88 protein-coding genes, 3 tRNA genes and 1 pseudogene are annotated in these 102,237 nt (G+C 37.6%); 22 read left to right on the top strand and 70 right to left on the bottom strand.

Annotated elements, in window-relative coordinates:
• From M0R21_04545 to nuoE, 14 genes are all read right to left on the bottom strand, one after another.
• A partial coding sequence (locus M0R21_04545) for a PDZ domain-containing protein (GenBank protein MCK9617084.1) occupies positions 1–2,848 on the bottom strand: 2,848 nt, incomplete at its 3' end.
• A gap of 436 nt (positions 2,849–3,284) precedes the next feature.
• Positions 3,285–3,764 carry an NAD(P)H-dependent oxidoreductase subunit E gene (locus M0R21_04540; GenBank protein MCK9617083.1) on the bottom strand — a complete coding sequence of 160 codons (480 nt, stop codon included), beginning with the start codon at positions 3,762–3,764 and terminating at the stop codon, positions 3,285–3,287.
• A gap of 13 nt (positions 3,765–3,777) precedes the next feature.
• Positions 3,778–5,550 (bottom strand): NADH-dependent [FeFe] hydrogenase, group A6, encoded by a 1,773-nt coding sequence (locus M0R21_04535; GenBank protein ID MCK9617082.1) that lies wholly within the window; start codon positions 5,548–5,550, stop codon positions 3,778–3,780.
• Between the two features lie 15 nt (positions 5,551–5,565).
• Positions 5,566–7,359, bottom strand: a complete 1,794-nt coding sequence (locus M0R21_04530) for an NADH-quinone oxidoreductase subunit NuoF (protein MCK9617081.1) — start codon at positions 7,357–7,359, stop codon at positions 5,566–5,568.
• 15 nt (positions 7,360–7,374) lie between these two features.
• A complete protein-coding gene (locus tag M0R21_04525) occupies positions 7,375–7,773 on the bottom strand; it encodes a (2Fe-2S) ferredoxin domain-containing protein (protein ID MCK9617080.1) in 399 nt (132 codons plus the stop codon).
• Positions 7,774–7,905: 132 nt separating this feature from the next.
• Positions 7,906–8,454, bottom strand: a complete 549-nt coding sequence (locus M0R21_04520; protein ID MCK9617079.1) for an ATP-binding protein — start codon at positions 8,452–8,454, stop codon at positions 7,906–7,908.
• Positions 8,451–9,191, bottom strand: a complete 741-nt coding sequence (locus M0R21_04515) for a PHP domain-containing protein (protein MCK9617078.1) — start codon at positions 9,189–9,191, stop codon at positions 8,451–8,453. The genes M0R21_04520 and M0R21_04515 overlap by 4 nt, the downstream gene beginning before the upstream one ends.
• The gene (locus tag M0R21_04510) at positions 9,178–9,522 is read right to left on the bottom strand and encodes a serine kinase (GenBank protein MCK9617077.1); all 345 of its coding nucleotides are present in this window, start codon (positions 9,520–9,522) and stop codon (positions 9,178–9,180) included. Before M0R21_04510 ends, M0R21_04515 begins: the two co-directional genes overlap by 14 nt.
• Position 9,523: 1 nt before the next feature.
• The gene (locus tag M0R21_04505; protein ID MCK9617076.1) at positions 9,524–10,888 is read right to left on the bottom strand and encodes a 4Fe-4S binding protein; all 1,365 of its coding nucleotides are present in this window, start codon (positions 10,886–10,888) and stop codon (positions 9,524–9,526) included.
• Position 10,889: 1 nt separating this feature from the next.
• On the bottom strand, positions 10,890–11,303 hold the full coding sequence (locus M0R21_04500) for an anti-sigma regulatory factor (protein MCK9617075.1): 414 nt from the start codon (positions 11,301–11,303) through the stop codon (positions 10,890–10,892).
• Between the two features lie 15 nt (positions 11,304–11,318).
• Positions 11,319–11,663 carry a DRTGG domain-containing protein gene (locus M0R21_04495; GenBank protein MCK9617074.1) on the bottom strand — a complete coding sequence of 115 codons (345 nt, stop codon included), beginning with the start codon at positions 11,661–11,663 and terminating at the stop codon, positions 11,319–11,321.
• Positions 11,664–11,974: 311 nt separating this feature from the next.
• Entirely contained in the window at positions 11,975–13,765 is a 1,791-nt protein-coding gene (locus tag M0R21_04490) for an NADH-dependent [FeFe] hydrogenase, group A6 (GenBank protein ID MCK9617073.1), read from the bottom strand.
• 22 nt (positions 13,766–13,787) lie between these two features.
• Positions 13,788–14,957 (bottom strand): hypothetical protein, encoded by a 1,170-nt coding sequence (locus tag M0R21_04485; protein MCK9617072.1) that lies wholly within the window; start codon positions 14,955–14,957, stop codon positions 13,788–13,790.
• A gap of 30 nt (positions 14,958–14,987) precedes the next feature.
• Entirely contained in the window at positions 14,988–15,455 is a 468-nt protein-coding gene (nuoE, locus tag M0R21_04480) for an NADH-quinone oxidoreductase subunit NuoE (protein MCK9617071.1), read from the bottom strand.
• Between the two features lie 238 nt (positions 15,456–15,693).
• Between nuoE and truA the strand changes: the two genes are divergently transcribed.
• Positions 15,694–16,449: a tRNA pseudouridine(38-40) synthase TruA gene (truA, locus tag M0R21_04475; GenBank protein MCK9617070.1), complete on the top strand. Its 756-nt coding sequence runs from the start codon at positions 15,694–15,696 to the stop codon at positions 16,447–16,449.
• A 12-nt stretch (positions 16,450–16,461) separates the two neighbouring features.
• Here truA and M0R21_04470 read toward each other — a convergent pair whose 3' ends face one another.
• The 6 genes from M0R21_04470 to M0R21_04445 form a co-directional block, all read right to left on the bottom strand.
• Positions 16,462–17,307, bottom strand: coding sequence for an ATPase (locus tag M0R21_04470; protein ID MCK9617069.1), 846 nt, complete (start codon positions 17,305–17,307; stop codon positions 16,462–16,464).
• A 2-nt stretch (positions 17,308–17,309) separates the two neighbouring features.
• The gene (locus M0R21_04465; protein MCK9617068.1) at positions 17,310–17,711 is read right to left on the bottom strand and encodes a diacylglycerol kinase family protein; all 402 of its coding nucleotides are present in this window, start codon (positions 17,709–17,711) and stop codon (positions 17,310–17,312) included.
• On the bottom strand, positions 17,686–18,369 hold the full coding sequence (locus tag M0R21_04460; GenBank protein MCK9617067.1) for an ATP-binding protein: 684 nt from the start codon (positions 18,367–18,369) through the stop codon (positions 17,686–17,688). Before M0R21_04460 ends, M0R21_04465 begins: the two co-directional genes overlap by 26 nt.
• A complete protein-coding gene (gene pyrI / locus M0R21_04455; protein MCK9617066.1) occupies positions 18,356–18,817 on the bottom strand; it encodes an aspartate carbamoyltransferase regulatory subunit in 462 nt (153 codons plus the stop codon). Before pyrI ends, M0R21_04460 begins: the two co-directional genes overlap by 14 nt.
• A 33-nt stretch (positions 18,818–18,850) precedes the next feature.
• Entirely contained in the window at positions 18,851–19,759 is a 909-nt protein-coding gene (gene pyrB, locus M0R21_04450) for an aspartate carbamoyltransferase (protein ID MCK9617065.1), read from the bottom strand.
• A gap of 106 nt (positions 19,760–19,865) precedes the next feature.
• Positions 19,866–21,209: a cyclic 2,3-diphosphoglycerate synthase gene (locus M0R21_04445; protein MCK9617064.1), complete on the bottom strand. Its 1,344-nt coding sequence runs from the start codon at positions 21,207–21,209 to the stop codon at positions 19,866–19,868.
• A gap of 236 nt (positions 21,210–21,445) precedes the next feature.
• Between M0R21_04445 and M0R21_04440 the strand changes: the two genes are divergently transcribed.
• Both M0R21_04440 and M0R21_04435 read left to right on the top strand, forming a co-directional pair.
• The gene (locus tag M0R21_04440; protein ID MCK9617063.1) at positions 21,446–23,491 is read left to right on the top strand and encodes a BatA domain-containing protein; all 2,046 of its coding nucleotides are present in this window, start codon (positions 21,446–21,448) and stop codon (positions 23,489–23,491) included.
• 153 nt (positions 23,492–23,644) lie between these two features.
• Positions 23,645–26,557 carry a DNA gyrase/topoisomerase IV subunit A gene (locus M0R21_04435; GenBank protein ID MCK9617062.1) on the top strand — a complete coding sequence of 971 codons (2,913 nt, stop codon included), beginning with the start codon at positions 23,645–23,647 and terminating at the stop codon, positions 26,555–26,557.
• Positions 26,558–27,160: 603 nt separating this feature from the next.
• Here M0R21_04435 and M0R21_04430 read toward each other — a convergent pair.
• Together M0R21_04430 and M0R21_04425 are read right to left on the bottom strand one after the other, a co-directional pair.
• Positions 27,161–28,321 (bottom strand): metallophosphoesterase, encoded by a 1,161-nt coding sequence (locus M0R21_04430; protein ID MCK9617061.1) that lies wholly within the window; start codon positions 28,319–28,321, stop codon positions 27,161–27,163.
• Positions 28,322–28,554: 233 nt separating this feature from the next.
• Positions 28,555–28,845, bottom strand: coding sequence for a DUF3795 domain-containing protein (locus M0R21_04425; GenBank protein MCK9617060.1), 291 nt, complete (start codon positions 28,843–28,845; stop codon positions 28,555–28,557).
• Positions 28,846–28,967: 122 nt separating this feature from the next.
• Here M0R21_04425 and M0R21_04420 point away from each other — a divergent pair, with 122 nt between their 5' ends.
• Together M0R21_04420 and M0R21_04415 are read left to right on the top strand one after the other, a co-directional pair.
• Positions 28,968–29,882 (top strand): DUF6268 family outer membrane beta-barrel protein, encoded by a 915-nt coding sequence (locus M0R21_04420; GenBank protein MCK9617059.1) that lies wholly within the window; start codon positions 28,968–28,970, stop codon positions 29,880–29,882.
• A 32-nt stretch (positions 29,883–29,914) separates the two neighbouring features.
• Entirely contained in the window at positions 29,915–31,225 is a 1,311-nt protein-coding gene (locus M0R21_04415; protein MCK9617058.1) for an MFS transporter, read from the top strand.
• 59 nt (positions 31,226–31,284) lie between these two features.
• On the opposite strand, the gene M0R21_04410 is transcribed toward M0R21_04415, so the two are convergent.
• The 7 genes from M0R21_04410 to mtaB all read right to left on the bottom strand — a co-directional run bounded on the left by M0R21_04410 (position 31,285) and on the right by mtaB (position 41,087).
• Positions 31,285–32,757 carry an aminotransferase class V-fold PLP-dependent enzyme gene (locus tag M0R21_04410; GenBank protein MCK9617057.1) on the bottom strand — a complete coding sequence of 491 codons (1,473 nt, stop codon included), beginning with the start codon at positions 32,755–32,757 and terminating at the stop codon, positions 31,285–31,287.
• A 1-nt stretch (position 32,758) separates the two neighbouring features.
• Entirely contained in the window at positions 32,759–34,330 is a 1,572-nt protein-coding gene (locus tag M0R21_04405; protein ID MCK9617056.1) for a hypothetical protein, read from the bottom strand.
• A 24-nt stretch (positions 34,331–34,354) separates the two neighbouring features.
• The gene (locus M0R21_04400) at positions 34,355–35,008 is read right to left on the bottom strand and encodes an ABC transporter ATP-binding protein (protein MCK9617055.1); all 654 of its coding nucleotides are present in this window, start codon (positions 35,006–35,008) and stop codon (positions 34,355–34,357) included.
• A 26-nt stretch (positions 35,009–35,034) separates the two neighbouring features.
• The gene (locus tag M0R21_04395; GenBank protein ID MCK9617054.1) at positions 35,035–37,488 is read right to left on the bottom strand and encodes a carbohydrate binding family 9 domain-containing protein; all 2,454 of its coding nucleotides are present in this window, start codon (positions 37,486–37,488) and stop codon (positions 35,035–35,037) included.
• 37 nt (positions 37,489–37,525) lie between these two features.
• Complete coding sequence (locus M0R21_04390) at positions 37,526–38,890, bottom strand: ATP-dependent Clp protease proteolytic subunit (GenBank protein ID MCK9617053.1); 1,365 nt, start codon at positions 38,888–38,890, stop codon at positions 37,526–37,528.
• A 19-nt stretch (positions 38,891–38,909) separates the two neighbouring features.
• A complete protein-coding gene (locus M0R21_04385; GenBank protein ID MCK9617052.1) occupies positions 38,910–39,710 on the bottom strand; it encodes an inositol monophosphatase in 801 nt (266 codons plus the stop codon).
• A gap of 84 nt (positions 39,711–39,794) precedes the next feature.
• Positions 39,795–41,087: a tRNA (N(6)-L-threonylcarbamoyladenosine(37)-C(2))-methylthiotransferase MtaB gene (mtaB, locus tag M0R21_04380; protein MCK9617051.1), complete on the bottom strand. Its 1,293-nt coding sequence runs from the start codon at positions 41,085–41,087 to the stop codon at positions 39,795–39,797.
• Positions 41,088–41,149: 62 nt separating this feature from the next.
• On the opposite strand from mtaB, the gene M0R21_04375 reads away from it, so the two are divergent.
• Complete coding sequence (locus M0R21_04375; GenBank protein ID MCK9617050.1) at positions 41,150–42,310, top strand: PAS domain-containing sensor histidine kinase; 1,161 nt, start codon at positions 41,150–41,152, stop codon at positions 42,308–42,310.
• Positions 42,311–42,373: 63 nt separating this feature from the next.
• Entirely contained in the window at positions 42,374–44,770 is a 2,397-nt protein-coding gene (locus tag M0R21_04370) for a response regulator (protein MCK9617049.1), read from the top strand.
• On the opposite strand, the gene M0R21_04365 is transcribed toward M0R21_04370, so the two are convergent.
• From M0R21_04365 to M0R21_04330, 8 genes are all read right to left on the bottom strand, one after another.
• Complete coding sequence (locus M0R21_04365) at positions 44,757–45,647, bottom strand: DMT family transporter (GenBank protein MCK9617048.1); 891 nt, start codon at positions 45,645–45,647, stop codon at positions 44,757–44,759. The genes M0R21_04370 and M0R21_04365 overlap by 14 nt on opposite strands.
• A 7-nt stretch (positions 45,648–45,654) precedes the next feature.
• The gene (locus tag M0R21_04360) at positions 45,655–46,182 is read right to left on the bottom strand and encodes a cache domain-containing protein (protein ID MCK9617047.1); all 528 of its coding nucleotides are present in this window, start codon (positions 46,180–46,182) and stop codon (positions 45,655–45,657) included.
• Between the two features lie 23 nt (positions 46,183–46,205).
• Positions 46,206–47,186 carry a lipoate--protein ligase gene (locus tag M0R21_04355; GenBank protein MCK9617046.1) on the bottom strand — a complete coding sequence of 327 codons (981 nt, stop codon included), beginning with the start codon at positions 47,184–47,186 and terminating at the stop codon, positions 46,206–46,208.
• Between the two features lie 25 nt (positions 47,187–47,211).
• Positions 47,212–47,979 carry a TIGR02757 family protein gene (locus M0R21_04350; protein MCK9617045.1) on the bottom strand — a complete coding sequence of 256 codons (768 nt, stop codon included), beginning with the start codon at positions 47,977–47,979 and terminating at the stop codon, positions 47,212–47,214.
• A gap of 141 nt (positions 47,980–48,120) precedes the next feature.
• Complete coding sequence (locus tag M0R21_04345) at positions 48,121–48,675, bottom strand: 2-oxoacid:acceptor oxidoreductase family protein (protein MCK9617044.1); 555 nt, start codon at positions 48,673–48,675, stop codon at positions 48,121–48,123.
• Positions 48,676–48,772: 97 nt separating this feature from the next.
• Positions 48,773–49,546: a thiamine pyrophosphate-dependent enzyme gene (locus tag M0R21_04340; protein MCK9617043.1), complete on the bottom strand. Its 774-nt coding sequence runs from the start codon at positions 49,544–49,546 to the stop codon at positions 48,773–48,775.
• 1 nt (position 49,547) lies between these two features.
• Positions 49,548–50,633 (bottom strand): 3-methyl-2-oxobutanoate dehydrogenase subunit VorB, encoded by a 1,086-nt coding sequence (locus M0R21_04335; protein MCK9617042.1) that lies wholly within the window; start codon positions 50,631–50,633, stop codon positions 49,548–49,550.
• 25 nt (positions 50,634–50,658) lie between these two features.
• The gene (locus M0R21_04330; protein ID MCK9617041.1) at positions 50,659–50,886 is read right to left on the bottom strand and encodes a 4Fe-4S binding protein; all 228 of its coding nucleotides are present in this window, start codon (positions 50,884–50,886) and stop codon (positions 50,659–50,661) included.
• A gap of 444 nt (positions 50,887–51,330) precedes the next feature.
• Between M0R21_04330 and M0R21_04325 the strand changes: the two genes are divergently transcribed.
• The gene (locus M0R21_04325; GenBank protein ID MCK9617040.1) at positions 51,331–51,918 is read left to right on the top strand and encodes a hypothetical protein; all 588 of its coding nucleotides are present in this window, start codon (positions 51,331–51,333) and stop codon (positions 51,916–51,918) included.
• Between the two features lie 384 nt (positions 51,919–52,302).
• On the top strand, positions 52,303–52,641 hold the full coding sequence (locus M0R21_04320) for a hypothetical protein (GenBank protein ID MCK9617039.1): 339 nt from the start codon (positions 52,303–52,305) through the stop codon (positions 52,639–52,641).
• Positions 52,642–52,775: 134 nt separating this feature from the next.
• Here M0R21_04320 and M0R21_04315 read toward each other — a convergent pair whose 3' ends face one another.
• Together M0R21_04315 and M0R21_04310 are read right to left on the bottom strand one after the other, a co-directional pair.
• Complete coding sequence (locus M0R21_04315) at positions 52,776–54,086, bottom strand: metallophosphoesterase (protein ID MCK9617038.1); 1,311 nt, start codon at positions 54,084–54,086, stop codon at positions 52,776–52,778.
• A gap of 63 nt (positions 54,087–54,149) precedes the next feature.
• A complete protein-coding gene (locus M0R21_04310) occupies positions 54,150–55,922 on the bottom strand; it encodes a 3-isopropylmalate dehydratase/homoaconitate hydratase family large subunit (GenBank protein MCK9617037.1) in 1,773 nt (590 codons plus the stop codon).
• Positions 55,923–56,215: 293 nt separating this feature from the next.
• Between M0R21_04310 and M0R21_04305 the strand changes: the two genes are divergently transcribed.
• The 3 genes from M0R21_04305 to M0R21_04295 all read left to right on the top strand — a co-directional run bounded on the left by M0R21_04305 (position 56,216) and on the right by M0R21_04295 (position 57,376).
• Positions 56,216–56,306 (top strand) — tRNA-Ser (locus tag M0R21_04305).
• Positions 56,307–56,331: 25 nt separating this feature from the next.
• Positions 56,332–56,406 (top strand) — tRNA-Pro (locus M0R21_04300).
• Positions 56,407–56,518: 112 nt separating this feature from the next.
• Positions 56,519–57,376, top strand: coding sequence for a haloacid dehalogenase-like hydrolase (locus M0R21_04295; GenBank protein ID MCK9617036.1), 858 nt, complete (start codon positions 56,519–56,521; stop codon positions 57,374–57,376).
• 160 nt (positions 57,377–57,536) lie between these two features.
• Here the strand turns inward: M0R21_04295 and M0R21_04290 are convergent, their stop codons facing one another.
• From M0R21_04290 to M0R21_04275, 4 genes are all read right to left on the bottom strand, one after another.
• Entirely contained in the window at positions 57,537–59,579 is a 2,043-nt protein-coding gene (locus tag M0R21_04290; protein ID MCK9617035.1) for a thiamine pyrophosphate-dependent enzyme, read from the bottom strand.
• 193 nt (positions 59,580–59,772) lie between these two features.
• Positions 59,773–59,846: transfer RNA gene (locus tag M0R21_04285), tRNA-Met, on the bottom strand.
• A gap of 62 nt (positions 59,847–59,908) precedes the next feature.
• Complete coding sequence (locus M0R21_04280) at positions 59,909–61,045, bottom strand: saccharopine dehydrogenase NADP-binding domain-containing protein (GenBank protein MCK9617034.1); 1,137 nt, start codon at positions 61,043–61,045, stop codon at positions 59,909–59,911.
• A complete protein-coding gene (locus tag M0R21_04275; protein MCK9617033.1) occupies positions 61,042–61,950 on the bottom strand; it encodes a DMT family transporter in 909 nt (302 codons plus the stop codon). The genes M0R21_04280 and M0R21_04275 overlap by 4 nt, the downstream gene beginning before the upstream one ends.
• A gap of 129 nt (positions 61,951–62,079) precedes the next feature.
• Here M0R21_04275 and M0R21_04270 point away from each other — a divergent pair, with 129 nt between their 5' ends.
• The 6 genes from M0R21_04270 to M0R21_04245 all read left to right on the top strand — a co-directional run bounded on the left by M0R21_04270 (position 62,080) and on the right by M0R21_04245 (position 68,801).
• Entirely contained in the window at positions 62,080–62,958 is an 879-nt protein-coding gene (locus M0R21_04270; protein ID MCK9617032.1) for a class I SAM-dependent methyltransferase, read from the top strand.
• Positions 62,959–63,235: 277 nt separating this feature from the next.
• Positions 63,236–65,377: a C10 family peptidase gene (locus tag M0R21_04265; protein ID MCK9617031.1), complete on the top strand. Its 2,142-nt coding sequence runs from the start codon at positions 63,236–63,238 to the stop codon at positions 65,375–65,377.
• 173 nt (positions 65,378–65,550) lie between these two features.
• Positions 65,551–66,978 carry an OmpA family protein gene (locus M0R21_04260; GenBank protein ID MCK9617030.1) on the top strand — a complete coding sequence of 476 codons (1,428 nt, stop codon included), beginning with the start codon at positions 65,551–65,553 and terminating at the stop codon, positions 66,976–66,978.
• A 189-nt stretch (positions 66,979–67,167) separates the two neighbouring features.
• A complete protein-coding gene (locus M0R21_04255; GenBank protein MCK9617029.1) occupies positions 67,168–67,695 on the top strand; it encodes a thioredoxin domain-containing protein in 528 nt (175 codons plus the stop codon).
• Positions 67,696–67,724: 29 nt separating this feature from the next.
• Entirely contained in the window at positions 67,725–68,078 is a 354-nt protein-coding gene (gene trxA / locus M0R21_04250; protein MCK9617028.1) for a thioredoxin, read from the top strand.
• An 87-nt stretch (positions 68,079–68,165) separates the two neighbouring features.
• On the top strand, positions 68,166–68,801 hold the full coding sequence (locus M0R21_04245) for a WbqC family protein (protein MCK9617027.1): 636 nt from the start codon (positions 68,166–68,168) through the stop codon (positions 68,799–68,801).
• Between the two features lie 60 nt (positions 68,802–68,861).
• Here M0R21_04245 and M0R21_04240 read toward each other — a convergent pair whose 3' ends face one another.
• Positions 68,862–69,674 (bottom strand): hypothetical protein, encoded by an 813-nt coding sequence (locus M0R21_04240; GenBank protein MCK9617026.1) that lies wholly within the window; start codon positions 69,672–69,674, stop codon positions 68,862–68,864.
• 24 nt (positions 69,675–69,698) lie between these two features.
• Positions 69,699–70,736, bottom strand: a complete 1,038-nt coding sequence (locus M0R21_04235) for an endonuclease (protein ID MCK9617025.1) — start codon at positions 70,734–70,736, stop codon at positions 69,699–69,701.
• A 170-nt stretch (positions 70,737–70,906) separates the two neighbouring features.
• Between M0R21_04235 and M0R21_04230 the strand changes: the two genes are divergently transcribed.
• From M0R21_04230 to M0R21_04220, 3 genes are all read left to right on the top strand, one after another.
• Complete coding sequence (locus tag M0R21_04230) at positions 70,907–72,820, top strand: 4Fe-4S binding protein (protein ID MCK9617024.1); 1,914 nt, start codon at positions 70,907–70,909, stop codon at positions 72,818–72,820.
• A 69-nt stretch (positions 72,821–72,889) separates the two neighbouring features.
• Positions 72,890–73,237, top strand: coding sequence for a DUF3127 domain-containing protein (locus M0R21_04225; protein ID MCK9617023.1), 348 nt, complete (start codon positions 72,890–72,892; stop codon positions 73,235–73,237).
• A 39-nt stretch (positions 73,238–73,276) separates the two neighbouring features.
• On the top strand, positions 73,277–75,466 hold the full coding sequence (locus M0R21_04220; GenBank protein MCK9617022.1) for a S9 family peptidase: 2,190 nt from the start codon (positions 73,277–73,279) through the stop codon (positions 75,464–75,466).
• A 103-nt stretch (positions 75,467–75,569) separates the two neighbouring features.
• On the opposite strand, the gene M0R21_04215 is transcribed toward M0R21_04220, so the two are convergent.
• The gene (locus tag M0R21_04215; protein ID MCK9617021.1) at positions 75,570–77,225 is read right to left on the bottom strand and encodes a peptide MFS transporter; all 1,656 of its coding nucleotides are present in this window, start codon (positions 77,223–77,225) and stop codon (positions 75,570–75,572) included.
• A gap of 196 nt (positions 77,226–77,421) precedes the next feature.
• Here M0R21_04215 and ccsA point away from each other — a divergent pair, with 196 nt between their 5' ends.
• Complete coding sequence (gene ccsA, locus M0R21_04210; protein ID MCK9617020.1) at positions 77,422–79,803, top strand: cytochrome c biogenesis protein CcsA; 2,382 nt, start codon at positions 77,422–77,424, stop codon at positions 79,801–79,803.
• Positions 79,804–80,089: 286 nt separating this feature from the next.
• On the opposite strand, the gene rsgA is transcribed toward ccsA, so the two are convergent.
• The 24 genes and pseudogenes from rsgA to M0R21_04090 form a co-directional block, all read right to left on the bottom strand.
• Positions 80,090–81,157 carry a ribosome small subunit-dependent GTPase A gene (rsgA, locus tag M0R21_04205; GenBank protein ID MCK9617019.1) on the bottom strand — a complete coding sequence of 356 codons (1,068 nt, stop codon included), beginning with the start codon at positions 81,155–81,157 and terminating at the stop codon, positions 80,090–80,092.
• 173 nt (positions 81,158–81,330) lie between these two features.
• Entirely contained in the window at positions 81,331–82,092 is a 762-nt protein-coding gene (locus M0R21_04200) for a class I SAM-dependent methyltransferase (GenBank protein ID MCK9617018.1), read from the bottom strand.
• Between the two features lie 324 nt (positions 82,093–82,416).
• A complete protein-coding gene (locus tag M0R21_04195) occupies positions 82,417–82,923 on the bottom strand; it encodes a hypothetical protein (protein MCK9617017.1) in 507 nt (168 codons plus the stop codon).
• Positions 82,924–82,927: 4 nt separating this feature from the next.
• A complete protein-coding gene (locus M0R21_04190; protein ID MCK9617016.1) occupies positions 82,928–83,449 on the bottom strand; it encodes a hypothetical protein in 522 nt (173 codons plus the stop codon).
• A 255-nt stretch (positions 83,450–83,704) separates the two neighbouring features.
• Complete coding sequence (locus M0R21_04185) at positions 83,705–84,055, bottom strand: DUF86 domain-containing protein (GenBank protein ID MCK9617015.1); 351 nt, start codon at positions 84,053–84,055, stop codon at positions 83,705–83,707.
• A complete protein-coding gene (locus M0R21_04180) occupies positions 84,048–84,338 on the bottom strand; it encodes a nucleotidyltransferase family protein (GenBank protein MCK9617014.1) in 291 nt (96 codons plus the stop codon). Before M0R21_04180 ends, M0R21_04185 begins: the two co-directional genes overlap by 8 nt.
• Before the next feature lie 475 nt (positions 84,339–84,813).
• Positions 84,814–85,380, bottom strand: a complete 567-nt coding sequence (locus M0R21_04175; protein MCK9617013.1) for a hypothetical protein — start codon at positions 85,378–85,380, stop codon at positions 84,814–84,816.
• Positions 85,381–85,388: 8 nt separating this feature from the next.
• Complete coding sequence (locus tag M0R21_04170; protein MCK9617012.1) at positions 85,389–86,786, bottom strand: hypothetical protein; 1,398 nt, start codon at positions 86,784–86,786, stop codon at positions 85,389–85,391.
• An 86-nt stretch (positions 86,787–86,872) separates the two neighbouring features.
• Positions 86,873–87,022: a hypothetical protein gene (locus tag M0R21_04165; protein MCK9617011.1), complete on the bottom strand. Its 150-nt coding sequence runs from the start codon at positions 87,020–87,022 to the stop codon at positions 86,873–86,875.
• 31 nt (positions 87,023–87,053) lie between these two features.
• A complete protein-coding gene (locus tag M0R21_04160; GenBank protein MCK9617010.1) occupies positions 87,054–87,530 on the bottom strand; it encodes a hypothetical protein in 477 nt (158 codons plus the stop codon).
• A 191-nt stretch (positions 87,531–87,721) separates the two neighbouring features.
• Entirely contained in the window at positions 87,722–89,326 is a 1,605-nt protein-coding gene (locus M0R21_04155) for a S41 family peptidase (protein ID MCK9617009.1), read from the bottom strand.
• A 170-nt stretch (positions 89,327–89,496) separates the two neighbouring features.
• Entirely contained in the window at positions 89,497–90,042 is a 546-nt protein-coding gene (locus M0R21_04150) for a hypothetical protein (GenBank protein MCK9617008.1), read from the bottom strand.
• Positions 90,043–90,130: 88 nt separating this feature from the next.
• Positions 90,131–90,265, bottom strand: a pseudogene (locus M0R21_04145) (tyrosine-type recombinase/integrase).
• 76 nt (positions 90,266–90,341) lie between these two features.
• Positions 90,342–91,643, bottom strand: coding sequence for a S41 family peptidase (locus tag M0R21_04140; protein ID MCK9617007.1), 1,302 nt, complete (start codon positions 91,641–91,643; stop codon positions 90,342–90,344).
• Positions 91,644–92,085: 442 nt separating this feature from the next.
• The gene (locus M0R21_04135; protein MCK9617006.1) at positions 92,086–93,312 is read right to left on the bottom strand and encodes a hypothetical protein; all 1,227 of its coding nucleotides are present in this window, start codon (positions 93,310–93,312) and stop codon (positions 92,086–92,088) included.
• Positions 93,309–93,743: a hypothetical protein gene (locus M0R21_04130; protein MCK9617005.1), complete on the bottom strand. Its 435-nt coding sequence runs from the start codon at positions 93,741–93,743 to the stop codon at positions 93,309–93,311. The genes M0R21_04135 and M0R21_04130 overlap by 4 nt, the downstream gene beginning before the upstream one ends.
• Positions 93,740–97,183: a hypothetical protein gene (locus M0R21_04125; GenBank protein ID MCK9617004.1), complete on the bottom strand. Its 3,444-nt coding sequence runs from the start codon at positions 97,181–97,183 to the stop codon at positions 93,740–93,742. The genes M0R21_04130 and M0R21_04125 overlap by 4 nt, the downstream gene beginning before the upstream one ends.
• A gap of 350 nt (positions 97,184–97,533) precedes the next feature.
• Positions 97,534–97,719 carry a hypothetical protein gene (locus tag M0R21_04120; protein ID MCK9617003.1) on the bottom strand — a complete coding sequence of 62 codons (186 nt, stop codon included), beginning with the start codon at positions 97,717–97,719 and terminating at the stop codon, positions 97,534–97,536.
• Between the two features lie 40 nt (positions 97,720–97,759).
• Positions 97,760–98,497, bottom strand: coding sequence for a subclass B1 metallo-beta-lactamase (bla, locus tag M0R21_04115; GenBank protein MCK9617002.1), 738 nt, complete (start codon positions 98,495–98,497; stop codon positions 97,760–97,762).
• A 263-nt stretch (positions 98,498–98,760) separates the two neighbouring features.
• Positions 98,761–99,168, bottom strand: a complete 408-nt coding sequence (locus M0R21_04110; GenBank protein MCK9617001.1) for a hypothetical protein — start codon at positions 99,166–99,168, stop codon at positions 98,761–98,763.
• A gap of 464 nt (positions 99,169–99,632) precedes the next feature.
• Positions 99,633–99,818 (bottom strand): hypothetical protein, encoded by a 186-nt coding sequence (locus M0R21_04105; protein ID MCK9617000.1) that lies wholly within the window; start codon positions 99,816–99,818, stop codon positions 99,633–99,635.
• Positions 99,819–99,857: 39 nt separating this feature from the next.
• Positions 99,858–100,583, bottom strand: coding sequence for an NAD(P)H-binding protein (locus M0R21_04100; GenBank protein ID MCK9616999.1), 726 nt, complete (start codon positions 100,581–100,583; stop codon positions 99,858–99,860).
• Positions 100,584–100,758: 175 nt separating this feature from the next.
• Positions 100,759–101,853, bottom strand: coding sequence for a beta-lactamase family protein (locus tag M0R21_04095; protein MCK9616998.1), 1,095 nt, complete (start codon positions 101,851–101,853; stop codon positions 100,759–100,761).
• Between the two features lie 186 nt (positions 101,854–102,039).
• Positions 102,040–102,237 (bottom strand): hypothetical protein (locus M0R21_04090; GenBank protein MCK9616997.1); only part of this gene is annotated, 198 nt, incomplete at its 5' end.

Genomic DNA, 102,237 nt, shown 5'->3' with positions numbered 1-102,237 from the left:
CACGGGTAACCTGGCGCATCAGCCTTTCAATTATCATAGGAGACACATTGCCGCCGCCGTTTCCGCGGTCGTCAATAATCAACGCCTTTTTATCCAACTGTGGATAAAAATACTTAACAAATTCATTCAGTCCTTCCACGCCCATATCAGGGATGTGTATGTAGCCAACTTCGCCGTTGGTGGCTTCGTTCACTTTCTTAACATTATTCTGAACCCAGTTATAATAATATAGTGGGTTTTCGTCCTTTATGGGTATTACGATGGATTTACGACTACCTTTTTCTTCGGCTTTGCTATTGATGGTTAGTTCCACCTGTTTGCCGGCGGTATTTACCAGCTCGGCATAAATATCGTTCATATCTTTGGTTGACTTGCCGTTTACGGCAATGATGAAATCGCCTTCTTTAGCGTCAATGCCCATTTCGGTAAGTGGTGAGCGGAGGTCTTTGCTCCAGTTAGCACCGGCAAGAATTTTATCTATTCTGTAATATCCCGAAGCATCCCTGCTTATTTTTGCGCCAAGCAAGCCGGTATTAATTCTTTCCGGCATGATGCGGTCGCCGCCGCCGATGTAAGCGTGCCCTATGTTCAGTTCGCCGATAAGCTCGCCGATAAGGTAGTTCAGGTCGTTGCGGTTGTTTACGTAAGGAAGCAACACGGCATATTTATCGTGCATGGCTTTCCAATCCAGTCCGTGCATGTTTGATTGGTAGAAAAAGTCGCGCATTTGCCGCCATGCTTCGTCGTAAATTTGTTTCCATTCCTCACGGTTGTTTACCCATACTTTCATATCGGTGAGTTTCACCTGATCTTTCAATGCAATGGAGGAAGAAGGCATATCCATTACATAGTATCCCTGGTCTTTGCGCACCAGCATTTTTTTACCGTTTGCCGATACTGTGAAGTCCATTCCATCTCCAAGGTTTGTTTCTTTCTTTTCCTTTAAATCATACATTTTAATGGATTGGTCCTTTTCTCCTTGCTTATAATAGCCGTAATATACCTTGTCGTTGTTACAGTAAATGTTCCAGTAGTTTGCGGCTTCAATAGGCAGGGAAATGATGCGGTCTTTTATCCCGTCGAGGTCAACTTTTACATCGGGAACGCTTACAGCATCGGTCTTTTCTTTCTTCTCCTTTTTGTCAGATTTTTTGTCCTGTTTTAGGTCGGCATTTGGCTTCACCTCTTCCGTTTTCACTTCGTTATTTTCCGGAGCAAAAGGAGAAGGAGTAGCCTTAGCAAGAGTTGCAAGGTAAACTTTGCTCATGTTGGCATAAGCATGGTTCCATTCGGTGTTGCTGTAAATAGGGTTAAAATCGCGCTGCGAAACAAAGAGCACATATTTCCCGTCGGCACTGAAAACCGGATTGTACGAACTGTACCATTCGTCGGTAACTTCGGTCTTGGTTTTGGATGAAAGTTCGTATAAGATGATTTTTGCCATGTCGTTTGGCTCGGGGCAGGAATACACTATCCATTTACTGTCGGGCGACCAGTTGAAATCGCTGAATTCCCATATGGTAGATTTGTCAATTAGCGTTACCTGTTTGCTTTCGATGTCCACGTATTGTAGGCGGAGCATTTTGTCGTTCCACATTATTTTCTTGCTGTCGGGCGACCATTGGATATTGAATTTATAGGTATCGGCACCTGTGGTTATCTGTACAGGGGCTTCGCTTCCGTCCTGTTTCTGAATGTAGATTTCAAACTCACCACTCTTGTCGGATAGGTAAGCTATCCATTTTCCATCCGGCGACCAGCAGGCACTACGGTCGTTGGCGCTTGAACTCTGGGTAATGTTACGGGTGATCCCGTCTTTGTAAGGAACGGTGAAAACATCACCACGGGCACCCAGTACAATACGGTTTCCATCCGGCGAAATGTCGGCATTATTGATAAACTTGGAAGCATCTTTCAGTTTATCCCTTCCGGTAACAAAATCGTCTTCAATCTTTACATTTACTTTGGATATTTTTTGTGTGCCAAAATCGTAAACCCAGAGGTAACCGGCATTTTCATAAATGATTCCTTTGTCGCCAAGGGTAGGAAATTTAACGTCATAATCCGTGTAGCTGGTAATCTTACGGGTTTGGTTTGTTTTGGTGTTGAAAACAAAAAGATTCATGGTGCGGTCGCGGTCGGAGCAGAAATAGATGTCGTCGCCACGCCACATAGGGAAAATATCCTGGTTATCGTTGTCGGTAACTTTAGTGATTTTTTGTGTATCAAAATCAAAGATACGGATGTCGTCGGCCATGCCGCCGGTGTAGTATTTCCATGTACGGAATTCGCGGAACACACGGTTAAAAGCCAGCTTTTTGCCGTCAGGCGAATAAGAACAAAAACCTCCTGAAGAAAGGGGAAGCTCTTTCGACAGCCCGCCATCAATGGAAACCATGAAAAGCTGCCCTACAAAATCGTTCCACGATTGCTTGCGCGAACGATAAATGATATTTTTGCTATCGTTAGTCCATGCCATCACGATGTTGTTGGGACCCATGCGGTCGGAAATGTCGTCGCGACCCAGAGTTGCAGTGTAGGTTAAACGTTTAGGCGTGCCACCTTCCGAAGGTATTACATACACTTCGGTATTTCCGTCGTACTGGGCGGTAAAGGCAATGTATTTACCATCCGGCGAGATGTGGGCAAACATTTCGTAGCCCGCATCGTTGGTGAGTTTACGGGCTAAGCCGCCATTCAGGTTCACCGTGTACAAGTCACCGGCATAGGTAAACACAACCTGGTTGCCGTGCATGGCAGGGAAACGCATCAACCTTGCCTCTTCCTGCGAACAGATAGCTCCTGCAAACAGGAAACTCATCAAAACTATCAGTAAAAATTTTTTCATACTAAAACAATTTAGCGTTGTATTTAATTATTAATTAAAAAGATATGTTATTTACAAATCATTATTCATAATGATGGTAAAATTAACCATAAAAATGAGTAAAACATGTTTTTACAGGGAAAAACGACTACAAATATATATAAGCATTAAAATATCCGATAAACCTTATTCCATAATCGGCAAAACCTTTTAACCAGCAAAATCTTCAATAGGATTATCTCCATACGGAAAATTGAATTTTTGTATCCGAGGTGATTTTTATATAAACTGCCGAGATGCGAAGTTTGCAAACTTTGCACCACCTGATTGGCACAAAAACGATGTCAGTCTATTTTAAAGGGGAAACCCTATTTTCCAACTTTTTATTTCCAATAAAAAAACATTCCCGAAACATACATGATGTCCGGGAATGTGAGGGATTAAAAAAGCAGAATTATTATTTTATGTATTCGGCGATGATGTCCTTAACGCCGTCAGGGGCAACGCGTCCGTAAACTTTTTCGCCTATCATTACTACCGGCGCCAGTCCGCAGGCACCTACGCAGCGCAGGCAACTCAGTGAGAACTTACCATCGGGAGTGGTATCGCCTACGTTAACATTCAGTATGCGTTTGAACTCTTCGAGTACTTTTTCGGCACCACGAACGTAGCAGGCAGTTCCCAGGCAGATGGAAATGGGATATTCACCCTTAGGAGTCATTGAGAAAAAGGAGTAGAACGATACTACACCGTAAACGGTAGCAAGGGGAACGTTCAGCTCGCGCGAAACCACTTCCTGCACTTCGGCAGGCAAGTATCCAAAGATGCCTTGTGCTTTATGCAATACGTTGATGAGTTCACCTTTTTCGTTGTTGAACTCCTTGCAAACAGCCTTAAGTTCGGCTATTTTATTTTCTGATAATTTTATATTTGCCATGAGTTGTTTCTCCTTAATCGTTAATTATAACTTGTTTACTTCTGTCGAAATAATGGGTATGTAGCAAATGATGCGATTTTTCGCTCAACGGTTTCCCCAAAAATTCTTCATACAGTTTGATGATGTCCGGATTTTCGTGCGATTTACGAAGAGGCTTATTAACATCTTCCTGGTAAATGGCTTTCTGGCGAGCCTTCAGTATAGAATCGTGTCCATGATGGAAAGGCTGACCGCCACCGCCAATGCAACCACCGGGGCAAGCCATGATTTCGATAGCATGGAATTGGCTTTTGCCTGCGCGAATGTCTTCGAGAAGTTTGCGTGCGTTGCCCAGTCCATGTGCAATGCCTATGTGTAGTTCAAAACCGTTGAGATCAACAGTAGCATGGCGTACGCTTTTCAGTCCGCGCAACTGTTCAAAGTCAACTTTTTCGAGTTGTTTTCCTGTATATACTTCATAAGCAGTACGAACGGCAGCTTCAATAACACCGCCTGTGGTACCAAAAATAACGGCAGCACCGGTTGACTCGCCAAGCGGTTTGTCGAAATCTTCTTCGGGCAATGTGTCGAAATCAATATTTAACTGCTTGATGAGGTGAGCCAACTCGCGGGTAGAAATGGAGTAATTTACATCAGGATCGCCATCGGTTGAAAATTCGGGACGTGTGCATTCATATTTTTTGGCAAGGCATGGCATCACCGAAACAACAATGAGGTTCTTGCGGTCAACATTGATTTTGTTGGCAAAATATGTTTTTGCAATGGCGCCGAACATCTGCTGTGGCGATTTTGCTGTTGACGGAATGTCAAGCATTTCGGGAAAATTGGTTTCAAAAAATTTCACCCAGCCTGGGCAGCAGGAAGTAAGAATAGGAAGTTTTACTGATTTGTCGCCTTCGAGGAAAGCCGAGAGGCGACCCAGAAGTTCGGTTCCTTCTTCCATGATGGTAAGGTCGGCAGCAAAGTCGGTATCGAAAACATATTTGAACCCAAGGCGGCGCAGAGCTGCAGCCATTTTGCCGGTAACAAGAGTTCCGGGTTCCATACCGAATTCTTCGCCCAGAGCGGCGCGAACGGCAGGAGCTGTTTGTACAATTACGGTTTTGGTTGGGTCGGCAAGGGCGCGGATGATGTTACGGGTGTGGTCAACTTCGGTAAGAGCACCTGTTGGGCATACCGAAACGCATTGTCCGCAATAAGTACAAACCGATTTTTCGAGGTTCATTTCGAAAGCGGGAGCCACAACTGCCATAAAACCACGGTTTACACCCGAAAGAGCGCCTACGGACTGTACTTCGTTGCACATCATTTCGCAGCGGCGGCACATGATGCATTTGTCCACATCGCGGATAATGGCAGGCGAGGTATCCTTACGGTAGGTTGATTTTTCGCCCTGGAAGGGAATTTCGCGAATGCCAAGTTTGTGAGCCATGTCTTGCAACTCGCAATTACCCGATTTGGGGCAGATGAGACAATCGGCAGGGTGGTCGCTGAGCATCAGTTCCATGATGGTACGACGTGCATTCATAACCCTGAGGTTGTGTGTACGAACAACCATTCCGGGTGTACAATCGGTAGCACAGGCAGGAGCCAGGTTGCGACGTCCTTCCACTTCCACTACACACAGGCGGCATCCGCCCGGTTTGTTTTCAATTTTCATATCACCCAGGTCGAAGTAACACATTGTGGGGATTTCAATGCCTACCTGTCGGGCAGCCTTCAGCAGGGTTGTTCCCGGCTGTACTTCAACGGGTTTATTATCTATGGTTAATTTGATAAGTTCCATCTCTTTTACCTTTCTTTATTTAATTTCAATAGCATCAAATTTACATCTTTCGTAGCAGGCACCGCATTTGATACAAATGCTTTGGTCAATAAGATGTGCCATTTTACGTTCACCTGTGATTGCATTTACAGGACAATTACGGGCACAAGCGGTACAACCAACGCATTTCTCAGCATCAATAATATACTGGAGCAGGGCTTTACACTGACCCGAAGGACATTTTTTATCCTGAACGTGAGCAATGTATTCGTCCCAGAAGTTATCCATGGTGGAAAGTACTGGGTTGGGAGAGGTTTGTCCTAATCCGCAGAGAGAAGCATCTTTAATCACTTGTCCCAGGTTGCGGAGCTTGTTAAGATCTTCCATGGTGCCGTTACCTTTGATTATTTCGTCGAGAATTTCTCCGAGGCGTTTATTGCCGATACGGCAAGGTGTACATTTTCCACAGGATTCTTCAATGGTAAAATCGAGGTAGAAACGGGCAATGGAAACCATACAGTTGTCCTCGTCCATCACTATCATTCCGCCCGAACCCATCATAGAACCATTGGCTACGAGGTTTTCATAATCAATGGGAATATCGAGGTGTTTTTCGGTTAAGCAACCACCTGAAGGTCCACCGGTTTGTACGGCTTTAAATTTCTTTCCGTCTTTAATGCCACCGCCAATTTCAAAAATCACTTCGCGAAGGGTAGTTCCCATCGGAACTTCAATCAAACCAACATTATTGATTTTTCCTGCAAGGGCAAATACTTTGGTGCCTTTGGATTTTTCAGTTCCGATAGAAGAAAACCAGTCGGCACCTTTGTTTATGATTACGGGGATGTTGGCAAAAGTTTCCACGTTGTTTACGTTGGAAGGCTTGCCAAGGTAACCGGAAACGGAAGGGAATGGTGGTTTCAGGGTGGGTTCGCCACGCAAACCTTCCATAGAATGGATAAGAGCAGTTTCTTCACCGCAAACAAAAGCACCGGCTCCATAACGCAGCTCAATATCAAAATTAAAACCGGAACCTAAAATGTCTTTACCTAACAATCCGTATTCACGAGATTGTTTGATAGCGATTTTCAAACGTTCAATAGCAAGAGGATATTCTGCACGTATGTAAACCAATCCTTTATCAGCACCAATACAGTAACCGCAGATAGCCATTGCTTCAATTACGCTGTGGGGGTCGCCTTCGAGGATGGAACGGTCCATAAATGCACCGGGGTCGCCTTCATCGGCATTACAAACCACGTATTTTTGTTCATTCACTGATTTGCGGGTGATTTCCCATTTTAAACCGGTAGGGAAACCGGCACCGCCACGTCCGCGCAATCCAGCTTTTTTGATAATATCAATCACCTGTTCGGGTGTATGTTCCGAAAGGCAGGTTCCCAATGCCTGGTAACCTTCGCGGGCGATGTATTCGTCAATGTTTTCCGGGTCGATGAAACCGCAGTTGCGTAGTGCTATTCGTAACTGTTTTTTATAGAAGCCCATGTGTTTTGAATCGCTTACGTGTTCCCTTTTTTCAGGGTCGGTATAAAGCAATCGCTGAACTTTACGTCCTTTGATGATGTGTTCTTCTATGATTTCGCGGGCATCGCCTGGTTTTACTTCGGTGTAGAAAGTGTTGTCGGGCATCACCTTAACGATTGGACCTTTTTCACAAAAGCCGAAGCAACCTGTCATTATCACTTGTACATCTTTGTCTAATCCTTTATCTGAAATAATGGTTTTCAGATTATTAAATATCTCTTCGCTTGCTGAAGCGCGGCAGCCCGTACCTCCGCAAACAAGGAGATGGAATTTGAATTTTGCCATGAATTTTCCTCCCTTTTATTTGGTGTGAATAGTTTCGTAATTAACGGGAATGATACCTTCGACCAGTTCGCCGTTTTTAATGTATTTTTCTATGATTTCGTCGGCTTTTTTGATATTAACATATCCAAAAACAACCGGGTCTTGTCCGGGAATGGTTACTTCAAGGGTAGGTTCGGCAAAGCAGTATCCCATGCAGCCGGTTTGGGTAATTACGGCTTCGATGTTTCGCTTGTCGAGTTCGTCCACCATGAAATCCATCACGTCTTTGGCACCTGAAGCAATTCCGCAGGTAGCCATAGCTACTTTTACCTGAACGAGGTTTTCGGTGTTATCGCTTTTTTCGCGAAGAGTAATTTTCGACTGAAGATCGTCTTTGATCTTTTTTAAGTCAGCCAGTGATTTGATTTTTGACATAGTATTTATGGTTAAATTACTGTTAATGTATATTTTATATTTAATTGATTCTAAAGGGCAAGTTTAATGAAATAATGGGTCAATATTTACGTATGTTAATAAATTATAATCATTCAAAAAAGCAGGGCATTTTTAAGTTTCTGCTTCAATATCTTTTAAATTTTCTTTTAGCATTTCTTTCAAAAGTTTTCCTACCTGTGGGTGATTAATAGGGGTATCTTCCAGTATAAGTTTTATTTTTTTTGTATCGAAAATATAGGTTCCTTTTTCAGTTGTGTGCTGATAAGCAAAATCCAGTTCCGGGTTGGCGGTAACAAGTATCACTACTACGCCGGTAATGTCGCCCAGTATGGGTCTGTCGAGATTATCATATCCAAAAACGGCGTTCACTGTGGTACCCTTTCCTTTTTCGGAAGTTATAGCAAATCTCCCCCCGCTACGCTCGGCATTTTGCTTGAAAAGGGGTATCCCAAGACCTACTTTTCGGGTTGTACGGCTTGTGAAGTAGGGGTCGGTAACTTTAGTAAGTTCATCTTCGCCCATTCCCAAACCGTCATCAGATATGGTGATATCAAACTCGTTTTTCAGCTTGTCTTCATTGATAACGATACCGATGTTTTGTGCTCCGGCTGAAATGGAGTTTTGCACTATATCAAGTATATGTAACGACAGGTCTTTCATATGGCGACTATTTCTCTTCCTTCTTTATTGTGCAATGCTTTCAGTAATTCGGCAAAGCTGAGTTCGGCAAGCTGGAAGATTGTAAAAGCATCACCAATAAGATGGGGAACATGCGCATCAGAATTTCTGATAATAGCAGGGTTGCCGAGATATTTGTTTTGCAAAAGGAAAACCTCTTTGGAAGTAAACTTGGAAAGCTCAAGTGCATCGTATTGCAGGTCTGTAGGGATGAATCCCAACTGACTCATCAGGCTGAACTTGGGCTTGTCAACATGTGCCGGAATGAAAATTCCACCCAATGCATGTACTTGTTTCTCAATTTCATTTATACCCTGATCGAGTGCCGAAATGAGCAACCGCTCTTCCTGAAAAATGATTTCCTCATTTTGGTCAACGGCTACCTGATAACCAAAATAGGAAGGATTATTTTTAATATCAGGGAGATGTGCATCAAGGTAAGTTTGGAAAACTTCCAATTTTTCATCATTTTCAAAGAACGCTAGGCAGTGGGCTTCTTCCCGGGTAGTAATTTCGGCGCCGCACATCACAAAGATATTTTCTTCAGCTGCCATTTGTTTTACTACTTTACACTGTCTTGTTGTATTATGGTCGGTAATTCCGAGAATCTGTATTTTTTTCTTTTTGGCTTCTTCAACAATTCTTCCTGGGCTCATGTCGAGGTCGCCACAAGGCGAGAGAACCGTATGAATATGCAAATCTGCTTTATAATTTTGCATCCTCCAATAACTTGTACAGTTTTCCTGAAATTGCAAAGGCTTCATCCGTAGTGCCCAGTATGGGAATATTTTCTGCATTACTCTGGGTGGCAGTATCCTGCTCAGGAGTATAGCCTTTTACCAGTATAATGGCAGCCAGTTCTTTAAGTGAAGCAATTGCCATAATATTTTTATGGGTTTGCAGAGTAATCCAGATTTGCCTGGCGTCAGCGTGTCCCATTACATCGCTGAGCAGGTCGGAAGTATACCCTCCGGTAATTTCCCGATCGAGGCCTTGTTCTCCGCTAAAAATCTGCAATCCGAGTGTATCAACTATATTTTTTACGTTCATTTTATCCGTTTTGTTTACAATTTATATCAAGTTTGTTGTTTCCCCAAATTTGTCCAACAATTTTTATAGATTCGTCCAAATCAATTAATCCCTTTTTCTCAAGCGTTTTCTGGATAAAAACACATTGCATCAACTCGGCATTTCCCTGCACGATGTCTTCGGCAAGGGTAGCACAACTGGGCGTTCCGCAAAGCCTACAGTCCACTTGGGGGAGGCATTTGATGAGATCATGTACTTTGCTCATTTTTTTCATAGCTTCCGACATTTTTTCATCTAATTTTAACATGGAACGGGGATAGATAGCCCCAATTGTGAGATTCGATTGAAGGAAGTCGAAATAGTCCGTCATTCCGTTATGCTGATTGTTTTCAGGGTTTATATCACCGGTCTCGGCTCTTTTATTAAGTCTTTCTACTGTTAAAAAACGATTGGCAGTAGTAAGAACTCCGCCTGCACAGCTTTCGTCGCAGGCACGCAATTCAAGAAAATCTATATTTGTAGCTTCTTCATTTTCAATTTTTTCAAGAAATTCAATTACATTATGAATTTCATCTATTGCATAAGATTTTCCGTTGATAGATGTAGATTCTCCATGGGTAAGGGTAAATGTAAGTGCTTTTCCACTTAAAATGGTGTTATTGGGCAATGTACAAACTTCAGATTTATGTTGCTTAATGGCTCTGAAGGCTTTATTAAAAATAAAATTACAGTTGATTACCCCGTCAATGGGGCTGGTTTCTTCGCCTACAGGGCTTTTTACGGCAGCAATTTTTGCAGCACAAGGAGTTATATAAAAAATTCCGATGTCGTTGGGATTCACGCCTTCCTGCACGAGTTTTTTTCGGAGATATAAAGCAGATATTTCGAAAGGTTGCCGTTTTAATACTAAATTTTCAACCAGAGAAGGGAATTTAACTTGGATTAAACGTACTATAGCCGGGCAAAATGATGAAATCAGGGGCTTTACAACTTCTTTTTCTTGTAGTAGATTGTTTGTAGCCTCTACTAAAATCTCTACTCCCTGCTCAACTTCAAACACATGCGTAAAGCCCTGATCTATCAGGATGCTGAATATTTGTTTTGTGGAAATTTCTTCAGAAAACTGCCCAATAAAGACAGCCGGTACCAATGCTATCCTGTATTTATAATCAAATATTTTATTGAAATCGTCCTGTTCAACAATGATGGCAGCAGAAGGGCAAGCCTTCATACATTCGCCACAATCTACACAACGATTGGCTATGATTAAAGCTTTTCCATTGCGTACGCGTACAGCTTCTGTCGGGCACACTTCCATACAATGAGTACAGCCGATACAGAGATCGTTGATAACTTTTAGTGCATGATGAAAGTGCGCTTTTTCCATTTTACCCCAAATAATTAATAATTTCTACTTCGGTACCTATGCCTACCTTACTCCTGATGTGTAATTCGTCGGCATTATTTTTTATGTTGGGTAAACCCATGCCTGCTCCAAAGCCCATTTCTCTTACTTCGGCACTGGCTGTAGAATATCCTTTTTGCATGGCAAGATCAATATCGGGGATGCCGGGACCTTCATCCGCCAGTATAACTTTAATTTTTTCGGTATCAATATCTACTGTGATTTTTCCCTTGTAAGCGTGTGCCACAACATTTACTTCGGCTTCATACAAAGCTACTACAATGCGTTTTATGATTTTAGGATCAACGTTGAGTTGTTTTAAAATTTTTTTTATTTCGCTGGAAGCAAACCCGGCTTTGGAAAAATTTCCCCCTTCTATATCAAATGTAAAGTGCATTGCAAAACGATGTTTTTAATATAAAGGTTGAATGCCGTGCTGAAAGAGCAGCCCGCAGGTTTTAAACATGGAATAAGCGCATTCCAGCACTACAAGTTGGTTTTCATCAGCTAGTACAAGCATTTCTTCATTTACTTTTTTATTTCGACAAAATATAATAAATTGGATATCCGACATTTCAGCAGTCCTAATGGTTTGAAGATTTGCCAAACCGGTAATAAGAAGCAAATTATTGGTATCGAGGGTAAGTACATCACTCATCAGGTCGGAGGCAAAAGCGTAGCCTATTTCGGAATCAAGTTTTTCTTCACCACATACTACCTTGGCGTTAAGTATTTTAATAGCTTCTGAAAGTTTCATTTGCATCTATTTTTCATATGTATAAAAATACTTATTTTTCATTAAGACTTTGATTTTATTTTTCTGCAAAATTAACATATTTCTACATATTATTTGTTAATTATATAACAATGTTATTAAAATAACAAAAATTTATATTTATTCTAAATTAAGCTTTTCTCTTTAAATTAAATTTAATATTAATTATTTGTAAATAAGCATAGTAAGTATAATTAAATTCTATAAGATTATAAAATGAGATTGATTCTTCTCATAGTAAATAAAAAAAGCCGCTGACATTGCAACGGCTTTATAACAGTGAATGAAGCTGATTAGTATCTGATTCGTGGTTTGTAGTGGGTATGGAGCAAATCGTGTGATCTGTGACCGTTAGGCTCTCCAAGGTAGTCCTTATAAATTTCCACTACTTCAGGGTTTTCGTGCGATTTACGAAGTGGCATTCCTTCATCTTCCATGTAAATGGCTTCAGTGCGCTTTTTCCGGATTTCCATGGACGTAGGAATTGGCTGTCCGCCTCCTCCAATGCAGCCGCCAGGGCAACCCATGATTTCAATAAAATGATAATTTACCGTACCTGCTTTTACGGCTTCCATTACTTTTTTGGCATTGGATAGCCCATGAGCTACGGCAACATTCAAATCTACTCCTTCCAAAAAATTCCATTCGGGAAGTGTATTTTTAATTTTTATTGTTGCTTCCTTTACGCCGTCCATACCTCTTACGGGTTTAATATTTAGGTTAGTAAAAGGTACCTCGCGACCGGTAACCACTTCATAGGCTGTACGAAGAGCAGCTTCCATAACACCTCCGGTAGCTCCGAAAATTACGGCAGCCCCAGTAGATTCTCCCAAAATACTGTCGTAATGTTGATCTTCAAGTTTGTCAAATTCAATACCTGCCTGCCGTATCATCATTGCCAGTTCGCGGGTAGTGAGTACGTAATCTACATCTTTAAAACCGCTGTCGCGCATTTCGGGTCGTTCGCATTCGAATTTTTTGGCTGTACAGGGCATGATGGAAACTACTACCATGTTCTCTGCTTTGATGTTGATTTTATCAGCATAGTAGGTTTTAGCCAGTGCACCAAACATTTGTTGGGGCGATTTGCATGTTGAAAGGTTGTCTAACAAATCAGGGAAAATGTGTTCCTGAAATTTTATCCAACCCGGTGAGCAGGAAGTCATCATAGGTAAAGCAACAGGTTCTTTATCTACCAATACTCTTTTTAAGCGGGTAAGTAGTTCATACCCTTCTTCCAGTATAGTTAAATCGGCTGTGAAATCGGTATCCAGCACTTTGTTAAATCCTAATTTTATAAGTGCCGAGACCATTTTGCCGGTTACCCTGTGTCCGGGTTCAAGCCCGAGATATTCTCCTACGGCTACCCTGGTGGCAGGAGCAGTTTGTACCACAACAAACTTGTTGGGGTCATATATGGCTTTCCAAACGTCTTCAATATAGTTGCGTTCAGTTAAAGCACCTGTAGGGCAGCGGTTTATACACTGACCACAATTGGTACAAACCACTTCATTCATAGGTTTGTTAAGGAATGTGGAAATTTTTTGGTGATCACCTTTGTTAATAACTGCAAGGGCACTAACAGCCTGCAATTCTTCACAAGTACGTACACAGCGTTGACATTTAATACATTTGCTGTCGTCCTTAACAATAGAAGGTGAAGACATGTCGGCAATTTTATCCTTGGCTTTTACCAAGTCAAGGAAAACGTGATCCCCAAAGCGATATTCGTTGGCAAGGTCCTGTAATTCGCAATGCCCGTTTTTAAAGCATTTTGTACAGTCTGCATTATGTTCGGAAAGAAGCAGTTCTATGACATGTTTGCGAGCGGAACGAACTTTCTCGCTATTGGTAAATACTTCCATTCCTTCTGAAACAGGAGTGGCGCAGGCGGCTGCCAACAATCGGGCACCTTTAACTTCTACCACGCATACCCTGCAGTTACCTGCTACAGTAAGGTCGGGGTGGTTGCAAAGGGTAGGGATTTTAAAATTTATTTTTTTTGCTGCATCAAGTATGGTTGTACCTTCTTCAACTGTAACCGGAATGCTGTTTATTTTAAGGTTTACTAAGAATTTGCTCATAATATATTCTCCTTCAATTGGGTTAGTAAATGATTTCTTCTCTGAAATTATCAATGATAGAACTGAACGGATTGCCCACCGACTGTCCTAATCCACATTTGGCAGCAAGTTTCATGGTTACTGCCAAACGTTTGAGCTCTTCGAGGTAGCTTGGGGGCTTTTCTCCTTTTTTTACGGCTTCAATTCCTTTTAGCAGTTGCTGGCAACCTACCCGGCAAGGGGTACATTGTCCGCAGGATTCTTCGTTGAAAAATTCAAGATAATCGTGTAAAACGTTGTACATGGAGCGGGTGCTGTTAAAGATCATCATAGAGCCTCCTGTTGGAATTCCTTCAAAACCAATGATGGTATCGTTAAATTTTTTACGGGGAACACAAAATCCAGAAGCTCCCCCCACCTGGATGGCTTTGGCATCGCCATCACCAAATTCGTTTACGAATTCGTTGAGTGGCATTCCCAATTCCAGTTCGTAAATTCCCGGGATAGGGGTATCTCCCGAAACAGAAAATACTTTTGATCCGCGAGAGTCGGTTGTTCCGTATGATTTAAATTTTTGGGGACCCATTCCGCAAATCATAGAAACATACACGAGAGTTTCTACGTTATTGATTACAGTAGGTTTGTGGTTATATCCTGCCACGGTAGGGTAGGGCGGTTTGTTGCGGGGCTCACCTCTTTTGCCTTCCATAGATTCGAAAAGGGCACTTTCTTCACCACAAACGTAAGCACCGCTTCCTGATTTCATATAGATATTAAAATCGAAACCTAATTTTTTTAGAAAAGCATTAAAATTATCGAGTTTGGGAAGTAGGTTTTTAAGTAAAAAGTTGTATTCAGCCCTGAGATAAATATATCCTTCTTTGGCACCGATTACATATCCGCAGATAGCTATACCGACAAATATTTTTTCCGGAACTCTGTCAAGGATTTCCCTGTCTTTAAAAGTACCGGGTTCGCCTTCGTCGGCATTACAAATCACGTATTTTGTATTGCTGACTTCATTTTTGGTAAATTTCCATTTTAACCCTGTGGGGAAGCCTGCACCTCCTCTGCCTTTTAGCCCTGAGTCAATCAAATCGAGGATAATTGCGTCCGGCGAACGGGTCAGGGTTTTTTCGAGTATGGTGAAGGGTGTGTTTTTTTCGTCTATTTCGAAAATTATATCTACTTTTTTCAATTGTTTCTGTTCCATAATTTTATTATTTTGATTGGTATGTCCGGATTATTGTTTTTTTGCATATTCTTCGATTATTTCTACTGCCTTCTGTGGCGTTAACTCCGGGTAAATGTCGTCGTTAACGAGCATAACGGGTCCCTTATGACACCATCCCAGGCAATTGGCTGTAAGTAAAGTGAATTTTTTATCATGGGTTGTTTCTCCTGCTTTAATTTTCAAAGAACCCTCTATTGCATGGATTACTTCATCTTTTCCTTTCATATGACAGGAAATGGTTTTGCAAACGCGGACAATATTCTTTCCGCGGGGAACAGTGTCGAGAAAGGTGTAAAAAGAAGCTGTTCCATACACATCTGCTGCCGATAAATCCAATTCCCTGGCTATGGAAAGAAGTGCTTCTTCAGAAAGGAATTTTTCTTCGCGAACCACCCCCTGCAACACGGGCATTAGGCTGTTCCTGCTTTTGCCATGCTTTTCCACTAATTGTTTAACTAAATTTTCTGTTACTGACATAACGTCCTCCTGATTTTTGTTTGTTGTTAATTAGGTAAATAAATATTTTATAATACGAATTGTTAATTGAATAACAATTGGCTTCAAAGTTAGAAAAACAGTTGAGAATATCAGCCTCTAAATGCCCAAAATATTTAATTTATAGTTTAATTTATATTCATTCCAAATATTGATTATTGAATTGTAGATAAATATAATGTATCTATTCTAAATATTTTGATACATTTGCCATAAAAAAATGTACCGTTATTTTGCCAAGCTGGCTTACATGGGCACGCCTTTTCACGGGTGGCAAACCCAACCCAATGCTGTTACAGTTCAGGAAATTATTGAAAAGTGTTTTTCATTAATTTTTGGCGAACCTGTTGCCGTTACTGGTTGTGGGCGGACTGATACTGGGGTACATGCAAGTGAATATTACCTGCATTTCGATGTACTAACTCTTCTCGATAGGAAAAAGAAAGAAGACTGGCTTTTTAGGTTGAACAATTTTTTACCCAACGAAATTACTGTAAACAATCTTTTTCAAGTAAAGGAAAATGCACATGCACGTTTTGATGCCATCAGCCGTACATATTCTTACTACATATCAAGAAAAAAAAATCCTTTTCAACAGGCATTTACTATGTATTATTATGGCTATTTGAATATTGAAAATATGAATAAAGCAGCAAAAATATTAATGGAATTTACTGATTTTTCTTGCTTTTCAAAATCAAAAACAGATGTTATTACTAACAATTGCGCCGTAACGGAAACGTTCTGGACAGAAAAAGATGGACAGTTAGTATTCACTATTTCCGCAAATCGCTTTTTAAGAAATATGGTTAGGGCAATAGTGGGTACCTTGCTCGAAATTGGACGTGAAAGGATGTTGGTAGATGATATAAAAAAAATAATTGAAGGGAAAAACCGTTCAGATGCAGGTGCTTCTGTACCTGCTAAGGGTTTGTTTCTTACGAAAGTGGTTTATCCCGAGCATATTTTTGTTTAATCGTCGCTGTTATTATGTTAATGCGGTATGATATTTTATAAGCCCTTCCATGGGGTTCTGGGTGATAATTCCTGTTTGTATCCCGAAAGTTTGAGCAACCTCCTTTAAAATATCGGAAAAGTAAAAGGCGATAGAGCCAGTAAAATTTGCAGGATATTCCTTGTATCCATTATACTTTGTTAGCTGAACACTAAAAAAATCGGAAAAACAATTCCGGACTAAAACATTGATATATGTATTATTGATGTGATTACAAGCAAACCGGGCAAAAGACGCAAGGTAACGGTTTGGAAAGGGTTTTTTATATACTGAGTCGAGAATATTCTCCAGAGTGATTTGGTATGTATTTTTAAAAACTTCAGCAATGTCATCGGGCATAGTCTCTTTTAAAAAAGACTCAATCATTCTTTTTCCTATTTGTGCTCCACTTCCGTCGTCTCCAAAAAGGTAGCCAAGTGACGTTACATTTTCTGTAATGACTTTTCCATCATAAAAACAGGAATTGGAACCAGTGCCTAAAATACATGCAATCCCGGGGCTGGTTCCGCATAGGGCTCTTGCGGCTCCCAACAAATCATGGTAAATATTTATCTGCGCATTACTGAAGAAGTCTTCGAGGGCATTGAATACAATATTTCCCTTATTTTCAGTAGAACAGCCCGCCCCGTAAAAATAAACACTGCTCACGGCAGTATTGTCAAAGAAAGGATACAGTTCTTTCTCCAGACTGTATTTAATGTCAGAAGATTGTACAAAAAAAGGATTAAATCCAATGGTTTGCAACTGGTTAATAATTTTGCCATCCTGCAAAATACTCCAGTCTGTTTTGGTAGCACCACTGTCGGCAATTACGAGCATAGTTATAGAAATAAATGGTAAATTTTAGGTGCGAAAATAAGAATTCCGGTTATAGCAGCCGAAATAGCAGCAAATAAAACTGCTCCGGCTGCAATATCTTTAATTTTTCCGGCATGAACATTAAATCCCGGAGAAAAAATGTTGGTAATATTTTCAATAGCAGTATTAAATGCTTCGGCACAAAAAACCAACCCGATGTTAAGGATTATGAACAACCATTCTGTGTTGGAAATTTGAAAAAAAATGCCGGAAATAACAACTAATAAGGAAGTTGCAAGATGTATCCTAAAATTATGTTCGTTAAGGTAAATATCGCGGATACCGTTCCATGCGTAGGAAAAACTTTTTAAGCGTTTATGAAAAGAAAATTTTTTTGTTTTATCTTTTTCTCTGTTCGCGTTCATCATTGGTGTTTTTTATACTAAAAGACACTCCCTTTTCGCTAAAAAGCATTTCAATAGAATCGGTGAGTATGAAATTTGTGAGTAGGCGTTCCGCTTTTTTTCGATGCAGATGTATGTTTTTACATATTGCAGATAAAGTGGTGTTTGGGTGTGTATTTATAAATGAAAGTAATTCTTTTTCACTGTCGGAAAACCGGATAAAGGCTCCTTTGTTTTTCGATTTTTTCTTCCATACGGAAAGCAGAATGGCATTTGCAGCGATATTCTGATCATTCATCCTGATGTAGGCTTTTTTAATTTGCTTGTTTACAACAAAATATGGTTTATTAGTACCCTGAAAAACAGTAGCTTCAAGAATGTTTTTTCCGTAAACATCCCATTCTTTGTATTGAATGGGAATTTCAGGTGTGCAGTACTTTTTTGCAGCAGTTTCAGCCATAAATATTTCTTCTCCTGAGCGTATTCCTGTAATGGTACCATTATCCTCAACCCCAATCAGCAGGGTTCCTCCGTCGGTATTGGCAAAAGCAACCAGTGTTCTTGCAATTTTTAAAGCATCGGATATCTCAAATTTAAAATCCAAATGCTGTGATTCTCCCTGTGCAATTAGCTTATGTATGGGATGTGGCAACAATTTAATTTCATTATAAAAATACAATATTATTTTTTGCAGTTATTTTTTCGCAAAAATGACATTGTAATTTTAAATCATCCTTTGAAATAACCTTAAATAGTGTTTCTACATTTTCGTGGTTAGTTATACAGTTAGGATTAAAACATTTAACTATATTGTACACGTCTTCTGGAATTTCCACTTTCCTTTTTTCCACTACATTATAATTTTTGATTACAATAAGAGTTGCTGTAGGAGCCACTAAAGCTATTTTATTAATTACTTTGCTTTTAAAAAATTTATTGCTTACTTTTATAATCCCTTTACGCCCCATTTTTTTGCTTTCGAGATTGGTGCCATATAAAACCATATCTTCGAAATTTTCAAGCCCTAAAATTTTTGCTACCTGAAATACATTTTTTGAAGGAATATGGTCAATAACGGTTCCGTTTTCTATGGCTGAAACTTTAAGTGTTCCGAGTTCTTTTTCCATTATTTTATAATTGAGGTTTTTTGACAAAATATATTATTTGACGCCTAATATGGATGCGAGCAATGCCTGACGCACATATACGCCGTTAAGGGCTTGTTCAAAGTAGTAGGCTTTGGGATTGGCATCCACGTCTTCGCTGATTTCGTTTACCCTGGGCAGGGGATGTAGTACTTTAAGATTAGGCTTTGAGTTAGCAAGCATTTCGTTGCGAAGTATATATGAATTTTTCACTTTTTCGTATTCCATAAGGTCGGAAAAACGTTCGCGCTGAATACGAGTCATGTAAATAATGTCGGCGATTTCTATTACTTCTTTCAAATCGGTATATTGGTAGTAGTTAAGTTTGTTTTTTTTGATATGCTGTTTTACCGAACTGGGTAATTTTAATTCAGCCGGCGAAACAAGATGAAATGTAGCATTAAAGTTACAAAGAGCCATTACATTAGAATGCACAGTGCGTCCGTATTTTAAATCTCCGACAAAGGCAATATGCAGGTTTTCGAGCTGTCCCTGTGTTTTCCGGATTGAATAGAGGTCGAGCAAACATTGGGTAGGATGCTGGTTGGCGCCGTCGCCGGCATTGATGATGGGAACTTTTGCAACTTCGGATGCCCAACGTGCGCTTCCTTCGCGCGGATGACGCATTACAATCAGATCGCAGTAATTGCTTACGGTAAGTATGGTATCTTTTAATGATTCGCCCTTTTGTGTGCTTGATGAACTGGAATCGGAGAATCCGATAACTTTTCCCCCCAACCGGTTAACGGCACTTTCGAAACTGAGGCGGGTACGGGTACTTGGTTCAAAAAAAAGTGTTGCGACTACATAGTTTTCGAGAATTTTTTGTGTAGGTTGTTTTGCAAAATCTTCGGCAAAATTGAGTATATGAATATACTCTTCCTTGGAGAAGTCGGTAATTGATATCAGGCTCTTATTTTTCATGAAATCAGGTAATTTAGCAGCAGATTATTATTTATCAAAAATATAAAAAATTCGTCTATTAAAAATATAAAAAAAAAGGCGACTATCGTCGCCTTTGAAAAATCCGTTATTTTATCAGATTGTGTTTTTTAATAAAATCATCAATTACCTGTTCGAGATTGGGCTCGCCAATTTCCTGGAGTTCGTAACCCACCTTTACAGTAGGTTTGTTGATTTTTATGATGCGGTTCAGATCAATTGGAGTGGCAATTACCACTGCATCGCAAGGGGTGTTGGCTATGGTAGTTTCCAAGTCTTTTACCTGCTGATCACCGTAGCCCATAGCTGGAAGCAGGGTTCCGATGTTTGGATAAATTCTGAAGGTTTCAGATAGTTTTCCTACGGTATAAGGGCGTGGATCAACTAATTCGGCTGCTCCATATTTATTGGCTGCTACTGTTCCTGCACCAATTTTCATTTCTCCGTGGGTAAGTGTTGGTCCGTCTTCAACGACTAATACTTTTTTGCCGCGAATCAGTTCGGGCTTGTCAACGGTTACTGGTGAAGCTCCATCAATAACGATAGCTTTTGGATTTACTCTTGCAATATTGTCGCGAACTTTCTGAATGTTAGCATTGTCGGCTGTGTCAATTTTATTTATCACAATGACATCCGACATGCGTGCAACAACTTCTCCCGGATAGTAACTTACTTCTGCTCCGGGGCGATGGGGGTCGGCAACTCCGATAAATAAATCGGGTTTGTAAAATGAGAAATCGTTATTTCCACCATCCCATAACACTACATCGCATCCGCTGGGATCTTTTTCGGCTTCGCGAAGTATGGCTTCATAGTCAACTCCGGCATAAATTACGTTCCCGCGAACTACATGTGGCTCGTATTCTTCCATTTCTTCAATAGTGCATTTGTGTTTTGCAAGGTCTTCTACTGTAGCAAAACGCTGAACTTTTTGTTCGTTCAAATCGCCGTAAGGCATTGGATGGCGTACAGCTACAACCTTTAATCCCTTTTTCATGAGTAATTCTATTACCCTGCGTGATGTCTGGCTTTTACCGCATCCGGTACGAGTGGCACCAACAGCAATAACTGGTTTGGTACTTTTTGCCATGGTTTCGCCAGGTCCTAAAAGGATAAAGTTAGCTCCTGCAGCATTTACCAGCGAGCTAATATTCATAACCCGTGGGTAAGGAACATCACTGTATGCAAAAACACAATCCTGTACCTTGTGTTTTACAATAAGTTCGGCTAAATCTTTTTCTGCAACGATGGGAATTCCGTTGGGATATAAATTAGCACCGGCAAGTTCTTTCGGATATGCCCTTCCGTCAATATCGGGTATTTGTGCAGCAGTAAAAGCAACTACGTTATACTGCGCATTTCCTCTGAAAAACATGTTGAAGTTGTGGAAATCTCTTCCTGCAGCTCCAATGATGATAACGTTTCTTTTCATTATAGCGTCCTCATTTTTAAATTATTACATATAAATATATGACTTACTGAATTTTTGTGCAAAGTTAGGAGTTTAAGTTTCATATACAAGTTTTTGATATTTTTTATAATAATATAAAAATAGAAAATGGTGTGCTGGTAATTTAACAAATGCTGAACCAGATGTCTATAAATTAACTTGCTTTGTATGGCTTCATGTATTATTTTATATTTTTGCAGCCTGTATAGTAATTCTAAATGGAGTTTGTTCAACCCTGGTTTCTTTTTGGATTGTTTGCTCTGGCAATCCCTGTGCTCATCCACCTTTTTAATCTTCGCAGATTCAAGCGGGTATATTTTACCAATGTGCGGTTTCTGAAGGAAGTAAAAGTACAAACCCGCAAACAATCGAAATGGCAACATCTGTTGGTACTTTTGGCACGCATACTTGTATTTATCTGCCTTGTACTGGCTTTTGCGCAACCTTACATTCCGATGAATAATCAGGGTTATGTTAAAGGAGAGAAGCACAAAGTGAGCATATATATTGACAACTCGTTCAGCATGGAAGCCCGGAATGCCCGGGGTACGCTGCTCGACGATGCCAAAAGCCGTGCAAAGGAAATACCATTTGCTTATCAACCGTCTGACGAATTTCAATTGCTTACAAACGATTTTGAAGGAAAACATCAGCAATTTGTGTCGAGAGATGAATTTATCAATATGGTGGACGACGTAAAAATTTCGCCTGTTGTGCAACCTGTTTCAAAGATAATTGCCCGGCAAAAGGATATGCTTGCCGTTAATCCTGCAGGCAATCACGAAGTTTACCTGATTTCCGATTTTCAGCATACTACCACCGATTTTTCTTCACTCAAAAAAGATACTGCCACTCGGGTATTTTTTGTTCCGGTGGCAGCTACCGACAGGAATAATTTATACATTGATTCATGCTGGTTTTCCTCACCTGTGCATCTTAAAGATGAAGGAGAAAGATTAACGGTTCGTATAAAAAATTCTTCAGAACAAAGTATGGAAAAAATACCGGTAAAGCTCACCATTAACGGTAAACAGAAAGCCGTAGCAAGTTGTGATGTAAAAAGCGAAGCATCGGCAGAGGTTACGCTTTCCTATACCAACCGCGAAACTGGCATACAATATGGAAAGATTGAAATAAACGACTATCCGGTTTATTTCGACGACAGCTTTTATTTCAGTTACCAGATTAATGATTTTATTTCAGTGCTTTGTATTAATGGGGGAGAGGAAAGCCGTTATCTGAATGCACTTTTCGGGGGAGATTCGTCGGTGATTTTTCGGAATAATGCTGCTACTGCGGTGGATTATTCCGCCCTGCCCGGTTACAGGCTGGTAGTGCTTAACCAGTTAAAAAGTTTTTCTTCCGGTTTAATGCAGTCGCTTGACCGTTTTTTGGAGCAGGGGGGAAACGTTACCCTTATTCCGCCGGCGGAACCTGAATTTGATTCCTATGCCATTTTTTTAACCGGATTGGGAGCCGAAAAGTATCTTGCAACCGATACAGCCGACCAAAAAGTAACAATACTTAATTACCAGCACCCCTTATTCCGGAATGTCTTTGAGAAAATTCCGGAAAATGTAGATATGCCGACAGTTTATTCGCATTTTATCCTTGGTTCTTCCGTCCGTTCGGAGCGGGAAGATATTATGAAAATGCAAAACGGTTCACCCTTGTGCTGTTCTTTTTCTTGCAGAAGTGGCAAACTGTACGTGTTTACCTGTCCGCTCGAAATCCGGTTTACCAGTTTTCCAACCCATCCCTTGTTTGTTCCCACTATTTACAATATGGCTTTACTGAGTCAAAAGGAGTTGCCGCTTTATTACACCATCGGAAATAATACTGCGATTGCGTTGCCCAATGTGCCGTTGCATAATGAACAGGTTATTAAAATAAAAGCGCTACAGAACGATTTTGAAATCATTCCTGAAAGTCATCAGTCGGCAAACAGCCTGCTCCTCTACACTCACGGGCAAATTATCCAGTCCGGGCATTATAACATTGAAACAGGAGACGCAGGTAATTATGGAGTTGCGTTTAATTTTGACAGAAAGGAAAGCGAAATGCAATGTATGACTTCTGCAGAGATAAAAGATGCACTGAACAGGCTGGGCGATAAAAATTACTATTTATTGCAGGCGAATAATACCCCCATACTACAAGCCATTAACGACATGCGCAAAGGTACTACGCTGTGGAAAACTTTTGTGGTTTTGGCTTTGGTTTTTCTTGCTGCCGAAGTAGCTTTGCTGAGATTTTGGAAATAATCCCTTTTACAACTCCCGAAAAGGCAAACCGGGATGAATAAAGAATAGATGGAAGAAGAAAATAAGGAATATACCGGAACCGAAAACATGAATGGGGTGCCCGAAGAAACCGGCAATGCCGATGCGCTTCAGCATATTATTCCTCTTGCCGGTATGTACGAGAACTGGTTTCTTGATTATGCTTCGTACGTTATTCTTGAACGTGCCGTTCCTGCTTTGGAAGACGGTTTGAAACCCGTGCAGCGCCGTCTTTTGCACGCAATGAAAGAACTCGACGACGGACGCTACAACAAAGTGGCTAATATAGTCGGACATACCATGAAGTACCACCCCCATGGTGATGCTTCCATAGGTGATGCCCTGGTTCAGCTTGGGCAGAAAGATTTGCTTATTGACTGCCAGGGAAACTGGGGAAATATTCTCACCGGTGACAATGCGGCTGCTTCGCGATACATCGAAGCCCGTTTGTCGAAGTTTGCCCTCGAAGTAGCTTTCAACCCTAAAACCACCACATGGAAACTTTCGTACGACGGCAGGAATAAGGAACCTGTTACCCTCCCTGTGAAGTTTCCGTTGTTGCTTGCTCAGGGTGTGGAAGGTATTGCCGTAGGACTGGCATCCAAAATTCTTCCCCATAATTTTAACGAGTTGATTGACGCTTCCATTAATGTTTTGGAAGAAAAGATTTTTGAAATTTACCCCGATTTTCCTACCGGAGGTTTGATAGATGTTTCAAAATATAACGATGGTTTGAGGGGTGGAAAAATTCGTGTAAGGGCAAAGATTAACCAGATTGACAAAAAAACACTTTCCATTACCGAAATTCCCTTTGGCACTACTACCATTTCGCTTATTGACAGCATTATTTCTGCCAACGACAAGGGAAAAATCAAGATACGGAAGATAGACGACAATACCGCAGCCCAGGTAGAAATAATGATTTACCTGCAACCAGGAGTTTCGCCCGATACTACCATTGATGCCCTGTATGCATTTACCGACTGCGAAGTTTCCATTTCGCCAAATGCCTGTGTAGTACTCAATTCAAAACCTTTGTTTTTTGATGTAAAAGAAATGCTCAGGTTTTCGGTACAGCATACCCTGAAGATGTTGAAATCAGAGCTGGAAATTGAACGGGCAGAACTGATGGAGCAACTACTCTTCGCTTCTCTTGAAAAAATTTTTATCGAAAAAAGAATTTACAGAAAAATAGAGGAATGCCCCACCTGGGAGTTGGTAATAGAGACTATTGACAAAGGTTTGGACCCTTATAAGAAACAGTTTTACCGCGAAATAACCACCGACGACATTATCCGGCTTACCGAAATAAAAATAAAACGTATATCCAAATTCAATTCTTTCAAGGCGGATGAAATCATTGCCCAGTTGGAAGAAAGGAAACAAAATGCCGAATTTCACCTTGCGCACCTGGTGGAATATGCCATCGCATATTACCAGAACATCAGGAAAAAATACGGAAAAGACCGCGAACGCCGGACAGAAATCCGCAATTTCGATGTGATTGAAGCCACCATGGTAGCCGCAGCCAACCAAAAACTGTACGTTAATCGCAAAGAAGGTTTTATGGGAACCGGTTTGAAAAAGGATGAATTTGTATGCGATTGTTCCGACATTGACGACGTTATTGTATTTCGCGAAAACGGTTTGTGTACCGTAAACAAGGTGAGCGAAAAAAGTTTTGTTGGCGAAAATATCATCCATATTGACATATTCCGCAAAAACGACGATCGTACTATCTACAACATGGTGTACCAAGACGGCAAATACGGAAAGGTTTTTGTAAAACGTTTTGCGGTGATGGGCATTACCCGCGACAAGGAATACGATCTTACCCAAAGCAAAGACGGCTCGCGTGTGTTGTATTTCAGCGCTAACCCCAACGGTGAAGCGGAAATAGTTAAAATTACCCTGAAAGCCAAGGCAAAACTGAAAAAACAAGTGTTTGAATTCGATTTCAGTACCCTTGCCATCAAAAACCGAAACTCGATGGGGAATACTCTTACCAAACATGCCGTAAGAAAAATAGAGAAAAAAGAGGATGGAATTTCAACCCTCGGCGCCCGCGACATTTGGTACGACGACAGCATCAAACGACTGAATACCGAAAGCCGGGGAAGTTACCTCGGCGCATTCATGGGCGACGACAGGATACTTACCCTGATGCGAAGCGGTCATTACAGATTATATAATTTCGACATCAGCAACCACTTCGACGACGATCTGCTTATCATTGAAAAGTATGACCCCGAAAAAATCATTACTGTTGTTTATTTCAATTCATCAAAACAGGATTATTTTGTAAAACGCTTTACCGCCGAGCTCAGTGATAAAAAAAATACTGTACTTGGCGACAACGAAGGCGATAACCTTATTTTTATTTCGACCGATTACCTGCCGCAGATAGAAGTTGTGTTCGACCAGAGCCAACTGAAAAAGCCTCGCGAAAACGAAATCATCAGCCTGGCTGATTTTACCGATGCAAAAAGTTACAAGGTGATTGGCAAACGGCTTGCCAATGCTGCGGTTAAGGAGATTATTGTCCTTGAACCCCTGCCTTACGAACTTTTAGAAACGGAAGAAGGAGAAGGTGCTGAAAAAGACGAAATGCCAGGTTGGGATTTTGATAATGAAAATGCCGAATCTAAATCTGATATTGCCGATATTAAAGCTAAACTACCCGAATCCGACATCAAATTACCCGAACCCGACATCAAATTAGCCGAACCTGACATCAAATTAGCCGAATCCGACATCAAATTAGCCGAACCTGACATCAAATTAGCCGAATTCGACATCAAATTAGCCGAATCTGACATCAAATTAGCCGAACCCGGTGTCAAAACCGGTTTGAGGAAGAAAAAAGATGGAGTTAAGGATGAAATTAAGGCTGAAAATAAGGTTAAGATTGAGGATGCGGTGCCCCAAACTCCCGATTCCGAACTCCCGGCTATAGAATTAGAAATTACTAACCCTGAAAAGGTAGAGGATAAAGATAAACCTTCAAAAAAACCGCACGGCGACGACCAGTTGCAGATAGAGTTTTAAGATATCATTACACTGGGTTTTCAAACCGGTTTTATTCTTCATACAAAACAATTTAACCTGAGTTTGGGTGAAGATTGTAAAACCATATATGATATATTTCAGCATGTTACATTTTGCATAGGATGTACCTGGTACACTTGGTAAGGAATGGTGAAATGATAGGGACGTGTAAGGTGGTAAAACAGCTGTGAGTTGGGAGCTTGGAGCAATAAAAAAATAAAAAGTAAACCTATTTCAGAACAAGACAGCTTGACCCCACCCGAACCTTCCTCTAAAATTAGGGGAGGGCGCAGTAACCCTGAAAATTAGGAGAATGCCGGATGGGAAGGGTCAGAAAAACTAAAGTAATGATAAGCTATGAATGACATTCAATCTTATCAATCCGCACAATCTGTACAATCTGCACAATCCGTACAATCCGGATGTAACGAGCGGGTTTTGAAAGTCCATGCCTCATAGTAACCTTACCAAGACCTTTTTTATAAACCACTAAGAGGACAAGGAGTACAAAGGATTTTATCCCTTTGTGATTTTTAGCGGTTTCATGTGGTTTGCTCAGGTTTCAAAAATATACTTTCGTGGAGTAAGGCTTGCAATAAAAGATTAGCCTTTGAATTTCACCCTTAGCTGAACAATTTCAGGGCGGTTGCCCAATCGTATTGGGGGTCCCCAGGTGCCGTAACCGCATGAAACATAAATGTGCGAATTGCCTTTCTTCAAGTAACCCCAACTGTTTTCGTAAATTTTTCTGGTCAAAAAATTCAAAGGGAATATCTGTCCGTGGTGCGTATGCCCCGAAAGCTGGATGTCAACTCCACATTTTTCAGTGAGGTCGAGGCGGAAAGGTTGGTGGTCGAGCAGGATTAACGGCAAGGCGGTATCGGCATCTTTTATTATTTCTTCGAGGTTTTTCCGTTTTTTCCCGGAAAAACGGCTGATATCGCGGTCTTCGCGCCCGGCAAGGTTAAATGCACCGGAAACAGTAACGCAGGTATCCCTCAGCATTTTTATATTCAGAGATTCGAGGTAGCGAACGGCAGCTTCCGCCCCGCCTATGTATTCGTGGTTGCCTGTAATGGCATACACCCCCAGTGGGGCGTTTAGCTTTTTCAGGGGTGCTCCCATGTTGTAGTGCAACACTACCGAAAGTTCCTCGTCAATAACGTCTCCGGCAAAAAGCACCATATCAGGTTTCAGCCGGTTGATGTGGTTTACAAGTTTTTCAACTTTCCGGTAGCCGATAAGCGTTCCGATGTGTATGTCGGATACCATAACAATGTTAAGGGAAGAGAGTTCACCTGCTTTTTTGTTTAAATTGATGTCTAATTTCTTTATCCGTGGCGAAGATGCATTGATGAAACCTGCTGTTATAAGTGAAAAGCTGATTATACAAGCCGATAAAAACAAAATTAGCTTCGTTTTGGCAAAATCAGCAAAGAGGAAAGCTGGCAAAAAATGCAAACCTGCATTAAGCAACTGGAAAACATCGAAAATCAGAACAAGCAGAAAGAAATAAAATATGGCAGCCAGCCAAAACGAGCCAGTAAAAGTAAATACAGAAGCAAGATTGAACCACTGAGCTCTTTCCATAAACCTGCCGGCAATGTATGCTATAAATAAAACACCGAAAACAATGGAGTAAACCATTCGTACTTTGCCTTCGGAAGGCAATGCATATAGCCCGTGGCGGTAGATATAAAAATTAATCAGCGAATAAATGGTTAATACAACGCTGAAAAATACCACAAAGACGGAAATTTTCATGTGTTATTAATTTTTTAATTTATTGGTCAAATAGCCTGCCCCGATTTCTCGGGGGAATATCCATAAAATATCATTCTCGGTTGGTATGAGCATAGCCCTTATGGATATTTCATCTGTTATTAAAGTTTACAAGTAAACACTACTTAATTTCCCAATAATATAAATTTTCAGCCCCCTGGTTTTCCGGTTTTATGTATTATCAAATGCTGAAGATATAGGCACAAAAACATGATTTATGCAAGACCTTTTAAAATTTTTACCCGCGTTTCGATAGAAATCTTGTGCTCTTCGTCTGTCATCGAAGGGTCTTTCATTTCGTAATACCAGTGACAGGGCAGTTCGTTGCAGGAGCCGCAACCTGGAAAATGTTTTTCATTTACCGCACAATCGAACATGGGGCAAATTTTTTCAGGAAGATGTTCAACTGCCCAGAAAACTTTACCTTCGATATGGCGGCAACCATTGCATTCTTTTTCAAAAAAAAGGCATTCATCACAATGAACCCCGCATGGAGATACTTGCATAGTAGATATTTTTAAGATGAATTGTTAAACTTTCAGTCTGTAAAAGTAAAAACTTCGGATAAAAAATGGTTATTGCATTTCGTTTTTATTTTTTTTTACATTTGACCCTTTAAATAGAAAAAATGAAGAAAACTTACCTTTTACTGTTAGTGCTGGGAACATTTTTATCAGGGCTTCGGGCACAACCTTTTGTTGATGTACTTAATGTACAGGGTACATACTTTCCAAAAACGAATTACGACAACTATCCAGGTGCTAAAAATGAAACCTGGCAAGGCGCTGTTAACGCATTTATTCCGGTGGTTTTGAAAAATAAAAATACCGTTCTAACTGGCATTTCGTACGAAAACATGTGCTTCGACATGCAATACGATACTTCGTCGCAAACAGAATCCACCCAATTGAGTTCGGTTACTGCACAACTTGGATTTATTTATCAGTTTGCAAATACACCCTGGTCTGTTACAGTTCTGGCAGTTCCAAGGATTGCTTCCGATTTAAAAAATTTTTCAGGCAAACATTACCAGATGGGTGGAGCTCTGCTGTTTACTTACCAGGTACGCAAAAGTTTAAAACTGAAGATTGGCGGCTACTATAACCGTGAGTTTTTTGGGAATTATTTTATGGGTCTGGCAGGAATTGACTGGAAAGCCGGAAAAAGAATTTATGTTTACGGCGTTTTGCCCGGAAGTCTCAACCTTGAATATCGTATTTCGCCCTGGTTATATACGGGTTTGGCATATAAGTGTATTACTGCATCGTATCGTTTGGGTAATCCTGATAACTCCTATTACGTAAGAGAGGGAGATACTTTCTGGGGCGATAGTCGCCTGTCCAATTTTTACCACTTGTATCTTACCAAAAATTTAGTTTTTAATTTCGATGCAGGATACTCCCTTTACAGGTATTTTGAACAATACAATTCCCGTGATAAAGTAGAGGTTACACGTCCGGTTTTTCACAAAAGCAAGGACAACTGGTTTTTTAATACAGGTTTGAGTTTTCGTATCAGGTTGGATAATGCATACAATGATTAGCAATATGGTTTTTTAATTAATACTTACTATTAATGTTACCACGAAATATAACAGAAATTAAAAAGGGGGATAAAAAAACCATAAGAGCATGGGTAATGTACGACTGGGCTAATTCTGTTTACCAGCTTACGATTGCTTCAGCCATTTTCCCCGTGTATTACAATCAGGTTACACGTAACGGAGGCGACAGCACCGTTTCGTTTTTTGGACTGGAAATTATCAATACGGTGCTGTATTCATGGACTATAGCTGCAGCTTACCTGCTTGTTGCCGTTTTTTCACCTATGTTTTCTTCCATCGCTGATTATACAGGCAGGCGTAAAACGTTTATGAAAATTTTTACATGGATAGGCTCTGTAAGCTGCGGTTTGCTTTTCTTTTTTAATGGAAACAATATTGAATTCGGGATAATTTGCTTTGCTTTAGCCTGGATAGGTTACGGCGGAAGCCTGGTTTTTTATAATTCTTTTCTTCCCGTAATTGCCGAGCCTGAAGACCACGATAAAATAAGCGCAAGAGGATATTCTATGGGCTATCTTGGCGGTGTTGTACTGTTGATTATTAATTTAATCGTTGTACTTTTTCCCGGATGGTTCGGAATTACCGACGGAAAACTTCCGGCAAAACTTGCATTTCTTTCCGTTTGTATGTGGTGGTTTGGTTTTTCGCAGATTACTTTCCGCCGTTTACCCAAATATACCCTTCGTACCCGCGAAAACGGGCATATCCTTTTTCATGGCTACCAGGAGTTGCGAAAAGTATATCGTTATGTAACAAAATCTTATACTCTGAAAATTTACCTACTGGGATTTTTCTTTCTCACCATGGGCATACTTACAGTGATGTTTATGGCAGCAACCTATGGGGAAAAAGAACTCGGTTTGAAGGAAGACATTTTAATTCCTGTGATTTTGGTAATTCAACTTGTAGGAATGGTAGGTGCTCATTTCTTTTCCCGTTTATCATCAAAAATCGGAAATTTCAAGGCGCTGATAATTTCTATAATTACATGGATATTTATTTGCATTGGAGTTTACTTTGTTACCGACACAATAGGTTTTGTGGTTGCAGCCTTTTTTGTGGGACTGGTAATGGGAGGCTCGCAGGCACTTGCCCGTTCTACTTATTCTAAAATGATTCCGGAAACAACAGACCATACTTCGTTTTTCAGTTTTTACGATGTGATGGAAAAATTGGCTACCGTAGCCGGTACTTTTAGTTTTGGCATCATCGAAGCACTTACCGGTAGTATGCGGAATTCGGTGCTGGCAATTATTTTGTTTTTTGCCGTGGGACTGGTATTCTTATTGTTGCTTATAAGGAAGCAGGCATGCCGTGCGTAGATAGTTGAATGATGATTGTTGCTACATTCGAAATCTGTGCACCTGTTTTGCCGGCTCGGTTAAATGACAAACCAGCTTTCTATCCTACTTGTTTTGTCAATGGGGTCATTGATGTGCCGAAATTCGTTGGTTTTTTTATTGTAAATATAATCTTTACTCCATTCCTGATGGTTTATTGCAATTTGATTAATGGCATTTACAACATAATTCAGTTCGCTATCGGTCATGGTAGGGTGAAGTGAAATTCTTACCCATCCCGGTTTTTGTGAAAGGTCGCCCTGGTTAATGAGGTTGGTAATTTCGTGTGAATGTTCGTAGGAAACATCAAGCAGAAAATGCCCGTAGGTTCCTGCACAGGCGCACCCCCCGCGAACCTGAATTCCAAAGCGGTCGCTGAGGATTTTTACAATCAGGTTGTAATGTATTTTTTCGATATAAAAGGAGATGATCCCGAGCCGGTTTTTTGTGTTTGCGGCAAGAATATGCAATCCTGATATTTTTTTTAGTTTTGAGAATGCCGAATTAACAAGTTCTTTTTCGCGGATTTGCATGTTTTTAACTCCCATTTTTTCTTTAAGCCTGATACAAAGAGCTGTTCGTATGGCTTGTAAAAACCCGGGGGTGCCGCCGTCTTCTCTTACTTCGATATTGTCGGAATATTTGTATTCGCCCCAGGGGTTAGTCCAGTCAACGGTACCACCGCCGGGTTGGTCGGGAGCCGGTAAGGAGTAAATGGATGCATCAAAAATCAGCACACCGGACGAACCGGGACCCCCCAGAAATTTATGGGGAGAAAAAAAGATGGCATCAAGTTTTTCCAACGGGTTTGCCGGATGCATATTGATATTCACATAGGGGGCTGAAGCTGCAAAATCTACGAAACAAAGCCCTCCGTGTTCGTGCATTATCTTTGCAAGTCCATGGTAGGGCGTTTCAATTCCTGTAACATTGGAGCAAGCTGTAAAAGAGCCAATTTTTAATTTTCTCCCGGTATATTTCTGTAGCTGTTGCCGCAGTTCGTTCGGATTGACAAGCAATTTTTTATCCGGCTGTAACACTACAACATCCGCCATCGTTTCGAACCAGGAAGTATGATTGGAATGGTGTTCCATATGGGTTATAAAAATTACCGGACGGTCGCATTCGTTAAGACATGGCTTGTTTGAGAGTTTACCGCAGGTTTTCAGTCCTAAAATGCGCTGAAATTTAACAATTGCTCCGGTCATGCCAAAGCCGGTAGTAATGATTACATCGTTTTTGCCGGCATTTACATGTTGTTTAATAATAGCTTGGGCAAGGTGATAGGCTTTGGTCATCAGCGTGCCGTTTTCGCTTGTTTCCGTATGGGTGTTACCTATGAAAGGACCGAATGTTTTGCTTATCTTTTCTTCGATGTGTTTGTATAGTCTGCCGCTGGCAATCCAGTCGGCATACAGCATTTTTTTTATCCCGTAAGGCGTTTCAAATTCTTTATCGTACCCAATGATGTGTTTGCGGAATTTTCCGAAGTAAAGTTCTTTGTTAATAGCCATATTATTCTCCGTTGCTTATCAGAAACATTTCTATTTCAATATCACCTCCTGCCGAATACAGGCTTATCCAATTATTATCGAGCCTCCACCAGGGATCCTGGGCACTGATTTTGATTACATAATCAGTAAATTTCTTTTCGGTAATCCCTTTCATTACAATGCCCCCATTTTTCGTTTTATCTTTTCCATAGTTCAGAAAAATTCTCGGCATTTTATCGCCGTTAATTTTGGCTCTCAAAACAATAAAGTTTTTGCCTTTTTGTTTCAGGTTGGCAGGTGTAAAAGTAAATTTCTTTTCGGTATTATTCACAATGGAGAGGGCGGAGCTGTTAAATGTGATCAGCTTTTTTTGAGAAAGCAGGGTGATAGCTTCAGCAATCTTTTCGTTGGGAAGGGTAGAAGAAGGTTCTGATTTTAATGCTGCCCTGTACATTTCTATTGCTTGGTCGAAGGCTTTGGTAGCCATAAAATGATCGCCGTCGGTAATATGTTTATAATAAACATCTGATAATTTTTTACCGGATGGTTCTGCCTGGTTTTGAGGGGCAACTTTCGGTTCTGCCAAAACTTCTGCCGATGGTTGTTCTTTTTCAGGTTTCTGAACGGGTTTTTCAGGGGCATTTATCTCGGTATTCGTTTCCTCAGTGGGCTTCTTTTTTGTTTCTTTTAATTCTTTGGGTAGTTCCTTTGCCATGGCGACAATGTCCTTCACCATATTTGAGGCAGGCGGAAGAGTTTGTTCTTTGGTGATTGGTGTTTTTACTTGTGCTTTAGTTTCAATTGGGATTATTTCTTTAAGCTGTTTTTTTTCTTCAAGTTGCTTTGCTTTTATCTGTTCAATCATGCTGAGCGGGTAGCGCTCATCAGGTTTAATTATATTCGCCTTAAGATATTCATTCCTTGCCTTCTCGAACTCTTTTGCAATGTAATAATTGTCAGCATCATCTATGGCTTTATCATAGGCTTCGTTTGTTGCCTTCACCTCTGCCAGTATATTCCCGGTTTTTTCAAGCTGGGCAATGGGGTATTTTTCTCCGGGGAATAAATTGTTTGCAATCGTATATTGGGCATTAGCTTTCTCTATTTCACCTTCTTTAAAAAACCGGTCTCCGCTGGCTACAGCTTCATCAAAATTTTTACGCAGTTCTTCCATATTGAAAATGTGTGCCCGCGATTCTTTTATCTTTTCTTTAGGGTAAGATTCCTTTGGTTTTATTGACAAAGCCTTTTCGTATTCGGTTTTTGCTTTTTCAAATTTATTGGAAGAAAAATAATCGTCCCCTGTTTTGATGGCAGCATTGTAGGCAAGCTCGTCGTCAGGATCATTATATATTTTATTGATCTGCTCAATTTTATCTTTTGGATACAAGGCTTCAGGGTAGATAAGTAATGCCTGCTGGTACTGTGTTTTTGCTTTTTTATATTCTTTTACCTTTAAAAATTCTTCTCCCTGCACGATGTAGTTTTCAAACTTTTTGAATTGCAATTGCTGTGCTGCACTGTCGGCATTCTGTGCGGCAATGGTGTGAAAAAATATACAAAAGAATATTGAAAGTGGAAGAATAAGTTTCATGTTTAACTATTATAAGGGGTTATGTTATTCACTAAATATTCCGTCTTTAATGGTGAGTTTTCTGTCAGCCATGTTTGCCAGCTCTTGATTATGAGTTACGATGACGAAGGTAAGCTGAAATTTTTCTCTTAAATTGAAGAACAACTGGTGCAGCTCACGGGCATTGGCAGAATCGAGGTTGCCCGAAGGTTCGTCAGCAAGAACCACATCAGGGTTGTTGATTAAGGCTCTTGCAACGGCTACCCGTTGTTGTTCGCCACCCGATAATTCGGAAGGTTTGTGGTGTATTCTGTCGTTAAGATTTAAAAGATCAAGCAGTTGCTTTGCTTTCCCTTCTGTTTTTTTCACAGCAGATTTTGCTATGAATGCGGGAATGCACACGTTTTCAATGGCTGTAAATTCAGGGAGCAGGTGATGAAATTGAAAAACAAAACCGATATGTTTATTACGAAAACTTGCAAGACTTTTATTATTTAATTTGTTAATATCAATATTGTTTATTAATAGATTGCCTTTATCTGCGCGGTCAAGGGTTCCAATAATATGTAGCAAGGTAGATTTTCCTGCACCGGAAGCTCCCACTACCGAAACAATCTCGCCTTTATTAACTTCCAGGCTTATCCCTTTCAATACACTGAGCGCTCCGTAGGATTTGTATATGTTGTCGGCTTTAATCATGCTAAATTATAACGGCTTTGATAGGTTTATGTTGTGGTATTTCTTTTTTTTGATTTTTTAATATTTTGATAATCGAAATAGTAAAGTATTTTAAATGCCAGGCTATTTGCCTGGGGTTGTTCCCAAGTATTTTTTAAATTGGTGAAATATTTATTTTCAATAGCAGTTTCTTCATTTATGATAGCGTTTTTCCAGACAATATTGATAATACTGCCAGGCGCAAACCACCAACCATAAACAAGGTCAATATTGAAAGCGTTGAAATTAAAATCATTTTCATCATTGTAAATGGAGTTAAGAACAAGTGTTCCATCATCTTTGAGGGCAAAATATTTATTGTATTCGCCTTTCGACCAATAATGCCGAACCCGCAACGACAATGAAGCTTTGTTATTAAACATATATTTCCCTGTTAATGTATTATTAATGGTGGTAATATCTCGTCTTCCGAAAATTATCAGGCTGTCGTTATTTACAAATCCGATATCGTTGTATTGAAAATCGGAACTGAAAGTATGGTCGAACGAAAGGTGGTCGTTTATCCTGAAAATAGGAGTAATTTCAGAATAATATGAAATAAAATTGTCGCGTGGGGCTTCTGTAATAGTAAAACTCCAGTCTAAAGCAAATGGCTTTCGGTAATCAGAAGAAAATCCTATCCATGCGCTATTGTATTTAGGTGAGATATAATATCTTCCATTTGTACGGGGCTCCTGATAGTCGTAACATTCGTTCAGCATGGTATTTGTTCCTGACCAAAAACTCAGATAGTTAGTAAATGTACCGTCAAGTTGGTACTGCAATCGCGATAGTCGTATTTTCCCGCTTAGATAATTGGTAATATAATCGTAGGATAAGGAGTTGGTAATGTCTTTTACAATCCAGAATGGTTTGTAGATGGAATAGGATGCGTCGGCATAGAACAACTTTTCGTTATTGCGAAACAGCAGTCCCATATCATTAATTTCGAAATATTGGTCAATGACCGTTTCGGATACATTAAATTTAAAATTGCCTCTTGTTTTTGAAATACCGGCGCTGTATTTAGCCCCAAGTTTATCAATAAATACATTGTTAGAAGTGTCTGTTTCTGTAAAATTTTGACTTAACGCACTATATAATTGCAATTGGTATATGCTTTTTTTATCGTTCAGGGTAAGACCTCCTGCAGTAACATTGGCATCATCGCCACCTTTGTATCTGATAACATTTGTATTAACAAGATAAAATGAAGAATGGTTTTTCATTGCCTGATCAAAAACAACGATGTTGTAGTTGGCAAAAGGCTCTGTCAATACTTTGCGGGTTTTTCCGGTAAGCGAATCGGTAACTTTGGCATAAGTATTTTCTGTCATTGCATTGAAAATACCGATAGCAAGTCCATTTTTATTTCTGCCTGAAATTTTAGTGGCGTTTACCAATTCTGCCTTCGACGGATTTTCAGTTATATACTCCCCTTTTTTCAGTTGATTTTCCACTTCGTAAAATCCAGACGGTCTTTCTCCTATTCTTCGTGAATAAAATAACCCGCCTTTTTGAAACAGGTCAACAGCTTCCTTGAAAAAGGGACGTTGTTCGGGGTACTCAGTTTCGAAAGCCGTAAGGTTTTTAATTTCATTATCCGATTGTACCTGGCTGAAATCTGGCAAAAGAGTTATGTCGAGAGTAAAGCTTTCGTCCAGGCCTAATTTCAAGTCTATTCCCCCGTTAAATGAAGTCGAGTAATTGTTTTTCCCTTTGATATTGTATGGGTAATGCTCTCCATACAAAGAAAAGTAGGGAGTAACGGAAAGCCGCAAAGGAACCTGAATATTTTCTATTCCTGAGATAGTGCCCCAGTAAATAAGTGTGTTATTTGATCCTTTTTGTTCGAGCGCCCATTGATCCAATTCCCGATACCGGCGTACTCCCCTGTATACTTGTAAGCCCCATTCCTGGTTGGGAACCATCGGAAAACGTAGTGCAGAATAGGGTATTTTCAATTCAGCTATCCATCCGTTTTTTGTTGTTTGTGTTTTGCTTTCCCATACCGCATCGAAAGTATTGTCCGATTGCCTGTAATCAATTTGCACTCCGCAGGCTGTAACCAAAAAAGTGTAAGCATCCAGATGGTTATGATACGTATCAAATGCAATTCCAAACTTATCTGCATTCACATTTTCGTCGTCGCGTTCGCCAAGTTGCATTAAAATACTATCGGGATGGGTATCATACAGCATTGCTCCCACGTATATGGCGTAATCATCAAAAAGAATACGCACCTCAGTAGGAAAGGTGGAAGGAGTATTAAAGTCCGGGTCGTTCTGTATAAATTGATTAATTACAGGCGCACTGTTCCATACTGAATCGGAAAGATTACCATCAATTTTTGGCGGTTGTGCTGTCCGTTTTGCTTGTGCAATCTTTATAGAAGAAGACTGTGCCCAAACATATGTAATAGAAAATATGTGTAATAAACAAACTAAAACGGTATATTTCATTAATATCGGGCTATTTTAGGTCAAAATGTGTGCAAAATTATAATTTCCTGACAAAAAGTTGTGCTGATTCGTATTTAATCACAATGATTTTTTCACCACTTTCAATATAAGAGATTTCGGCAGACGCATCATACACATCTCCTTCAACTTCAATTTTTCCGGAAGGTCGTAAAATGGTTTTTGCTGTCCCCGTTTTTCCAATCAGGTTGATTTTTTGTGGATCAGAAACGCTGAATCCCATTTCCTTTTTTTGTATTGTATTTAATGCAAGGCTTTTAAGGCGAGTATTATTGGTAAAAATTTTTTTACTGAGTAAAATAGACCCGAGTATGGAAAGGAATAAAGCAATAACTACAATAAAAACGGGCTTTATGAGTGTAAGAATTGAAAATTGGGTAAAATCGAATCCCCTATTGCCTACCATACTAAGTGTAAGACCTGCTATTATCAATGCTATTCCACTAATTCCGGCAACACCAAATCCGGGTATAACAAAAATTTCGAGGCATAAAAGTATTAATCCTCCTATAAAAATAAGTATTTCCCAATGGGTAGCCAAGCCCTCGAGATAAAGTGGGGCAAAATATAACAATGCCCCAACTATTGCGACCAACAATGCAAATCCAATGCCCGGTATTTGTAGTTCAAAATATATTCCTCCAATTATCAGCATGATGAGTATTCCGCTTACGAAGGGATTAATTAAAAATCCAATCAATCGGTCTATAAGGCTAAGGTGTTGTTTTATAATTTTATAGTTAGAAATTCCTGCCAATTTAAGCACTTCATCAACAGAAGAGGCTTCTCCTTCGCAAAAATTATTTTTAATGGCTTCCGAGGTTGTAAATGTTACCACCTGCCCCGAATCGGTAACTCCCGGAATTTTTATTCTGGGGTCAACCATCGCTTGGGCTATCTGTGGATTACGCCCATTAACTTCTGCAGTACTACGCATTAGCGAACGCATGTACGATTGGTATTTGTCAGGTAACGGTCTGCCTTCCTGGTCAACAACAGTAGCAGCACCAATATTGGCGCCAGGGCTCATATAAATACTGTCGCATGCAAGCGAAATTAGTGCTCCGGCTGAAGCGGCATTGTGATTTATAAATACATAAACAGGCTTTTTTGAACGCAGTATCATCGTACGGATGGAATCGGCTGCATCTAACAATCCACCATATGTATTTAAATAAATTAAAATAATATCTGCATTTAATTGTACTGCATCTCTGAATGCTTTTTGTGTACTGCGTACAACTGGCGGAGCTATTTCTTTTTTTATATCAAATATATAAACAACTTTTGTTCTTCCTGTTTTTATCGAAACCTGAGCTAAAAGCGATGCATTTATACAACAAGTAAATAAAAATAATGCAATTAATAGTCTTATCTTATTCATTAAAAATATTGGAATAAATTTATATAAAATATTTTTTTCCAAAAACAGTCAGCAATTCATTAAAAATAAATGAGTTAGCTGCGATAATTTCTTTACCAAAAATGTAATTGCAGGTATTGTTGAATGTACCGGCAGTACCGCCTGCCTGCTGTACCAGGAATGCACCGGCTGCAACATCCCAGGGATGTAGTCCGTATTCAAAAAATGCATCGAAGCGTCCGCAAGCTACATAAGCAAGATCAACGGCTGCCGAACCCGGGCGCCTAATGCCTCTTGAATGTTGTAAAAGATAGGTAAATACGTTAAGATATTGGGGTAAAACGGAAAAGTCGGAGTAGGGAAAACCCGTGCCTATCAACGCCTCAGCCAGTTTTTTAGTAGGAGAAATTCGGATTACATTATCGTTTAAAAAAGCCGGGGCTCCTTTCCATGAATAAAAACATTCGTTGCGGTTGGGCTCGTACACCACCCCTAAAACAATTTCGTTTTGGCAGGCTAAGGCTATACTCACCGAGTAAAAAGGAACTCCATGTACAAAGTTGGTTGTTCCATCAAGGGGGTCAATCAGCCAGGTATATTTCGTGTTTAATTCAGCTTCGGAAGCTGATTCTTCTGCAATTATTCCTGCTTTGGGCAGCAATAATGTTAGCTTTTGCTTTATCTTTTTTTCCGATGTTTTGTCCACAAAGGTTACCAGGTCGTTAATCCCTTTTTTTTCAATAGAATTTTGATTAATATTCTGCTTTTCAGATAAAATATAGCTACCGGCTTCTTTGCTAATCAGTATAACTTCCTGGCATAATTTTTCAAGATATTCCATCAGACTATATAGATAAAATTATTGAGTAAGTGATTCTTTTACTGAGGATTTTTCTTTCATTTTTTTTATTGAAAAGCAGAGTCGTTACTCCTGATTCCAGATAAAAATTCCATCAGAATCAATGATTGTCAAATGTATGTTATTAATTTCATTAATCAAAATAGGATTAAATTTTGTTTTTACCCTGAGATAGTTATCACTAAAGCCGTACATGAAGCCATTTTCAGTATCACTTTCCCACAAAACACGGGCTTCGTATCCAATATTTTGCCTGTAAAATTCCATTTTCTTCTCCTCCGAAAATAAATGAAGAGATTTGCTACGCTCTTTAATAGTTTTTGCGGGTATTTTAGGAAAAATATGCTGGGATGCAGTATGTTTCCTTTCTGAATAAGAAAAAACATGTGCGTATGAAATGGGTGTTTGCTTTAAAAAATCAGAAGTTTCGGTAAAATGGGCGTCAGTTTCACCCGGAAAACCGACTATTATATCACAAGCAATACAGCAATGTGGTATAAGTTTTCTAATTTTTTCTACTTTATCGGCAAATAATTCTCTTGTATATTTTCTGTTCATTGCTTTCAACACTGTATTAGAGCCAGATTGCAGCGGAATGTGAAAATGTGGCAAAAACGTTTGTGAATGAGACATAAATTCGATCAATTTTTCGTTGATCAAATTGGGTTCAATGGAGGATATCCGGATGCGTTGGATATTTTTTATTTTTTCGAGTTCTTTAATGAGCATCAGCAGGTTTTCGTCGTTATTTTTTCCAAATTCGCCCAGATTGATCCCGGTAAGTACAATTTCTTTTATTCCTTTTGCTGCAATTGCCTTAGCAGTTTCCACGGTGTTTTTAATCGTATCGCTCCTGCTTCTTCCACGGGCATGGGGGATGGCACAATAAGTGCAAAAATAATCGCATCCATCCTGTACTTTAAAAAACGAACGAGTACGGTCATTTGCCGAAAAAGAAGGAATAAATTTGGTTTCTTTATTGATACTCTGATTATAAATTTCAGGAGAATGCGGTTCTCCTAATTCTTCTATTTTTTGTTGTAAATCAAATTTGTCAACATTACCCATGATGATATCTACGCCCCCGATGTTGGCAATTTCGGAAGCGTTAACCTGAGAAAAACAACCTATAACTGCTATTCTTGCATCCGGATTACGTTTTTTAGCTTGTTTAATTGCCGTAATACATTTTTTTTCAGCATTATCTGTTACAGTACAGGTATTAATCACATAAATATCGGCGACTTCAGACATATCAACCACATGGTAATCTTTTTCAATAAATTGTCTTAATATGGAAGAAGTTTCCGAAAAATTTAATTTACACCCAAAAGTATGGAAAGCAATCTTTTTTTTCATTTTGCAAAGATACATTATAAACAATTTGTAATTTTGAAAATCAATTAAATGTAAAACTATAGATGAAGTCAATACAAAATAATGTACATAAAAAACTTAAACGCATAAATCTTCAACAACTTGTTAATATCAAGATGCTTTTTTACAATTCTCCCATGGGCATGGTTCTTCTTGATAATGAGGGAAAAATTGTAGAAATTAACAAGCGCATGTATGAAATATTAGATGCAGGTGAGAGGGACTACAAGGAAAAAAATCCTATAAAATTAATAAGAGATAATAATATAAATAAAGCTATTTCGCAAGTTGTTTCGGGGGAAGAAGTATATCTTGAGGGGAAATATATTTCAAATAAACAAAAAATCATTTTTTTTAAATTGAACGGTAGTCCTGTATTTACAAAAAATAATCAATTAATTGGTTCTGTTTTGATTATAGAAGATATAACTGAAAGAGAAAATGATAGAAAACAATACGAAGATAAACTGAACGAATACAATAAGTTATTGGAAACAAAATTAAAAGAACGCTCTTTGCAATTGGAAGAAAAAAGCAAAGAATTTGAAAGATTTGCACTGAACATTTCTCATGAACTTGTTGCATCAAACAGGGTGATACAGGGGTATATAAAAGCTATGAAAGAAGATTTTTATAAAAATATTCCCGAGCTTGGTCAAAAATATATTTTAAGAATAGATAACGCTGCGGTCTATCAAGATACTATGATTAATAGTTTGCTTAATTTTAGTAGAATTAGTAACTCCGATGTCAGAATGCATACCTTGAATCTTGAAAAAATTTCTAAAGAAATTGTCAAACACTACTTCGAAGGTGCTATAAGTGAAAATGCTGAAATAAATATAATTTGCCCTATGTCTGTAGTAATTTCCGACCACGATGTACTGATACAGATTATTTCCAATTTGCTGTCGAATGCTGTAAAATTTGTTGAAAAGGGCAAAAAACCAAAGGTTGAAATATTTACTTCAGAAACTTCTGAATATGTTTATTATAGTGTAAAAGACAATGGGATAGGAATACCGTCACCGAAGCTCAAACTAATTTTTGAAGCATTCGAACGCTTGCATGGCATTGAATCTTACCCAGGTATAGGAATAGGTCTGTCAATTGTAAAAAAAGCAACCGAACGCATCAATGCCCGGATTGAAGTGGAATCAGAGATAGGCAAGGGAAGTACGTTTCGTTTATGTTTAAAAAAATAATGTACTTGACAAAAAAAATTGTATATTTTTGTAATCTATTACAATAAAATCTAATTTAATAAAATGTCTGATAAAATTCGTATTCTCATCGTTGACGATAACCCCGACGACAGATTTTTAATTATTAGGGAACTCAAAAAAGAATTTGAAATAGAGCCCATTGAAGTTATTAACAACGAAGAGTTTTCCTTGGCTTTGGAGAAACTGAATTATGATGTGGTTATTACAGATTACATGCTCAGGTGGACAAATGGCATAGAAGTTACCCGGGCTATAAAAAAGAAAAATCCGTTACAACCGGTTATTATGTTTACCGGTTCTGCCGGCGAAGAAATTGCAGTTGAAGCAATGAAAGAAGGACTCGACGACTATATAATCAAATCGCAGAGACATTATATGCGTATCCCCATCGCAATAAAGTCAATTTTATTTAAAGCAGCCGAAAAGAAAAAAAGAAACAGGGTTGAAAAAATTCAGACTATTGCTTACCAAATTGCTCAGGCAGTTAATATTACCTACGATTTAAACGAATTATTTCAGGTGATCAAGTCTGCACTTTCCGAAATAATAGATACAACAAATTTTTTTATTGCGCTATATAACAAGGAAAAAGATGAGTTATCGCTTCCATATATTGTTGATATTAAAGATACTTTTCAAGTTTTTCCAGCAGGAAAAACTTTGACAGCTTATGTTATTAAAAACGATATTCCGATTCTTGCTGACGAAAAAAAAATAGATGAACTTGAATGTGATGGTCATATTGAGTTAGTAGGAACACCAAGTAAAGTATGGCTGGGAGTGCCACTGAAAACAAAAGATACTCCAATTGGAGCTCTTGTAGTTCAAAGCTATACTGATGAAAATGCTTATACCGAAGATGACCTTGAAATGCTTCAGTATGTTTCCAACCAGGTAGCATTATCCATTGAAAGAAAAAAAGCCGAAAACGAAATCATTGACTCTAATAAACGCATACAGGCTATACTTCGGGCAATTCCCGATGTAATGTTTATTTATAATTCAGATGGCTATATTCTTGACTATTATTTGAATAGTCAGAAAGAATTTTTTATTACCACTGGCTCTGCCAAGGGTAAGCATATAAGGGATATTCTGGGAGGTTCTATCTTTTCAGAAGTGCAAAATGCTATGAAGATATGTTCCCGAAGCCGGTCAATACATACGTTTGAATATGAGTTGTTTATAAATAATGAAAAAAAATATTATGAATCAAGGCATGTCATGCTTTCCGAACATGAATTTTTAACTATTGTACGTAATATAACCCAGAGTAAAAAGGACCATTTGGCTTTGCTGAAAGAAAAAATGCGTTCGGAAGAATCGGATAAATTAAAGACGGCTTTTCTTTCCAATATGTCGCACGAAATCCGAACCCCTATGAATGCCATTATTGGCTTTTCTTCACTGCTCTCGGAAGCCAATTTGCAACAGGATGAAAAAGAGGAATATATTCGGCTGATAAGTGAAAATGGGAATGTGTTGCTCAATCTTATCAACGATATTATTGATATTGCCAAAATAGAAGCCGGTGAAATACAAATTTCAAAATCGCCTTGCCAGCTCAATTTGATGCTAAATCAGTTGTTTGAATATTTTAAAAATAAAAACCAAAATTCCAAAGTTGAAATTATTCTTTCCAAAGCAAATGATATTTCCGGTTTCACTATTCACACTGATGCCTTGCGTCTGAGGCAGGTTTATACAAACCTGATTGGTAATGCAATGAAATTTACTGATTCAGGAAAAATAGAATTTGGATATACTTTGCAGAATAATATAATCCAATTCTTTGTTAAAGATACCGGGATAGGAATTGCAAAAGAGAGCCGGGAGGTGATTTTCGACCGGTTCCGGCAGGCTGACGACTCTTTTACCCGGAAATTTGGTGGTACTGGATTAGGGCTTACTATATCAAAAAACCTTTTAAAGCTAATGGGTGGAGATATCTGGGTGCAGTCGGAAGTTGGAAAGGGTTCCGATTTTTATTTCACTCTCCCTTACGATAAATCCCACGATACTTCAGTAACAGAGAAAGAAAGAAATGAAAAAACAGATAAAGCTTCCATTTACAACTGGAAAGGGAAGACCATCCTGATTGCAGAAGATGTGCCGTCGAATTACCAGTTTGCTGAAGCCGTACTTCGCAAAACCGAAGCAAATCTGATTTGGGCAAAAGACGGTCAGGAGGCAGTGGACATTTGTTTGAATAATTCTGATATTGACCTTGTTTTGATGGATATTCAGATGCCGGTGATGAATGGATACGAAGCTACCCGGAAGATTAAAGTAATGAAACCTAATTTGCCAATAATTTCTCAAACAGCTTATGCTATGCTTGGTGAACGCGAGTTGAGTTTAGAAGCAGGTTGTGATAATTACCTGTCAAAACCCATTCGTCCGGGAGATTTACTTTCAACTATTGCTAAGTATTTTTAGCACTAACATATTGTTGAAAAAGTATTCCACTTATTATTAGCCCAAGTCCAGCTAATGTTGATGGAAGTATTGGTTCTCCAACTGCAAAATGCACTATTATCAGCGATAAAAAGGGCGAGAGGTATATAAGGTTACTCACTTTTGCTGTGGTTACTGAATATTTTAATGCTTTTAGCCATAATACAAAGGTGATCCCCATTTCGAATAAGCCAATGTAAACCATACCCGTAATTGCCTTGATATTATCTGGCTGAAATTTTGAAAATAATAACAGCGTAATTACACTGTAAACAAAACCAAAAAGGAAATTCCAGAAGAGTTTTGGAAGTTCATCTCTGGTATCTTTCATATTCATTATCCAATATAAAGCCCAGATTATAGTGCTTAACAGGGCGAGACTTACTCCGACCGGTTCAGAAAAATGCATTTCCCGCAATTTCCCTCCAGTAGCAATAAGCAAAGTTCCGGAAAAACTTACCAATAATGCCATTACATTTTTTATTCCGATACGTTGTTTGAGTAATGGTATCGAAAGTAAAACAAGCATGATTGGCCATAAATAATTCAATGCTACAGCTTCCTGGGCTAGCAGAAGCGAATATGCCTTAAAAAGGATTAAATAATAAAGAAAAGGATTCAAAAAGCCGAGAAAAGCAGAACGGAGTATTTGCTTCTTTGTAGTTTTTAAAATCCTGGAAAAACCATTCTTTTGTATGCTTAACCAAAGTAGCAATACCAACATTGCAACAAATGATGAGTAAGTTACTAACTGGTAAGTGTCGGCGTATCGCAGGGTAATTTTAAAAGCTGAACCCACGGTTGCCCAGCATGCAACTGACATAAAAGCAAAAATATAAGCCTTTTTCTGGTTTTTCATCAGGTTTTTACTTTTCGAGCGACAAGTCGGCGGTAACTACACCGATAATTTTTTTTTCAATATTATTGTAAATAGGTATTGCACACGACATCATCCAGATTTTTGCTGCTCCGCTATCGTAGTAGGGCTTTGTCCAATAAGCCCGTGACTTTTTCATAGGTACTGCATACCAGTCGTCATTAGGATAATCGTAATTTGCCGGAAGACCAATGCTGACGATTTTCCCATTTTTCCGGTAGGCGTATCGGGCACAAAGAGAATCACTTCCATCGGGTTTTTTGGTAGGAATAAATCCAAAGGCTGAACCAAAAATGACATCGTTATGTTCGATGAAATGAATCAGGATTGAGTCAATATTGTCAAATCTGATTTCTTCATTGGCAAGTGTGTTGCTAAATTCGGAAAGAGCATATTCTATTGCCTGTAAATTACGAGTACTTGGTTTGTTATAGGGCTTATTGTTGCTTTGGCACGAAAAAAGTATAGAAGCAATCAATCCGAGTGTGAAGACTTTTTGGAAAAATGATTTCTTCATATTATTTAGTTTTAAAATTGTTTTCAGAAAAGTCCATTGATAAACTCTTCTGATTCAATTTGCGGGAAATAATCTTCAAAATTGATTTTTGATAGTTCACTTCGAATGAAGTTTTTTTCGTGGGGAATGCCTTTTAGTAACAGGCTTACATCAAGGATGTCGTGTTTGTTAAAAAAATCTCCAAAGATTTGAATATCTATTATAATTCCGTCTTTTACATCGAGGTCGAAATCGAGTTTGCCACCTGTTGTCTTGATAGATTTTTGAAGTTTGTATTTAGGTGAGTAACCGAAATTCCATTTCCAGGTGCTGTATTTTTTTTCTTTAAGCGATGAAATTCCGGCAATATCATTTTCTGTCATTTCGTAGAGGTAAGTTTCGGGATACATTTCCATTATATGGTTCATCACCATTTCTTTGAATTGCAAAACATCCAACGGACTGTGCAGGTGTTCGCTGATGTTGGTAACCCGGCTCTGGACAGATTTTATGGCTTTGTCTTGAAATTTGGAAGGGTCAACTTTCAGTGCGGCGGTGAGGTCGGTCATTTGTGATGAAAACAGGAGGGTGCCGTGATGGAGGATGCGGTTTTTGAAAATATGTTCGGCATTACCAGAAAATTTTTTTCCATCAATAGTAAGGTCGTTCCTTCCTTCGAAACGGGCATTGATGCCGAGTTTGAGTAAAATATCGAGGATTGGTTGGGTGTATTTCCGGAAATCAATGAGGGTTTCGTGCTCGCCATTCTGAATGAAAGTAAAGTTCAGGTTGCCCAGGTCGTGGAAAACTGCCCCTCCACCCGACAGACGGCGTACTACGGGAATATGGTGTGCATTTACATAATCAAGATTTATTTCAGCGAGGGTATTTTGGTGTTTCCCGACGATGACACAAGGTTCGTTTCGCCACAACATGAAAATATTTTCCGTAAATTCTTTGAGAAAATATTCTTCGGCAGCAAGGTTGAAATACGGATTGGTCTGGATTCGTTTGATACAAAGCATAGTTTATTTTTTGGCAAAAATACGTTTAAAAACCTTCCGATACCCCGGTTCCGAAGAGGGCGAAGTCGTATTTTACCGGGTCAGAGGGGTCGAATTTTTTCAGTTCTGCGGTGAGTTCTTCCACTGCTTTCCAGTCGTTTTGTTTACGGTTAAGGAGTCCGAGGCGGCGGGCAACCCTGCCCGAATGTATATCGAGCGGAATGCAAAGCTGATTTGGCTGAATGTTGTTCCAGATGCCAAAGTCAACTCCATAAGGGTCTTTGCGTACCATCCAGCGTAGGAACATATTGATGCGTTTGGCGGCTGAACCTGTTTGGGGATTTGAAAGATGTTTTTCGGTACGATGTAAATGTGGCAGTTCGAAAAAAATATCCCTGAAGCTGGTTATTGTATCCTTAACGTTAATACTTTCAGGATTTATATTGCGTGAAAACACTGCTTCGAGTCCGCCATGTTGATGATAAATGTTATGAAGCGATTCGAAAAAGAAAAGCAGATCGAAACTGTTGAAGGTACGGTGAACGAAGTGTTTCACCTGATTTGCCTGTGAAACCGAGGGACTGTAATTGATAATAAACTGGTAAGGTGAGGGTTTCATAGCCTCCATCAAGCGGTTGGCTGATGCGAGTATGCTTTTGCGGTTTCCCCATGCGATGATGGCAGTGAGAAATCCGGCTATTTCGATGTCTTCTTTTAGTGTAAAACGATGAGGGATGCTGATGGGGTCGGCTGGTATGAACGATGGCTGGTTGTATTCGAGGTATTTTTGTTCGAGAAAATCTTTTAACTGCATTACCTTATGTTTTTTAATTTTATAGATGCTAACTACGATTTATCCCGTACGAACTTACAAAAAGTTATTTAAACAAAAAAGGATGTCTCCCCCTGTGGAAAACATCCTTCGTTTTGTGGTACAGAAATAAAAATCCGAAGATTAACTAACCAGGTGCACAGGTTTAATTATCTCTTTACCTTTTTCTATAGCCTTTTCGTTTTCAGGAATAAGGTTATGATGGCGTTTTGGCAACGATTTTTCCAATCCTTTACGGATGTATTCCGGTCCTACCAACGGTTTCAGTTTAAGGAAACCGCCAAGCACTATCATATTGAAGACTTTGAGCAAGCCTTGTTTTGCGGCTTCGTCGTAGGCTTCGATGGAATAAATATTAATGTCTTTGCGTTGCGGACAACGGGTAATTCCGTTAGGGTCGTACAACAGAACGCCACCCGGTTTTACACTGTTTTCAAATTTATCCATTGATTGCTGGTTAAGGATAATGGCGGTGTCGAAAGCATTCAGCGAGGGGGAACTGATGCGTTCGTCGCTGATGATAACGGTAACGTTTGCAGTGCCGCCGCGCATTTCGGGTCCGTAGGAAGGCATCCAGCTTACTTCCTTATTTTGCATTACACCGGAATAGGCAAGGATTTTCCCCATCGAAAGGACTCCTTGTCCGCCAAATCCGGCTATGATGATTTCTTCAGTCATTTTTTTAAAGTTTGAAGTTTCTTTAATAAGTTTCAAATACAGTGTTTTGAGTTTTGAGAATTTTTTTTACTAAAAAGCTAAAACCAAACACTTTTTTTTACTCAATCGTATTCTTAATGTCTCCAAGCGGGTAGAAGGGGAACATATTTTCTTCCATCCATTTGTTAGCTTGCACGGGTGTAAGTTTCCAGCCCGAGTTGCAGTTAGAAACAAATTCGATGAAGGAAGTACCTTTTCCGAGTTTCTGGCTTTCCAGTGCTTTGCGAACGGCACGTTTGGCTTTGCGTGCATTGGCAGGAGTGTGTACACTTTGGCGGGTAACATAAATAGTACCCGGAAGCTGGGCAACCAGTTCAGTCATTTTAAGCGGGTTTCCCATAGTGTGGATATCGCGCCCATAGGGCGAAGTGGCGGTTTTCATCCCTTCGAGGGTTGTGGGCGCCATTTGTCCGCCGGTCATACCGTAGATTCCGTTGTTAACAAAAAATATGGTAATGTTTTCGCCGCGGTTACAGGCATGGATGGTTTCGGCAGTACCGATAGCGGCAAGGTCGCCATCACCCTGGTAAGTAAATACAAATTTTTCAGGCATCAGCCTTTTAACAGCCGTGGCAAGTGCGGGGGCACGTCCATGAGCGGCTTCCTGGCAGTCAATATCGAAATAATTATAAGCCAAAACCGAGCAACCTACTGGTGCAATGGCAATGGTTTCGCTTTGAATACCCATTTCTTCAACTACTTCGGCAATTATGCGGTGCACAGTTCCGTGTCCGCAGCCTGGGCAGTAGTGCATAATATTATCGGTAAGCACCGAGGTACGGCGATACACTAAATTTTCTGGTTTGCGAATTTCTACATTAATATCTGCCATTTTATTTTCCTCCGATAATTTTGTGTTCCAATGCGTCAATTACTTCGGCAGGGGTCGGGATAATTCCGCCAAACCTTCCGTAGTGTTCTACTCTTACTTTGCCTTCAACGGCAAGGCGAACGTCTTCCACCATTTGTCCGGCACTCATTTCTACCGAAAGCATGCCCTTAACCCTGTCTGCCATTTGATTCAATGCTTTGTAGGGATAAGGATACAGGGTGATGGGGCGGAGCAATCCAACCTTAATGCCTTTGGCTCTGCCTAGCTCGATAGATTTCATGCAGATGCGTGCACTGAGTCCGTAAGCTACGAAAATATATTCGGCGTCGTCGCATTGTATGGTTTCGTAACGCACCTCTTTTGCTTCCAGTTCGCGGTATTTAGCCTGGATACGAAGGTTAACTTTTTCCTGTTTGTTGGGATCCAGTTCGAGTGATGTGATGATGTTATGACTACGGGTTGCCGGTTTTCCGAAAGTAGCCCAAGGGGTATTTTTTTCAATTTCTTCACGGGTAAAGCGGGGAACCTGTTCGTCGAGTTCTACTTTTTCCATCATCTGTCCGATAGCTCCGTCAGAAAGTATCATTGCCGGATTGCGGTATTTAAAAGCGAGATTAAAAGCTAATTTAACAAAATCATACATTTCCTGAACGGATGAAGGAGCAAGGGTGATGAGCTTGTAATCGCCGTGTCCGCCACCTTTTACTGTTTGGAAATAATCAGCCTGCGAAGGCTGGATGGTTCCCAGTCCGGGACCGCCGCGTACAACGTTTACCACCAGGCAGGGCAGTTCGGCACCTGCAATGTACGAGATTCCTTCCTGCATAAGACTTATGCCAGGACTTGATGAAGATGTCATCACCTTTTTACCACAAGCGGCACCACCATACACCATGTTGATGGATGCCACTTCGCTTTCAGCCTGCAGAACCACCATACCGGTTCGTTCGTGGGGCTTTTCTGCCATCAGGTATTCCATAACCTCCGACTGGGGAGTAATGGGATATCCGAAATAGCCGTCGGCACCTGCGCGAATAGCCGCTTCGGCTATGGCTTCGTTGCCTTTCATTAATCGTAATTCTTTCATTCCCTTGTGTATTTTATGGGTTGATTTAATCGTTAATTTTTGCCCTGTAAACTGTTATTACTCCGTCGGGACAAACAACGGCGCAATTGGTGCAACCGGTACAGGTATCCTTAACCGGTTCTGCAAAATGATATCCTTTGCCATTAACAAGCTTCGACATGGAAATCACTTCTTCGGGACAGGCAGTCATGCACACTTCACATCCCTTGCATTTTTCAACATCTATAACGATGCTTCCTTTTACTTTTGCCATTTCGTGTTTCGTTTATTGAATTGCTGAATAAGTGTTTTTCGTAAAACGAAGCGAAATTAAAGAAATTTTACCGAAGCAGTCTGAAATTTTGAAAAGATTTTTAAAATGCTTTTCAACATTGGCCGCAACATGGCAATAGTGTGTAATAAAACAACTGTTTCCGGCTGGTTTCTGATATCAGAAAATATTTAATAATGTTGCCGGATAGCACAAATTTTTGCAGTTCATAATTTAGTAAGATTGATTTTGCCGTTTGCCGAAGTAAAAAAACAGATAATTTGAGATATTCAGTATTTGTGTAAATTTGGACATTAAAAAAAGGTAACTAATTACGAAATAACCGCCATATGGGGGTTATACAGACGCTATGCGGCAGCTTAAAAACAGAAAAAATATTTAATTGTTAAGCTTTAATAATTCAGGAAATTTATAAGACAAATGATTATGGATGAAAATAATAAAATCGTTGCACGTAAATATTATGCACAAGCTGAATATTTTATAGTTGCTGCTGAACTTGCAAGTAAACATTCAAAAACTAAATTTAATGAAAACCCTGTAGCGTATAAAAACTTTGAAATAGTAATTGTTGGCACTCACCATGCTTTTTCTGCGGAGTTGCTAATAAAAGGAATAATGTTTTTTCACAAGGGCAATCATCCTAAATGTCATGAAATAAAAGACTTATTAAATCATGAATCTTGTAGAAAGTTAAAAGAAACTATAAAAAACGAATTTCAACCGAAAATTCATATTTCTTATTCTAAAGAATTATTAGAAACCCAATTAAATCAATACCTTAATAACCTTGACAAAAAAGACAAATTTGAAAATAAGGAAATAGAGACTTTAAATAAAATAATTAGCACGTTTGAATTCGGAAGTTTTGATTATTTTTTGGAATTGCACAGCAATCATTTTGTTAAAATGAGGTACGCTTGTGAAAAAGACCCTCCTCCATTAGATATGAATTTCACATCTTTTTTAAATGAACGACTTAGAACTGAATTAAAAAAATTACTTAGATTGTAAAAATAAATATCATAAAAATTGGCAAATTATTTACATCGAAATTGAGGAATGAAAACTGAAGATAAAAAAGCCGACCGCATAACAAAGTGTAGCAGCAATAAGGGTTTCAGTGGCAATTCAAGCATTCTGCCCCGCTCAAACTTCGGTGTCGGTGGACAAGAAAGTAGCCCGCAATCCCTTACCGCATATAGCCTCGACCGTTATGGGCAAGTTTAAGGAACGACAAACAGACAGAATAGAATAAAATAAATCTTAACTTTGACACTTCTTGACAGCCATTACCGACTGATAAAAACAAAAAATAACAAGTGGAGGCCAGAAACCATTTTAAAAACGGGGCAAAAACCGAAAAGCCAAATGAGTAGGAATAAAAAAAATATCACAATGAAAGCACTACGGTTTATCATTTTAATAATTTTTCTATCACTATTTTGGGTTTCCTGTAAAACTCACGAGAAAATTTCGGTCATAGTTATTGACAAATTAACTAAGCAACCAATAGATAGTGTTTTTGTTAAAGTTTCTGATGGCAAAAAGAATGGTGGTGATTGGTCTGATAATGCGGTTACAGGTTATACTGATTCCAATGGAAAGTTCGAAGCAACAATAAATATAGGTTATGCTTTTGGAAATAATCATATATATTTGGGTTATGAGAAAAAGGGTTATATTTATAAGGAAGAATTAAACAAAACAGAAGGGATTGTTGAGTTAGAACATTAGGTTTTTGTAAACAATATGGATTGTTGTATATATATGTGTATCAGTGCTTATGTGAATAATGAGGACAAAAACCAGCCCATAACAGCGTGTTGTTAATGCCTGAATAGCGTTGACAGGTTTGGAGTGCCTAAAGGTTATTTTACCCTAAGTTCTATCACGTTTATTTCCGGAAGAATTCCCACTCTGCCTGGGTAGCCAACGGTTCCAAGTCCGCAACTTACGTTCAGATATTGGTTTTTTACGTGGTAAAGTCCACCCCAGTAGCATTCGGTTAAAGCAGCCGGGCTGATTCGTTTTTTGCCAAAACATAATCCCAACTGCATGCCGTGGGTGTGTCCCGAAAGGGTTAAATCAATATTGGGGAAATGAGAGCTTACTTCTTTATCAAAATGAGACGGGTCGTGTGAGAGAAGGAATTGTGTGGAGACTTTTTCCACTCCTTTAAGAGCAATAGATAAATTCCCGCGTTTTTGAAAACGGCGATGCCTGCTCCAGTTTTCTACCCCGATGATGGTGAGGCTGTCGCTGTCGCAAATGATCAGATCGTTTTGGTTACAAAGCAATTTCCATCCCAGTTTTTTATAAAATTTCTTTAATTGCAATAGGTTATTCGCTTTTTCTTCGGGCGACTTCCAGGAGGTGTAATCTCCGTAATCGTGGTTGCCCAGGACGGCATAAATGCCATGTTTGGCGGATATTTTTGCCAGAATAGATTCATAACCTATGGTTTCCCGGGTTGAATAATTTACCATGTCGCCGGTAAACAACACCAGGTCGGGGTGCTGGTCGTTGATCATTTTTACTGCCCGTTCCAATTGACCTTTGTAAATCCAGTTTCCCAGGTGGATGTCCGATATCTGTACTATTTTCCATCCGTTGAATGTTTTGGGAAGATTCTCAACGTAAATGGTTTCTTTCTTCACTTTGAAAACCCATGCACCGATAACCATTCCCATCACCAATGTAACAAAAAACAGCCAGTTTAAAAACGATCCTATGGTTATCCAACGATCGAACCGTTTGGGGCAATATTTTTCGCCTTTTGCTACTCGATGCCACAGCTTGATAAAGAGTCTTACTATATCATTTAAAAACAGAAATGTATATGGAATAAAACGGGCTAAATACAAGGAAAAAATAAGTCCGAGGGCATAGTTCCAGATGTAAATATTCCATTCAGTGTAAGGATACACGGAGGACGCTCCGAAAAACACAAGCAGTAGGCTTATTGGTACCCAGAATAATATACTGACTAATTTTCGGAAGTTTGCTTCCAGTTGTGGCAGGTAGGTACGCCACCAGCTCCAGTAATACAGGTCGAAAAGGAAAAAAAGCAAAAAAAACAGGTATCTTCCGGTATATTTTGGAAAGTGCAGCGAAACAATTCCAATAAAAATTGCAAGGACAACGAAAGTAACTGCTTTATAAATAGTGTTTTTTTTCATAAAAAGAGAAATGCTCTCTGAAACGAAATGAATCAGAGAGCATTGATAAATTAAAAATGGTTATTATTTGTTTTTAACGTAGTTAACAAGCCCTTTTGCATTAAAAATTTCCATCAGTTTTCCAGGAAGTGGAGCAAAGGTAAATTGTTTTCCACCGACGGTAATAATTCCCTTGGCAAAATCAATACCCACTTTATCACCTTGTTTGTAAGCACCTACGGCTTCGGGAACCAAAATGATGGGAAGACCCTGGTTTACGGACGAACGGTAGAAAATACGGTTAACCGATTTGCAGATAACGGCTTTTACACCTGCAAAGGAAAGTCCCACGGCAGGATGTTCGCGCGAACTGCCACAACCAAAATTGGCACCAGCCATCAGGATATCACCGGCTTTCACTCTTTCTGAGAAACTGTCGTCGAATCCTTTAAACAGGAACGGCAAAATCTTTTCAGCTTCCGAACTGTTGATTTCGTAAGTGAATTTGCCGGCAAACATCTGGTCGGTATTCAGATTGTCCACATCGGCATAATTCCATGTACCCTGGGCGTAACGGTCTTCACCTTGTTTGATATCTACAGTTTTACTCTGTTCGGCATGATAAGGATATTTATCGTTGGCTACGATGCCTCTCGGGTCGGTGATTTCGCCATGAATGGCAGAAATTGCCACTGTTGCAGGCGAAGCAAGGTAAATGGAAGCAGCACCATTACCCATTCTGCCTTTAAAATTACGGTTGGCAGTGGAGATGATGGTGGTATTGTCGGCCGGAATGCCTTGTCCGGTTCCCAGGCATGGGCCACAGGAAGGAGCAAGCACACTGGCACCGGCATTCATAAATATCTCAATCAAACCTTCTTTCATTGCCTGCATGTAAATGGTTTTCGATGCAGGAATTACGAGAAGCTGGAAGTTTCTGGGGACTTTTTCCCCTTCAAGCATTTTTGCTGCAATACGGAGGTCTTCAATACGACCGTTGGTGCAGGTACCGATAAGTGCCTGGTTCAATTTGGTTCCCTGAACTTCCGACAAGGCTTTAACATTGTCAACATGGTGCGGAGCAGCTACCACCGGAAATACATCTCCAAGATTGATAACTATTTCTTTCAAATATTTGGCATCCGGGTCTGCCCAGGTTCCTCTGACTTTTTCACCAAGATGTGTTTCCAGAACTTCGTCGGCAGGGAAAACGGCGTTTTTGGCACCCATTTCCGAAGCCAGATTACACAAAACCATACGATCGGCTACCGATAAAGTTTTTGCACCTTCACCGTGGTATTCGATTGACATATAATCAGCTCCGCTGGAGCCTATCATTCCGATGATCCACAATGCCAGGTCCTTGGCATACACGCCTTCGCTGAGTTTTCCGTTTAGGGTGATTTTCACCGATTCCGGTACGCGAAACCAGGTTTCGCCTTGTTTCCACAATCCGGCAGCTTCGGTACGATCAATACCTGCTGCATAGGCGTTAAAAGCTCCTGCTGTAGAGGTATGGCTATCGCTTCCAACGATGATCATGTTTGGACGAGCGTACAACGACATCAACTGGTGGCAGATACCTTCACCCACATCGTGAAATTTCTTGATTCCTTGTTTTTCAACAATATCTCTGATTTTCTGGTAATCATTAGCCAACTTTGAATTGGTTGGAGGGGCATTATGATCCAGGATTATGAGTAACTGATCTGGGTCAGCCACATTTATGCCTCCCATTTTGGCAAATGTTCCGGCTATACTTGCGGTATTATCGTGCGTAAGCACAATATTGGGCTTTTTAAAAACGATGCTGCCACATTCACCGCCTAAAATCTTTTCTGCAAAAGTCTTTCCCATAATGGATAAATTTAATTAAATTAATGTGATTATTAATATGTTAAACGATAAACTATGAATTAAAATTACCAATCAAAATTACATCATTTTCCAAAAGGGGCAAATAAATTCTGAAGCATCTATTATACTATTAATAGTCGGAATATTAATGATAACAAGTTTATCTTTCATTGGCAGAAAACCTGCTGTAACTAAATTTAGAGATTCCAAATACTAAAAAATTTTGGAATAAAACAGGATTGTTTATCTTTGCACCCCCAATTATGGGAACTTAATTCAGAATTTAATCATCCGGAGAGATGGGTGAGTGGCTGAAACCAACAGTTTGCTAAACTGTCGTACTCGACAAGGGTACCGGGGGTTCGAATCCCCCTCTCTCCGCCAGGGTTTTTAACCCTAAAAAATAGTTCGGGGTGTAGCGCAGTCCGGTTAGCGTACCTGGTTTGGGACCAGGTGGTCGGTGGTTCGAATCCACTCACCCCGACAAAGAGCGAGATAAAACTTCGCTCTTTTTTTATTATTTTTGTTATTTGAATCCGAAAGCTGCCTTTTAGGTTATTGTTGCATCTTTCCGTGTAAACTACAAAAACAAATTTATGTCGAAGAAACGCATTAAAGTAGCCATTGCATACGATTTTGACGGTACGCTGGCACCGGGTAATATGCAGGAACATTCGTTCATACCTACACTTGGTATGGATAAAGCCAGTTTCTGGAGCAAAGCTAACCATATTGCCAAAGAAAATGATATGGACGAAATTCTGGCATATATGCAGCTAATGCTTGATGAGGCAAAAAGAAAAGAATTACCAATACGAAGAAGTGATTTTGAAAATTATGGAAAGGACATTTCCTTTTTTGATGGAGTGGAAATCTGGTTCGACAGGATAAACCGCTATGCAAAAGAACAAGGGTTAGATACGGAACATTATATTATTTCTTCCGGATTACGCGAATTCATTAAAGGCACACGCATTGCATCACATTTTACAAATATTTTTGCTTCTGGTTTCCGGTACGATGTTAATGGTGTTGCCCAATGGCCTGCTTTGGCAATAAATTATACTAACAAAACGCAATATCTTTTCAGAATCAACAAAGGGATACATAATTCGTACGATAATACGGTAATAAATAAATTTATTCCTGATAACGAACGCCCTATCCCTTTTAAACATATCATTTATGTTGGAGACGGAGAAACGGATGTGCCCGCTATGAAAATGATAAAATACCAGGGAGGTACTGCCATTGCCGTTTTCAATCCGCACGGAAGAGCCAAGAATGGCAAGGCGTCACCAAGGCAAATCAGCGAGGATTTAATAAAACATGAAAGAGCCAATTACATTGCCCCTGCTGACTACCGGGAAGATAGTGTCCTGGATAAAATCATTAAACGGGTTCTTGATAAAATAGCTACCAATGCCGAGTTGGAAAAACTTAGTGCAATATGATAAATAATCAGTTATAATATTCGAACGTCATAAAAAGGTTTTTTATAGTAATAATTGATTCCCTGACGGAGAATCCACCAGAAATAAACCCCCTTTTTTATTGATATTAAAACACTGACGGGTTAATAGTAAAACATGTTTTATCCCGAACTCAGGTGAATCAGTATTCCAGCAATTCTTTTGCAGCAAGATAAATCTTTTCGGCATCCGGGAGTATGGCTTTTTCAAGGATACGGTTAAATCCCACTGGCGTATAGGTGGCTCCTATTCGTTTAATGGGTGCATCCAGATATTCAAAGGCATCCGAAGCAATGATGGATGTTAGTTCCCCGCCAAAACCTGCAAATACCTTGTCTTCGTGAACCACCAATGCCCGGTTGGTCTTTTTTACAGAAATGAGAATACTTTCTTTATCCAGCGGAACTAACGAACGGATGTCTATTACTTCAATGTTTTTTCCGGTATCGGCAAAAATATTGTCGGCAACCTGTAAACACATTGGAGCAGTATTTCCGTATGTAATGATGGTAAGGTCTTTACCCTGCCTGCGAATCCTTGCTTTACCAAAAGGCACTTCAAAATCATTTAGTACAACAGCCTCTGCCGAAGGGTCGTTGTACAAAGCCTTTGGTTCGAGAAAAACCGTAGGTCCTCTTGAACGGATAGCGGTACGTAAAAGCCCGGCGGCATCGTCGGCAAAAGAAGGATACACTACCCGCAACCCGGGAAGTGTGGTAAGGGCACCTTCTATAGTTTGAGAATGATATAAACCGCCCCCGATATACCCACCTGAAGCAAGACGAACGGTAACATTGGGTGAAAATTTCCCGTTACTGCGCCAGTAATCGTGCGAAAGCTCTACCAGTTGCTCCATTGCGGGCCAGAAATAGTCGGCAAACTCGGCTCCTTCTACCACAATGCGTATCTTTTCATCAAAACGGCTCATTCCATTGGCTGTTCCCACGATGAAATCTTCGGCAATAGGAGCATTAAAAACCCTTTCTTTGCCAAATTCATGCTGCATCCCCTTGCTTACGTTGAAAATTCCGCCTTTATCCTTGTTGGCAATGTCCTGTCCCCAGAGAAATGTATCCGGGTTATGCCTGAACTCTGCCTTCAACGTTTCATTGATGGCGGTAATGAGCCGTTTCTTTTCGCCGGTTTCCTTATGGGTTCCGTCGGGATATTTCACAGAAATGTATGGTTCAGGACTTACAAAATTATAAATACTATCTGGTGAAGGGTCGGGTGCTGCGATGGCTTTTTTATGTGCCTGCGAAACGATGTTTTTTGCTTCGTTGTCAATGGTGGCAAGTTCTTCTTCGGTAAAGCGTTTGGCATGCAAAAGTTGTTTCCGAAAACGTAGCAAAGGGTCGGCTGCTGTGGTACAGGTAATTTCGTTATCATCGCGGTACAATTCGTGCTTGTCGGAATTGGAATGCGAACCGATTCGTACACAACTTGCATGAACAATCACCGGTTCTCCGTTTTCCAACACATGACGTTTGGCTTCCATCATGGCATTCATGGAGTCGAACACATTCTTCCCATCGCAATGGATGATTCTTAAATGTTTTAAACCCGAATAATTATCGGCGGCATAGTGGTTAGCCGTCTGGTCTTTTTTCGGAACAGATATTCCGTATCCGTTATCTTGGAAAACAAAAATCACCGGTAGTTTTTCGTTGGAAGCCCCGTTAATGGCTTCAAACACATATCCTTCGGAGGTGGAAGATTCGCCCTGCGAACTGATAGCAACTCCTTTGTGGTTGTATTTTTTCATTGCACGTGCAACGCCGGCTGCATGTAACGTATGATTCCCGGTGGCAGAGGAAACATTGTGGATATGCCATTCTGGTTTGGCAAAATGGTTCGACATATGACGACCACCGCTGGCGATGTCGGTAGCTTTCGACAGTCCGTTCAGGATGATTTCCTCGGCGGTGATGCCGGCAGAAAGTGCAGTGAGCATGTCGCGGTAATATGGAAAAAGATGGTCGGTTTCGCGGTCAAATACCTGCCCGATGGCAAGCTGGATTCCGTCGTGTCCGGCATAAGGCGCATGGTACGACCAGCCTAAAGCCTGTCTCAGGTAATTGGGCGCTTTTTCGTCTATCCGCCTGCCAACAAGCATCAAATAATACCATTTTTCAAGTATTTCTTTTGCAGTGGTATTGATATTGTATTTTTCTGTTAATTCCATAATACAAACTATAAAAGGTTATTGACTTTATTCTGCGGAATATAACAAAAAGGGCAGGGGGAATGTTTAAGAAATCCAAAAAACTTACAAAACCCAATCTGGATAGATTTTTCCTGTTGCTGTGGATACTGAATAAAATATTAAATGATTATAAATAAAAAAGCCCGGTAAAAACCAGGCATTTTCAACGAAGTAGCGTGGACGAGAGTTGAACTCGTGACCTCCGGGTTATGAATCCGACGCTCTAACCATCTGAGCTACCACGCCGCATTTTTTGAGGGTGCAAAAATATAAATTTTTTCCGTAAAGCAAGATATTTTTAATCTTTGCTAAATATCTTCTTTCGTTTCCTGGTAACAAATACCTCGCTCTTTCAGACGGTCAAGCATATATTGGACACATTCGGGATGTTTGCCGATAAATTCCGGTGCCGAAACCCCTTTTTGTGCGTATAATCCTGATGCAAGTAGCCTGACTGCCGCCGTGGCGGCATAACCTGTAGTGCGTGCCATGGAATGTGTTTCCGTTACCTTATCGTATGTGTCATAAAGATTCCATGTAAAACGGAGTTTTCTCCCATTTTTCTGCCCTTCTACAATTATCTGCATCACTGTGATGTCTTCTTCCCCTTCTTCTAATTTCCATTTAGGAAAAAGTAACTTGGAGGTAAATTCCAGCGGCGAAACCCATTGACCTTGAATTTGAACCGGTTTTGTATCGAAAAATCCGCTTTCGCGAAATATTTTCATCAGTTCGATGTGCCCTTTGTAACGCAGGGTCTTTTCAACCATATAATCAGCCGGAATGGTTTTTGTTAACGAACGAAGCCCATCGCTTACAAAAGCTTCGAGTGTCCCGATTTTGGGAAAGTCAATCAATTCAGCTTCAGACAAAGCAGATTTAATTATTTCCTTCCCGTTTTCTATCACTCGTGCCGAGCGGGTATATTCTTCCAAAACATCAACAGGAGAAAAAACAGCCTTGTATTCGTATGGCCATTGGCGAATTTTGGGAAGCCCACCAACGTAAATAATGGCTTTTTCTACTTTATCGAGCATGGATGCTCCGTAGCCTGTCAGTAAGTGGCTCATCCCCGGAGCAACACCCATATCGGAAACGATTGTAACATTTTTCTCCTTGGCAAGATGATCCAACAAAAACATATCTTCCGGGAAAAATGCTATGTCCACAACGTTTTTCCCTGCTTCAGTCAATGCTTTCAGGGTAGAAAAACCCATAAAACCGGGTACGGCATTTACAGCCATATCATATTCTTTTATGATTTCTTTTACCATATCTGGATTTTTCAGGTCGCAACAGTAGGTTTTTACAGGATATTTTTCTCCTAACATATTCATTTTTACAGGATTAATATCTGCTATTCCAACCTCAAAATTTGTATCGCGGGCAAGGTCGGCTGCAATAGGACCACCTACCAATCCGGTTCCCAAAACAAGTATTTTCATAACTTTCGTAATTTTAAACGGTTATTTAATTTATCTAACTGTGAAATCATAACTCCTACAATTACTACAGCTATTCCAAGTATTTTTGCAAATGTAAACTGTTCACCGAGAATAAAAAAAGAAAAGAACGCCGTAAAAACGGGAATTAAATTAGCGTATAATGAAGCTTTATTTAATCCGATACGATTGAGCCCGATTACATAAAACAGATAAGCCAAAGAAGAAGCAAAAACTGCTAATTGTAAAAGGGCAGCAATGGCATTCCATGAAGGAGTCGTATAAATAAAATTTTGATAATCAAAGATGAAAAATAATGGTAAAAAATATACAGATCCAAGCAGATTTTGATAAAATGTTATCGTAAGTGGCGAGTAATCGGGACTTATCTTTCGGATTACTGCCGAAAAAGCTACCGCAGAGGCTACTGCGAAAAACAATAAAAATATACCTTGCGGGGATGCATTAAAGGAAAGATCAGGATTGATAATCATGATAATAATTCCGCTAAAGGATACAATCATTCCGATAAAATGAAACAAACTTAATTTTTCGTGGACGAAATAATACGCCACAATAGGTGTAAACAATGGAATGGTGGCAATGATAACCGCAGAAACGGTGGAAGAAACTTTTGTTAATCCATAGCTTTCGCCAAGGAAATAGCAAAAGGGCTGGCAAAATGCCAACAAGAGAAAATATTTTACATCTTTTTGCTTTACCTTGTACCGGAAACGAAATATACGGATAATAAAGTACAACATGCTACTGGAAATGAGTAGTCTTAAAAAGATAATGGTGATGGGACTATAAAATGGGTTTACAATTTTAAACCAAACAAAAGACAACCCCCAGAAGAGCATGGAGAAAATTACAAGTACGTAAACCCAGATAATAGACAGTTTCAATAAATCTGTTTTAAATTAAGTGGACAAAGATAATTTTAAACATTGAAAATCCTGATTTTTGGTTTAAGTGAAACATAAAAACCAACATTTATCAATATCTTTTATCTTTGTTTCGGTAAACTATTGCTTATGCTTCTTCTTAACCCGCTTCACTTTACTGATTACGAACTGATAGACAGTGGAAATTTTGAAAAATTAGAACGTTTCGGAAAGTATATCCTTCGGCGTCCTGAACCTCAGGCAGTCTGGCTACCATCTTTGCCTGAATCAGAGTGGAAACTAAAGGCAAATGCCAGTTTCATCAAGGAAAAAAATAATCCGGAAAAAGGCGAATGGCATTTACAAAAAGGCATGCCTGAGCAATGGTTTATATCTTACCGGTACAAAAATATGCAAATCCAAATGCGCCTGGGATTGACAGCTTTCCGGCATATCGGCATTTTCCCCGAACAAAGTGTAAATTGGGATTATATTTATGATGCCATTCATTCTCTGAGTGTTGCACAACCCCGTGTATTGAATCTATTTGCCTATACCGGAGGGGCTTCACTGGTAGCAAGGGCTGCGGGAGCGGCTGTTACCCATGTTGATTCTGTGAAACCGGTAATCACCTGGAGCCGTGAAAATATGGAAGCCAGTGGATTGGAAGGCATACGTTGGGTTGTGGAGGATGCGTTGAAATTTGTTCGGCGTGAAGTGAAAAGAGGGAATACCTATCATGGAATTATTCTGGACCCACCGGCTTACGGTAGGGGACCGGATGGTGAAAAATGGGTATTGGAAGATTCGATTGGTGAAATGATGCAACTTTGTAGTCAATTATTGGAGACAGCTCATGCTTTTATTCTTCTTAATCTGTATTCGATGGGCTTTTCATCTCTGATTGCAGCCAATCTTGTAAATGCTTATTTGCCCGGACTGAAATATCCGGAATATGGCGAATTGTTCATTCCGGACAATACCGAAAAAAAATTGCCTTTGGGAGTTTTTTGCAGGGGAAAGAGGTAGGGCTTTCTTTTTTCTTTATTTTTACTTCAAAAATTTGCGAACATGGTTATAAAGTCTGCTATACGCTTCGATGCACTACTACTTATTGACCAATATATTGCTGAAATACCGGCATTTGCACAGCCCATTTTGGTAAAACTTTGCGAAATCATTCATCGTGCACATCCTGAAAATTAAGGAGAACTGGAAATGGGGTGCAAAAAAGAAGAAATACGTAAAGATAGTCTTTCCAAAATATTTACAATGCTTGAAAATGAAATTAAACATCTTTGATGCTATGAAAAAACTATTACACTCAACCCTAATCTTAGTTTCAATCTTAACCTTTTTCCTTCTGCCCCTGCTCACTTTTTCAAAACAGGTAACGCCCGAAGAAGCCTCAAAGGTTGCTATAAACTTTTATTACGAACGGGCTTCGCAATACCGTAATGTTCCGGCAGAATCGTTGCAAACAACCGGAAACTTTACCATATTTTCCGAACAAACCGTTTGTTATTATGTGTTTAATATTTCAGCGGGAGGCTTTGTTACTGTTGCAGCCTATGATGAATTACCTCCGGTACTTGCTTATTCTTTTAATGGAAAATATGAAGAAACAAAGCAGCCGGCAAGTTTTTCTGCATGGATGGATTTTTATAAACGGCAAATTGCTTTTGCAGTAAAGAATAATAGTTTTAAATCAGATGATTATCAAAATGAATGGCAACATTTGCTTGACGGCAAAGACCTGCAACTATTTTCTGGAAAATCGGTTGAACCTTTGCTTACATCGCAATGGAACCAGGATGCTCCTTACAATGGTTTGTGCCCTGATGATGCTGCTGGTCCTGATGGTCATGCCTATGCCGGTTGTGTGGCAACAGCTATGGGGCAGTTGATGTATTATTTCCGGTGGCCCGAAACGGGCATAGGCTCTTATATATACCAGCATCCTGATTACGGGACTATTTCTGCCGATTTTGGTGCCACAACTTATCAATGGAACCAAATGTTGAATTCCATCAGTAGTCGCAACGATGCCATAGCAACATTATTATTTCATCTCGGAGTTTCCGTTGACATGGACTATGGTCCCGACGGCTCAGGAATGTGGAACCATAAAGCAGCCTATTCATTGCGTACTTATTTTAAATATTCTCCACAAACACAGTATGTCTTTCGCGATAGCACCAACCTTAACTGGGACAGCCTGCTGATAACCCATCTCGACAAAAAAATACCTATGTACTATGCCGGATGGTCGGATTATTCATACATTATGGGACATGCTTTTATTTGCGATGGCTACCAGGGGGATGATTATTACCATTTTAACTGGGGATGGAGCGGCTCGTACGACGGGTATTTTTATACTGACAACCTCACACCCGGTGGAAATAATTTTAATCTACTTCAGGAACTTATCATTAACTGTTATCCTGATACTGTAAATTATGTTTATCCTTCATACTGTAACAGAGTTTCCATCATGGAAGCCACCGAAGGCTCGCTTGCTGATGGTAGCGGTGAAAAAAATTACCAGCCCGGAGCTTCCTGTAGCTGGCTCATTGCACCTAATGATCCACAATTAGACTCTGTTACTTCTATAAATTTAAGTTTCAGTTATTTTGATACAGAACTTAATCACGATATTGTAAATGTTTACGATGGCGCAGATGTCAACGCTCCAATATTAGGTACTTTTTCGGGAAATACCCTGCCTCCGCAATTAGTTTCTTCGGGCAACAAAATGTTTATCACTTTTACTTCCAATAATGAAAATCAGGGGGCTGGATTCCTTGCCCAGTACACTTCCAATTTCCCGGAATATTGTAGCGGGATTACCACACTAACCGAGCCGTCCGGAGAATTTTATGATGGAAGCGGGAATAAAAACTACATGAACGGCACATTATGCCGATGGAAAATTCAACCCGCCAATGCTGCCAGAACAACCTTGTATTTTACTTTTTTTGATACAGAACCTGTAAAAGATGTAGTAAAGGTTTTTGATCTATCAAATAACCAATTGCTTGCTACTTTATCTGGCGATAGTCTTCCTTTTCCGGTAGAATCGCCCAGTGGTAAAATGTTTATTTCCTTTTTTACCGATAATAGTAACGTCGCCGGGGGTTTTGATGCATATTATGAAAGCAGTTCTGTGGGTAATATTTTTAATAAACCCATCTATACTCGTGTTAAAATATATCCTAACCCGGTACAAAGTACGTTAAATATCCAGCTTCCTGAATATGCAAAAGGAATTGCAGATATCGAAATTATTAATCCAACCGGGATTTTGGTGTTTTCCCAAAAAAATCTTTTTTCACCTCCGGGGAATGCCATTTGTGTGCAATTACCTGCAATTAAAGATGGACTATATTTTATTATAATAAAATCCAATGAAAATAAATATGTTGAGAAACTATTTATAGAATAAAATGATGCAATTTTTATCATTTAACCATTCTTTTTAAGCAATCCAGACAAACACCTTTTAAAAAAGAGAAAGTTTTATTTATTTTTCCGAACAATCTGTAAATATTTTTTGTTTTTAATAAAATTGATTAATTTTACAGCAACTATTTTAATTATTAACTAATAGCAAAGGATATGAAAAAATCATTACTCTTTATTGCCATCTTGCTTTTCGCAATGGTAAGTGTTACAAAAGCCCAAAACAAGGAAAATCCCTGGGGGCTAGGCTTTGGTTTTAATTGGGCTGATTATAATGCCCCGGATCTCAAATTTGCCGACCAGCTTAAATACGCTAATTGGCAGGGTAATAACATTCCTGGTTATTTTTCATTATCAAGGTATTTGTGTAAAAGTTTCAATGTAGAAGCCGCATTCAACTGGAATGGATTAGACAAAAATAAAATGAAACTTATTGGACAACCTCTTACTACCGAAACATTCTGGAAATTAGATGCTAATTTGCAATACAAATTTGCAAATGGTTATATTTTAAATGAAAAATCATGGTTTGACCCGTACATTACTTTAGGAATAGGTGGTACAAATATGAATGAAATATTTTATTATCAACACCATGCTGGTATTGGTTTCAATATTTGGCTTGCTAAATATGTAGGAGTATTTTTCCAAGGTACTTACGATATGATGTTCGATCGGAAAGATTATTTCCACTATGCAGGGGGAATTAAATTCCGTTTCGGTGGAAAAAGCGACCTCGACGGTGATGGTATTGCCGATATAAAAGACTTATGTCCTACTGTTGCCGGTGTTGAAGCCCTTCAGGGCTGTCCCGACCGTGATGGCGATGGCATTGCTGATAAAGATGATAAATGTCCTGATGTAAAAGGACTGGCGACTTTACAAGGCTGCCCCGACCGTGACGGCGATGGTATTGCCGATAATGATGACCAATGCCCCGATGAAAAAGGCTTGGCTACTCTGAAAGGTTGTCCCGACCGTGATGGCGACGGCGTTGCTGATAAAGATGATAAATGCCCCGACGTAAAAGGAGTGGCAACTTTACAGGGCTGCCCTGACCGTGATGGCGACGGCATTACCGATAAAGACGACCAATGCCCCGATGTAAAAGGCTTAGCTAAATTTAATGGTTGTCCCGATACTGACGGCGATGGCATAGCCGACAAAGATGACCAGTGCCCCGACGTAGCCGGAACAGTGGCTAACAAAGGTTGCCCTGAAATAACCAAGAAGGAAAAAGAAGCTATCCTCAGCATTGCTAAGAGTGTGTATTTCGATACCGGTAAAAACATCCTGAAAAAGGAATCCAAAATGAAGTTAAACGAACTTGTTACTATCTTGAAAAACAATCCTAACCTTAAAATCACCGTAGAAGGTCATACCGATAATGTGGGTAAGGATGAAATGAATATGAAACTTTCGCAAAAACGCACCAATATTGTTGTTAAATATCTTGTTGATAAGGGAATAGATAAAAGCCGTCTCACCTCTCAGGGGTATGGAGAAACAAAACCTGTTGCAGATAACAAAACCCGTGATGGTCGTGCTAAAAACCGTAGAGTAGAATTGGTAACTAATTACTAAACTCGTTCTATTTTACATCTAAAAAAGCTGCCTGTACAGGCAGCTTTTTTATTAACCTTTTTTCTTATTGTTATTGAAAGACACCGGCAAGTGACAACCTGTCAGCACTATTTTGTGGCATGGTATTTGGAAAATCAATATTCATATGTATCTTTTTATATATAATAATTATAATCAACAGAAATTCTTATGATTAAATTTAAAACAACGATCAAAAAAAGCCTTGGAATCACATTTATTGTAACAATGATAGTATCCTGTTCCGCTACCGGGAAAAAAGAAGTAAACGAAAATGCAAGTAAAGAAGCAATAACAGAACTGTCGGAAAATAGTGGTGGAGGAAAACCTATAACCATGACCAAAGCCATGTTTCTGAAACAAGTATACAACTATGAAAAGAACCCACAGACTTGGAAATATGAAGGCAAACTACCGTGTATCATAGATTTTTATGCAGATTGGTGTGGTCCCTGTAAAAGAATTGCCCCAATTATTGGAAAGTTAGCCAAAGAGTACGACGGGAAAATTATTTTTTATAAAATCAATACTGATAAAGAACGTGAACTTACCGTAGCATTTGGTATTCAAAGCATTCCTTCGATACTTTTTTGCCCCGCAAACAGTAAACCTCAAATGAATCAGGGCGCTTTATCCGAAGAAACTTTCCGGCAAATAATTAATGAGGTGATTTTTGCTGAAACCCTACCTGTGAAATAATTCAAATAACAACAATAACACATATCTATATGGAACATTTAACCTTAGATACTTTTAAGAAAAAAGTATTCGATTTTGAAAATAATAAAGATTGGAAATTTGAAGGCGAACTGCCTTGCATCATTGATTTTTATGCAGACTGGTGCAGCCCATGTAAGATGATTTCTCCCATCTTGGAGGAATTATCAAAAGAATATCAGGGAAAAATTAATATTTACAAAGTAAACACCGAACAGGAACAGGAGATTTCCTCTGCTTTTGGAATACACAGTATCCCTTCTATGCTTTTTTGTCCTAAGGCTGATCAACCGCAAATGGCGGTGGGGGCATTGCCTAAAGCCTCGCTGGTACAAGCCATCAACGATGTGCTGCTAAAGAATTAATATTTTTCTTTAGAATTAAAAGAGGTCGTGATAATCATGCTGATTAACACACCTCTTTTTTATTTTCCTATTTTCGCAAAAAAAAATATGCCGCTTTTCTCATTATTTTCTACCGCTTATTTTCCCCCGGTTGAATATTTTGTCCAACTGCTTGTTGCCGATAGTGCTTATATCGAGTTGTATGAAAGTTATTCCAAACAAAGTTACCGCAACCGATGTTGTATTGCTGGTCGGCAGGGAAAGCAAACCCTAAGTATCCCGGTAAATAAAATTACAGGAAACCATACACTTACAAAAGATATTACTATAGACTTTTCTACCCGTTGGCAACAAATCCATTTCCGTTCTATTGAAGCCGCTTATAATAATTCTCCGTTTTTTTTATTTTACCGTGATGCTATTGCCGGTTTCTTTGAAAATCCTCCACGGCGGCTTATTGATTTTAACACAATGATTACCCGCAAAATCCTTGAGTGGCTCAAAGCAGAAAGGGAGATTCATTTTACTGAATCCTTCATAAAAAATCCTGAAAATTGTTACGATTTCCGCTTCTCCATCCACCCTAAAACGGATACTGAAATGGATTTTCCGGTGTACACCCAGGTGTTCTCTTTTTCAACTGGTTTTTCCCCCAATTTGAGCATCCTGGATGTATTATGTAACGAAGGTCCTGGTACAATGCATTATCTACAACAAATTATCTGCAACTTACCCAGAAAGTAATTTTATGTAAGATAAAAATATTCTAAAATTTGCATTTTTAATGACAAGAATTTACCGAAATTATTTAGGGAGAAATACGCTTATAGCACTTATATATAGGGCGATAAAAGATATTAAAATAAAAGCTACAGCACACCATGCCAAGAGTTGCATATGGGAAAACTTAGGTAGAAACACTTTTTGTTTATATTTTTTCATTCTCCAAAAAACAGGAACAATAAAAAACAAAAGAGATAAAAAAGATAATACACCTTCTATTTTAATGCTACCATGAACAATAGGAAGCAATATTGTGCTTCCAGTAATCCAGGGTAAAATTACTGCAAACAGATATTCTTTTTGTCTGTTGCAACTGCAATAGGCAGGAGTTAAGCAAAAAGCTGGTGCAAAGTAATATCCGGATTTGCCAAGGAAATAAACAGACGCAAGCGCTACAACAATTTTTACCGGAGTTCCCAAATGCAGTGCCCCGGCAGGAATGCCTGTTCCTATTGCCAATTTGTATAGTATTGCTCCTAAAGCAAAATTAAAAGCATGAAAACAAATCCAGACACCGGCGTAAGGTATCCGGGTTAGCTTATGAAAATTATAAAACGCGATTACACAAATTCCTGTTAAAAGACAAATTACATGTCCTGCCATAGAAATTGACAATATAGCATCGCGTGTCCATAAAGAAGAGGATGGTAGCGTGATAAAAATAATGTCGCCGTGCCGAATGATTGTTTTAATTCCAAAATCCGCAGCAATGAAAAGCGTAGCATAACGATTTATAAAAAGTATAATTAAGTAAGTAGTAATATAGTATATAAATGAAAGTATAAATACTTGAATTTTCCCTTTTATTTTATTGCTATATGCCAAAGCCATCATCAAATTCTATTTCTTTTATTTATATCACTTTTTGATAATATCGGTATAAACAGGCAAATGATCACTGAAGCCTCCTTTATACCTGAAACCTTCGTATGTTCTGAAAGGTTTTTTGCCTGTATTAACAGGGTCGTCTTCCAAAAGAAAATCAGAACTGAAAATATATGCTTTGTTTTCTACAATAAAGAAATTGTTATTTAGTAATAAATTACCAGAGACAAGAATTTGATCAATAATTGTCCAATTACCCCGGAATTTATGTGTTCCATAAGCAGGTTTATTTTTATACTTTTCCATCAGATTGTACAATTTTGAAGGGGCTATGTTGTCGGAAATTTTATCTGCTTCAAAAAAATCAGTAAGTAAATTACTGGAGGGGGAGTCATTAAAATCGCCCATAATTACAATATTGGAGTTTCCATTGTGTCTGAAAACGGAATCAGTTTTTCTTATAATCTGTATCGCTACAGACTCACGTTTCGAAGAGGTTGGAACAGCACCTCCTATTTTGGAAGGCAGATGTACGACAAAAACATGAAGTGTATCACTTTGCAACATTAAAAATTTGGCATAAAGAACATCTCTGGTTTTGAAAATGCTATCTCCTGGTATTGAAATACGTAGAAATTCCTCATGTAACAGTACCGCTTGCTTTGCCCTATATAGCAAAGCCACGTCAATCCCTCTCCTGTCAGGCGAATCGTGTTGAATTATCCGGTAACCAAACTGACTGAGAGGTGTTTGCCGGGTAAGCCAGTTCAAAACAAAACGGTTTTCAATTTCGCATAAACCCACCAGGCATGGAGCATTCCATTCACCGACAGCGACGATGGTTTTATACAGGTTGATTATCTTTTTGCTGAATTTTCCAAATGTCCAGTACATTTCTCCCCGGGCTGTAAAAGCATTGTATTCCGAAATACTGTCTCCGAAAGGGTCAAATAAGTTTTCAGTATTGTAAAACATAATACGCAACCGTTCAGGCGATTGTGCTATTGCAGGTGGTAAAAATGAAAATACCGACAGCACAATGATAATCAGTATCCGAGGGCAGATTAACATTTTATAAATTGCTTTTTTACAAAATTATTGTTTTTTCATTTAATTTGTTAACGAATTTTTTCGTCCACCCTTTCCGGAGTATTTTTTTAATTACCGGGAATGGTTTTAATACATCCACGGCTTTTTTAAAGGTGTATTCTTTATATATTTGCTTTCGCAAAAAGTACGACATGAGCAAAAGAAAAAAAATCAATTTTTGCAGGAAACCCCTGCAATGGGCAATCTTGTTATTATTGGTATATTTACTGGTACGACCTTTTTTTGACAAACAATATATATCTGATTTTGAAGCGTACTGCCCCTTCGGAGGAATGCAGGCGTTTGCCACTTTTTTAGCCAATAACACCCTTGCCTGTTCTATGACACTCTTGCAGATTGCCATGGGAATTGCACTTATTGCTGGGACTATCCTTGTCAGCAAGATGTTTTGCAGTTTTATTTGTCCCATTGGTTTTTTTACCGAATTTTTGGGAAAATGGGGTAAAAAACTTAAAATGCAATATACCTTTTCAGGTATCCCTGATCGTTTGCTCAGAAGTTTAAAATACATACTGTTTTTTTTAACATTTTACTTTACAATGACCACCAGCGAGTTGTTTTGTAAAAAATACGATCCTTACTATGCTGTTTTTTCCGGTTTTTCTGTGGATGTAATGGTGTGGTATGCTCTGGCGGCGCTTTTTGTTACTATCGCAGGTTCATTTTTTATTCACCAGTTTTGGTGCAAATATGTTTGCCCTCTGGGAGCTGTTGCTAATACATTTTCTTTTACTTTGGTTTTCATCATTATTACCGGGCTGTATTTTTTGTATAATATTGTATTTCAATTACATTGGTCAATTTATCTTGCTGCAATTGCAATTTCTGCTTATACGATTGAACTGTTAAAAATGAAAACAGGCTTTTTCCCTCTTTTCAGAGTAACTCGAAATCCGGACAAATGTACCCAATGCAAAATTTGCGATAAAACCTGTCCGATGGCGATTCCGGTTTCCTCTCTTACAACTGTAAATCATATTGATTGTCATCTTTGTACTGATTGTGTTACGCAATGTCCGGAAAAAGGAGCTTTGCTTATTAACAAACGGAAACTTACTTTCCTGCCACCGTTGGTTGTTGTAATTCTTATTGTTGCCGCCCTGATTTTTGCTTCCATAACAGAAATTCCTACCGTAAACATACGATGGGGAGAGCCTGATCAGCAAAAAAAATCTAATGTTTTCATCCAGGAGGGATTAAGCAGTATAAAATGCTTTGGAAGCGCCACATCATTCATCGAACAGATGAAAAATGTGAAAGGAGTAACAGGAGTAGCGGCTTTTGTTAAATCTCATTCTGCAAAGATTTATTTTGATCCCAAACTTACCAGTCCTTTTGCCATTAGAAAAGCCATTTTTACGCCCGTAATTACCTTCATATCAGAACCTGAAAAATCGAAAAATACTGTAACCATTGCAGAAATAGGAATATATAACTTCTTAGATGCCAATGACGAGTTATTGTTTTACGAAAAACTAAAGCAGCAGGGTGCGTTTTACGGCTTCGAAACCGAGTTTGGAGAACCGATAAAAATTCGTATTTTTTTCGACAATGGGAAAATAACTCCGGATATGATTGTTGATATTATTGAAAAAGAAGAGATTAAGCTAAAGATAGATGGACAGGAACTCATTGAAAAAACGCATTTTAAGGTAGCTCAGGGAGAAGTCCGGATTGCGGATATCAGCAAATCGGTTTTCTATCAAAGGATGTTTACCCCAGTTGATGATACTTTTAATAACTTTGATTCGTTTTCGCCTGAGCAACTGGCTGTGGTGGAAATTGTTCTGCCGGAATTGCTTATCCCTGCCATGCAGGATAAGCTTTTGTACCTTGAAAGTCACCTTTCAGGCAACGATGGAATTGTAAGACTGCAAACGCAACTTAACTATGACAAACCCTTGTTGCGAATACATTACGTTATTGCAAAAGTGCAGGCAAAAGAAGTTTATAAATTATTATCGGATAAAAAAATTACAGTGTATTACAAAAAAGGAAAAACAGAAGTTATGGATAATCCTTTCGATATCCCTTTACATAAATAACCAAATAATTACATTTTAAATTTATAGTTATAAAATACTCTAAAAATCTAACATTTTAATACATAAGTTATGGACATTAAAGGAAAAGTTATTCGTATTTTACCTCTTGTAACCGGAGAAGGCAAAAATGGTCCCTGGAAAAAACAGGAATTTGTTATTGAAACCCAGGCGCAATTTCCCAAAAAAGTATGCTTTTCGCTGTGGAGTGAAAAAGTTGAACAATTTAAAATTAATGAAGGAGAACAAATTACAGTTTTCTTTGATTTGGAAAGCCGCGAATACAACAGCAGGTGGTTTACAGAAGCAAGAGCTTGGAAAATAGAAAAAGAAATGCAGGAAACGTATCAGCAAAGTCGTGCTGACGAATATTCCGACATTCCGCCGGAACCACCCATAAGCGATGATCTGCCATTTTAAGTTAGGATAAAACGAAAAACCATTTTTAAAAATACTTGCATGACAAAACGAATTGTATTATGGATTACAACTGCCTTGTTTTTAGGGCTACAAGGTATCGTTTTTGCACAAAATCCCATAAAGGATATTTCCCTCGAAGACATATGGCGAAGCAGGAAATTCTATCCGGCTTTTACAGGGGAAGTTCGCAGTATGAATGATGGCGAGCACTACTGCACAAACGAGAACGATTCTATTTTTCTCTATTTCTACAAAACGGGTGAAAAAGACAAGCTGCTGGTTGCCGGCAACCAGCTAATCCCCGAAGGAGCAAAAGACCCTCTTTCTATAGATGAGTTTAACTTCAGCAATGATGAAACCAAAATGCTGATAGCCACAGAAACCGAACCTATTTACCGCAGGTCATCAAAATCGTTGTATTATGTTTGGGATTTTACCACACAAAAACTTGCCCCCGTTTCGGATAAAGGTAAACAACGCCTCGCAGATTTGTCTCCCGACGGAACAAAAATTGCGTTTGTTAGAGATAATAATCTTTTTTTAAAGGATTTACTGAATAATACCGAAAGGCAAATCACTGCCGATGGTTTGCAAAACAGTATCATTAACGGTGCTACCGATTGGGTGTATGAGGAAGAGTTTGAATTCTCAAAAGCATTTTTCTGGTCGCCCGATGGGACAAAGATTGCATTTTATCGCTTTGATGAAAGCAAAGTGAAGGAATTTTCGATGACAATGTGGGGCGATTTATACCCCGAAGAATACAAATTTAAATATCCCAAAGCCGGGGAAGCCAACTCGATAGTTAACATTTTTGTTTACGACATTACCACCGGTTCTACTGTGAAAATGGATATAGGGAATATTACCGACCAGTATATTCCCCGCATTAAATGGACAAATATTCCTGATGTTCTCTGCATTTACCGGATGAACCGGCTACAAAACAAACTTGAATTGCTTTTTACCAACCCCACGACCGGCATATCAAAAGTAATATATACTGAAGAAAACAAATACTACATCGAAATCAACGATCATCTCACTTTCTTAAAAAACAACAAACATTTTATTTTATCCAGCGAAAAAGATGGTTACAGGCATATTTACCTGTATGACATGCAGGGAAACCTTGTTCGCCAACTCACCTCCGGGAATTGGGAAGTTATCGACATCAAAGGAGTGGACGAAAGCAAAGGTATTGTATATTACATTTCTACTGAAACTTCGCCGCTCGACCGCAATCTTTATGCTGTAAACCTCAGCGGAAAAGGCAAAAAACGGCTTTCAACATGCAACGGTACTTTTGATGCCGAATTTAGCCGTAACTTTAAGTATTACGTGGGTAATTACTCCGATGCCAATACTCCTCCAAGCACTACTTTATATAGAATCAATGGAAGGGTTATCAAGGTTTTAAACGATAATGCCGAATTAAAAAAAGTTATAAGTGAATACGGTTTCATCAGGCAGGAATTTTTTACAATCAAAACAAGCGAAGATATTGAACTTAATGCTTACATGATAAAGCCGGCAAATTTCGACAGTACCAAAAAATATCCTGTACTTATAAATGTGTATGGAGGTCCGGGCTCACAAACGGTACAGAATACCTGGGACTATTTCGACTTTGTCTGGTACCAGATGTTGGCACAAAAAGGCTATATCAGTGTTTCGGTTGACAACCGGGGAACAGGTGCCCGAGGCGAAGCGTTTAAAAAATGCACCTACATGCAAATGGGTAAATACGAAACTATTGACCAGATTGATGCCGCTTTGTTCCTGGGAACCCTACCTTACGTTGACAAAAATCGTATTGGAATATGGGGCTGGAGCTTCGGTGGTTTTATGACTGCTTCGTGTCTTACAAAAGGTGCTGACGTTTTCAAAACTGGCATTGCTGTAGCACCGGTTACCAACTGGAGATATTACGATAATATTTACACTGAGCGATTTATGCGCACACCACAGGAAAATCCTTCAGGATATGATGATAATTCTCCTATTAATTACGCTAAAAATTTGAAGGGTAAATTTTTATTGGTTCACGGAACTTGCGACGATAACGTGCATGTGCAAAATTCGATGGATTTGATTACTGCTCTTGTAAATAATAACCGTCAGTTCGAAATGCAGTTTTATCCCAACAAAAACCACGGTATTTATGGAGGTTTTACCCGTTTGCATCTTTATAAACGCATGACCGATTTCCTCCTTAATAACCTCTAAAAAACAGACATACAAATGAGAGAGAGGAATCATCTCTCATGCCAGGAACAAAAAAGGCAGAACCTAAAAGATTCTGCCTTTTTATATAAACTAAATATTTTTATTAAGATGTTGCTGCTCTTTTGATAATGTGCATTATCGAAAACATAATGGCTGCTGAAACAATAGCCACAATAACCAACAACATAAAAAACTGCCATAGTTCCCAATTTTTATAAAACCGTCCGATAAAACCGGCTAAATAGTTGCCGATAGCAGTAGCACTCAGCCAGCCAGCCTGCATAGTTCCTCTTAGCTTGGGAGGCGCAACCTTGGAAACAAATGATAATCCCATCGGGCTAAGGAATAACTCGGCAATTGTTAAGGTAAAATAAGTTGAAATCAGCCAGTATGGACTTACTGCGAGAGACTGATCAATGGCATTCCCACCCAATTCTTTTACACTTGGAAGTGTATATGAGGCATACATCATGATAGCGAAGCCAATTGCTGTAATTACCATACCAATACCTATCTTACTTGGGGCGGAAGGTTCTGTGTTTTTATTATGTAACCAAAGGAAAAATCCTACAATTACAGGCGTAAGAAATACTACAAACATGGGGTTAAATGATTGGAAAAGTTCCGGATCTATCATATCTCCGTTTGTAATTCTAAGCATATAAATGATGTAAGCCAAGCCTGCAACAACAAATGCCGCACCTATAGCTTTAAATTTTGCTTTTGTTTCTTTATTGATGATTGATACTAAACCAAGAATGATCGCAAAAATGGCTAATAGACTCGGAATATTGAAAAGGAGGAAAGTGTATTTACTTGCACTCAGATTCGTATAATTTTTTGCAAAGAATGTAAGAGTTGAACCATTTTGATGGAAAGCCATCCAGAAGAAAATAACGATAACGAAAACGAGCAACAATGCCAATATGCGGTCGCGAATTTGCTTAGGTGTTAATTCTACGGCTTCTCCTGTTTTGATTTTATCCTTTTGCATATAATCGGCATGTTTGAAATGTTTTTTAAATGCAATAAAAATAACGATGGAAATGAGCATGGAAATGCCGGCTGCGGCAAAACCCCAATTATAGCCATGTGCCATAGCATCTAAGTAACGCTGGGCGAAATCGGCTACCGAAGTCATATCCGTTGTTCCTGCCATTTGTTGTATTTTCTGGAGATTTTCTGGAGTAACCTGGTTTCCGGCGATTACATCGTTGGCTATCTTAGGAATAGCTGAATTATATACAAAACCTTCGTTGTGCATCATAAGGTTTTTCAAGAAACGGGCAACATGTGGAGCAAACATTGCTCCTATGTTTATACCCATGTAAAAAATATTGAATGCCGCATCGCGCAAATGTCCTATCTTGGAATTTTCATATAAGTTTCCTACAATAACTACCAGATTACCTTTAAATAATCCTACGCCAAGGGCAATAATTGCCAGGGCAATATACATACTTGTTGGATTTGCACCTGTTTGTGATAGCAGTGCATAACCCAAGCCCATGGTAATAATTCCGATTGTAACCGTTTTACCATAGCCTAACCATGCGTCGGCAATTACTCCACCAAGTAAAGGGGCAAAATAAATTGCTGCAAGGAAAATACCATACAATCCGGCGGCACGGGTTTCGTCCCAGCCAAAATGATCCTGCAAAAACAGGGTAAAAATCGCCAGCATGGTATAATAACCAAAGCGTTCTCCCATGTTTGAAAAAAACAATACAAAAAGTCCTTTCGGATGGCCTTTAAACATAAATGTAAGTTTTAAATTATTTAATAATGAATTTTCAGATTTTTCCGGACAAACCTACAAAAAAAAATCATTTTCCAACATAAATTCTCTAGAAGTAAGCAATAATACACGATGAATCGGTATAAAATACCGGTTTTTAGCATTGAACGGCTATAGTAAAGAATTTTTGTAGGTTTGTGTTTTATTAAAAAGCAGAATGAACATACAATATACAGGCGAGCATTTATTGGCAGGAGAAATCGGGAAATTCCTTGTTTTGCTTGCCTTTTTTACAGCACTTTTTTCCGCTATCTATTATTTTCTCTCGGAAAATGAAACAAAAAGCTATTCTGGGAAACTGAAAAAAGTTGCCAGAAAAGTGTTCTGGATACACTGTTTTACAATACTGGGGGTTGCCGTTGTTTTGTACCTGCTCATTTTTAACCACTACTATGAGTATTCTTACGTTTGGAAGTATTCATCCAACGATTTGCCTGTCAAGTATGTTATTTCCTGTTTTTGGGCAGGGCAGGAGGGAAGTTTCATCATCTGGGCTTTGTGGCAGGCAATTTTGGGTGTAATTCTGATTTTTTTTTCCCGCAAATGGGAAGCCCCGGTGATGGCTGTGGTTTCCATATCGCAGGTGTTTCTTTCAGCCGCTTTGCTGGGAATGCATGTGGGTGGCTTTACCCTGGGAAGCAGCCCTTTTGTATTGCTTCGCAACGGTATTACCAATGCCGGAGATGTTTTTTTTCGGGATACGAACTACATATCGCAATTAATTGACGGGCAGGGGCTAAATCCGTTGCTCGAAAACCCCTGGATGGTGGTCCATCCTCCTTTATTGTTTCTTGGCTATGCTGCTGCGCTTATACCTTTTGCTTTTGCCTATGCCTCGCTAAGACGCAGTGATTATTTTGTTTGGGTAAAACCCGCCCTTTCGTGGAATTTATTTGCCCTGTTTACCTTAGGCGGAGGCATAATGCTGGGCGGAAGCTGGGCTTACAAGTCGCTTACTTTTGGCGGGTTTTGGTCGTGGGACCCCGTGGAAAATGCATCTCTTGTTCCCTGGCTGATTCTTTTGCTTACGCTTCATCTGTATCTGATAGCTAAGAAGCAGCAACAGTCTCTATTTTTTGCCTATATTTTCTCTTTCGCAGGCTATATTGCTGTGTTATATGCAAGTTACCTTACCCGAAGCGGAGTGCTGGCAGAAACTTCTGCCCATTCGTTCGGGAATGAAGGCTTGCCTCTGCACCTGATTATTTTTCTTCTGTTTTTTGTTACTCTTGCAATTTTTATCCTTGCCGTAAAGGCAAAAAAAATTCCAAAATGTGAAAACGAAAAACTTCTTTCCCGCGAGTTTATAATGTTTCTTGCATCGGCAATTGTTTTTCTTGCATCATTTCAGATAATTGTAGCTACTTCCATTCCATTGATAAATAAGTTTTTTGATACATCAGCGGCACCTCCCGCCGACAGGGTAACATTTTACAATACATGGCAAATGCCTTTTACTATCCTTATGGTTATTTGTATTGGGCTGAGCCAGTATTTGTTGTATGGGGAAAATTCCATGAAACGGATATTGAAAAAAACGGGTATTTATGCCGGTACAGGGCTTGCAATTACTTTAATAATATCTATAATTACTTCTATTTCTGTTTTTTCTTACCAGATTTTACTCTTTGCTCTGTTTTTTGCCCTCAGTGCTTCGGTGGACTATCTTGCAAGGTATATCTGCCGTCGCAAAAATTTTGCTTCGGTATTTACCCACACAGGGTTTCTTATCTTTTTAACCGGCGTGGTTTTGGCTTTTTCGCAAAGTAAAATCATTTCGCAGAACACTTCGGGTATTGCTATGGGCGACAACTCGCTCAACAACGAGAACCAGGTGCTTATACAAAATCACCCAATGCCAATGGGCAAATATTTTGTAGTTTATAAGGACAGTGAAATAAAAGGTAAGCATGTTTTTTATAATCTCGATTTTTATGCTTCCCGCCCCGATAGTCTTTCAAAGCCTCTCTTCCGGCTTTCTCCCTCTATAAACATAAATCCACGTATGGGAAATGTTCACGAACCATCAACCAAACATTTCATAGGCAAGGATATTTATGTGTATATCACTTTTGCCGATGTTCAGTCGGTTTTGGGAGGCAGCAGATATTCATTGTTGCATCAGCAGGAAATGAAAAAGGGTGATACTTTGCGGGCTAACGGGAATAAAATTGTACTCGATAATTTGAAAGTGGAATCGTACAGCGACAAAAAGTTTAATGCGAGGATTACGGCTTACTACACTTTTATAAATGCAAAAGGGAAAAAGCAGAAACAGGACGTTTCATACATAGTAGACGGCGATTCTGTAGCATTTTCCGATAGATTTTGCAGGGAAGACGGGTTGAAAATTCGTTTTGAGAAAGTTTCCGATATACCACAGCATATTGTATTGGGCATTTATGAAAAGAACCCTGAATACATAGTGGTGAAAGCCATAATTTTTCCCAATATTCTTGTGGTATGGATTGGTGCATTCATCACTTTTGCCGGAATAGCTTATGCATTGTTGCGAAGGATATGGAAAAAGGGGAAATGATTAATGATAAATGTTTCGGAAAATATTAAACCACAAATTTCTGCTAATTTTGATAGGTTTCAAGTAACATTCTTCCCTTTTTTCAAGAGCGGTAGCGTGTAAATGATCTTATCAGATAGCTTTTAGTTTTTGGTTATTTTTTTTGTTCCCAATGATGCACAATGGTTAAGTGTAGAAACAGTATAGTATTGCGGGCTTCATACACTTGTCAGGCTACACAAATTTTTGTGTGGGGCAGAATGTTCCAATTACCACTGGAACCCTTATTGGATACTGTGTGTTGTGCTTAGTATTTATTTTTGTTCATGTCTTTTTTATAGTTCTTTAGCATTTTTCCGAAGTCTTTATCTTTTTTTTGTCTTTCAGCAACCGTTGATTCAAAATAAGCTTTTTCTCTTTCCATTTTTAAGTAATTTTCGTAGGAAGCTTTGTCTATTTCTCCTTTTTCAACGGCTTCAAGAACCGAACATCCAATCTCGTTTGTGTGGCTACAATTTTTGAACTTGCAATTTTGAGAAAAGCCGACAATCATGTCGAATGTGATTTCTAATCCACTTGTTGAATCGGCAATACCTACTTCTCTCATCCCAGGATTGTCAACTAATATTCCGCCATTTTCCAGGATAATCAATTCTCTGTGACTTGTAACGTGTCTCCCCTTGTTTGTAGCCTGGCTTATTGTATCAGTTTGCATGATGGTTTTACCTGAAAGATTATTGATTAGTGTGGATTTTCCAACACCTGAAGAACCAAGCATGCAATATGTTTTCCCTTTTTCAATAGTCTTTTTTATTGTGTCGTATCCATCCTGTGATTTGTTACTTATTGCAATAATCGGAACATTTTTAATCCGAGCTTTTATATTCTTCAATATTTCAGAAACCTGATGCTCATTTATTAAATCAATCTTACTGAGTATTATAATGGGGCTTACCTTTGATGAATTGCATATGGTAAGATATCTTTCAAGCCTGTTGATATTAAAATCCCTGTCAACAGCCTGGATTATAAAGGCGTAATCAATATTTGTTGCTATTATCTGAATCTCTCCAAATTGGCCTACTGCTTGTCTTTTAATAACTGAAAATCTAGATAAAATCTTGTGAATTATTCCAAAATCAGAATCATAAGTTGTCAATGTAACCCAATCGCCTACTGCGGGAAAATCTTCACGACTCTTTGCTGAAAATCGCAAATTTCCTGTTACCTCTGCTTCTAATTCTCCTTTTCCTGTCTTAACAATATATCTTTCTTTATGTTCCGAAACGATCCTGCCAATCTCAAAGTCTTTAAGGTTATTCTCAATCCTTAACTTTTCGAGTTTATCATTATATCCAAAATCTTCTAATTCCATTTCAGTTATTTTTGTTAGTGAGTTTTTTTTAGTATTAACGATGGCAATATGAAACGTTGGGGAGTACGGGCTACGTCTCTATTCCTCCGACAACCAAAGATAATATAAGGCACTTACAATCGTAAACCTCCGAAACCCGCATGGTGTATGAGCCCTTGTTGTGCGTTTGTGCTTTATTTTTTTATCATTTTATAAATCATAAAGTTACTTGTCTCTTCGTCAAAATTACTATAGGAGTAATCTCCAAACATTTCAACTACTTCTAATCCGGTTGTCTTAATCATATCCCTTAATTCTGAATTAGTTATTGGCTTAAAATTTATCTCCAGAAATCTTTTTTCAACCATAGTATTTGTCGAATCAAATATTTCATAGAATTGAAATCCTGAAACTATCTTGTCTGATTCGCTGTATTGATTCATATATGAAATAATCATTTGTCTATTTTTACCAATGGGAAATTTTCCCATTGTCCTTAGGATCCCGTCTGCTAATTTTAGTCGGGTTTTGGGATTTTGAAGTGTTAAAATAAAAATTCCGTTTTTGTCAAGATGTAAGGAGATTGATTGTAATGCTTTTATCTGCAATTCAGTTGCTATTATCTCAGTTATTGAATGAAATGGCAATATTATCAAACCATATTTTTTATTTAAATCCAGGTTTGTTATATCCATTTGAAATAAATTGACCGGATAATTTTTGTTTTTAATTTTTTGCTCAAATGCTTCTAACATTCCTTTTGAATAATCAATGCAGGTCATTTGTCTTCCGGATTCAAGCAGCGGAATTGATACCCGCCCTGTTCCACACATTAATTCCAATATCTCACTTTTAACACCTCCGGTCTCTTTTAGGAAAAAAGGTAAATCAAAATCAACATTGACGTAGAAATCGTATATATCGGCAACTTTATCAAACTTTATTGTCTCTTTCATCTTGTTGCTTGTTCGTGTTTTTTATAATTTTTTCAACATGGACTTAACTACCATTTTATGAAATGGTTTTATAAATGCAAAGTAAATCTTTCCCCAGTTATTTTTGAATTTAACGATTGTTGTTAGGTATACTTCAAAACGTTTTTCTGTATTTCTTTTTAATATAGATATCCTGTAATACAAATGTTTATCATCATCACCCATCACTATTTCGTTCTTATTGTTATCTCCATAGAAAAGAACTCCTATGAATTTTGTTCAACCGGGACTTCATGCCGGGCACTGCGTGCCACATGAAGTCCTATTTATTAGAGCAAGTTGTTTTTAGAAATATATCGTTGCAAAAATCATTGTGGCTGTATTAAAGTTCAATCCACCAGAATTTCCAAATCTATTCGAATTTTTATCGGATTTTGTAAAATTTCCCTGAGCTTCAACTCCTAGGCTAAAATTATCCCCTAAAAAGTACTCTGCTCCAAAGGCTAAACCTCCAATAAAATCATACTTCGTCTTTGAATCTATTGTATTATCTGACGAAGGGATATTTATCAAAGTACCTAATTTCAAACCAAAATATGGCGATAGTTTATCCTTTTTAAAATAAAACCTAGGAGCTAAACCTATTGAAAAATCTGTTCCTATCTTTTCTGCATATTCAAAATCTAATGCAGGTGCTAATACAAATTTTTCCCCTAACCAAATAGGTAAAGATATTCCAAATTGACTACTTTGGACAGAACCACTTAATCCAATTTTTCTGTCAGTTTGCGAAAACAAATAGTTAGAGGAAAAAAAAGTTAAGAATGCGATAACAATAATTATCTTTTTCATTTTATTATTTATTGAGTTTATAAATAAGAAGATTGTCGTATAATAAATAGCCATTTACTTTTAAATAAATCCTATAATAACCATTGGGAATTTGAGATAAATTAACAGTTAAATCATTTGATGTAAATTCAGTTTGAAATACCGGGGAACCTCCTATAAAAATATTACTAGAATTATTTAAATCTATTGAATTATTTGAACCCTGATTATTAAAATAAGCCGGAGTTATCCATAATTTCTTTATCTCATTCTTTATTGGTGCTTTTATATGAATAGCACATAAACCTTTGGAACACGGATTTGGATAACAAAAAAAATAATATATTGAATTATTAAAACCTGTACTATTGCCCAATCGAACATTTGGAGTTCCAACTATCCCTATAATATTTGCTACTAAATCTCTTTGATAATAGCCATTTATAGTAGGTATACTAAAATCAGACAACCGAAATTCATTATCCTCTTTGGAGCAACTGATAATAAATAGTACTATAAGAAAAATCAACAAATAAGTCTTTTTCATAAATCTATTATCTTTTAATTTGTTACACACGCGATCTTTTTTACCATTTGCCCTACATCCTTATAACTACCAAATGGCTATTTCTTTATTTTTTCCCTCGCAAATATAATAATTTTTAAAAAATCCAAAATATCTGAAAGAATTTTTTAATTAGCTAATTAGTTAATTAGCTAATTGAATTGCTTAGTGTATGTTTTTATCATAGTTTGTTGCAGAAATACATCTCGATGACTATCGGGAGCGCTCAAGCCGGGGCTATGTGGCTTTATTATCTTCAAATATCGTATCCAACCGATCTATCATTTCATCTAAATACGTTTCTACAATGCTCCAAACAATTTCATAATCAACCCCAAAATAATCGTGAACAATCCGATTACGAAACCCGCGTATTCTTTTCCATTCAATCTGTGGATTTGAATCTCTAAAATCCGGGTCAATGTGATTGGCAGCTTCTCCAATTATTTCAAAATTCCGAACTACAGCGTCAATAGTCTTATCATCAGCTAAAAATGAACCATAATCAATGTCTTTTGTATATCGCTTAATCTTTTGCGCCGATTGCAACATATCATCTAACAACAATAAAGTATCACGCTTAGACATATATCAAATCTGAATCAATTGATTTTAAATACTTTTCCTTAATCCCATTTTTTGAAACTAAATCCACCTTCAATCCAACAATATTTTCTAGTTCTTCGGCTAAATCAATAAATTTCACACCAATTCTGTCGGAAAATTCAACAAGAATATCCAAATCACTTGAGTCTTTTTGTTCTCTACGAGAATAAGAGCCAAAAATTGCCATTGATTTTAATGAATAATCATGAAACAATCTTATTTTATGACTACCCAAAGTGTTTTTTATTTCTTGTAATGTTTTCATAATGCAAAAATACCAATTTTTTAGCAATCAAAAAGAAAATTAATTTGGCGAATTTTGTCATAGAATAGTGCAGCTCCCCGCTTATCTGAATTCCCAACCCTGCCCATATCCTTTGATAATTTATAGTTTTCTGTTTTTATTTTTCTTAATTATCAATTCCACTATATTCCAAGCGAAAAAACATCCCTATGACTATCGGGAGCGCTCAGCCGGGGCTATTGCCTTTACATTTGCTATTTGTAGCAAATCAAACCATTTAAAGGCAAAACTCATTAAAGAAATTAACCGGTTACTCCAAATCCGGAATAACCAACCCTCCTGTTTTACTCGGATTATACTTTTCCCTTCTACTTTTTCTCATTGTTATCTCCATAGAAAAAAACTCCTATGAATTTTGTTCAACCGGGACTTCATGCCGGGCACTGCGTACCACATGAAGTCCTATTTATTATTGGCAGTAGTTTTTATTCTATTATCAAGTTTTTCTAAATTTATTAATTATGTTATTCCCATTTATTCCAATACCAGCAATATTTGGTTTTAATTCAAGGTTGTCAATGTCAAAAATCTTGTTCCCAAAATTCTCTTTCTCTCCTAAATTAAGTTTTCGTTCTTTTTTTAAACTTCTTTTTATTTTGTCAAGTTTTGCTTTGTATTCAGGCGTGTAATTTGGTTTATTTAAAAAGTTTCTTTCAAAATTTTCCATTTTTTCAACAAAAGTAAAAGGGCTTTCTTCAATTAGTTTTTTGCAAATTTCCATATGTAACCAAATTGCTAAATTATGTAATCTTGATTGGTATCCCGTTAATTTCAAACCACCATCTTCAATCACAAGTCCACCATTCTCAATAACCAAATTGTTTTCGCCTTCTTTATCAATGTCTTTAATAAGATAATGAATGTCTTTATATAACACTTCAATGAAATTTTTATTCTCATTTCGTAAAGGTTCAATTACCTTTTCAATAAACTCATCTAACGATTTTTTATCTGTATTTCTAATTTCTTCAATTAGATTTATGTAATCGTCTCGTTTTATCATAATGGTTTTTAATCTTGTATTGCACTTAACACACCGTTGTCAAAATATAAATAAGTTCCCCAACCATATACCCATTGTTCTGACATAAGTCCTTTTATAATCGTTCGATTAATGTCAATAGGGCTTCCCCAAGAAGCAATGCACATTTCTTTATTCATTCCTAACACAACTTTACCGTCTGCAATGTATCCGCCCATTTTTTGTCCCCATTTTACAATACAATCATTTCTAAACTTAATTTTCTCTTGTTGTTCTTTCTTTTCTCGTTTCTGCTGTTCTTTTTGACGTTGTTCTTCTTTTTTCTGCTTTTCAAGTTCTTGTTTTTTAAATTCTGTTTCAAGCATAAAATAATCATCTACTAGACCACTTTCTAATTCAATTTTAACTTCTCTGTCATTATTTTTAAGAAAATAAAAACATTTCAAATAATATGAATCTTTTGAATCAACAAAGCTAATATCAGAACAAGTCCAAGTTTCACCATATTTGATGTTTATTGTGGCTCCAGTTTTTACGTCTATCAAATTTTCAAGTTTAGTATTAGTTCTATCACTATATCTCAACACAAGATTTTTATTCAAATAAATATTCCTTTGCTTTTCAAAATAAGGAACAAGAAAAAACGGATTACCTATAAATCTTGCTTGGTCTACAATCCAATACAATGTGTCTTTATTTGATTCATTTCTTAGAGTTATTTTAAGGCTTAATTGCCAATCTCTTCCATCTTCCAAATCAATATCTTCTAATTTTTTAAATTCTTTAGAACCGTAAGGTTCTTTACCCTTAATATCAATAATAGTAAAATATTTTCCATATACACTATCCGGAAAAGTTCCAATTTCACCAGAAATTGTTCCATCAGTTTCGTCCGTTCGTTCATGGTAGAAATGAGGCATGTAAATATTTGTTTGTGCCTTATCTATATTTTCATATTTTTTCTTTCTTTCATTGTATTGTTCTAATGCTCCTCCTTTAAGGCTTTTTGGGTCTCCAAAAATTTGAGCCAAAGTAATTTTTTCAAAAGGAATTTTTCCATCTTTTATTATTTGGGTGGTATCATTAGAAAATAAGAAATCAATGATTCTTTCCTTATTATCAGAGCTATACTGTGTTTTATAATTTTTAGATTTAGGTAGAAAAAATAATTTGTAACCAATGTATTTTTTGTAGTCTATTGGGTGTTTTTGCATTGTTATGTTTGACAAACTATCAAATTGCTTAGGTTTAAAAATTGCTTTTTCAACAATATTAGTTTCTCTAATAGTAATTTGAGCTTTAAGTGAAGTCAATCCCAAGCTCAATGAAATTGCTAAAAATAAAATCCCTTTTTTCATCTTGTCTATTCTTGTTTTATGGGTGGTTTTAAAATTACTGCCAACGGTTGTATAACCACCATATAGCATTTATTTCGTGATTAGTTATTGCTTTCCGTTCACAAATATAAAAATAATTTAAATATCCAAATCATCCAACAGACATTGTTATTTTATCAAATCCTTTGGTTGTTATGTGCGTAAATATTTTCAATGGTTTTGCTGCTCTCATGTCCCGGCATGGACTGTATATAGCGCAGGTCAACGCCATGTTCCGAGTGGAATCCCGGTTTAACCGGGACTTCATGCCGGGCACTGCGTACCACATGAAGTCCTATTTATTTTGGCGCGTAATTATTAGTGTTTATCTCGACGAAATAACGAACCTGTGATTTCAATAAAGGTTTTATCAAAATCTTTTGTCAACAAATACAACTGTATTGCAGCAATTCCTAACCAGGGTATCTGAATATAACCAAATGGGGTTATAAGAATTAAAAAAATTGAGGTGCCTATTAGTCCATACTTTACATATTTATGCTTGTTAAGTATCAATAATCCCATAGTAATCTGAAATAATGCTATTGCCAATATAAATAGAACAGGAATCTTTGATACAACTTCTGAAAATATTATCCTATAGAATCCTATAAGTGACGCTTCTCCCATTTGAACCGTAGATTGTGGATTGGTTATCGCATTAACGATATTTATCCCGATTGCCATTATTAGATAGAAGATACCAAGAAAAATGCGACCAATATTAGGTTTAACGATACATAATATTATCACAAATAGCACAAAACCAATGCTCCAAATAATTTTTTCGTCCATATCTTATATATTAGTTAGCTGAAAATTAATTTCAGAGATTAATGTATTATGTAATCAATATTATGCGCCATAACGGCTGGCGGTATGAAAAGTTGCCGTTTGCGGGTGATGTCCTATCAAGCTACACAAAAGTTGAAGCGGGCTACAACCCTTGAATAACCTACTGTATTGGCAATTTCTTATACCGCATGTTAGCGAGTGTTTATCTTTTCTGTCTCAATTAATTCAATAGCCTTTAGTACTTCTGCATCTTTGTTAAATTGATATTCACTAAACTCCTTCCAGGTCATTTCAAAGTCAGGATGCAAAAGTTTACCGGTCTCTGTATCCTTCTTATAAAGAATTTGTACTGAGTTTGAAATGCTCCCTGTTATTTTTGTATTTGGTAATTCGAATGGTGTGCTTTCCATAAATGAATTTCCTGCTTGTCTTGGTGCAACTCCAATGATTTTTGTATTTCCAATTCTTTTTAGGAAGTATGTGAAATGATAAGCAGCACTAAAAGTGTTGATAGATGTAAGTATAACAATTTGCGGTTTACAATTAAGATTGATAGATTTTCTCACAAAATCCTTACCGAATCCATAATATCCGTTTTCAACGTGTTCCACCTTTTCAGCATGAGAATTACCTTGAATATTTCCAAAATCTGATGAAATATAATCTCCAATCATGTAATCAGTATTATTGCTGTTGTTGTATTGGTCAATTGTGATTCCATATTTTCGCAAAAAGAGAGGCGACATTTTAACAATATATTCTGCATTAAAGTCAAAATTTAAATATTTTTCACCAAATAAAATGTAAAGCAGTGGTTCAGTTAATGATGTATAACCCCCATTGTTATTTCGTAAGTCAATTATAAGGTATTTTGAGCCTTTCACTTTCATTTCTTGTAGCATTAGGTAAAATTGCTCATAAACCGCAGGAATTTGGTTTATATCTTTTTTAACATCGCCAGTTCTTTTATCTCTTAACATACCTCCATAAATCCATTGTAGGCTTCCTTCAATGTTTTTGGGGTTTTCTTGAACTATATGTTCTAATAATTCCCTACTGACCATACTATTCCATTGAAAATAGGCAATCTTCTTGTCTTTCCCAATCATAGAACAATTTATCCAACCATTTTGGTTGGGAATGGTAACCGAAGATTCTTGTGTAAGCCAATTTAGTGTATCAACATATGAAATTACAACGGATTGAACAGAATCAGCTCCTTTAAAAGTCAATTTGAGCGTATTTAAATTGTCATCAAAAAACTCTTGTGCTGATACATTACTTTTGAGGATATTTATTAGGTTAAAGTAACTTCCTGAAATATTTTCTGTTGGATAATATAGCTTCACTTTTGCCAGAAGTGAGTCAATTGGAATATTATTAATTGAAACTACAGGTTTGCCAATAAGAGATTTATATTCTTTTGTAGTGTTTTGCACAAACAATTTATCTGAGGCCACTTTAAAACTAACAGGTAGATTTTTTACTTCAGAGTTTTTCGATTTTGAGGATTTATTTATGAAAGTATGGCCATCTTCAAGTCTGGAAACAAACTTGTTCAGTATAAAAACGAACTCATCATCCGTAGATATTTTTTTTATTTCTTCCTTGATTTTTTGCTTTTCACCATAAAATCCGATTTCATTTCCAAAAGCCGTAAATGGATCCGGATGCGTTGCAATCAGATTTTCGATAAAATAATCAAAGTCCATCAAATATATATTTGAATTTTCTGTTTGTTGTGCTTGAATCTTAAGTGTGGAAATCAATAATAATATTAAAACAAGTCTATTCATTATTTCTCCTATTTGTAATTTCTTTAAATACTCGCCAACGGCACGTATAAGTTTTGTTGGGGAGCTACGGAGCACTTCACTATCAAGGTACACAAAGCTTCAGTAGCAGCGATGCCTTTAAAATTAGCACTTCCACCCCAATAAAATTTATACGGTGTTAGCGCCCGTTTTTATTTTATTTTCAATTCATTCTTTGTTAAATTTATTGCTTCAATCGTCACTTTAACCCACTCTAAAGAATTCCATTTATTGTCTGCCCTTTGGTAATCAGAAAGATTCAAAATGATATTTTCCTTTTTTGTCATAAAAATAAGATATTCTTCCAATCCGTCAGTTTGCATTGGAGGTAAATTCTTAGTCTTTTTGAAGTATTCGTCCTTTAATTTAAAGTCTTTCCGATGATTAAGAAAATAAGTAAATGATTTGTCAGTGATTTGTCGGGAGTCTTTATTAATTGAATCACAAAATAATTGTTGGGCACTATAGTTTTTATCCTTTTTCCAAAGTATCCAAACAGAAGGAATCCCTTTACATGAATCAGGAAGATTTGTCCATGGTCCTAAATATGCATAATAAATCAAGAAAGTATCTATATATTGATCTTTAATCAAATCAAACTCGTTCTGAATCGATTTTGGCCAATCTTTTCGCGAATCAATCTGACCGAACAAATCACACGATAAAAAAATCAACAATATGATTGGTAGTGTCTTCATAAAATGGGCGCTAACGAGTGTATAACCACCATTATGGCGGTTATTTCGTAATTAGTTATTGCTTTCTGTTCACAAATATAAAAATAATTTAAATATCCCAATTATCTAATGAACTTTTTATTTTATCGAAACCTTTAGTGGTAATATGGGTATATACTTCAGTGGTTTTGCTGCTCTCATGTCCCAACATACTCTGTATATAGCGTAGGTCAACGCCATGTTCTGAGTGGAATCCCGGTTCAACCGGGACTTTATGCCGGGCACTGCGTACCACATGAAGTTTTATTTATTGGCTGCCGTTATTTTTTATTCTTTCCAATCTGTTTCAATGCTTCCCCTACCACCATATCTTTTCCTTTCAAAAATGTATCCACGCTTTCCTTTACTTCTACATCAGGTCTTATTCCAACGCCAATAAACTTATTTCCGTCCACATCCCATTCGTTTTTAGTACAAATCTGAGCAAAAATCCCATAACCAAGTTCTATGTGGATGGGGTTGCCAGTGCTTCCTCCTGTGGGCGTTCCTATAATTTCTCCTCTTTTAATACCACGAAAAGTCACACAAAAATTTTCGGCAGATGAGAATGTCACGGCATTTACCAACACTATTACCGGTTTGGTATATACATTTTCTTTATTCATGGGTGTCAAATCATCCGGCGTTTCCATATACCACTCTTGCGGATATCCCCACGAACCATGTGCGGCAATGTACATACGGCTACTCCAATTGCCCATCTTTGCAGGCGTGATGGACAAATGGCTAATGATATAATCTGCATTACCAGAGTTCCCGCCCATATTATCCCTCAAATCTATAATCAAAGCATCGGTTTTCTTGATGTTTTGATATAGCGCATCAAATTCTTTTTTAAAGTCATTGCCAATGAAGGTATTTATTTTCAACAACCCCACATTACCTTCTATCGTTTTATAATCAAATATCGCATTAGCGTCTATATCCCAGTTTATGTTCCGATGGCTTTCAACTGTAAAGGCTTTACCGTCCCGATTTTTAAATGAAATTTTTGATATTTTTGAACCCTTCTCCTTCGTCAGTTCAAAGCCTGCATAAGGCGAATAATCCAACCATTGCGGGGTGGATGATGATGTGTAGGGGCGTTTATAGCGATTTACATACTCCATAACATCTAATCCGTCTATTTTTATGATTTCACTTCCTATTTCAACGCCTTGTTTTTGGAAATTGGTACTTAACACGGTTGTTACAAAAACGCGGTCACCTATCCGTTTAGTCTTGATGGGAAAAGGCTTTATCCAATCCAAGTTATTATCCGAATTATCCTCATATATGGAAGTGTGTCCGTCTTGCAATTTGGTACACAAGCGTTGTAGCTCGTGAGCATATTCATCCTTAGATTTTGTAGCTAAAAGTGTGGGCAGTGTGGCCAAACAGAGACTGTCCCAGTCGAAAGTCAAATAGTTATAGAATACATAATTATATTTCACTTCTGTACAAAATTTTGACAAGACATAGGCTTTCTCCCCATCTGTCAGGTTGTTTGATCTGTCTTGTGCTTGTAAATTCACACCATACAACATTGATATGCAGGAGAACAGTAGAAGGATTCTTTTCATTCTGAATTTGTTTTTTATTTTTATTTTTATTTTTATTCTTATTCTATGGTTCCTATTGTTCTGATAATGGCAGCCAACGGTTTGGCGGTATGTTTTTGTTGCCGATTTCGAAGCACTGTCCTGTCAAGTTACACGAAAGTTTATTAGATGCAGAAACGTTGAAACCCGCAGTAACTCGGCAATAAAATATACCGCCTGTTACCGCCTGGTGTTCTGTCTTCCAGTCTTGTAAACCATTGTCATTATTCAGTTTCCGTATCATTGTCATTTTACTTTCTGTCTTTTCAGACAGCTCGTGTGTCCGCGTTTTTTTATTTTTTTATGTGTCGGCAAATTTTTAAAACAATTTCTCTCGGTACGTTGGCTTTGCAAGCTCTTTGACAAAGCTTTGTTTGAAGCGTTGGCTCGTGGGGCTATGGCAATGTGCTTGCAAATAGGTATATTATAATTCATTTAAAACGAACTGATACATAAATTCTGAACTAGTATAAGAAGCATATTCTTGATAAATATCATTTTTATCGGTATTTGCAAAATCAGAAATTGACTTTATCGAAATAACCTTTGGTTTAGGGTTAGAACAATTATTGGCGCTGTAAAAAACTCCGTAGGTTTCCATTTCAATTCCAATAATCTTCCTTTGATGTTTTTCTAACTCCTCAACAATTTCTCTATTTTCTGTTACACCAGCAACAGAAGCAACAGGTCCAACATGAAGTTGCAATATTGTATTAGGTTTCTTAAATTGACAATTATCCCGAATTTGTGAAAGAATTTTGTTGCCTTGATAAGACAAAATGCGTTCTTTTAAATCTGCATCTAAGGCTAAATAATTTGCACCTGGCTTGAAGAATGGTTTTCCTTCATTATCTTCTGTAATCTTGCCAGCTCCACCATCCCATGACTGGTCAGCTACAATAATATCACCATAACCATGTGTGGCTGTTTCTTTTGTACTTGCTAAAATTCCAACCATAATTAAATATCGAGGGCGAAAATTGTATATTAATTTCATTGACAATGTTGCCGCAGCATTCATTCCCATCTGGGGTGTACAAGCCGAAACTACTTTTAATTTTTTTTCATTTCTAGCAAAGACACCTTGGTAATATGATGTTGAGTCATTTAATATTGAAATTTTTGACCAATCAGCATCTAATTTTAGTACAGCATCTTTTTCTTTGCTTACAGCGGTTATTATTGCAATATCATAATCATATTTAATATTTTCATTTGACAAAAACTCCTTTTTAGTTTTAATTAAATGATACAAAATATTTTTAAGTTTCTCTTGCCAGTCAGATTCCTCTGCCTTGTAGTTTATTAAGTGCCAAAGATAATCGCCAAATTTATTTTTGTATTTTTCAATATAATCTGAAAATTCAGTTAAACCAACAATATGAATAATCGGTTTAATTTGAGGACTTGAATGCAAATCGTCTAAAAACCCTAACCCTGTTTCTGGTTTTGGAATTTCATCATTGTCAAGAGGCAAGACAAGATCTAAAATCATTAAGTCATATGATTTTTTATAAATCAACCTCTTTGCAAAATTAACATTTGGAGCATAATCAATATTCTCTTTAGGAATATCAATACTATTCTCAATTAACATCCTAATCTTCTCCTTTTTATTAGGATTGTCTTCGACTACGATTATATTTATCATTTTACCAATTTTTCAATTATTGAGGATATTTCATTTTTCCAACCATCAGGTTCTTTAATATTAAAGTAAACAACTCCTAGATAATTTGGAAAGGAATCTTTTAATTCGCTTGTAAACTCTTCATCCACGTAATTTAAGTACATGGTTATTACGAGAACTTTAGTGTCTATTTCCCTTCTATACATTTCATTTAATAGATATTTGCCAGCATATTTTTCAAAATCACCTCCAGATTCGCCAGGCAAAATATCATAATTTGGAAGGCTCATATCTAATAAAATCAAATCAAAATCATTCTTTTTTATTAACTCTCGCAATCCCGAATTATATGATTTCCTCAAGACTACTTCAATAGTAGGAAAATTAATCTCGAAAAATAAAAGCACCTGCTTTATTTTGTGTTCGTTATCTTCTATAAACAAAACTTTCATACAACAATATTTATTTTGTTAATAGTTATGTCTACTACGAATTGAGTATCATTATCAAGTGATAATGTCATATTATTTGAATAATTATTTAAATCCGATTTGATTATTCTCATTGCTTTATGAAAACCAGACCGATCTTCATACATTGACTTATTAAGGTCTAATGAAAATGAACATATTTTAGACTTTAATAAGTCAATATTTATTGACTTATGCAAAGGGTTTTCTATTCTAATATTTAAATTATCATCTTTTTCAACAACAATAATGTTAATTGGAATTTCACCTTTTTCAAATCCGGAATGTTTTAATGCGTTCTCCAGGAATATTCTCAGCAAATCAACTAATGGTGGGAAAAAGCAACCTTTAAATTCGCAAGAACAATCTAGAGTGACATTTGGTTGTAAAGATTTATTTAAATTCGTATTTAATGTACATTCAACACTAACATCTACAATTTTACTAAAATCGAAATCAGATATATTGCTTTCCGTTATATTGAACCAATTTGCAATTTTATTTAATTTGTTTTCAATACTAATCCGAGCCTCTGTTAAATTATTAAATATCTCCGATGAGTGGCGACCTATAACGTTTTCAATATTATTCTCTAATTTAAATATTAAAGCAAAAAATTGTTCTTTAATCTCATTATTTATAATAAGTCGTATTTTTTCTAAGTTTTCGTTAGTCCTTTCCCAAAGTAACTCAAATACACCGTCAATAAGTTGATTCAAATTGCTGTTTATATTGAATAGAACATAGGACACTTGCAAAATTGTATCACTGAATATGTAATCTAGCCAACCATCTGTATTTTTATCTTCAATTTTAATTTGTAGATATTTTGAAAGAATTTCATCGTTAATTAGCATGTCAACCTCATTAGAAAAGTTTGCTAAATGTTCTTGACATCGTAGACTTTTTTCCTCTCCAAACATGTTAAATAAGTAATTCCAGTGTTTGTTGGGTTTATATAAGTCAACACCTTTTTCCTTTTCAGTTATTAGATTTAGAATTTCAAATTCTGGTCTTATTTCTCCAAGTAAAACTCCATGCCTAATCCTAGCACTTAAATATTGCTGCAACCCGTAATTGCTAAACAAAAATTTATCTAATATATAATTAAAAATATCTTTGTAAATATCAAATTGCGGGTCTTTTGAAAACTCACTTTCAGAATCATCGTCCTTCTCGGAAAATTTGTAACTAAGTACTTTGTCTGAATATAAAGGCGAAACTATACTAATATTCTTTTCAGATTTAAGTTCTCCAATAGCTTGATAACGGCTAAATAAGGACTTTAAATTTTTCATTTCTGAATCAATAATCCCTTGTTGATTAACATAAATCTTGCTTTCGTCAATCTCTTGAAGCCCTTTGAGAATAATTAGTTTTTTAGTTAATGCTTCAACATCTTGGGAATATGCCTCTTTAAATTCAGAATTTATTTCGGCTAAGTATTTACAAACAGTAATCCTTTCATTGATTTTTTGCTTTGTACTTGATATAAATGGAGAATGTTTTAATATATCTAAAGTGCAAATTGAATCCAAAAATACTATTTGTCTCCTTATATCACAACTGTTTGGCTTAGCAATATACTCAGACGGTATTTCGCAATCTTGCATTAAAATAAAGCATTCATAAGCTGTATGTATTTCGTAATCTTCAGCATTTGAAAATTTATAAAATAGAGGTAGATTAATAGTATGAGATACTGATTTAAAACGATCAATTTTAATTATTTTCTTTAAAGATTGTGTATCAATTTTCGTAACTAATAGCGGATTCGTAAGATAATTTTCAACATATATATTTATGCAATCATCATATTTTTTTTCCTTCAATTTACAGTTATATAATTGCGATAGAATAGAAACTCGTTGAAAATTTTTCAAATCTCTACTATCAAGTATTTCTAAAAAATACTTTGAGGCTTCTTTGGGATCATTATTTTTTTGTAAAATATTTGCTATTAAAATTTTCTTACGAATTTCAAACATATCAGTCTGCTTTATTTTCTCAATATCGTTTTCATTTTGCAACTCTAGTAAGCGAAATGTTGCAGAAGAATGAAATTGATTAACTATGTCATCAAAGTGTATGTTTGATTTATCAATCAATTTAATTGAAGTAGGATTAAAGAAATTCGAGTTTAATATTGAAATTGGTAGCCATTCCTCTTTATTTTCCAACTCACTTTTATAATAATTCATTAAATAAAAAGATACAGAAAAGAATGAACTTAAATTGTACGCAATTCTTCTAATGTCGTTTAGACTTTCATTCACATTGTTTTCTTTTAAAAGTATGTTATAAAAATCGTTAAGTATCCTATTTTGATATGAATCGTTGTTCTTGCCAATAGACTGTAAGGGCTTGTTTTGAACTATTAGTGTTTTAACATATAAGTCATATAATTCAATTGCCAATGGCTTTACGCATATGCAGTCATATAAAAGTTTTTCTGCTATAATATAATTACCTCTGCTATATTCATCAATTGCCTTTATAGCTTTATAGTCAAATTGTGTTAACTCTAGTTTATACTCGAACTCAGTACCATGAATAAATCTTAATTTGTTTATTAAAGGGTCACTAATTTTCTTGGATAAATAATATAACCTACTATCAATCATGCTTTTTTTATCCTTATCCTTTTTAAGAACTTCGATCTGAAAAATTCTTTGCAGCGTAATGTACCTGTCAATTATTGAATGGTAACCTTCAACTGTAAGAAAAATTGGCAGATATTCAATAGATACTTCTTCTAAAAAATTAAGTTTAAAATTATAATAGCTTAAGTCAACATGTTTTTTATTTTCATAGTATTTGAATAAAAGCCTTGCTAATGCAAGCTGATATTGATTTACAGATAATTCTTTTTCAGCCTTGATGCTATAGAAATGAGAAAAATATTTTATAAACCATTTTTTGTTTTGTTCATTAATTTCATTTAAAAAGTTTGTATTTTCCTTAAGACCTTTCTGTAATTCGATTATTACAAATCTTTGTTCTATTCCCCATAATGATACGCATATCTCATTTTCAATTCTACTTAACGTGCTTTCAGCTAATTTATAATCACCAACTAGTAAGGATTTCTCATAAATAGATTTAAGTTCTATGAAAAAATTTAGTTTCTCATCGTGTTTCCTAACTGAAAGTAAAGCCCAGTTAATTTCTTTTTCAAGCTCATCATTTGAATCTCCAAAAATAACTTGTGTATCACCTAAGTTTCTAATTGTTTCGGGAGTTGTACACCCATATATTAATTGCTCAATTTTGTTGTTTGAATTAAGATTATCAACTATAAAACATATATCTGAATAATCATAATTATATTTCAGTTTATATAAAGCTGAAATGGGATTCTTTTCTCTTTCGAATAAGTCAATACGAAATTGACGTAATAATATATCCTTAAAATCTGACATTATTTAATAACTATTAAATGATTCAACAAATATGGCAAAATTGCACTCTTTGGCAAAGCTTTGGTTTCAGCGTTAGCTCGTGGGGCTTTGGCAATGTGTGCAATGTGGGTCGGAAATTGTTTTAAAAAATGTGCGGTGGGAAAAAAATAAAAAACATCGGGTCGGCTTGAGTGTCGGCTTTCTGGTCTTGTCAATATTTCGTTTTTCTGTCCTTTCACAATGGTTTACTTTTCAATTTCTCTATGTCGTTGTCTGTCTCCTTACACTTGGCGGTAACGAGTGTATAACCACCATTATGGCGGTTATTTCGTGATTAGTTATTGCTTTCTGTTCACAAATATAAAAATATTTTAAATATCCAAATTATCTAATGGACTTTTTATTTTATCGAAACCTTTAGTGGTAATATGGGTATATACTTCAGTGGTTTTGCTGCTCTCATGTCCCGGCATGGACTGTATATAGCGCAGGTCAACGCCATGTTGCGAGTGGAATCCCGGTTCAACCGGAACTTCATGCCGGGCACTGCGTACCACATGAAGTCCTATTTATTGGCTGTAGTGTTTTATTTTTCAATCATTTAGTCGTCAATTCTTTTGTATGTTTAATCAATTCAAATCCGCCAAATTGTCCATGACCTGGAATTACAATTTTAGCCTTTGGAAATCTATCAATTAATTTATCAATTGTTTTTGGATAAGCTATTAAATCCCCATCGACAATATTTCCTAAATCTTTTGAGTCGGCACTTTTAATCATGCAACCAGCAAACAAAATCTGTTCTGAAGGAATCCAAACAACAATATTATCCAGTGAATGAGCTGCACCAAAATAATAACATTTAATCAATTTATCGCCAAGCTGCAATTGCAACGAATCCTTAAATCCATGTGTTGGAATTGGTAATTTTTTAGTCTTTACAATATCAATTGTTATTTGATTTGCATAAGATTCTATTTTTTGATTTTGTAAATATCCCAATCCTCCCATACAATCAACATGCCAGTGGTTTGGTACAAATCCGACAATTTTTAATTTCATTGAGTCCTTTATCCATGAAACTAAATCCATAGTTAATGAATCTGTAACCGGCGTATCAAACAGAAAAGCATCGTTACCATTTATAAAAATCAATCCGTTTGAAAGGAACCGACCGAAATTAGGCAAATCCGTATAAGAAACATGTACATATGCGTTTTCCGACAATTTAATCAACTCAATATCTTTTGAAATCATAATCCTTTTATAATCCATCTGTGAAAATCCATTAAAATGAATTAATCCAGTTAATATAGAAACAATTATAAGTCTCATAATCTTATCGTTGTGTGGTTTTTGAACATTACAGCCAACGGCTGATGGTATGGTGCCGTGCGGGATTACGAAGCTACTTTCTTATCAGTTTACACCGACTTTTTTACGAGCCAAAAAGCTTCGCAAACCTCTGAAACCCGCATGCACTATACCATTTGTTGGGCGTTAGTATTTTATTCCAATCACATAAAAGTAGCTTTATTTAAAACTTTAAGTAATCTCAAATCTTATTATCATTTTATATATCATATTTCTACCAATACTCATTCAGAAATCTTATTCTTTACTCTTGTCCCTAAAATTATTAACACAACAACAATCATAATAGCAATTGTATCTATTAAAATGTCTCCAAGACCAATTTTATTTTTAAAAACCATGCTCCCGGAAATTACTATCCAGCGGGCAATCATAATAATACCAATCATCCATGCGGCAAATCTTACTTTTGATAAATCTTTATAAAATGCCATAAAAATAAATGCCATTCCAAAAATAAAGTTTTCAATAGTAATAATGTGCCAGACATAAAAAAATACAGTTCTAGTGTTTATATCAATAGTATCTACATTGAGCACTGGTAAGACTGTTGTCTGTCCATTTATTGCGTGAGTGAATGCAAAAAGAATCGCTAAAACTCCTACTATCAAATAATAATAATTTTTTATCATAAACCTAAGTTTTAAAGTCTTCGATTCTACTGTTTATCTTTTATATAAAAATGCAAAACTTGACATTGTAATAAAACCTATTCCAAATATTATTATTGTCCATTTGTTTGTAATGGATATCTTAGATGCAATATACAAAAAAAGGCATAATAACAAATTTATCAATCCCCAGATGATATTCAAAAATGGAGAAGATAGTCCTTTAAATGGGGGACTAGCAAATGGTGTAGAATAATAATCACCTGACATTCCATGAAAAAAATGAGGTATTGAATTTACTAAGAATACACCTAAAAAAAAACATGAAATAAGATTGTACCATTTCATAATATTAGAGCATTAAAATTAACTCAATATTTTTAGCAGTAGCGTTTATAAATATGACGCCCAACGACTGTGTAACCACCATATGGCAGTTATTTCGCATTTATCTATTGTTTTTCGCTTACAAATATAAAAATATTTTAAATATCCAAATTTTCTAATGGACTTTTTATTTTATCGAAACCTTTAGTGGTAATATGGGTATATACTTCAGTGGTTTTGCTGCTCTCATGTCCCGGCATGGACTGTATATAGCGCAGGTCAACGCCATGTTCCGAGTGGAATCCCGGTTTAACCGGAACTTCATGCCGGGCACTGCATACCACATGAAGTTTTATTTATTGTAGGCTGTTGATTTCATTCAACTAAGTTTCTTTATTATAAATTACAGGCATTTGCCCTTCCCATTTATCCCACAAGTCATTGTCAACGATTAGTCTAGACATAAAATTTCCAACATTAATTCGACTGGTTTTTCCAGGATTAGAAAGTGCACTCCTTATAGGTGAAGCATATAACTCGTATCCGGTCGAGCTATCTTCGTCAATTAATGTATCTGGTCGTACCACTACCCAATCAATTAATTCATTTTTTTGCCCAATATTCACTCTCAGAAAATCTGCTGCTTTTTCATTGTCTGATTGTGGTGGTACAAGTAAGCGGATTAACCCCATTACTACTCTTTCTCCAATCGAAATGGGTTCATTTAAATCTCTATTCCTGTTACCAGTTGTGTTCATCAACACAAACTTGATTGGTTTATCAGGTGAATTCTTTTGAATTGCCATACAAAGCAGTTTAACGGCATCAGTTACTAATTTTCTAGGCTTTCCAAAAATACCCTTTAAAGTTATATTATGACCAAGACAAGAAGCTACTGACTGGCAATCAGTTAAATAATTCATCATTTCATCCACACTAATCTCTGAGATATTGGCTTTGATTATTGTTATTTTGTCATTATTTATCCAAGTGTCAGTTGTTTTTACAGTAGGACGTACTATCACCTTGACTTTTTGTCCCATATTCAACAATTGTTCTACCAGATGTTTTCCTGTTGCGCCGCTCGCACCTACTATTAATGTTGTCATTTAGTTAATTTATTATTTTGTATGAGTTTTTCAATAGCCTACAACGTTTGGCGGTATGAAACGTAGCGGATTGCGGGCGATTACCTATAAAGTTACACACAAGTTGAAGCGGGCTACAATCCTTGAATTTACTACTATCTCGGCTATTATTTTTATACATTGTTAGGTGTTGTTGTTATTCATTTTTAAGTTTGGGATGTATTTTCGTTAGATCCTTAATTAAATACTCTAAAGGTGTTCGCTTTTCTTTCGGAATCTTTCTGTTGTCCGCATTTATTACAATTACTAAATCTAAATCTGGAACAATATTTATGATTTGTCCTCCATCTCCTGGAATAAACCAAGAATTAAATCCGTATTCTGTTTTTACCATTTGCCATTGAAAGCAACTGTATAAAGGATGTCTGATTTCAATAAATGGATTAAATATTTCTTCCATCCATTCTGATGATACAATCTGTTTGTCAAGCCATTTTCCTTTATTCAGGTATAATAATCCATATTTAGCAATATCCCTTGATTTGAGTTTTAGGCCACCACCAACATCATAAATTCCATTTTTAGAAAACCAATTGTAATCTTTTATTCCAAGAGGTTTGAAAAGATTATCTTCCGTATATTCCGCAATATTCTGTCCAGTTGATTTCTTAATTATTTCACCAATAATAATATTGTTAGGTCCGCTATATACATATTTGTTTCCTGGGATGGTGTCCATTGGTAATTCCAGTGATGCTTTCAACCAATTATCCATTTTATCCATTTGCACGCCCATATTATTGGGGTCATTAACAGGTAGTGATTGCTCGTTCCATTTAAAACCAGATGTATTGGTCAGTAAATCTCTAATCGTTATTTGACTTTTTAAAGTATCTTCTGCAAGTGAAGAATACTCTGGAAAGAAGTCAAGCATTTTCTGGTTTACATCTTTTATTTTTCCTTGTTCTATTGCAATGCCGGTCATAATTGCACTGAAACTTTTTGTTGTAGAAGCTAAAAAATGAAGTTCATTACTTTTCCATCCATTATAATACTGCTCTATGATTAGGTCATTGTTGTGAATAAGCAGTACGCTGTGGATGTTTCCGTATATCCCTTTGCATATATCGCTATTTATTTTCTCAAATGCCTTTTTGTCTAAGTTGTGTTCTTCAAGTGTTGATACTTTCAAACCATCATTTTTGTCAATCGGTATTTTATAGGAACAATTAGGTTTCCTATTACAACTAACGAAACTTAAAATAATTAGAATACTTATGAGTTTTTTCATGTTGTAGATTTTGTCTGTTTTCAATAACACCTAACGGTTCGCGTATTTGTTGTGTTTGGGAGTTTGAAACGTTTTCTTGTCCCACGTTAGTAAAGCTACCAAAAAGCGTTAAGAACTCCAAATGCGTCATCAGCCCAAATACAATAAATACGCTGTTAGCACCTGTTTTTTAGAATACATTGGTCATTAATTTTCATTAAGGAGTTTCAGATATTTAATGAAAACCTGTTCGTCATCTTTCTTGCTTTCATTATTGAATTGTGTCAATAAATCATTTCGTTCCTTTAAAAATTCCTGCATTTTTTCTGTAGTCACTGTAATTGCTGTCTTTGTATTCTTATCAATTACGTATAGAAATCTTAATGTAGTAAGTTTTGCCCCTTG

The organism is Lentimicrobiaceae bacterium, assembly GCA_023227965.1.
Lineage (GTDB): Bacteria > Bacteroidota > Bacteroidia > Bacteroidales > JALOCA01 > JALOCA01.
This window is presented reverse-complemented; position numbering and strand designations above follow the sequence as displayed.

Excerpts from the sequence above, each read along its gene's own strand:
- M0R21_04540 (MCK9617083.1), bottom strand. The coding sequence starts at position 3,764 with ATGGCAAATATAAAATTATCAGAAAATAAAATAGCCGAACTTAAGGCT.
- M0R21_04535 (MCK9617082.1), bottom strand. The coding sequence starts at position 5,550 with ATGGAACTTATCAAATTAACCATAGATAATAAACCCGTTGAAGTACAG.
- M0R21_04530 (MCK9617081.1), bottom strand. The coding sequence starts at position 7,359 with ATGGCAAAATTCAAATTCCATCTCCTTGTTTGCGGAGGTACGGGCTGC.
- M0R21_04525 (MCK9617080.1), bottom strand. The coding sequence starts at position 7,773 with ATGTCAAAAATCAAATCACTGGCTGACTTAAAAAAGATCAAAGACGAT.
- M0R21_04520 (MCK9617079.1), bottom strand. The coding sequence starts at position 8,454 with ATGAAAGACCTGTCGTTACATATACTTGATATAGTGCAAAACTCCATT.
- M0R21_04515 (MCK9617078.1), bottom strand. The coding sequence starts at position 9,191 with ATGCAAAATTATAAAGCAGATTTGCATATTCATACGGTTCTCTCGCCT.
- M0R21_04510 (MCK9617077.1), bottom strand. The coding sequence starts at position 9,522 with ATGAACGTAAAAAATATAGTTGATACACTCGGATTGCAGATTTTTAGC.
- M0R21_04505 (MCK9617076.1), bottom strand. The coding sequence starts at position 10,888 with ATGGAAAAAGCGCACTTTCATCATGCACTAAAAGTTATCAACGATCTC.
- M0R21_04500 (MCK9617075.1), bottom strand. The coding sequence starts at position 11,303 with ATGCACTTTACATTTGATATAGAAGGGGGAAATTTTTCCAAAGCCGGG.
- M0R21_04495 (MCK9617074.1), bottom strand. The coding sequence starts at position 11,663 with ATGAAACTTTCAGAAGCTATTAAAATACTTAACGCCAAGGTAGTATGT.
- M0R21_04490 (MCK9617073.1), bottom strand. The coding sequence starts at position 13,765 with ATGAGCAAATTCTTAGTAAACCTTAAAATAAACAGCATTCCGGTTACA.
- M0R21_04485 (MCK9617072.1), bottom strand. The coding sequence starts at position 14,957 with ATGGAACAGAAACAATTGAAAAAAGTAGATATAATTTTCGAAATAGAC.
- nuoE (MCK9617071.1), bottom strand. The coding sequence starts at position 15,455 with ATGTCAGTAACAGAAAATTTAGTTAAACAATTAGTGGAAAAGCATGGC.
- truA (MCK9617070.1), top strand. The coding sequence starts at position 15,694 with ATGTACCGTTATTTTGCCAAGCTGGCTTACATGGGCACGCCTTTTCAC.
- M0R21_04470 (MCK9617069.1), bottom strand. The coding sequence starts at position 17,307 with ATGCTCGTAATTGCCGACAGTGGTGCTACCAAAACAGACTGGAGTATT.
- M0R21_04465 (MCK9617068.1), bottom strand. The coding sequence starts at position 17,711 with ATGAACGCGAACAGAGAAAAAGATAAAACAAAAAAATTTTCTTTTCAT.
- pyrI (MCK9617066.1), bottom strand. The coding sequence starts at position 18,817 with ATGGAAAAAGAACTCGGAACACTTAAAGTTTCAGCCATAGAAAACGGA.
- pyrB (MCK9617065.1), bottom strand. The coding sequence starts at position 19,759 with ATGAAAAATAAGAGCCTGATATCAATTACCGACTTCTCCAAGGAAGAG.
- M0R21_04445 (MCK9617064.1), bottom strand. The coding sequence starts at position 21,209 with ATGAAAAGAAACGTTATCATCATTGGAGCTGCAGGAAGAGATTTCCAC.
- M0R21_04440 (MCK9617063.1), top strand. The coding sequence starts at position 21,446 with ATGGAGTTTGTTCAACCCTGGTTTCTTTTTGGATTGTTTGCTCTGGCA.
- M0R21_04435 (MCK9617062.1), top strand. The coding sequence starts at position 23,645 with ATGTACGAGAACTGGTTTCTTGATTATGCTTCGTACGTTATTCTTGAA.
- M0R21_04430 (MCK9617061.1), bottom strand. The coding sequence starts at position 28,321 with ATGAAAATTTCCGTCTTTGTGGTATTTTTCAGCGTTGTATTAACCATT.
- M0R21_04425 (MCK9617060.1), bottom strand. The coding sequence starts at position 28,845 with ATGCAAGTATCTCCATGCGGGGTTCATTGTGATGAATGCCTTTTTTTT.
- M0R21_04420 (MCK9617059.1), top strand. The coding sequence starts at position 28,968 with ATGAAGAAAACTTACCTTTTACTGTTAGTGCTGGGAACATTTTTATCA.
- M0R21_04415 (MCK9617058.1), top strand. The coding sequence starts at position 29,915 with ATGTTACCACGAAATATAACAGAAATTAAAAAGGGGGATAAAAAAACC.
- M0R21_04410 (MCK9617057.1), bottom strand. The coding sequence starts at position 32,757 with ATGGCTATTAACAAAGAACTTTACTTCGGAAAATTCCGCAAACACATC.
- M0R21_04405 (MCK9617056.1), bottom strand. The coding sequence starts at position 34,330 with ATGAAACTTATTCTTCCACTTTCAATATTCTTTTGTATATTTTTTCAC.
- M0R21_04400 (MCK9617055.1), bottom strand. The coding sequence starts at position 35,008 with ATGATTAAAGCCGACAACATATACAAATCCTACGGAGCGCTCAGTGTA.
- M0R21_04395 (MCK9617054.1), bottom strand. The coding sequence starts at position 37,488 with ATGAAATATACCGTTTTAGTTTGTTTATTACACATATTTTCTATTACA.
- M0R21_04390 (MCK9617053.1), bottom strand. The coding sequence starts at position 38,890 with ATGAATAAGATAAGACTATTAATTGCATTATTTTTATTTACTTGTTGT.
- M0R21_04385 (MCK9617052.1), bottom strand. The coding sequence starts at position 39,710 with ATGGAATATCTTGAAAAATTATGCCAGGAAGTTATACTGATTAGCAAA.
- mtaB (MCK9617051.1), bottom strand. The coding sequence starts at position 41,087 with ATGAAAAAAAAGATTGCTTTCCATACTTTTGGGTGTAAATTAAATTTT.
- M0R21_04375 (MCK9617050.1), top strand. The coding sequence starts at position 41,150 with ATGAAGTCAATACAAAATAATGTACATAAAAAACTTAAACGCATAAAT.
- M0R21_04370 (MCK9617049.1), top strand. The coding sequence starts at position 42,374 with ATGTCTGATAAAATTCGTATTCTCATCGTTGACGATAACCCCGACGAC.
- M0R21_04365 (MCK9617048.1), bottom strand. The coding sequence starts at position 45,647 with ATGAAAAACCAGAAAAAGGCTTATATTTTTGCTTTTATGTCAGTTGCA.
- M0R21_04360 (MCK9617047.1), bottom strand. The coding sequence starts at position 46,182 with ATGAAGAAATCATTTTTCCAAAAAGTCTTCACACTCGGATTGATTGCT.
- M0R21_04355 (MCK9617046.1), bottom strand. The coding sequence starts at position 47,186 with ATGCTTTGTATCAAACGAATCCAGACCAATCCGTATTTCAACCTTGCT.
- M0R21_04350 (MCK9617045.1), bottom strand. The coding sequence starts at position 47,979 with ATGCAGTTAAAAGATTTTCTCGAACAAAAATACCTCGAATACAACCAG.
- M0R21_04345 (MCK9617044.1), bottom strand. The coding sequence starts at position 48,675 with ATGACTGAAGAAATCATCATAGCCGGATTTGGCGGACAAGGAGTCCTT.
- M0R21_04340 (MCK9617043.1), bottom strand. The coding sequence starts at position 49,546 with ATGGCAGATATTAATGTAGAAATTCGCAAACCAGAAAATTTAGTGTAT.
- M0R21_04335 (MCK9617042.1), bottom strand. The coding sequence starts at position 50,633 with ATGAAAGAATTACGATTAATGAAAGGCAACGAAGCCATAGCCGAAGCG.
- M0R21_04330 (MCK9617041.1), bottom strand. The coding sequence starts at position 50,886 with ATGGCAAAAGTAAAAGGAAGCATCGTTATAGATGTTGAAAAATGCAAG.
- M0R21_04325 (MCK9617040.1), top strand. The coding sequence starts at position 51,331 with ATGGATGAAAATAATAAAATCGTTGCACGTAAATATTATGCACAAGCT.
- M0R21_04320 (MCK9617039.1), top strand. The coding sequence starts at position 52,303 with ATGAAAGCACTACGGTTTATCATTTTAATAATTTTTCTATCACTATTT.
- M0R21_04315 (MCK9617038.1), bottom strand. The coding sequence starts at position 54,086 with ATGAAAAAAAACACTATTTATAAAGCAGTTACTTTCGTTGTCCTTGCA.
- M0R21_04310 (MCK9617037.1), bottom strand. The coding sequence starts at position 55,922 with ATGGGAAAGACTTTTGCAGAAAAGATTTTAGGCGGTGAATGTGGCAGC.
- M0R21_04295 (MCK9617036.1), top strand. The coding sequence starts at position 56,519 with ATGTCGAAGAAACGCATTAAAGTAGCCATTGCATACGATTTTGACGGT.
- M0R21_04290 (MCK9617035.1), bottom strand. The coding sequence starts at position 59,579 with ATGGAATTAACAGAAAAATACAATATCAATACCACTGCAAAAGAAATA.
- M0R21_04280 (MCK9617034.1), bottom strand. The coding sequence starts at position 61,045 with ATGAAAATACTTGTTTTGGGAACCGGATTGGTAGGTGGTCCTATTGCA.
- M0R21_04270 (MCK9617032.1), top strand. The coding sequence starts at position 62,080 with ATGCTTCTTCTTAACCCGCTTCACTTTACTGATTACGAACTGATAGAC.
- M0R21_04265 (MCK9617031.1), top strand. The coding sequence starts at position 63,236 with ATGAAAAAACTATTACACTCAACCCTAATCTTAGTTTCAATCTTAACC.
- M0R21_04260 (MCK9617030.1), top strand. The coding sequence starts at position 65,551 with ATGAAAAAATCATTACTCTTTATTGCCATCTTGCTTTTCGCAATGGTA.
- M0R21_04255 (MCK9617029.1), top strand. The coding sequence starts at position 67,168 with ATGATTAAATTTAAAACAACGATCAAAAAAAGCCTTGGAATCACATTT.
- trxA (MCK9617028.1), top strand. The coding sequence starts at position 67,725 with ATGGAACATTTAACCTTAGATACTTTTAAGAAAAAAGTATTCGATTTT.
- M0R21_04245 (MCK9617027.1), top strand. The coding sequence starts at position 68,166 with ATGCCGCTTTTCTCATTATTTTCTACCGCTTATTTTCCCCCGGTTGAA.
- M0R21_04240 (MCK9617026.1), bottom strand. The coding sequence starts at position 69,674 with ATGATGGCTTTGGCATATAGCAATAAAATAAAAGGGAAAATTCAAGTA.
- M0R21_04235 (MCK9617025.1), bottom strand. The coding sequence starts at position 70,736 with ATGTTAATCTGCCCTCGGATACTGATTATCATTGTGCTGTCGGTATTT.
- M0R21_04230 (MCK9617024.1), top strand. The coding sequence starts at position 70,907 with ATGAGCAAAAGAAAAAAAATCAATTTTTGCAGGAAACCCCTGCAATGG.
- M0R21_04225 (MCK9617023.1), top strand. The coding sequence starts at position 72,890 with ATGGACATTAAAGGAAAAGTTATTCGTATTTTACCTCTTGTAACCGGA.
- M0R21_04220 (MCK9617022.1), top strand. The coding sequence starts at position 73,277 with ATGACAAAACGAATTGTATTATGGATTACAACTGCCTTGTTTTTAGGG.
- M0R21_04215 (MCK9617021.1), bottom strand. The coding sequence starts at position 77,225 with ATGTTTAAAGGCCATCCGAAAGGACTTTTTGTATTGTTTTTTTCAAAC.
- ccsA (MCK9617020.1), top strand. The coding sequence starts at position 77,422 with ATGAACATACAATATACAGGCGAGCATTTATTGGCAGGAGAAATCGGG.
- rsgA (MCK9617019.1), bottom strand. The coding sequence starts at position 81,157 with ATGGAATTAGAAGATTTTGGATATAATGATAAACTCGAAAAGTTAAGG.
- M0R21_04200 (MCK9617018.1), bottom strand. The coding sequence starts at position 82,092 with ATGAAAGAGACAATAAAGTTTGATAAAGTTGCCGATATATACGATTTC.
- M0R21_04195 (MCK9617017.1), bottom strand. The coding sequence starts at position 82,923 with ATGAAAAAGATAATTATTGTTATCGCATTCTTAACTTTTTTTTCCTCT.
- M0R21_04190 (MCK9617016.1), bottom strand. The coding sequence starts at position 83,449 with ATGAAAAAGACTTATTTGTTGATTTTTCTTATAGTACTATTTATTATC.
- M0R21_04185 (MCK9617015.1), bottom strand. The coding sequence starts at position 84,055 with ATGTCTAAGCGTGATACTTTATTGTTGTTAGATGATATGTTGCAATCG.
- M0R21_04180 (MCK9617014.1), bottom strand. The coding sequence starts at position 84,338 with ATGAAAACATTACAAGAAATAAAAAACACTTTGGGTAGTCATAAAATA.
- M0R21_04175 (MCK9617013.1), bottom strand. The coding sequence starts at position 85,380 with ATGATAAAACGAGACGATTACATAAATCTAATTGAAGAAATTAGAAAT.
- M0R21_04170 (MCK9617012.1), bottom strand. The coding sequence starts at position 86,786 with ATGCTATATGGTGGTTATACAACCGTTGGCAGTAATTTTAAAACCACC.
- M0R21_04160 (MCK9617010.1), bottom strand. The coding sequence starts at position 87,530 with ATGGACGAAAAAATTATTTGGAGCATTGGTTTTGTGCTATTTGTGATA.
- M0R21_04155 (MCK9617009.1), bottom strand. The coding sequence starts at position 89,326 with ATGAATAGACTTGTTTTAATATTATTATTGATTTCCACACTTAAGATT.
- M0R21_04150 (MCK9617008.1), bottom strand. The coding sequence starts at position 90,042 with ATGAAGACACTACCAATCATATTGTTGATTTTTTTATCGTGTGATTTG.
- M0R21_04140 (MCK9617007.1), bottom strand. The coding sequence starts at position 91,643 with ATGAAAAGAATCCTTCTACTGTTCTCCTGCATATCAATGTTGTATGGT.
- M0R21_04135 (MCK9617006.1), bottom strand. The coding sequence starts at position 93,312 with ATGATAAATATAATCGTAGTCGAAGACAATCCTAATAAAAAGGAGAAG.
- M0R21_04130 (MCK9617005.1), bottom strand. The coding sequence starts at position 93,743 with ATGAAAGTTTTGTTTATAGAAGATAACGAACACAAAATAAAGCAGGTG.
- M0R21_04125 (MCK9617004.1), bottom strand. The coding sequence starts at position 97,183 with ATGTCAGATTTTAAGGATATATTATTACGTCAATTTCGTATTGACTTA.
- bla (MCK9617002.1), bottom strand. The coding sequence starts at position 98,497 with ATGAGACTTATAATTGTTTCTATATTAACTGGATTAATTCATTTTAAT.
- M0R21_04110 (MCK9617001.1), bottom strand. The coding sequence starts at position 99,168 with ATGATAAAAAATTATTATTATTTGATAGTAGGAGTTTTAGCGATTCTT.
- M0R21_04100 (MCK9616999.1), bottom strand. The coding sequence starts at position 100,583 with ATGACAACATTAATAGTAGGTGCGAGCGGCGCAACAGGAAAACATCTG.
- M0R21_04095 (MCK9616998.1), bottom strand. The coding sequence starts at position 101,853 with ATGAAAAAACTCATAAGTATTCTAATTATTTTAAGTTTCGTTAGTTGT.